At 55.1% G+C, this 113,197-nt stretch carries 111 protein-coding genes, 2 tRNA genes, 1 rRNA gene and 1 riboswitch (2 of these 115 cut by a window edge); of the genes, 55 read left to right on the top strand and 59 right to left on the bottom strand.

Features of this window, described 5'->3' with window-relative positions; translation table 11 throughout:
• Together EFB11_RS03985 and EFB11_RS03980 are read left to right on the top strand one after the other, a co-directional pair.
• Positions 1 to 312 carry the 3' end of a translation factor GTPase family protein gene (locus EFB11_RS03985; protein ID WP_122789034.1) on the top strand. Its footprint begins 2,262 nt before the window's first position, so the window shows 312 of its 2,574 coding nt (coding positions 2,263–2,574); the start codon falls outside the window, past its left edge; it ends in the stop codon at positions 310 to 312.
• A gap of 380 nt (positions 313 to 692) precedes the next feature.
• The gene (locus EFB11_RS03980; protein ID WP_122789033.1) at positions 693 to 1,385 is read left to right on the top strand and encodes a LytR/AlgR family response regulator transcription factor; all 693 of its coding nucleotides are present in this window, start codon (positions 693 to 695) and stop codon (positions 1,383 to 1,385) included.
• Positions 1,386 to 1,811: 426 nt separating this feature from the next.
• Here the strand turns inward: EFB11_RS03980 and EFB11_RS03975 are convergent, their stop codons facing one another.
• Positions 1,812 to 2,732, bottom strand: a complete 921-nt coding sequence (locus EFB11_RS03975; RefSeq protein ID WP_122789032.1) for a DMT family transporter — start codon at positions 2,730 to 2,732, stop codon at positions 1,812 to 1,814.
• Between the two features lie 159 nt (positions 2,733 to 2,891).
• Here EFB11_RS03975 and EFB11_RS03970 point away from each other — a divergent pair, with 159 nt between their 5' ends.
• On the top strand, positions 2,892 to 3,152 hold the full coding sequence (locus tag EFB11_RS03970) for a sporulation transcriptional regulator SpoIIID (protein WP_122789031.1): 261 nt from the start codon (positions 2,892 to 2,894) through the stop codon (positions 3,150 to 3,152).
• A 47-nt stretch (positions 3,153 to 3,199) separates the two neighbouring features.
• On the opposite strand, the gene EFB11_RS03965 is transcribed toward EFB11_RS03970, so the two are convergent.
• Entirely contained in the window at positions 3,200 to 3,448 is a 249-nt protein-coding gene (locus EFB11_RS03965) for an AbrB/MazE/SpoVT family DNA-binding domain-containing protein (RefSeq protein ID WP_122789030.1), read from the bottom strand.
• Between the two features lie 90 nt (positions 3,449 to 3,538).
• On the opposite strand from EFB11_RS03965, the gene EFB11_RS03960 reads away from it, so the two are divergent.
• Positions 3,539 to 4,126 carry a spore maturation protein A gene (locus EFB11_RS03960; RefSeq protein ID WP_122789029.1) on the top strand — a complete coding sequence of 196 codons (588 nt, stop codon included), beginning with the start codon at positions 3,539 to 3,541 and terminating at the stop codon, positions 4,124 to 4,126.
• 167 nt (positions 4,127 to 4,293) lie between these two features.
• Entirely contained in the window at positions 4,294 to 4,803 is a 510-nt protein-coding gene (locus EFB11_RS03955) for a nucleoside recognition domain-containing protein (protein ID WP_122789028.1), read from the top strand.
• 197 nt (positions 4,804 to 5,000) lie between these two features.
• Here EFB11_RS03955 and EFB11_RS03950 read toward each other — a convergent pair whose 3' ends face one another.
• The 10 genes from EFB11_RS03950 to EFB11_RS03905 form a co-directional block, all read right to left on the bottom strand.
• Positions 5,001 to 5,897, bottom strand: coding sequence for a 3-hydroxyacyl-CoA dehydrogenase NAD-binding domain-containing protein (locus tag EFB11_RS03950; protein WP_122789027.1), 897 nt, complete (start codon positions 5,895 to 5,897; stop codon positions 5,001 to 5,003).
• A gap of 43 nt (positions 5,898 to 5,940) precedes the next feature.
• Positions 5,941 to 6,756: an enoyl-CoA hydratase-related protein gene (locus EFB11_RS03945; RefSeq protein ID WP_122789026.1), complete on the bottom strand. Its 816-nt coding sequence runs from the start codon at positions 6,754 to 6,756 to the stop codon at positions 5,941 to 5,943.
• A gap of 135 nt (positions 6,757 to 6,891) precedes the next feature.
• A complete protein-coding gene (locus EFB11_RS03940; protein WP_279220536.1) occupies positions 6,892 to 8,124 on the bottom strand; it encodes an acetyl-CoA C-acetyltransferase in 1,233 nt (410 codons plus the stop codon).
• A 147-nt stretch (positions 8,125 to 8,271) separates the two neighbouring features.
• Positions 8,272 to 9,840: an acyl CoA:acetate/3-ketoacid CoA transferase gene (locus EFB11_RS03935; RefSeq protein WP_122789024.1), complete on the bottom strand. Its 1,569-nt coding sequence runs from the start codon at positions 9,838 to 9,840 to the stop codon at positions 8,272 to 8,274.
• A 15-nt stretch (positions 9,841 to 9,855) separates the two neighbouring features.
• Positions 9,856 to 10,128 carry a hypothetical protein gene (locus EFB11_RS03930; protein WP_122789023.1) on the bottom strand — a complete coding sequence of 91 codons (273 nt, stop codon included), beginning with the start codon at positions 10,126 to 10,128 and terminating at the stop codon, positions 9,856 to 9,858.
• A 90-nt stretch (positions 10,129 to 10,218) separates the two neighbouring features.
• Positions 10,219 to 11,664, bottom strand: coding sequence for a 4-hydroxyphenylacetate 3-hydroxylase family protein (locus EFB11_RS03925; protein WP_122789022.1), 1,446 nt, complete (start codon positions 11,662 to 11,664; stop codon positions 10,219 to 10,221).
• A gap of 281 nt (positions 11,665 to 11,945) precedes the next feature.
• On the bottom strand, positions 11,946 to 13,127 hold the full coding sequence (locus tag EFB11_RS03920) for a 4-hydroxybutyrate dehydrogenase (protein WP_243115158.1): 1,182 nt from the start codon (positions 13,125 to 13,127) through the stop codon (positions 11,946 to 11,948).
• Between the two features lie 304 nt (positions 13,128 to 13,431).
• The gene (locus EFB11_RS03915) at positions 13,432 to 14,220 is read right to left on the bottom strand and encodes an amino acid ABC transporter ATP-binding protein (RefSeq protein WP_122789021.1); all 789 of its coding nucleotides are present in this window, start codon (positions 14,218 to 14,220) and stop codon (positions 13,432 to 13,434) included.
• 12 nt (positions 14,221 to 14,232) lie between these two features.
• Positions 14,233 to 14,895 (bottom strand): amino acid ABC transporter permease, encoded by a 663-nt coding sequence (locus EFB11_RS03910; protein WP_122789020.1) that lies wholly within the window; start codon positions 14,893 to 14,895, stop codon positions 14,233 to 14,235.
• A gap of 83 nt (positions 14,896 to 14,978) precedes the next feature.
• Positions 14,979 to 15,815, bottom strand: a complete 837-nt coding sequence (locus tag EFB11_RS03905) for a transporter substrate-binding domain-containing protein (protein ID WP_122789019.1) — start codon at positions 15,813 to 15,815, stop codon at positions 14,979 to 14,981.
• 283 nt (positions 15,816 to 16,098) lie between these two features.
• On the opposite strand from EFB11_RS03905, the gene EFB11_RS03900 reads away from it, so the two are divergent.
• The gene (locus tag EFB11_RS03900) at positions 16,099 to 18,171 is read left to right on the top strand and encodes an ATP-binding protein (RefSeq protein ID WP_122789018.1); all 2,073 of its coding nucleotides are present in this window, start codon (positions 16,099 to 16,101) and stop codon (positions 18,169 to 18,171) included.
• A gap of 118 nt (positions 18,172 to 18,289) precedes the next feature.
• On the opposite strand, the gene EFB11_RS03895 is transcribed toward EFB11_RS03900, so the two are convergent.
• Together EFB11_RS03895 and EFB11_RS03890 are read right to left on the bottom strand one after the other, a co-directional pair.
• Positions 18,290 to 18,832: an NADH peroxidase gene (locus EFB11_RS03895; RefSeq protein WP_122789017.1), complete on the bottom strand. Its 543-nt coding sequence runs from the start codon at positions 18,830 to 18,832 to the stop codon at positions 18,290 to 18,292.
• Between the two features lie 54 nt (positions 18,833 to 18,886).
• The gene (locus EFB11_RS03890) at positions 18,887 to 19,315 is read right to left on the bottom strand and encodes an RrF2 family transcriptional regulator (protein ID WP_122789016.1); all 429 of its coding nucleotides are present in this window, start codon (positions 19,313 to 19,315) and stop codon (positions 18,887 to 18,889) included.
• Between the two features lie 208 nt (positions 19,316 to 19,523).
• Between EFB11_RS03890 and EFB11_RS03885 the strand changes: the two genes are divergently transcribed.
• The 6 genes from EFB11_RS03885 (at position 19,524) to EFB11_RS03860 (ending at position 23,719) form a co-directional block, all read left to right on the top strand.
• Positions 19,524 to 19,608, top strand: a tRNA-Leu gene (locus EFB11_RS03885).
• A gap of 8 nt (positions 19,609 to 19,616) precedes the next feature.
• A tRNA-Leu gene (locus EFB11_RS03880) sits at positions 19,617 to 19,702 on the top strand.
• A gap of 354 nt (positions 19,703 to 20,056) precedes the next feature.
• Positions 20,057 to 20,314, top strand: coding sequence for an HPr family phosphocarrier protein (locus tag EFB11_RS03875; RefSeq protein ID WP_122789015.1), 258 nt, complete (start codon positions 20,057 to 20,059; stop codon positions 20,312 to 20,314).
• Entirely contained in the window at positions 20,311 to 21,198 is an 888-nt protein-coding gene (gene licT, locus EFB11_RS03870) for a BglG family transcription antiterminator LicT (protein WP_122789014.1), read from the top strand. The genes EFB11_RS03875 and licT overlap by 4 nt, the downstream gene beginning before the upstream one ends.
• Positions 21,199 to 21,205: 7 nt before the next feature.
• Positions 21,206 to 23,308 (top strand): PTS transporter subunit IIABC, encoded by a 2,103-nt coding sequence (locus EFB11_RS03865; RefSeq protein WP_122789013.1) that lies wholly within the window; start codon positions 21,206 to 21,208, stop codon positions 23,306 to 23,308.
• A 198-nt stretch (positions 23,309 to 23,506) separates the two neighbouring features.
• Positions 23,507 to 23,719 carry an alpha/beta-type small acid-soluble spore protein gene (locus EFB11_RS03860; RefSeq protein WP_122789012.1) on the top strand — a complete coding sequence of 71 codons (213 nt, stop codon included), beginning with the start codon at positions 23,507 to 23,509 and terminating at the stop codon, positions 23,717 to 23,719.
• Between the two features lie 127 nt (positions 23,720 to 23,846).
• Here EFB11_RS03860 and rny read toward each other — a convergent pair whose 3' ends face one another.
• Entirely contained in the window at positions 23,847 to 25,388 is a 1,542-nt protein-coding gene (gene rny, locus EFB11_RS03855) for a ribonuclease Y (protein WP_122789011.1), read from the bottom strand.
• Between the two features lie 326 nt (positions 25,389 to 25,714).
• Between rny and pgeF the strand changes: the two genes are divergently transcribed.
• Genes pgeF through EFB11_RS03830 form a run of 5 tightly spaced genes read left to right on the top strand, consistent with a single transcriptional unit; the run spans position 25,715 to position 30,924 of the window.
• The gene (gene pgeF / locus EFB11_RS03850) at positions 25,715 to 26,545 is read left to right on the top strand and encodes a peptidoglycan editing factor PgeF (protein ID WP_122789010.1); all 831 of its coding nucleotides are present in this window, start codon (positions 25,715 to 25,717) and stop codon (positions 26,543 to 26,545) included.
• On the top strand, positions 26,542 to 28,059 hold the full coding sequence (locus EFB11_RS03845) for an ABC transporter substrate-binding protein (protein WP_122789009.1): 1,518 nt from the start codon (positions 26,542 to 26,544) through the stop codon (positions 28,057 to 28,059). The genes pgeF and EFB11_RS03845 overlap by 4 nt, the downstream gene beginning before the upstream one ends.
• Positions 28,060 to 29,076, top strand: coding sequence for a tRNA 2-thiouridine(34) synthase MnmA (gene mnmA / locus EFB11_RS03840; RefSeq protein ID WP_122789008.1), 1,017 nt, complete (start codon positions 28,060 to 28,062; stop codon positions 29,074 to 29,076).
• Positions 29,077 to 29,102: 26 nt separating this feature from the next.
• Positions 29,103 to 30,014, top strand: a complete 912-nt coding sequence (locus EFB11_RS03835; RefSeq protein ID WP_122789007.1) for a DMT family transporter — start codon at positions 29,103 to 29,105, stop codon at positions 30,012 to 30,014.
• Entirely contained in the window at positions 30,001 to 30,924 is a 924-nt protein-coding gene (locus EFB11_RS03830; protein ID WP_122789006.1) for a CPBP family intramembrane glutamic endopeptidase, read from the top strand. The genes EFB11_RS03835 and EFB11_RS03830 overlap by 14 nt, the downstream gene beginning before the upstream one ends.
• A 38-nt stretch (positions 30,925 to 30,962) precedes the next feature.
• Here the strand turns inward: EFB11_RS03830 and EFB11_RS03825 are convergent, their stop codons facing one another.
• The 3 genes from EFB11_RS03825 to EFB11_RS03815 are packed head-to-tail and all read right to left on the bottom strand — an operon-like array spanning position 30,963 to position 34,039.
• Positions 30,963 to 31,973 carry a M42 family metallopeptidase gene (locus tag EFB11_RS03825; protein WP_122789005.1) on the bottom strand — a complete coding sequence of 337 codons (1,011 nt, stop codon included), beginning with the start codon at positions 31,971 to 31,973 and terminating at the stop codon, positions 30,963 to 30,965.
• Positions 31,974 to 31,985: 12 nt separating this feature from the next.
• Positions 31,986 to 33,008: a M42 family metallopeptidase gene (locus tag EFB11_RS03820; protein WP_122789004.1), complete on the bottom strand. Its 1,023-nt coding sequence runs from the start codon at positions 33,006 to 33,008 to the stop codon at positions 31,986 to 31,988.
• Positions 33,008 to 34,039 carry a M42 family metallopeptidase gene (locus tag EFB11_RS03815; protein ID WP_122789003.1) on the bottom strand — a complete coding sequence of 344 codons (1,032 nt, stop codon included), beginning with the start codon at positions 34,037 to 34,039 and terminating at the stop codon, positions 33,008 to 33,010. The genes EFB11_RS03820 and EFB11_RS03815 overlap by 1 nt, the downstream gene beginning before the upstream one ends.
• 212 nt (positions 34,040 to 34,251) lie before the next feature.
• Here EFB11_RS03815 and EFB11_RS03810 point away from each other — a divergent pair, with 212 nt between their 5' ends.
• Complete coding sequence (locus EFB11_RS03810; protein WP_122789002.1) at positions 34,252 to 35,133, top strand: RluA family pseudouridine synthase; 882 nt, start codon at positions 34,252 to 34,254, stop codon at positions 35,131 to 35,133.
• A 35-nt stretch (positions 35,134 to 35,168) separates the two neighbouring features.
• On the opposite strand, the gene EFB11_RS03805 is transcribed toward EFB11_RS03810, so the two are convergent.
• Both EFB11_RS03805 and EFB11_RS03800 read right to left on the bottom strand, forming a co-directional pair.
• Positions 35,169 to 35,612, bottom strand: coding sequence for a GNAT family N-acetyltransferase (locus EFB11_RS03805; protein ID WP_164706588.1), 444 nt, complete (start codon positions 35,610 to 35,612; stop codon positions 35,169 to 35,171).
• 19 nt (positions 35,613 to 35,631) lie between these two features.
• Entirely contained in the window at positions 35,632 to 36,897 is a 1,266-nt protein-coding gene (locus tag EFB11_RS03800; RefSeq protein ID WP_122789000.1) for an O-acetylhomoserine aminocarboxypropyltransferase/cysteine synthase family protein, read from the bottom strand.
• Between the two features lie 160 nt (positions 36,898 to 37,057).
• Here EFB11_RS03800 and EFB11_RS03795 point away from each other — a divergent pair, with 160 nt between their 5' ends.
• The 8 genes from EFB11_RS03795 to EFB11_RS03760 all read left to right on the top strand — a co-directional run bounded on the left by EFB11_RS03795 (position 37,058) and on the right by EFB11_RS03760 (position 43,540).
• Positions 37,058 to 37,270 carry a DUF896 domain-containing protein gene (locus EFB11_RS03795; RefSeq protein WP_122788999.1) on the top strand — a complete coding sequence of 71 codons (213 nt, stop codon included), beginning with the start codon at positions 37,058 to 37,060 and terminating at the stop codon, positions 37,268 to 37,270.
• Complete coding sequence (locus EFB11_RS03790) at positions 37,267 to 38,598, top strand: CCA tRNA nucleotidyltransferase (protein WP_122788998.1); 1,332 nt, start codon at positions 37,267 to 37,269, stop codon at positions 38,596 to 38,598. Before EFB11_RS03795 ends, EFB11_RS03790 begins: the two co-directional genes overlap by 4 nt.
• The gene (locus tag EFB11_RS03785) at positions 38,595 to 39,170 is read left to right on the top strand and encodes an HD domain-containing protein (RefSeq protein ID WP_122788997.1); all 576 of its coding nucleotides are present in this window, start codon (positions 38,595 to 38,597) and stop codon (positions 39,168 to 39,170) included. Before EFB11_RS03790 ends, EFB11_RS03785 begins: the two co-directional genes overlap by 4 nt.
• Entirely contained in the window at positions 39,167 to 39,568 is a 402-nt protein-coding gene (locus tag EFB11_RS03780; RefSeq protein WP_122788996.1) for a secondary thiamine-phosphate synthase enzyme YjbQ, read from the top strand. Before EFB11_RS03785 ends, EFB11_RS03780 begins: the two co-directional genes overlap by 4 nt.
• On the top strand, positions 39,561 to 40,292 hold the full coding sequence (locus tag EFB11_RS03775; RefSeq protein WP_122788995.1) for an alpha/beta fold hydrolase: 732 nt from the start codon (positions 39,561 to 39,563) through the stop codon (positions 40,290 to 40,292). Before EFB11_RS03780 ends, EFB11_RS03775 begins: the two co-directional genes overlap by 8 nt.
• Positions 40,289 to 41,329: an NADH:flavin oxidoreductase gene (locus EFB11_RS03770; protein ID WP_122788994.1), complete on the top strand. Its 1,041-nt coding sequence runs from the start codon at positions 40,289 to 40,291 to the stop codon at positions 41,327 to 41,329. Before EFB11_RS03775 ends, EFB11_RS03770 begins: the two co-directional genes overlap by 4 nt.
• Positions 41,330 to 41,512: 183 nt before the next feature.
• Positions 41,513 to 43,021, top strand: a complete 1,509-nt coding sequence (locus EFB11_RS03765) for an IMP dehydrogenase (protein WP_122788993.1) — start codon at positions 41,513 to 41,515, stop codon at positions 43,019 to 43,021.
• Between the two features lie 60 nt (positions 43,022 to 43,081).
• Positions 43,082 to 43,540 carry an S-ribosylhomocysteine lyase gene (locus tag EFB11_RS03760; RefSeq protein WP_122788992.1) on the top strand — a complete coding sequence of 153 codons (459 nt, stop codon included), beginning with the start codon at positions 43,082 to 43,084 and terminating at the stop codon, positions 43,538 to 43,540.
• Between the two features lie 141 nt (positions 43,541 to 43,681).
• Here EFB11_RS03760 and trpA read toward each other — a convergent pair whose 3' ends face one another.
• From trpA to EFB11_RS03710, 9 genes are all read right to left on the bottom strand, one after another.
• Positions 43,682 to 44,458 (bottom strand): tryptophan synthase subunit alpha, encoded by a 777-nt coding sequence (gene trpA, locus EFB11_RS03755; protein WP_206424141.1) that lies wholly within the window; start codon positions 44,456 to 44,458, stop codon positions 43,682 to 43,684.
• Entirely contained in the window at positions 44,451 to 45,635 is a 1,185-nt protein-coding gene (trpB, locus tag EFB11_RS03750; protein WP_122788991.1) for a tryptophan synthase subunit beta, read from the bottom strand. Before trpB ends, trpA begins: the two co-directional genes overlap by 8 nt.
• 2 nt (positions 45,636 to 45,637) lie before the next feature.
• Positions 45,638 to 46,234: a phosphoribosylanthranilate isomerase gene (locus EFB11_RS03745; protein ID WP_122788990.1), complete on the bottom strand. Its 597-nt coding sequence runs from the start codon at positions 46,232 to 46,234 to the stop codon at positions 45,638 to 45,640.
• On the bottom strand, positions 46,231 to 47,019 hold the full coding sequence (trpC, locus tag EFB11_RS03740; RefSeq protein WP_122788989.1) for an indole-3-glycerol phosphate synthase TrpC: 789 nt from the start codon (positions 47,017 to 47,019) through the stop codon (positions 46,231 to 46,233). The genes EFB11_RS03745 and trpC overlap by 4 nt, the downstream gene beginning before the upstream one ends.
• The gene (trpD, locus tag EFB11_RS03735) at positions 47,016 to 48,026 is read right to left on the bottom strand and encodes an anthranilate phosphoribosyltransferase (RefSeq protein WP_122788988.1); all 1,011 of its coding nucleotides are present in this window, start codon (positions 48,024 to 48,026) and stop codon (positions 47,016 to 47,018) included. The genes trpC and trpD overlap by 4 nt, the downstream gene beginning before the upstream one ends.
• Positions 48,019 to 48,597, bottom strand: a complete 579-nt coding sequence (locus tag EFB11_RS03730) for an anthranilate synthase component II (RefSeq protein ID WP_122788987.1) — start codon at positions 48,595 to 48,597, stop codon at positions 48,019 to 48,021. Before EFB11_RS03730 ends, trpD begins: the two co-directional genes overlap by 8 nt.
• Positions 48,594 to 50,060, bottom strand: a complete 1,467-nt coding sequence (trpE, locus tag EFB11_RS03725; protein ID WP_122788986.1) for an anthranilate synthase component I — start codon at positions 50,058 to 50,060, stop codon at positions 48,594 to 48,596. The genes EFB11_RS03730 and trpE overlap by 4 nt, the downstream gene beginning before the upstream one ends.
• Before the next feature lie 441 nt (positions 50,061 to 50,501).
• Complete coding sequence (locus EFB11_RS03715; RefSeq protein ID WP_122788984.1) at positions 50,502 to 51,359, bottom strand: DMT family transporter; 858 nt, start codon at positions 51,357 to 51,359, stop codon at positions 50,502 to 50,504.
• Positions 51,360 to 51,373: 14 nt separating this feature from the next.
• A complete protein-coding gene (locus tag EFB11_RS03710) occupies positions 51,374 to 52,294 on the bottom strand; it encodes a LysR family transcriptional regulator (protein ID WP_164706587.1) in 921 nt (306 codons plus the stop codon).
• Positions 52,295 to 52,521: 227 nt separating this feature from the next.
• Here EFB11_RS03710 and EFB11_RS03705 point away from each other — a divergent pair, with 227 nt between their 5' ends.
• From EFB11_RS03705 to EFB11_RS03665, 9 genes are all read left to right on the top strand, one after another.
• Positions 52,522 to 53,373, top strand: a complete 852-nt coding sequence (locus EFB11_RS03705; protein WP_122788982.1) for an FMN-binding protein — start codon at positions 52,522 to 52,524, stop codon at positions 53,371 to 53,373.
• Between the two features lie 57 nt (positions 53,374 to 53,430).
• Positions 53,431 to 54,960, top strand: a complete 1,530-nt coding sequence (locus EFB11_RS03700; protein ID WP_122788981.1) for an ABC transporter substrate-binding protein — start codon at positions 53,431 to 53,433, stop codon at positions 54,958 to 54,960.
• Positions 54,961 to 55,062: 102 nt separating this feature from the next.
• The gene (nikB, locus tag EFB11_RS03695) at positions 55,063 to 55,995 is read left to right on the top strand and encodes a nickel ABC transporter permease (protein ID WP_122788980.1); all 933 of its coding nucleotides are present in this window, start codon (positions 55,063 to 55,065) and stop codon (positions 55,993 to 55,995) included.
• A gap of 3 nt (positions 55,996 to 55,998) precedes the next feature.
• Entirely contained in the window at positions 55,999 to 56,874 is an 876-nt protein-coding gene (locus tag EFB11_RS03690; protein WP_122788979.1) for an ABC transporter permease, read from the top strand.
• A 13-nt stretch (positions 56,875 to 56,887) separates the two neighbouring features.
• Positions 56,888 to 57,901 carry an ABC transporter ATP-binding protein gene (locus EFB11_RS03685; RefSeq protein ID WP_122788978.1) on the top strand — a complete coding sequence of 338 codons (1,014 nt, stop codon included), beginning with the start codon at positions 56,888 to 56,890 and terminating at the stop codon, positions 57,899 to 57,901.
• Positions 57,891 to 58,847 carry an ABC transporter ATP-binding protein gene (locus tag EFB11_RS03680; protein WP_122788977.1) on the top strand — a complete coding sequence of 319 codons (957 nt, stop codon included), beginning with the start codon at positions 57,891 to 57,893 and terminating at the stop codon, positions 58,845 to 58,847. The genes EFB11_RS03685 and EFB11_RS03680 overlap by 11 nt, the downstream gene beginning before the upstream one ends.
• 60 nt (positions 58,848 to 58,907) lie before the next feature.
• On the top strand, positions 58,908 to 59,906 hold the full coding sequence (locus EFB11_RS03675) for a hypothetical protein (protein ID WP_122788976.1): 999 nt from the start codon (positions 58,908 to 58,910) through the stop codon (positions 59,904 to 59,906).
• Between the two features lie 15 nt (positions 59,907 to 59,921).
• Positions 59,922 to 60,860, top strand: a complete 939-nt coding sequence (locus EFB11_RS03670; RefSeq protein WP_122788975.1) for an FMN-binding protein — start codon at positions 59,922 to 59,924, stop codon at positions 60,858 to 60,860.
• 15 nt (positions 60,861 to 60,875) lie between these two features.
• Complete coding sequence (locus EFB11_RS03665; RefSeq protein ID WP_122788974.1) at positions 60,876 to 61,850, top strand: FAD:protein FMN transferase; 975 nt, start codon at positions 60,876 to 60,878, stop codon at positions 61,848 to 61,850.
• Positions 61,851 to 61,887: 37 nt separating this feature from the next.
• Here the strand turns inward: EFB11_RS03665 and rpoD are convergent, their stop codons facing one another.
• From rpoD to EFB11_RS03650, 3 genes are read right to left on the bottom strand one after another with little or no spacing between them, the layout of a single operon-like run.
• Positions 61,888 to 63,108 (bottom strand): RNA polymerase sigma factor RpoD, encoded by a 1,221-nt coding sequence (rpoD, locus tag EFB11_RS03660; RefSeq protein WP_122788973.1) that lies wholly within the window; start codon positions 63,106 to 63,108, stop codon positions 61,888 to 61,890.
• 17 nt (positions 63,109 to 63,125) lie between these two features.
• Complete coding sequence (dnaG, locus tag EFB11_RS03655; RefSeq protein ID WP_122788972.1) at positions 63,126 to 64,877, bottom strand: DNA primase; 1,752 nt, start codon at positions 64,875 to 64,877, stop codon at positions 63,126 to 63,128.
• Positions 64,878 to 64,898: 21 nt separating this feature from the next.
• Positions 64,899 to 65,900, bottom strand: coding sequence for a deoxyguanosinetriphosphate triphosphohydrolase (locus EFB11_RS03650; RefSeq protein ID WP_122788971.1), 1,002 nt, complete (start codon positions 65,898 to 65,900; stop codon positions 64,899 to 64,901).
• A 378-nt stretch (positions 65,901 to 66,278) separates the two neighbouring features.
• On the opposite strand from EFB11_RS03650, the gene aroQ reads away from it, so the two are divergent.
• Positions 66,279 to 66,713: a type II 3-dehydroquinate dehydratase gene (aroQ, locus tag EFB11_RS03645; protein WP_122788970.1), complete on the top strand. Its 435-nt coding sequence runs from the start codon at positions 66,279 to 66,281 to the stop codon at positions 66,711 to 66,713.
• Positions 66,710 to 67,771 (top strand): M24 family metallopeptidase, encoded by a 1,062-nt coding sequence (locus EFB11_RS03640; RefSeq protein WP_122788969.1) that lies wholly within the window; start codon positions 66,710 to 66,712, stop codon positions 67,769 to 67,771. The genes aroQ and EFB11_RS03640 overlap by 4 nt, the downstream gene beginning before the upstream one ends.
• Before the next feature lie 35 nt (positions 67,772 to 67,806).
• Here EFB11_RS03640 and EFB11_RS03635 read toward each other — a convergent pair whose 3' ends face one another.
• The 10 genes from EFB11_RS03635 to EFB11_RS03590 all read right to left on the bottom strand — a co-directional run bounded on the left by EFB11_RS03635 (position 67,807) and on the right by EFB11_RS03590 (position 77,252).
• A complete protein-coding gene (locus tag EFB11_RS03635; RefSeq protein WP_122789714.1) occupies positions 67,807 to 68,577 on the bottom strand; it encodes a TatD family hydrolase in 771 nt (256 codons plus the stop codon).
• A 73-nt stretch (positions 68,578 to 68,650) separates the two neighbouring features.
• Positions 68,651 to 68,989: a phenylpyruvate tautomerase MIF-related protein gene (locus EFB11_RS03630; RefSeq protein ID WP_122788968.1), complete on the bottom strand. Its 339-nt coding sequence runs from the start codon at positions 68,987 to 68,989 to the stop codon at positions 68,651 to 68,653.
• Positions 68,990 to 69,012: 23 nt separating this feature from the next.
• A complete protein-coding gene (locus EFB11_RS03625) occupies positions 69,013 to 70,332 on the bottom strand; it encodes an AAA family ATPase (protein ID WP_122788967.1) in 1,320 nt (439 codons plus the stop codon).
• Positions 70,333 to 70,389: 57 nt separating this feature from the next.
• Positions 70,390 to 71,310, bottom strand: a complete 921-nt coding sequence (gene metA, locus EFB11_RS03620; RefSeq protein ID WP_122788966.1) for a homoserine O-acetyltransferase MetA — start codon at positions 71,308 to 71,310, stop codon at positions 70,390 to 70,392.
• A 132-nt stretch (positions 71,311 to 71,442) separates the two neighbouring features.
• The gene (dnaJ, locus tag EFB11_RS03615; RefSeq protein WP_122788965.1) at positions 71,443 to 72,600 is read right to left on the bottom strand and encodes a molecular chaperone DnaJ; all 1,158 of its coding nucleotides are present in this window, start codon (positions 72,598 to 72,600) and stop codon (positions 71,443 to 71,445) included.
• 114 nt (positions 72,601 to 72,714) lie between these two features.
• Positions 72,715 to 74,568: a molecular chaperone DnaK gene (gene dnaK, locus EFB11_RS03610; protein WP_122788964.1), complete on the bottom strand. Its 1,854-nt coding sequence runs from the start codon at positions 74,566 to 74,568 to the stop codon at positions 72,715 to 72,717.
• Positions 74,569 to 74,606: 38 nt separating this feature from the next.
• Positions 74,607 to 75,161 carry a nucleotide exchange factor GrpE gene (grpE, locus tag EFB11_RS03605; protein ID WP_243115157.1) on the bottom strand — a complete coding sequence of 185 codons (555 nt, stop codon included), beginning with the start codon at positions 75,159 to 75,161 and terminating at the stop codon, positions 74,607 to 74,609.
• A gap of 12 nt (positions 75,162 to 75,173) precedes the next feature.
• Positions 75,174 to 76,205: a heat-inducible transcriptional repressor HrcA gene (gene hrcA / locus EFB11_RS03600; protein ID WP_122788962.1), complete on the bottom strand. Its 1,032-nt coding sequence runs from the start codon at positions 76,203 to 76,205 to the stop codon at positions 75,174 to 75,176.
• A 232-nt stretch (positions 76,206 to 76,437) separates the two neighbouring features.
• Positions 76,438 to 76,908: an NUDIX hydrolase gene (locus EFB11_RS03595; protein WP_122788961.1), complete on the bottom strand. Its 471-nt coding sequence runs from the start codon at positions 76,906 to 76,908 to the stop codon at positions 76,438 to 76,440.
• Complete coding sequence (locus tag EFB11_RS03590; protein WP_122788960.1) at positions 76,905 to 77,252, bottom strand: cupin domain-containing protein; 348 nt, start codon at positions 77,250 to 77,252, stop codon at positions 76,905 to 76,907. Before EFB11_RS03590 ends, EFB11_RS03595 begins: the two co-directional genes overlap by 4 nt.
• Positions 77,253 to 77,434: 182 nt before the next feature.
• Positions 77,435 to 77,542, top strand: a riboswitch (TPP riboswitch).
• 115 nt (positions 77,543 to 77,657) lie between these two features.
• On the opposite strand from EFB11_RS03590, the gene thiD reads away from it, so the two are divergent.
• The 8 genes from thiD (at position 77,658) to EFB11_RS03550 (ending at position 84,217) form a co-directional block, all read left to right on the top strand.
• Positions 77,658 to 78,449, top strand: a complete 792-nt coding sequence (gene thiD / locus EFB11_RS03585) for a bifunctional hydroxymethylpyrimidine kinase/phosphomethylpyrimidine kinase (protein ID WP_122789713.1) — start codon at positions 77,658 to 77,660, stop codon at positions 78,447 to 78,449.
• Position 78,450: 1 nt separating this feature from the next.
• The gene (gene thiW / locus EFB11_RS03580) at positions 78,451 to 78,963 is read left to right on the top strand and encodes an energy coupling factor transporter S component ThiW (RefSeq protein ID WP_122788959.1); all 513 of its coding nucleotides are present in this window, start codon (positions 78,451 to 78,453) and stop codon (positions 78,961 to 78,963) included.
• Entirely contained in the window at positions 78,960 to 79,787 is an 828-nt protein-coding gene (gene thiM / locus EFB11_RS03575; protein ID WP_330510635.1) for a hydroxyethylthiazole kinase, read from the top strand. The genes thiW and thiM overlap by 4 nt, the downstream gene beginning before the upstream one ends.
• Positions 79,788 to 79,844: 57 nt before the next feature.
• Positions 79,845 to 80,516 (top strand): thiaminase II, encoded by a 672-nt coding sequence (gene tenA / locus EFB11_RS03570; RefSeq protein ID WP_243115156.1) that lies wholly within the window; start codon positions 79,845 to 79,847, stop codon positions 80,514 to 80,516.
• A 3-nt stretch (positions 80,517 to 80,519) separates the two neighbouring features.
• Positions 80,520 to 81,275, top strand: a complete 756-nt coding sequence (locus tag EFB11_RS03565; protein ID WP_122788958.1) for an ABC transporter ATP-binding protein — start codon at positions 80,520 to 80,522, stop codon at positions 81,273 to 81,275.
• Complete coding sequence (locus tag EFB11_RS03560) at positions 81,272 to 82,024, top strand: ABC transporter permease (RefSeq protein ID WP_122788957.1); 753 nt, start codon at positions 81,272 to 81,274, stop codon at positions 82,022 to 82,024. The genes EFB11_RS03565 and EFB11_RS03560 overlap by 4 nt, the downstream gene beginning before the upstream one ends.
• Positions 82,025 to 82,049: 25 nt before the next feature.
• Positions 82,050 to 83,066 carry an ABC transporter substrate-binding protein gene (locus EFB11_RS03555; protein ID WP_122788956.1) on the top strand — a complete coding sequence of 339 codons (1,017 nt, stop codon included), beginning with the start codon at positions 82,050 to 82,052 and terminating at the stop codon, positions 83,064 to 83,066.
• Positions 83,067 to 83,185: 119 nt separating this feature from the next.
• Positions 83,186 to 84,217, top strand: a complete 1,032-nt coding sequence (locus EFB11_RS03550; protein WP_122788955.1) for a LacI family DNA-binding transcriptional regulator — start codon at positions 83,186 to 83,188, stop codon at positions 84,215 to 84,217.
• 36 nt (positions 84,218 to 84,253) lie between these two features.
• On the opposite strand, the gene EFB11_RS03545 is transcribed toward EFB11_RS03550, so the two are convergent.
• From EFB11_RS03545 to EFB11_RS03510, 8 genes are all read right to left on the bottom strand, one after another.
• Positions 84,254 to 85,183 carry a DUF4349 domain-containing protein gene (locus EFB11_RS03545; RefSeq protein WP_122788954.1) on the bottom strand — a complete coding sequence of 310 codons (930 nt, stop codon included), beginning with the start codon at positions 85,181 to 85,183 and terminating at the stop codon, positions 84,254 to 84,256.
• Positions 85,184 to 85,275: 92 nt separating this feature from the next.
• Positions 85,276 to 85,644, bottom strand: a complete 369-nt coding sequence (locus tag EFB11_RS03540) for a sulfite exporter TauE/SafE family protein (RefSeq protein WP_122788953.1) — start codon at positions 85,642 to 85,644, stop codon at positions 85,276 to 85,278.
• A gap of 12 nt (positions 85,645 to 85,656) precedes the next feature.
• Positions 85,657 to 86,022, bottom strand: coding sequence for a sulfite exporter TauE/SafE family protein (locus EFB11_RS03535; protein WP_122788952.1), 366 nt, complete (start codon positions 86,020 to 86,022; stop codon positions 85,657 to 85,659).
• Between the two features lie 100 nt (positions 86,023 to 86,122).
• Positions 86,123 to 86,506, bottom strand: coding sequence for a metal-dependent transcriptional regulator (locus tag EFB11_RS16730; RefSeq protein WP_164706586.1), 384 nt, complete (start codon positions 86,504 to 86,506; stop codon positions 86,123 to 86,125).
• 26 nt (positions 86,507 to 86,532) lie between these two features.
• Positions 86,533 to 88,545 carry a ferrous iron transport protein B gene (gene feoB / locus EFB11_RS03525; protein ID WP_122788951.1) on the bottom strand — a complete coding sequence of 671 codons (2,013 nt, stop codon included), beginning with the start codon at positions 88,543 to 88,545 and terminating at the stop codon, positions 86,533 to 86,535.
• Positions 88,546 to 88,553: 8 nt separating this feature from the next.
• Positions 88,554 to 88,784 carry a FeoA family protein gene (locus EFB11_RS03520; RefSeq protein ID WP_122788950.1) on the bottom strand — a complete coding sequence of 77 codons (231 nt, stop codon included), beginning with the start codon at positions 88,782 to 88,784 and terminating at the stop codon, positions 88,554 to 88,556.
• Positions 88,785 to 89,005: 221 nt separating this feature from the next.
• A complete protein-coding gene (locus EFB11_RS03515) occupies positions 89,006 to 90,616 on the bottom strand; it encodes a PTS transporter subunit EIIC (RefSeq protein ID WP_122788949.1) in 1,611 nt (536 codons plus the stop codon).
• Positions 90,617 to 90,716: 100 nt separating this feature from the next.
• Entirely contained in the window at positions 90,717 to 92,054 is a 1,338-nt protein-coding gene (locus EFB11_RS03510) for a Sapep family Mn(2+)-dependent dipeptidase (protein WP_122788948.1), read from the bottom strand.
• A 195-nt stretch (positions 92,055 to 92,249) separates the two neighbouring features.
• Between EFB11_RS03510 and EFB11_RS03505 the strand changes: the two genes are divergently transcribed.
• The 3 genes from EFB11_RS03505 (at position 92,250) to EFB11_RS03495 (ending at position 95,257) form a co-directional block, all read left to right on the top strand.
• On the top strand, positions 92,250 to 93,794 hold the full coding sequence (locus EFB11_RS03505; protein ID WP_122788947.1) for a BglG family transcription antiterminator: 1,545 nt from the start codon (positions 92,250 to 92,252) through the stop codon (positions 93,792 to 93,794).
• 112 nt (positions 93,795 to 93,906) lie between these two features.
• Positions 93,907 to 94,620: a ribulose-phosphate 3-epimerase gene (locus EFB11_RS03500; RefSeq protein ID WP_122788946.1), complete on the top strand. Its 714-nt coding sequence runs from the start codon at positions 93,907 to 93,909 to the stop codon at positions 94,618 to 94,620.
• The gene (locus EFB11_RS03495) at positions 94,610 to 95,257 is read left to right on the top strand and encodes a YitT family protein (RefSeq protein WP_243115155.1); all 648 of its coding nucleotides are present in this window, start codon (positions 94,610 to 94,612) and stop codon (positions 95,255 to 95,257) included. Before EFB11_RS03500 ends, EFB11_RS03495 begins: the two co-directional genes overlap by 11 nt.
• Before the next feature lie 88 nt (positions 95,258 to 95,345).
• Here the strand turns inward: EFB11_RS03495 and EFB11_RS03490 are convergent, their stop codons facing one another.
• Positions 95,346 to 96,173 carry a Cof-type HAD-IIB family hydrolase gene (locus EFB11_RS03490; RefSeq protein ID WP_122788944.1) on the bottom strand — a complete coding sequence of 276 codons (828 nt, stop codon included), beginning with the start codon at positions 96,171 to 96,173 and terminating at the stop codon, positions 95,346 to 95,348.
• Positions 96,174 to 96,182: 9 nt separating this feature from the next.
• The gene (locus tag EFB11_RS03485; RefSeq protein ID WP_122788943.1) at positions 96,183 to 97,304 is read right to left on the bottom strand and encodes an iron-containing alcohol dehydrogenase; all 1,122 of its coding nucleotides are present in this window, start codon (positions 97,302 to 97,304) and stop codon (positions 96,183 to 96,185) included.
• 173 nt (positions 97,305 to 97,477) lie between these two features.
• Here EFB11_RS03485 and EFB11_RS03480 point away from each other — a divergent pair, with 173 nt between their 5' ends.
• Entirely contained in the window at positions 97,478 to 98,122 is a 645-nt protein-coding gene (locus EFB11_RS03480; RefSeq protein WP_122788942.1) for a transaldolase family protein, read from the top strand.
• A 60-nt stretch (positions 98,123 to 98,182) separates the two neighbouring features.
• Here the strand turns inward: EFB11_RS03480 and glgA are convergent, their stop codons facing one another.
• Positions 98,183 to 99,625 (bottom strand): glycogen synthase GlgA, encoded by a 1,443-nt coding sequence (gene glgA, locus EFB11_RS03475; protein ID WP_122788941.1) that lies wholly within the window; start codon positions 99,623 to 99,625, stop codon positions 98,183 to 98,185.
• 208 nt (positions 99,626 to 99,833) lie between these two features.
• Between glgA and EFB11_RS03470 the strand changes: the two genes are divergently transcribed.
• From EFB11_RS03470 to EFB11_RS03460, 3 genes are read left to right on the top strand one after another with little or no spacing between them, the layout of a single operon-like run.
• On the top strand, positions 99,834 to 100,487 hold the full coding sequence (locus EFB11_RS03470) for a response regulator transcription factor (protein ID WP_122788940.1): 654 nt from the start codon (positions 99,834 to 99,836) through the stop codon (positions 100,485 to 100,487).
• Positions 100,488 to 101,888, top strand: coding sequence for a sensor histidine kinase (locus EFB11_RS03465; RefSeq protein WP_122788939.1), 1,401 nt, complete (start codon positions 100,488 to 100,490; stop codon positions 101,886 to 101,888).
• Positions 101,885 to 102,649 (top strand): hypothetical protein, encoded by a 765-nt coding sequence (locus EFB11_RS03460; protein ID WP_122788938.1) that lies wholly within the window; start codon positions 101,885 to 101,887, stop codon positions 102,647 to 102,649. Before EFB11_RS03465 ends, EFB11_RS03460 begins: the two co-directional genes overlap by 4 nt.
• A 58-nt stretch (positions 102,650 to 102,707) precedes the next feature.
• Here EFB11_RS03460 and EFB11_RS03455 read toward each other — a convergent pair whose 3' ends face one another.
• Genes EFB11_RS03455 through EFB11_RS03445 form a run of 3 tightly spaced genes read right to left on the bottom strand, consistent with a single transcriptional unit; the run spans position 102,708 to position 105,353 of the window.
• Positions 102,708 to 103,265, bottom strand: a complete 558-nt coding sequence (locus EFB11_RS03455) for an accessory gene regulator B family protein (protein WP_164706585.1) — start codon at positions 103,263 to 103,265, stop codon at positions 102,708 to 102,710.
• The gene (locus tag EFB11_RS03450; protein WP_122788936.1) at positions 103,246 to 104,643 is read right to left on the bottom strand and encodes a sensor histidine kinase; all 1,398 of its coding nucleotides are present in this window, start codon (positions 104,641 to 104,643) and stop codon (positions 103,246 to 103,248) included. Before EFB11_RS03450 ends, EFB11_RS03455 begins: the two co-directional genes overlap by 20 nt.
• Positions 104,640 to 105,353, bottom strand: coding sequence for a LytR/AlgR family response regulator transcription factor (locus EFB11_RS03445; protein ID WP_164706584.1), 714 nt, complete (start codon positions 105,351 to 105,353; stop codon positions 104,640 to 104,642). Before EFB11_RS03445 ends, EFB11_RS03450 begins: the two co-directional genes overlap by 4 nt.
• A 386-nt stretch (positions 105,354 to 105,739) precedes the next feature.
• On the opposite strand from EFB11_RS03445, the gene EFB11_RS03440 reads away from it, so the two are divergent.
• Positions 105,740 to 107,116, top strand: a complete 1,377-nt coding sequence (locus EFB11_RS03440; protein ID WP_122788934.1) for an MATE family efflux transporter — start codon at positions 105,740 to 105,742, stop codon at positions 107,114 to 107,116.
• A gap of 77 nt (positions 107,117 to 107,193) precedes the next feature.
• On the opposite strand, the gene EFB11_RS03435 is transcribed toward EFB11_RS03440, so the two are convergent.
• From EFB11_RS03435 to EFB11_RS03425, 3 genes are all read right to left on the bottom strand, one after another.
• Positions 107,194 to 108,537: an MATE family efflux transporter gene (locus EFB11_RS03435; protein WP_122788933.1), complete on the bottom strand. Its 1,344-nt coding sequence runs from the start codon at positions 108,535 to 108,537 to the stop codon at positions 107,194 to 107,196.
• A gap of 122 nt (positions 108,538 to 108,659) precedes the next feature.
• Positions 108,660 to 109,781, bottom strand: coding sequence for a DUF362 domain-containing protein (locus EFB11_RS03430; protein WP_122789710.1), 1,122 nt, complete (start codon positions 109,779 to 109,781; stop codon positions 108,660 to 108,662).
• A 195-nt stretch (positions 109,782 to 109,976) separates the two neighbouring features.
• Positions 109,977 to 111,218, bottom strand: coding sequence for a 6-phosphofructokinase (locus tag EFB11_RS03425; protein ID WP_122788932.1), 1,242 nt, complete (start codon positions 111,216 to 111,218; stop codon positions 109,977 to 109,979).
• Between the two features lie 237 nt (positions 111,219 to 111,455).
• Between EFB11_RS03425 and fba the strand changes: the two genes are divergently transcribed.
• Both fba and EFB11_RS03415 read left to right on the top strand, forming a co-directional pair.
• Complete coding sequence (fba, locus tag EFB11_RS03420; protein WP_122788931.1) at positions 111,456 to 112,424, top strand: class II fructose-1,6-bisphosphate aldolase; 969 nt, start codon at positions 111,456 to 111,458, stop codon at positions 112,422 to 112,424.
• A 569-nt stretch (positions 112,425 to 112,993) separates the two neighbouring features.
• A 16S ribosomal RNA gene (locus tag EFB11_RS03415) occupies positions 112,994 to 113,197 on the top strand (it continues 1,324 nt past the right edge of the window).

Genomic DNA, 113,197 nt, shown 5'->3' with positions numbered 1-113,197 from the left:
ATTGTGGTCTTTGACGCCTACAAGGTCAAAGGCGGCGTGCGCTCGGTCGAAAAGGACGGCAACATCGATGTCGTATACACCAAGGAAGCCGAAACGGCGGACATGTATATCGAAAAAGCGTCCTATGATTTGTCGCGGCGGCACCGGGTGCGCGTGGCGACCTCGGACGCGCTCGAACAGATGATCATTCTCGGGCACGGTGCCGAGCGCCTGTCGGCGCAGGACCTCAAATGGGAGGTCGAGCAGGCCAACGAACAAATCGCGGCGCTCATCGCGCATTTTGCCGCGCAGATGGGAAAAGCACCGCTTTGATAGCCGTGTTTCCCTGACCGCTTTGGCGACGCATTGCGCACGGTGCAGGAGAACTTGGACGCCAAGAACTATTACGCCTACAACCCGGAATTCGACGTGCAGCCGGTGCCGACACCGCGCAGAATGCCGCGGATTTAACAGGGGCAAACATCCATCGTATGAATGCAAACAAGGGCCGGACTGCGGCCCTTGTTTTTTGCTGTCAGAGAATCGAATTCTTGCACTTTTATAAAAAATTCGGCAACCAATCCATGAAAAAATGAAAAGGTAACAAGAAAAAAACTTGTATTTTTATCGGGGTGCTGTACAATAGAAATCAGAAGGAGTGTATAAGGAAAGAGAGGGTAATTGCACTGAAAATCTATATTTTTGACGATAGCATGGAATACGCAAAGCATGTGGCACAATGCCTGAACGAATATGCCGCTGCGCGGGCGCTGCACTATGACATCCAGTTGTTTACCGACGACAAGGAATTGCTGGCCCATGCCGCACAGGATGGACGCATCGATCTGCTGTTTTCCGACATCGACCTGGGGCAGCAGGGCAAAACCGGCGTAGATGTTGTGCGGGCTTTTCAGACGTTGCAGCCGAGCTGTGCGGTCGTGTATGTGACAAGCTATCTGAATTTTGCCACCGAGGTCTATGAAACGCCTCATGTGTATTTTGTTCTCAAATCCGAGCTGCGCAGACGCTTGCCCGCCGTGATGGAACGGGTGGCAAGCCGATATCGTGCGCCCAGCCGTACTCTGCTTCATTTCAAACGCAAGGATTCTGAAATTATCATCGATCCGGCTGAGATCCAATATTGCGAACATCAGGGCCGGCAGACGCAGATTGTCACCAATGCGGAAACCATAACCGTGTATCAGAAAATTGGAGAACTCATGGATATGCTGAACCCGCATGATTTTGTGCGGTGCCACAACAGTTATATCGTGCATCTGCGTTATGTGACTAAATTCAATCGCACTGCGTTTACCATGGGCAACGGACATGCCATCCCCATCAGCCGGGCCAATTATGCAGACACCAAGCAGCGGTTTTCCGATTATCTCAGTCGGGAATTTTAAAATAAATCACGTGCAAAAAATGTAATTTATTTAATGATAATGGCAAAAACATGCACATTTTGGCGAATAATATGAGCAAATCGTGCTATTTATGACATTTGCGTTGTATTCTCTGACAACCACCTGTTTTTTAAAAAGAAAATCTGTTAAAATACAAATAGAAGCAATGAGGGGTGTCTGGTTGGGGATCAGAAATTTCCGGCATCGCTTCGAGAGGGGCTCACCTGCGGGATTAAAGGGTGAGTTCGAGAAGTGCGTTTGGTCAAGGGGTATTGGGGCTGTTCGTTGGTTTTACCTTTCTGAGACGAACAGATTGGGATATGCCCAAGACTAAAATGTATCGATGCAGATGGAGGGGGATTCCCCGGCACGGTTGAATCTGCAAAAAAAGAAGGACAACGTTTGGGAAGCGTTGTCCTTCTTTTTTTATTTGGATGGGGCCCCAGTCCGGCGGTCGCTGAGCGAAGAATACAGAACGCCGAATAAGATCAGCGCAGTGCCTGCCAAAAAGAGTGGGGTCATGGTTTCATGCAGGATCAAGATCCCCAGCGCCATGGATGCCAGCGGCTGAATGGGATAGAACAGGGAACAGGTGCTGGCTTCCACTTTAGAAAGACAGTAGTTCCAGAGCGTATGGCCGGCTGTGGTGCAAACGATGCCGATGTACAAAAGCGGCAGCAATACGCTGGGAGTCCAGATGTGGATGGAATGTCCCAGATGGTACAGCTCCCAGAGCGCCACAGGAAGCGTTGCCAGTGTACCGATATAAATTCCATAGGTGGTGACCGAAAGTGCGTCATAGCGCTGTGTAAACGAGCGCATGGCTACGCTGGTCAAGGCCCAGGTCAAAACCGAGAGCAGAGAAAACACAATGCCAGCCAGATGCCCGCTGCCCAGATTGCCGCCAACGATCAGCGCTGCACCGCATACGGCGCATAGAATGCAGATGATTTTGCGTACCGTGACCTGTTCATGCAGCAAAATGATGGCAAAGACAACAATAAAGATCGGGTTCATCGAGTTGATCAGCGAAGCCAGGGAAGCACCGCTGAGTTTGGTGCCGAGCTGCTGCATGCCCACCGAAAGAGCATATCCACCGAGTCCAAGCAAAACGATGTATTTATAGTCCGCACGCGCAATTTTCCGCGGCTTTGCATTGGGAGACGGTTTGCGAAACCGCTGCACAATGGTCAAACAGATGGCGGCACAAAGATACCGTGAAAAAAGCAGTGTCCAGTTGGGGATCACTGCCATGACAAATTTGTTCGCCACATATAAACTGCCCCAGAGTACCATCACCAGGACAAGCAGTGCATAAAATACACCGCGTTTTTGAGAACCTTCCATTCGAATGATTTCCCCCTTGTTTTGAATGCGTTTTTCATTATAGCACGCATATCAAAAGTTGCAAGAGCGAAAACGGCCAAAGTTTTCACACAAAGGTCTAAAGATCATGCTTCTCACATAGGTATACAGTAAACGTGAGAAAACGAAGGGGGAGCAAACGTGAAAGGCTTGCCGGAGGAGCGGGCGATTCGCCTGGCGCAATACATCATTGAGAAGGAAGCAACGGTGCGGCAGGCGGCTGCACAGTTCGGCATCAGCAAATCGACCGTACATAAAGACATCACCACCCGCCTGAAACACCTCAATCGCTTGCTGTATATCCAAGCGCAGGCAGTGCTGAATAAGAATAAAAATGAACGCCATATCCGCGGCGGGATGGCAACGCGGGAAAAGTATCGCTCGGCACGCAGCAAAAAATAAAACGGCCTACCGCATTACCGGTAAGCCATTTATGTATCGACCGAATTTTACTTGGCTGCTGCCGCCATTTCTGCTAGGCAGTCACGGCAGATGTTCTTGCCCTTGAAATTGGTGACATCCTTTGCATTGCCGCAGAAGATGCAAGCAGGTTCATACTTCTTGAGAATGATCTGTGCGCCATCGACATAAATCTCCAGTGCATCCTTTACTTCGATGTCCAGCGTGCGGCGCAGCTCGATCGGCAATACGATACGGCCAAGTTCATCAACTTTTCTTACAATACCCGTGGATTTCATAATTTTTTCCTTACCTTTCTGAAATAAAATGGATACCTGTCAAACCCGTAGATCAATGATCTGCAAAGGGAGCGTGGACGGAGGGAGCACATGCTGTCAAAGCTATGGGTCGGATTTTTTTGCATCAGCCTGCTTTGTGGGACCCTGACGGGACGGTTGGATGCCGTTTCGTCAGCGGCGGCCGAGGGGGCAACTGCTGCGGTAGAACTCATCCTGAAAATTGCAGGGCTGATGTGCCTTTGGTCGGGTGTCATGGAAGTGGTTTCCGAATCCGGCCTGGCTTCGAAAATCGAAGCCTGCCTGCGGCCCCTTTTGCAAAAGCTTTTCGGCCGCGCCGTAAGGGATCGTAAGGCGATGGAACTCGTCAGCGCCAACGTGACGGCAAATCTGCTCGGTTTGAGCAATGCCGCAACGCCGATTGGGCTGCGGGCAGTTTCCAGACTTTACGAGTCGGCGGGGCGTCAGGGCACACCCGATTCCATTTTGACCCTCATCATCTTAAACACAGCTTCGATCCAGCTCATCCCCTCCACCGTGGCGGCCGTGCGCGCCAGCTATGGGGCGGCGCAGCCGTTTGATATCATGCCGGCGGTGTGGTGTGCGTCGGTATGCTCGGTTGGGATCGTCCTGCTCATGGCGCGTGCATTGCGGCCCTTCTTTCCCGATGGCGGGAAATAGGAGACAATGCCAAAAGATGGAATTTGCTGTAAATTTCATTTACAGTTTGTATTATCCACGATTGCCTGAGCGAAATTTGTCAAAATCCGTCGTAACAGGAAAATAATTTCAAATTTCAGGAAAAATTTGATGAAACAACACACAAACCCTTGAAAAAGGGAGGGCGTATGATTTCAGCGATTATCCCTGCGTTGCTCGCGGGAATTGGACTTTACGCTCTGTATAGGGGCGTCGAGGTCTTTTCGACGTTCCTAACAGGGGCGCGGAAAGGGCTGGAAACAGCAGTCAGCATTTTGCCGACCTTGGTGGGGCTCCTCACTGCGGTTTATATGATGCGGGCCTCCGGTTGCATTGATTTGGCGGGGCAGTTGCTCGCGCCAGCCATGTCCCTTTTGGGGATCCCCGAAGAATGCGCCGCATTGGCTTTGCTCAAGCCGGTGAGCGGTGGTGGAGGGCTTGCACTTGGCAGCGAGATTATCCGGATGTGCGGGGTGGACAGCTACGCGGGACGAGTAGCCGCCGTTATGCTGGGAGCATCCGAAACAAGCCTATACACCATCAGCTTATATTGCGGGCATCTGGGCATAAAGAACACGCGCTACGCCGTGCCAGCCGCACTAGCAGGGGACTTGGCTGCGTTTGTAGCGGCTGCGTTTTTTGTGCGCCTGTTCTTTTAGGACAGGTTATCACCTAATATTATACAGGGTTGTTGAAATAAATCCAGTGTTTTTCAAAAAATCGTCGTTCTCGTCAAAAATTACTATCTATTTTTGACATTAATTTCATAAAAATCTTGGGAATATGCAAAAATGTAACAAAAATCGCAAGAATCCAAAAGAAAAGGCTGGAGCAAATTTTGCTCCAGCCTTTGGGATTACTTAGCGTCGTCACGAACCGGCTCTTCATCCGGAACTTCATGACCATTCTGGTCATAGCGGAAGAAGCCTCTGCCGGTCTTGATGCCCAGCCAGCCTGCACGTACCATCTTACGCAGCAGCGGATGGGGACGGTAACGCGGGTCACCGGTTTCATTGTGGATGGTTTCCATGATTGCCAGGTTGACATCATGACCAACCAGGTCGGCCGTGTGCAGCGGACCCGAGCGCATACCAGCGCCCAGCTGCATCGCACGGTCAATGTCATGAGCAGAAGCCAGGCCGTCGGCATAGATACCAATGGCTTCGTTCATCATCGGGATAAGCATGCGGTTTACGACAAAGCCGGGGCCTTCATCGACCTTGATCGGCGTCTTGCCAATGGACTTCATCAGTTCAAAAGCAAAGTTGAAGGTTTCGTCCGAGGTCTGAATCGCACGGACAACTTCGACCAGCTTCATCACAGGTGCCGGGTTGAAGAAGTGGCAGCCAACGAACTTGTCCGCACGATGCGGGATCGAAGCCGCCATTTCGGTGATCGACATCGCCGAAGTGTTGGAAGCAAAGATGGTGCGTTCCGGGCAGATGTTATCCAGCGAGCTCAGAAGCGACTTCTTCAGCTTCATGTCTTCCTTGATAACTTCCATGACAAAGTCGGCGCCAGCCGCCAGATCGCGATCGATCGAAGTGATCAGGCGTTTGTGGCAGTCCTTCTTAAACTCAGGGGTGATCTTTCCTTTTTCCTCCAGATACTCCAGGCCCTTGTAGATGCGCAGCTCACCGGAGTCTACATAGGTCTGGCGTACGTCAATCAAAACAACATCATGACCTGCGGTCAGGAATACTTGTGCGATGCCTGCGCCCATCATACCGGCGCCAAAGATACATACTTTCATGTCAAATGCTCTCCTCAATCTCTCTGACTGCGTTGATGAAAGATTACTTGTTCTTGAATTCCTTAGCCGGCTTGTCCTTGTTCTTGTCCAGGAACCAAGTCATGCCATACTTCTGATCTTCGGTCGCGAAGCACTGACCGAAGCAGTTGCCCTCAAACTTGAGCGCGGAGTTCAGGTCGGTCTGCATACCAACATTGACCGCTTCCTTGACCAGAGCCACAGCGATCGGAGCCTGTGCGGCGATCTCCTGAGCCAGCTTCATGGCTTCGTCCATCAGGCTTTCCAGCGGGTATACATAGTTGACCAGGCCCATGTTCAGCGCGTCCTGTGCCGAGTAGTTGCCGCGTGCGGTGTACAGCATCTCCTTGGCCTTGCCCATGCCGACCAGGCGAGCCAGACGCTGGGTGCCGCCGCAACCCGGGGTGATACCCAGGCCTACTTCCGGCTGACCGAACATTGCGTTCTCAGAAGCCAGACGGATGTCGCAAGACATCGCCAGTTCGCAGCCGCCGCCCAGGCAGAAACCATTGATCGCTGCGATGACCGGGCGCTTAAAGTTCTCGATCTTCCAGCAAACACGGTTGGATTCGTTGCCGAACAACTTGCCTTCTGCAACCGTCTTGGTGGACATCTCGGCGATATCTGCACCAGCTACAAAGGAGTTGACCGTCTTGCCCTTCTTGTTGACCGTGGAAGAACCGGTCAGAATTACGCAGTAAACATCATCCATCGTGGCCAGTTGGTCAAACGCCTCTTCCAGCTGCGCATACATGTCGGTAGACAGAGCATTCATAGCCTTCATGTGCTCGATCTTAACGACAGCAACGTGACCTTGTTTTTCGATTACTACATCCGTCATGATAAGACTTCCCTTCAAAAATGATGTCAATATATAAGCCAGCCCTTGTGGGGCTGAGCGACAAAATGGAGAGAACTCTGACAGGTTTTAGGTTGACAACTAGGGGACATAAAAATGCCCCCTAGTTCCTATTTTTTACTTGCAGAGTTCGTCGCGTTCGACGATGAGCGCTTCGCCCATACCGCCGCCGATGCACATGGTAGCCAGGCCGATCGTCGCATCACGCTTGATCATTTCATACAGCAGCGTGGTGGAGATACGGCAGCCAGCGGCACCGATCGGATGGCCCAGTGCGATTGCACCGCCATTTACATTAACCTTATCCATATCAAAGCCCAGTTCACGATTTACAGCAGCTGCCTGCGCCGCGAAAGCTTCGTTGGATTCGACCAGATCCAGATCTGCAACGGTCAGGCCAGCACGCTTCAGTGCCTGACGGGTCGACTCGATCGGACCAATACCCATGATGGACGGATCACAGCCAACCGAACCAAAGGCACGGATCTTAGCCAGCGGCTTGAGACCATGAGCCTTTACAAAGTCTTCGGATGCGATGATCATAGCAGCACCTGCATCGTTGATGCCCGATGCGTTACCAGCGGTAACCGTGCCATCCTTCTTGAATGCCGGGCGCAGCTTTGCCAAGCCTTCCAGCGTGGTCTGCGGACGGCAGTGCTCGTCGGTGTCGAATACAATGGTTTCTTTCTTCTTCTTTACTTCAATCGGAACAATCTCGTCCTTGAAACGGCCAGAAGAGATTGCCTTAGCAGCCTTCATCTGGGATTCGTAGCCGATCTGGTCCTGCATTTCGCGGGTGATGCCATACTTTTCGGCAACGTTTTCTGCGGTTACACCCATGTGGTACTGATTGAATACGTCGAACACGCCGTCGTAAACCATCATATCCACCAGCTTGACGTCGTTCATACGAGCGCCCCAACGGGTGTTGCGGGAAACGTACGGTGCACCAGACATCGACTCACAGCCGCCGACCAGCATAACCTGATCTTCGCCAGAGCGGATGATCTGGGAACCCAGAGAAATGGCGCGCATCGAAGAAGCGCAAACCTTGTTCAGCGTCATAGCCGGAGTCGTCAGCGGCAGACCAGCGCCTACCATAACCTGACGGGCCACGTTCTGACCAACGCCACCCTGGAGTACCTGGCCGAACAGTACTTCGTCAATGATCTCCTTGTCGATGCCAGCACGCTCGATGGCAGCAGATGCAGCAGTAGCGCCAAGGGTTGCAGCGGATACGTCACGGAGCGTACCGCCATAGGTACCGATTGCAGTACGGGCAGCAGAGCAGATATAAACGTTCATTGGACTCGTCTCCTTTTTTTTGCGGCCAAAGGCCGGGGATAATATACGAGAAGGGAAATGTTCCCTTGCTTCGTTATTATTTTATCAAACAATGGGAGCCTTGGGAAGAGGAAATTGTTATATATTTAACAATTTCGTCACCTCGTACAAAAACCAATTCGATCAAATGGTCAAAATAACCCAAAAATCGACTTAGTCGTTGGCCAGACCCATCAGTTTGTCTTGGAAGATGCGGGCGTCCATCAGTTTGATGGTGCCGTCTGCCTGGTAAGCGATCTTGGGCTCAAATTCCATCTGGTCGAGGATCTGCGTCTGGAGATCGATGCCCGGTGCGATCTCGATGAGCGTTACGCCTTCCGGACGCAGTTCAAAGACACAACGTTCGGTGATATACAGAACCGGCTGATGCACTTCATTTGCATAATCACCCGAGAAGGTGATGTGCTCAACCTTGTTTACGAACTTCTTCTTGGCGCCTTCCTGGGTGATGACCAGCTTGCCATCCTGGCATTCGGTCTTGAGGCCCTTGGCGGTGAAGGTACCGCAGTAAACAACTTTCTTGGCGTTCTGGGTGATGTCGATGAATCCGCCAGCACCTGCCAGACGGGTGCCAAACTTGGATACGTTCAGGTCGCCGTTGGGTGCGGTTTCAGCCAGACCGAGGAATGCAACGTCCAGGCCGCCGCCCTGATAGAAGTCAAACTGTACGTTATGCGGAATGATGCACATGGCGTTTGCCGCAGCGCCGAACTGGGTGCCGCCGTAGGGAACACCAGCGATCGAACCAGCCTCAACGGTCAGGGTCATCTTATCCGAGATGCCTTCTTCGGCTGCTACGTTTGCGATCTTTTCCGGAGCACCAGTGCCCAGGTTGACGATTGCATCCGGCGGCAGTTCCATCGCTGCACGACGAGCGATGATCTTCTTAGCATCCATCGGGATGGGCGGGATGGCATCGACCGGGATACGGAATTCGCCGGTCAGTGCGCCGTCGTACGGCATGCCCAAGCACTGCATGTTTTCTTCATCGGTACCGATGACCACGCAGTCAACGTAGATACCCGGGATAGCAACCAGCTTCGGATCGAGCGAACCGCCCTGTACGATCTTTTCAGCCTGAATGATGACCTTACCACCCGAGTTCTTGCACGCCTGTGCCATTGCGGTAACGTCCAGCGGGCCGATTTCTCTATGTACGGTGCAGTTGCCGTATTCGTCGCAGTAGGAAGCGCGCAGGAATACGACATTGATCGGGAAGCCCTTGTACAGCAGGCGTTCCTGGCCTTCGATGTTGACGATCTTGACCAGATCTTCCTTGGTGCACTCGTTAAGCTTGCCGCCGCCGTTGCGCGGGTCCGCAAAGGTCTTCAGGCCAACATGGGTAATGGTACCGATGTTGTGCGCTGCAATGTCGCGATACATATGGGAGATAACGCCCTGCGGCAGGTTATAGGCTTCGATCTTGTTGGCCAGTGCCAGATCGCCCAGCTTGGGCGCGCGGTCCCAGTGGCCGCCGATGACACGCTTGACCATGCCTTCATGACCGTAGTGGTCGCCGCCGGTGCCATCGCGGTGACCCTGACCGGCTGCAAAGAACAGCGTCAGGTCCTTCGGATGGCCGGTTTCCAGAAAGCGCTTTTCCAGTGCGATGGACAGCGCTTCCGGGCAAGCACAGCTTACGAAGCCGCCGGTTGCGATGGTATCGCCGTCCTGCACCTTCTTGACGGCTTCCTCAGCGGTCAGAATTTGAACTTTCTTCATGTCAATCAATCCTTCTTAACGTTGTGATAAGGTTTGGATTTCGCGAATGATGCGGTCAATGTCCTCGGCGCAGACCGAGATCAGCCGGTGGGTCGCCTGAATCTCTTCATAAAGGTATTCGCAGCCGGTGCAGCCGCGCAGAATGACCAATATATCATACGACACGCCGTCTTCGGGCAGAGAAAACTGTGCCACGCCCGACAGACATTCGCGGATCCGGCGGTACGCTTCCCCACGGTCATACCGGGGGTTGCAGCCGCCGCAAAATTTTACCGTACACTTGAGCATCTCATTTTCCTTGAAAGAGAGGGTGAAACCGACAAGATAGGCACTCTGGAAAACGCCAAGAGTGCCTATATCGGTTTGGAGAATTGGAAATTAGTCGATGCGAGCGATCTTCTTAGCTAGCGCCTTCTTCATTTCCATGTTGGACTGGCGAGCGATCATGATGCGCTGAGCCTGCGGCGAACCAGCACCGTGCATGGACTCCGGCAGATAGCCGACAGCAGCGGTACCCATGGTCATGTTTTCGATCAGGCGCAGGACACGCATGCGGTCTTCGGTCGGCACGCTGTCTACACCGCGGAAGTACTTGTCAATGTACTTATGCAGTTCCGGATGACGGTAGTCTGCCTCGGACGGCAGGGTAACCATCGCGCCGCCAGCCAGATCCTGTGCCAGACGAGCGATGTCATACGGGAAGCGGGTAACGTTCTGCTTGCAGACGTTGGCGAGCAGCAGGTCGATCAGGTAGTTGCCCGACTTGGTCTTGGAGCCCTGCGACGAGCAAGCGATACCGCAGCAGTACAGGGTTTCGTTGAGGTGAGTCATTTCGATCAGCTTGTCCTTGACATGCGATGCCTTTGCAGCGCCAGCCATTTCCACGGCCAGGGCGGTGGCGCCGATCAGCACGTCGCCTACGCCGACCTTGCAGCCGCCGTAAGACTGACGATGGTAGCCTGCGAAACGCTCTACGATCATACCGGCAAACTTCACTTCGCCGTTGAGGAAGATGCGGTCATTGGGAACGAATACGCGGTCGAATACAACCAGAACTTCGTGACCGCCGTAAACCTTGTTGCCAACGTCGATGTCGTTGTACTCTTCCAGCTTACGGGTGTCGCACGACTGACGGCCATAGATCAGGGTGATGCCTTCGGAATCGGTCGGAACTGCAAACGAGATGGCGTAATCTTCGTCGCCTTCACGCATGGAGATGGTCGGCATAACCAGCACTTCGTGGCTGTTGACAAAGCCGGTCTGGTGTGCCTTGGCACCGGTAACGTATACGCCGTCTGCGGTGCGCTCTACAACATGCAGGAACAGGTCCGGATCGGCCTGCTTGGACGGAGCCAGGCCACGGTCGCCCTTGACATCGGTCATGGCACCGTCAACTGCCAGGTCTTCGTCCTGTACGCGGGTGAGGAACTTGAGGAAGTTTTCGTGATACTTGGTGCCGCAAGCCTCGTCGATCTCATAGGTCGAAGAGAATACCGCATTCATAGCATCCATGCCCACGCAGCGCTGGAAGCAAGCAGCCGTCTTCTGGCCCAGCAGACGCTGCATCTTGACCTTCTTGATGAGGTCGTCGGTCGACTGATGCATGTGGGTGAAGCGGTTGATCTTCTTGCCAGTGATGTGGCTGGTAGCCGTCATCAGGTCTTCATACTGCGGGTCCTCTGCCAGTTCATAGGTTGCAGCAAAGGAGTTGAGGGACGGACGGATGATCGGATCATCCACCGGATTTTCGATCTTTTTGCCGAACATCCAAAGGTTCAGGCGCAGTTTGCGAAGGCTCTCAATGTATTGGTCTTTGGTCATCATGGTTTCATGTACCTCCAAGATTTTTTGTTTCCAGACGATCGATGAAAAAAGACGGCGGGCGCGGCTGTGCGGCGCCGCACGCTAAGGATCGGGCGTATGCCGCCGGGTCGACCGTTTGCAAGAAGAAAACTCCTGAAGTTCGCACGCTCATATCCGCAAACGGGCGGTTGAGGGGCGTCTCTCGTTTCTCCCTCTTTTCAATATCCTTTATCCTGTGGTGGATAAAGAGGGGGCAGACGGAAATCGTCCGCCCCCTCGGCTCACGTCACAGGGTCAAAAACTTAATAGCACTCGCGGTAGATGCGCTCCATCAGCTCGAGGGTCATCGGGCAGTAGGAGTTGGTGATCAGGCGCTGCTGGTTCTCCATAACGGATACCGGGAAGCCCTTGATGTCCTCTTCCTTGAAGCCATACTCATGCAGCGGCTTGAGCGGCAGAACCTTCTCGAGGGTTACATTCAGGGTGCGCAGTGCATCGTCCTTGGTGCAGCCCAGGCAGCGAGCAACGATCTCCTTGAACTTGCCCAGTTCGCCTTCCGGCTGATACTCGTTGTAGATCTCGAGGATCTTGCTGAACAGAGCATAGTTGGATTCGCCATGCGGTACATGGTAGGTGCCGCCGAGCGGGAAGCTCATGCCGTGTACGGTTGCGCAGCCAGCCTTCAGGAAAGCGATGCCGGCAAACAGCGAAGCGGTCACGTACTCGCCGAGGTAATCCAGACGAGCGTCCGGGCCTTCCAGAGCGATGCGGCGGAAGCCTTCCAGGATCATTTCCATGGCCTTAACCGAGTACATCTCAGAGGTCGTGGTCTTACGATGCGGGGACAGGAAGGACTCGGTCGCATGGATCAGAGCGTCGATTGCAGAAGCAGCAAACGGCTTGTACGGCAGGGTCTTGAGCAGGTCCGGGATCAGGCATACCTTGTTCGGGATGATGTCGTCGGAAACCAGGCCGAGCTTGGTCTCGCCGCCGGTCAGCTTGCCGTCCTTTTCGTCCTTAACGATCGCAACCGAGATGTTGGTGCACTCAGAGCCGGTACCGCAGGTGGTCGGGATGGCGATAACTTCCTTTTCATGTACAACGGGTTCACGCTTGAAGTACAGCTCATGAACCGAAGTCGGACGCTTGCAGCCGAGCAGCTTGCACAGGTCCATGATTGCGCCGCCGCCGATGGCGATAACGCGGTCGTAGGAATCATACGGGATGGCCTTGTACATGGTCTCGATCATCGCTTCGGACGGTTCGCCAGCGCCGAACTTCTCCTGGAACACGTAGGTGCAAGCCAGGTTGTACTGCTCCATGAAGGGCTTGTAAATGAATTCGTTGGTCAGAACGACGTCGCGCTCACCCAGAGAGAACTCCTGTGCAAATTCGCCGAAGTTTGCGAACTTGTAGATGGTGGGGGCGATGATGATTTCTCTCTTGTCCTTCATCAGGGACGCGCTAAAAGAATCCATAGCCATAATAAACATCTCCAATTTGAAAAAATTTTGTTGTATAAAAGGCCCTGGCCGGGCGTTTTAACAAGGTTGTCAAACGAGCGGGGAAGTCCTGCCGGAACATGTCCCCGGAACGCTAACTCTATTGTAGCAAAAACGCGCCAAGACTTCAACACAAAATAACAAAAACGCGCCAGAAAATATTCGGCAACAAGAGAAAGGGCATGTACCGGATTGCTGTACATGCCCCTATTCTACCGTAAACCTGTGAATTTGTAAACTAAAATTAGAGGTTTTCGCCAATAAATTTTTGGTTCTGCGAGGGAAACTAGGAATTTTGCGAAAATCTACTCAAGAATGTGCGTGTCCGCTCATTTTGGGTATGTTCAAAGACCTGTTCCGGGGTTCCCTGCTCCACAATCACGCCGCCGTCCATAAAGACGATCTGGTCGGCTACATCGTGCGCAAACGACATTTCATGCGTGACGATGACCATGGTGGTATGCCTTTCGGCCAGGGTGCGGATGACCTTGAGCACTTCGCCGGTGAGCTCCGGGTCAAGCGCCGAGGTCGGTTCGTCAAAGCAAAGGATGTCGGGTTTCATCGCCAGCGCCCGCGCGATGGCGACGCGCTGCTGCTGGCCGCCGGAAAGCTGGTGCGGATAATGGCTCATCCGGCCTTCCAGGCTCATCTGCTCGAGCAGGTCCATGGCCTCGTGCTCGATCTTTTCCAGAATGGCCCGCTTATTCTTCTTATAGTCGGGCTGCTTTTTGGCGAGCAGCAAGTTGGCCAGCATTACATTTTCCAGCGCTGTATACTGCGGAAAGAGATTGAACGACTGGAACACCATGCCAAAATGCAGACGCTTTTTGCGGATTTCGGCATCGGTCTGAGAGGCACGGCTGGCAGCATCGAATAGGGTTTCGCCATCGACGATGATCTGCCCATGGTCAGGGGTCTCCAGAAAGTTCAGGCAGCGCAGCAGGGTGGTCTTGCCCGAACCGCTCGAACCGATGATGGCCAGCGCCTGGCCGCGCTCGAGCGAAAAGCTGATGTCGTTGAGGACCTTGGTGGAGCCAAAGCTCTTGTTGATATTTTTGACTTCTAAAATCGGCATTGTGGCTCCTCCTTATACACGGAAATAATCCATTTTCTTTTCCAGCCAACCGAACAGCAGGGTCAGGATGCCGCAGAAGACCAGGAAGAAGATCGCGGTCGAGAACAGCGGCCAGATCAGACCGCGGTTGATGAACTCCTTGCTCATCATGATGATTTCCTTGGTTGCAATGATGTTGGCCAGTGCGGTATCTTTAATGAGTGTCATAAATTCGTTGCCCATCGGCGGGATGACACGCTTGATGACCTGCAAGAGTGTGACTTTGAAAAAGATCTGGCTGCGGGTCATACCGAGCACCTGACCGGCTTCATACTGGCCGCGCGGGATGGACTGGATGCCGCCGCGGAAGATCTCGGAAAAGTAGCAGGCATAGTTGATGGCAAACGCCACACAGGTCGCGACAACGCGGCCGTCTGCGCCCATGGGGGTCCAAGGCTGGCCCCAGTGCAGCAGACCCGGACCATAATAAATAAAGATGATTTGCAGCATAAGCGGTGTGCCGCGGATGATCCATACAAAGACCTTGACGAGATACGCCAGAGGACGGAACCGGCTCATCGCACCAAATGCCACGATCAGTCCAAGGGGCAAAGCAATCAACAATGTGGCAAAAAAGATTGTAGTATTGATGCCAAAGGACTTCAGTAGCTCGGAAAAAATAACCGACGGATTCATAATGTTGGTGATGCCTCCAAACAAAACCAAGCGGGGCAGCCGTAAAGCTGTCCCGTTTGATCAAAAATTTTCAGAAAAATTGGTTATTCTGCCAGCGTCAGGCCGTACTTGTCGGCAAGAGCTTGCAGGGTGCCATCCGACTTGAGTTCCGCCATGATCTCATTGACCTTGTCGCACAGATCGCTGTCCTTGCGGAAGCCAATGCCGTACTGCTCCTCGTGGAACACGCCGCAGATGGTCAGGTCAGCAAAGTCAGTGCCTTCGCCGATCATGTTTTCTGCCATGGTCTTATCGAAAATCGCTGCATCAGCGGTACCCGACTTGACTTCGAGCAGCGCATCGGTCTGCTTGCTGACGGTTACCAGATTAGCCTGGCTGAGGTTTTCATCTTCTTCGGCCACGCTCTGTGCAGCCGAGCCGGCTTCCAGAGCAACCGTCTTACCGATCAGGTTGGAATAGTCCGAGTAGGTATCCTTGTTTTCGGTCTTGGTCACAACGACCTGGGTGTTCTGCACATAGGGGTCAGAGATCGACATGGCTGCCTTGAGGTCATCGGTGATGGTCATGCCGTTCCAGATGCAGTCAATGTTGCCGCCTTCCAGTTCGATCTGCTTGGTATCCCAAACGATTTCAATGAAGTCCGGTTCGACGCCCAGTTTCTCACACACAGCCTGTGCAAACTCGGTATCAAAACCAGTAAATTCGCCGGTGTCCGGATCGGTATAGTTCATGGGATCATAAACCGTATAACCGATTTTCAGCTTGCCAGCTTCTTGAACCTTGGCCAGATCGCTGTCCGCAGCCGAAGAAGAAGCGCCGGAAGCCGAAGCTGCCGGGGTATCGTTGCCGCCGCAGCCTGCCAGCAGGGTGGATGTCATAACGCCCGCCAGAAGCAGGCTGAAGAGTCTCTTTGCTTTCATAAGTACATTCCTTTCCGCTTTCTACTATCCCTTTTCAAGAACCGTGTTATTATTGTAGCAATTTAGTTCGAAAAAATCAACAGCAAAATCGAGTCGATCCAAAGAATTTTTGTATCGGGCTTTGCTGCAAGAGTGATACATACTATATACCATACAAAATATGTGGATAGGATGGATTTCCTGTCCAGTGGCATTGCGAAGCGGCAGAGAAATATGCTATACTTTAATATAAAGCCGCAGAAACGGCGAATTTATAGAAATCAAGGATCTTGGAGAAAATTCCATGAAGATTTTATCGATACAGGGGCATTTTGGAAATCTAAACGGGCAGAAAATCGACTTTACCGATCGATTGTGCTGCCGTGTGCTGCCCAATGGCTGGGGCAAAACGACATTGTGCGCGTTTATCCGCGTGATGCTTTATGGTCTGAATACAGCCCGGCGGGATACTGTCAATGCGTTGTCCGATAAGACGCGCTATTATCCGCAGGATGGCAAACCGATGAGCGGGCGGATGACCGTGGAATTTACCGGGCGACCGGTGACGATTGTGCGGGAGAGCAACCGGTCGGGCCTGATGCAGGGCTTTCAGGCGTTTTATGAGGATACCGGGGAACTTTGCACGTTGTTGACAGCCCGTAACTGTGGACAGGTGCTGTTGGGGATGGGGGAAGACGCCTTTTTATCCAGCGCCATGATCGATGGGCTGGATATGACCCGTCCATCCAGCGAACTGAATGAACTGATTTTGAGTATGGCGCAGTCAGGCGACACCAATGCCCGGTACAGTACAGCGCTTAAGACGTTAGCGCGTTGGCGGTTGGACCTTAATTCGGGCAATGGACATGGCGAGCAGCCGCAGTTGGAAGCCGATTGGCGCGCGGCAGACAAGCGCCTGGCCGAAATTTCTGCGCTCGAAAAGGAGATTGCCGAACAGGAGGAAAAGGCCAAGCGCTTACAGGCGCAGGCAGAGCAGCTCCATCAAAAATATGAAAAGGTCTATTTGGCCTATGCCGGACAAATGGTCGGCGAGGAGAGCCGTTTGCAGATCCTCAAAAAGGACAGCGAAAAGCGCATCCGCAATTTAAAGGATGGTTTGCCTGATGAAGCACTTCTGCGGGAAGCCGAAGAAGCGCTGTATGGATATGAAGGCGCCGTTCGACTGGAACGTGACAAGCGGAAGGGCATGCCGTTGGTAGACTCCAATTTTAAGGATGCATTGCGGCAGGTTGATGAACGCAAGAGCAAGGAAGAAGTCAAGCGCAACCGAATCACCCGGCCCCGTGTACGTTGGCCTGCACTGATTCTGGCCTTTTTCCTGGCAGCTGCGGCGGCTGCGACCGTATTGGCAGATATCAATTGGGGCCCTCTGACTACCTTTATGCCCTATGTTTTGTCGGCAATGGCGGCGGCATCTTTGCTCATTTCTTTCTTGGGCAGTGTACCGCGCCTGGAAGATGTGGATGAGGATTATGATGAATCCCGCCATAAAATTGCGATGGAACATAACCAAACCGTAGGCGATCAACATATGGCAGCCTCGGTTTTGCAAGAGGAATATGATACCGCTTTGCGTGCAGCGCAAAAGCTGTGGCCACAGGCTAAGACCATTGAACAGGCAGGCGAATGGATTCGTGCGGCGCGCGATGACTGGCAGGCATTACGCCGGGAACAGAGCAAATTACAGGACATTTTAGTGGAAATTAAGCGGACTCATCGCGACGTTGCAGAAGGAGACGTTGCACAAAAGGGTGAGGTCGATCAACTGCGTGCGCAAGCCTCGCAGGCGCGGCATGCAGCAGAAGCAGCACAGCATGAGTTGTCCCGTTTGCAGGGACAGGCTCAGGTGCTCGGCAGCGCAGCCGAATGGAATGCTGCGCGCGTGAGCGCGAAAGCCGCGTTGGAACGGGTACAAATGCAGCTGGATGCACTCAAGCTGGCTGAGGATACGATCAAATCTCAAAATGCTGCACTCAGTGCACGGATTTCTCCCCAGATCACCGAACTGGCGCAACAGTATTTGGCCTATTTGACCAATGACAATTATAAGGAAGTCAAATTGGATGCTTCGTTGCGCGCTCGCTGCGCAGGCGAAGATGGTACGCTGTTGGATGCTTTGCGGTTATCCTCCGGTACCCGGGATCAGCTTTACTTTGCCTTGCGGTTGGCTGTGTGCCAGGTGCTTACCGGGCGGGAGAGCATTCCGCTGTTGCTGGATGATCCTTTCCTGACTTGGGACAATAAGCGCATGGAGCGTGGACTTCGTCTTTTGCAGGCCCTTTCGAGTGAGCGGCAGATCATCTTGCTGACTTGCCGGCAGGCAGGACGTTTGGGAATGGTCAAGAAAGAAGGATAAGCTTCTCAAGTGAAAAAAACCATCAACAGTTTCTGTTGATGGTTTTTTTGTAATCCGGAATAGAAAAGGAGGGAATCAGTTTCCTGATTCCCTCTCAAAAGTTCTGAATTTATCCAGATTAGGCGTTGAAGTAACGCTTCAGCAGGCCCTCGAAAGCCTTGCCGTGACGGGCCTCGTCGCGAGCCATCTCATGAACGGTGTCATGGATTGCATCGAGGTTTGCAGCCTTTGCACGCTTAGCCAGATCGGTCTTACCAGCGGTAGCACCGTTCTCAGCTTCTACACGCATCTCCAGATTCTTCTTGGTCGAAGCGGTAACAACTTCGCCCAGCAGTTCTGCAAACTTTGCAGCATGCTCAGCTTCTTCGTAAGCAGCCTTCTCCCAGTACAGGCCGATTTCCGGATAGCCTTCACGATGTGCTACGCGAGCCATTGCCAGGTACATACCAACTTCAGAGCACTCGCCCTCAAAGTTTGCGCGCAGGTCAGCCTTGATGTCTTCCGGAACGTCCGAAGCAACACCTACAACGTGCTCAGCAGCCCAAGTCTTTTCCTCGCCCTGTGCGATGAACTTGTCTGCACCAACATGGCAAACCGGGCACTCTGCCGGAGCCGAATCGCCTTCATGAACATAACCACAAACAGAACATACAAACTTCATAACAAAATTCCTCCTCAAAAAATCTTGTACTTTATTAATTTTATCACAGTAAAATTAATTTGCAACATTGGTTTTGCAAGAACAGGGTAAAAATTGATCTAATTTGATCTCATAAAGATCCTGTCGCAAGCGTTGATTGACTGCTGTAAACACCCGGCGAAAATCGCATTCACATTTCTGAGAAACACGCGTACAATCAAATTCACCGGTCAAGCAGTGGTTGATGGCAATTGGCCCATCAATACATTCAATGATTTCGCCAAAACTGATTTCAGACGCGGGGCGGTTCAACATATAACCACCGCTGACGCCTTTAAAGGATTTTACCAAATCCCCTAAAATGAGTTTTCGCAAAATTTTGAGCGCAAAACGAAGGGTCACGCCAGTTATTTCAGAAATCTGCTTTGCGCTGACCTTGCCACCGACGGATGCCAGACAGCAGGCCACGCGAATCGCATAATCCGCTTCATGGGTGATCCGCATGTGTCTTCTTCGCCCCTTTCGTTTACGGTATTAGTATACATTCACTTTTGCTGTTTGTCAATAGTTATCATTTACAATTAGCTGAAAAAATGAACAAAGAATTTGCCGAGGAAATTTGAAAAAAGATGAAATTCATGGTTGACATTCGGTATCAGGACATGTATAATACATATTGTCGCTGACGAGGCTACATACAAAATGGAAAAACGCGAGTGTGCTGGAACTGGTAGACAGGCACGTTTGAGGGGCGTGTGTCACACGACGTACGGGTTCAAGTCCCGTCACTCGCACCATTTATCACGCAGATGTGGCGGAATGGCAGACGCGCTAGCTTCAGGTGCTAGTGCTCGCAAGGGCGTGAGGGTTCAAGTCCCTCCATCTGCACCAAGTTCAAAAGAAGCCGAACCTTTCAAAGGTTCGGCTTCTTTCGCTTTTCAGATCTTTTGGAAGGCTGCATTCGAATTGCAATCATCGCGGAAGTATGAGGACCGGTAAAATGTGGCGATATGCATAAAATGCTAACTAATGCTTTGGGTAAAATACCGTTTTTCCAAAAGAGTGAGCGAAAAAGATTGACAAATCCCCAGGGGACAGGGTATGCTTAAACCACAAAGCAAGACAGGCTTGTGACTGGTAGGGCAGGCAAGACCAAACGACCGAATGAATGGATGTATATTCGGGTGTTTGGTCTTTTTTTGTTTTTTGGGGCAGCCTGTACAAATAAGAGAAAGGGAGAGGCTTATGAAAACGTTTACGTATGTGATCACCGATCCGATCGGGATCCATGCGCGTCCGGCGGGGCAGCTGGTCAAAACGGCGCAGCAATTTCAAAGCAGGATCGTGGTGGAACACAAGGGTAAAAAATCGGAGGCAACACGCCTGATGAGTTTGATGGGGATGAACATCCGGCATGGGGACACCGTTCAGGTGACCGTGGAAGGAGCCGATGAAGAGGCTGCCGTGGAGCGGATGCAGACATTTTTTCAGGAGGTATTATGACAGCGGCTGCAGGACGTGGACAAGATGTGTACCGCATTAGTCGTGTGATCGGGAACAATTTTGTTTGTACGGTGAGTCCCGACGGCCGGGAGATCATTTTGCGAGGCTTGGGGATTGGCTTTAAAAAGCAGCCGGGGGACTTGGTACCGGCGCAAAAGATTGAAAAAATTTATGATCTGCGCGATCCGGAGAAATCTTCTCGCCTGATGGAACTGCTGGGGGATGTACCGGCTGAATTTCTTGACGTCAGTACGGCAATCATAGAAACAGCAGAAAAAGCGATCGGCCGTCGGCTGAGCGAAAATATCTATATCACACTGACCGATCATATTTGTTTTGCCGTGGAACGGCTGCGGACCGGTGCAGCGTATCCCAATCAGCTTTTATGGGAGATCACCAATTTTTATCCCAGCGAATTTGCCGTCGGGGAACAGGCGTTGGACATTATTGAACAGCGGCTCGGATACCGTTTGTCGCGGGATGAAGCAGGGTTCATTGCACTGCACATCGTCAACGCAGAAATCGATGGCAAAATGAGTGATATGGTGCGGATCACCGAACTGATCGGCAGCATCACGGCAACTGTGCAGGAGTATTATGGGGTCACGCTCGATGAACAGTCGCTGGATTATGGACGGTTCATCACGCACTTGAAGTTCCTGGGACAGCGGATCACACAAAATCAGTATTCCCGCGAAGATGATGCAGAATTCCAAACCCTGATCGTACGGCGTTATCAATACGATTATCATTGTGCAGAACGCATACGTGATCGTCTTTCTCAGGTATTTTCGGTTCAACTGCCGCCCGAAGAAATGATTTTTCTGACCATTCATCTGCATCGACTCGCGCTCACAATGGGTATTACGGAAAAGGAGGAGTAATCTCAATATGAAGGATAAAGTCTTTGGGGTATTGCAACGAGTCGGCCGCTCTTTTATGCTGCCGATCGCGATCTTGCCGGTCGCGGGTTTGTTTTTAGGATTCGGTGGTTCCTTTACCAACGAAACCATGCTGGAAGCCTATGGCCTGATGGATTTGATGGGTCCTGGTACCTTTATTTATGCCATCTTGCAGGTGCTCAATTCGGCCGGTTCGGTTGTCTTTAACAATCTGCCGCTGATCTTTGCCATCGGTGTTGCCATCGGTATGGCCAAGCAGGAAAAAGAAGTCGCTGCTCTGTCGGCGGTTATCGCCTTCTTTATCATGCACGCAACCATCGGCGCATTGCTCGTGGACTTTGGCGCACCCGACCTGTCCGGTGCGACAGCCAGTGTCCTGGGCATCAATTCGCTGCAAATGGGCGTATTCGGCGGTATCATCGTCGGTCTGGGCACCGCAGCCCTGCACAACCGGTTCTATAAAATCCAGTTGCCGCAGGTGCTGAGTTTCTTTAGCGGTACCCGCTTTGTACCGATTATTTCGTCGGCGGTGTATCTGCTGGTCGGTATTGCGATGTATTATATCTGGCCGGTCGTTCAGACGGGCATCAATGCACTGGGTTCGTTTGTGCTGGCATCCGGCTATGCCGGCACCTGGCTGTACGGCTTTATCGAACGTGCCCTGATTCCGTTCGGCCTGCATCATGTATTCTATATTCCGTTTTGGCAGACGGCGCTGGGCGGCACGGCCATGGTAGGCGGCACCCTGGTCGAAGGCGCACAGAACATCTTCTTTGCCGAACTGGCAACCCCGGGCATCCAGCATTTCTCGGTCGAAGCGACCCGGTTTATGGCTGGTAAGTTCCCGCTGATGATCTTTGGTCTGCCGGGTGCAGCCCTGGCGCTGTATCGCTGCGCGAAGCCGGAAAACCGCAAAGTCGTTGGCGGCCTGCTGCTGTCCGCAGCACTGACTTCTATGCTCACCGGTATCACCGAACCGCTGGAATTTACTTTCCTGTTCGTAGCTCCGGCCATGTATGTGGTGCACTGTGTGTTTGCCGGCGCATCGTATATGATTATGCACATCTTAAACGTCGGCGTGGGATTGACGTTCTCGGGCGGCCTCATTGACTTGACCCTGTTTGGTGTAATGCAGGGCAATGCTAAGACCAGTTGGCTGTGGATTCCGGTAGTTGGTGTTATCTACTTTATCCTGTACTATGTGGTCTTCTCGTTCATGATCAAGAAGTTTGATTATAAGACCCCAGGCCGTGATGACAGCGAAATTAAGCTGTACACCCGTAAGGATATGAATGCCAAAAACGCGGCACAGGGCGCTGAGGGTGGAGACGATGCTCTGTCCCGCCAGATCATGATGGGTCTGGGCGGCAAAGCCAATATTTCGGACGTCGATTGCTGCATCACCCGTCTGCGCTGCACGGTACACGATGCCTCCAAGGTCGATCAGCAGCTGCTAAAGGAAACCGGTGCATCGGGTGTTATCTGCAAGGGTCAGGGCGTTCAGGTCGTCTATGGTCCGCGTGTATCCAATATCAAATCCGATCTGGAAGCCTTCCTGGCTTCGCCGGCAAGCGATCAGGCAGAAGCGGCTCCGGCTGCTCCGGCCGAATCGGCGGAGGCATCCCAGCAGGCGGCCAAGAAGCCGATTATTGTCGCGTCGCCGCTGGCTGGTAAGGTCATTGCGCTCGAAGACGTCGCGGACGGCGTCTTCTCGGAAAAGATGGTGGGCGATGGCTTTGCCGTTGAGCCGTCGGACAATAAGGTATACGCTCCGGCCGATTGCGAAGTGGCGACCGTCTTTGGTACCAAGCATGCCATCGGTCTGGTGACCCCGGACGGTTGTGAACTGCTCATTCATCTGGGCATTGATACGGTACAGCTCAATGGCGCACCGTTCACCATTGATGTGAAGGAAGGCGACAAGCTCAAGAAGGGCGACTGCATTGGTTCGTTTGACGAAAAGGCGATTTTGGATGCAGGCTATCGTACGGTCACCCCGGTGGTGGTTACCAACGCGGATGCCTACACGTCGTTCCGTCTCCTCAAGACCGGTACTGTCCAGGCAGGCGAGGATGTCCTTGAAGTGCAATAAAGTATTTGATTTGAGAAAGTAACGAAATGCCCCGGATGCTGTGCAACGCTGCATCCGGGGCGTTTTGTAAACATCAATTTTGCGTCAGAAAACGCTGCCAAGCTAAGAATATTTTACATCTTATATCTTTTCTGCAACCGGCACACAATACTATCAGCAAATCCCCAAAAAACAAATTCGAAAAGGAGAGTCAAGATTATGTCTACTCAGAATGGTTCGAACAAGGGTATGGTACCGGAAGCTCGTGCGGCAATGGATCGCTTTAAGATGGAGGCCGCTTCGGAGGTTGGCGTCAACCTGAAGCAGGGCTACAATGGTGACCTGACTTCCCGTCAGGCAGGTTCGGTCGGCGGCCAGATGGTCAAGAAGATGATCCAGGCCTACGAACAGGACCTGGCAGCGAAGGGCTAATCGAGTCTTTCCAAATGGGAGAGGGGATGGAAATGCTCCGGCATTTCCATCCCCTTTTCGTTTCCTGCAAAATAAAATACGGGCAAAGCCACATTGGCTTTGCCCGTTTGTTGTGTGGTGTTGTCTATTACTTTGCGTAGTCGATGGCGCGGGTTTCGCGGACCATATTGATCTTGATCTGGCCGGGGTAATCGAGTTCGTCCTCGATATGCTTTGCGATATCGCGGGCGAGCAAGGTCATGCTGTCGTCGGTAACCTCTTCGGGCTTGACGATGATGCACAGTTCCCGACCGGCCTGGATGGCGTACGAACGCTCGACACCAGGCGTCGTGTTGGCGATCTCTTCGAGTTTTTCCAGACGTTTGATATAATTTTCCAGATTCTCACGCCGTGCGCCCGGACGGGCCGCCGAGATGGCGTCCGCCGCCTGCACAAGGCAGGCTTCCACGGTGGTCGGCTCCACATCCCCGTGGTGAGCAGCAATCGCGTGGATGACTGGCTGGGATTCCTTATAACGTTTGGCAAGGTCGACACCGATGGTAACGTGCGAACCTTCGACTTCATGGTCGACCGCCTTGCCGATGTCATGCAGCAGGCCTGCACGGCGGGCAATGGTGGGGTCGATGCCAAGTTCGGAGGCGAGCATACCAGCGATGTGTGCGACCTCGATCGAGTGCAGCAGCACGTTTTGCCCATAACTGGTGCGGTAATGCAGGCGGCCGAGCAGGCGAACCAACTCGGGATGGATGCCATGAATACCGGTTTCGAACGTGGCGCGTTCGCCCTCGGATTTGATGACCTGATCGACTTCCTTCTGCGCCTTCTGCACCATTTCAGCGATGCGCGGCGGATGGATGCGGCCGTCCAAAATCAGCTTTTCCAGACTCAGCCGGGCGACTTCACGGCGAACCGGGTCAAACGAGGACAGGGTGATCGCTTCCGGGGTATCGTCGATGATCAGGTCGACACCCGTCAGGTTTTCCAGGGCGCGGATGTTGCGGCCTTCGCGGCCAATGATGCGGCCCTTCATTTCATCGTTGGGCAGCGGAACGACCGATACCGTGGATTCGGATACCTGGTCGGCTGCATAGCGCTGGATGGCCGTAGTAATGAGTTCGCGCGCCGTGGACTCTGCTTCCTCTTTCATCTGCTGGTTGATTTCGCGGAGTTTGAGCGCGGCGTCATGCTTGGCTTCATTTTCAATCGACGTGACCAAATATTCCTTGGCCTCGTCGCGGGTCAGACCGGACAGACGCTCGAGCGTGGCGATCTGCTCGGCGCGAATCTGTTCGGATTCTTCCTGGGTCTTTTGTGCTTGCGCGATCTTGCGGCTGAGCTCTTCGCTCTTGCGCTCCATCGCGTCCGACTTCTTCTCAAGCGCTTCTTCCTTCTGGTGGAGGCGGTGCTCGGTCTTTTGGACCTCGCTGCGGCGCTCCTTGAGTTCCCGATCGGCCTCGGTGCGGGCCTTGAGGATTTCGTCCTTAGCTTCCAAGATCGCTTCGCGCTTCTTGGTTTCTCCGGACTTGATGGCCTCGTTTATGATGCGGGTGGCCTCCTGTTCTGCGCTTCCAATTGTTTTTTCTGCGACATTTTTACGGTATAAAATGCCGACGATTACGCCAATAATCAAACAGACAACACCAATGATCAGCTTGATTATGGTATCCATAAAGTTGCGTGGAACACCTCCTGTGTTTTTTTAAGTTTTCAAAATGCAAAGCAACATAATCCCTCTATGAAACTCCATGGCCGGAGGCAATGAACATTACAAAAGGTATTACATAAATATCTTAATGCTTTTTGACTTGCATGTCAAGGAAAACACTCTGTGCGTACATAAAATCAGGCAGAGTGACGAAGGTCGCGTAACAGGGTTGTTTCTGCCGCCATTTGCGTAGTATAATACTACAATAGGTGTTTTCTATGCTGTTTGCGTGCAGCCCTGGCAGCATGTGGGCAGAAAGAAGGCATCCACCACGAATCGAGGAATGAAAAATGGATGATACCATGGCGCGCCGTGCGTGCGGCGCCTTTCAATATTATACCTGTACGCGGCTGCCGGTGCGGCACGCGTTTACAACCAAACGCGGCGGCGTGAGTACCGGCGCGTGCGAAAGCATGAACCTGGGCTTTGGACGGGGCGATGACCCGGAAAACGTGCGCCGGAATTATCACATTCTGGCCGATGCGCTGTCCATCCCTTATGAACGGATCACCATGACCAAACAGGTGCACCGCGATGCGGTCACGGTCGTGACCGAGGAAACGGTCGGCATGGGGCTGACCCAGCCGATGGCCTGGGAATCGGACGCCCTGGTCACCAATCTGCCGAACACGCCACTGGCCGGATTTTATGCCGACTGCGTGGTTACCTTATTGTATGACCCGGTTAGCCACAGCTGCGGCGTCTGCCACGCCGGATGGCGGGGCACAGCGCTGGGCATTCTGCCTAAGACGGTGGACACCATGGCCGCTGCGCTCGGTGCACAGCGGGACAGCTTGATCGCGGTCATCGGGCCGTCGATCGGCGTGTGTTGCTTTGAAACCGATGCCGATGTGCCCGAGGCGATGGAAGCCCAGATGGGCGCGCAGGTGCAGCCGTTTATTCGGGAAAAGGGTCCGAAATTTCATGTCGATCTGCAAGGCATCAACGCCATGTTGCTGCAAAGCGCCGGCGTGCGAGCTGAGAATATCGTCAACAGCGGGCTGTGCACCTATTGTCACAGCGATGAATTTTGGTCGCACCGGGTGACGAAAGGGGAGCGCGGTGTGCAAGCGGGAATCATCTGCCTATCGTCTACGGAAGGAGAAAAGCGATTCAAATGAAATATCCGCGTTTGAAACGATTGCTGGCAGCAGCGCTGGCCTGCTGTCTGCTCACCGGATGCACCTTGACCGAACGCCTGGGCGCAGCGACTAGCAGCGAAGACCAGGTTGAAACGGTCACGCAAAACCATGAAGCCGGCTATTTTGGGCTGGCCTACTATACCGGGGAAAAAATCAACCCGGTTTTGTCGGTGTCGGATATGAACCGGCCCTTGCTCGATGCCCTGTATGAAGGTCTGTTTTATCTGGACAATAACTTCCAGCCGCAGCCCATGCTGTGTGAAAGCTGGGAAGGCGACGGCATCAGCTTTACGTTCCATTTAAAGCCGGGCGTGACCTTCTGGTCAGGCGATGCACTGACCGCCGACGATGTTGTTTACACGCTCAATACCGTCAAAGCCAATGAAACATCGCCTTACTATTCACGTATGACCGATGTGAAGTCGGTCTATGCCGAAGATGAAAATACCGTGGGCGTGGTCTTGTCGTCGGCTAATATGGACTTTCCGCGCCTGATGGATATTCCGATTTTCCAGGCTGGGACCGAGGAAGAAACCTTTTCGGGCGGCACGGGGGCCTATCAGCCCAACTATGCGGACGGCGCCTGGTGGCTGTCGCCCTATGCAGGATGGCATGGCGGCGCAGTCGATACGTTTGAAAAAATCACGCTGGTCAACACCACCCGGTCGGATGCTGTGATGCACAGCTTTGAAACCGGCGACATCTCGCTGGTGCGCACCGAGCGTATCAGTTCGAACCCCATCACCATCAGCGGATCGGTCGATCTGCATCCGGTCCCGACTACTTGCCTGCATTATTTGGGATTTGGCGCCGCGGCCGGGCCGTGTAGCCTGCCCGCCGTGCGGCAGGCGATCTCGGCAGCGATTGCGCGTAAAGATATTTGCAGCACGCAGCTGCAAACCTTTGCCGATCCGGCGGTCTTGCCGGTCAATCCGCAGCCGGATGAGCCGGCTACCAGTTCGGAAGCCGATCGGGACAGTGCGACGGCGCTGCTGGCTTCGGCAGGTTTGGTCGACAGTGAGGGGCGGGTCAATTTCTCGCCGACCATTCTGGTCAACAGCGAAAATACGTTCAAGGTCAGCGCAGCGCAGGCGATTGCCGACGCGCTGTTGGTGATCGGCATCCGAGCGACGGTAGAAGCCGTACCGTTCGAAGAATATACCGCGCGTCTGGCATCCGGCAATTTTGAAATCTTCTATGGCGAACTTCGCATGACGCCGGATTTTGACCTGCGTTCGCTGATTGCAACCGGTGGCGTACTCAATTATGGCCGGTACTCTAACATCGATACCGATTATTTGATCGAGCAAGCGCGCGCACAAGGCACCGATGAGGCCAAGCAGGCACTGTATACGCAGCTTCTGAGTGAAATGCCGATCGTGCCCATCGCGCTTATCCGCGACCAGGTCGCCGTGCGCAGCAACCTTATGACCGGATTTAATCCGTCGCCCAATTGGCTGTTCCATGGCGTCGGCGGATGGAGGGCAAACTAAATGAAAAAAGTTGTATTAGGCCTGTCAGGCGGTGTGGATTCGGCAGTCGCCGCATCTTTACTGCGCGAGCAGGGATATGAAGTACACGGCTTGTTTCTCGAGCTGGGTCTGGGCGGGGAAGCGGAAGCACAGAAAGTCGCCGACGCGGTCGGCATTCCGCTCTACATTGCCCACCGGGCACAGGAACTGGAAGAACATGTGTGCCGCTACTTTGCCGAAGAATACCAGCATGCACGCACGCCCAATCCCTGTGTGATGTGCAATCCGACCGTGAAGTTCCGGGCTTTGGCCGATTATGCCGATTCCATCGGTGCGCAGTATCTGGCCACCGGGCATTATGCCCGCATCGGCTGGGATGCGGAGGGCCGCGCGCTGTTGCAGCGTGCCCGTTCGCCCAAGGACCAGACGTATATGCTGCACCGGCTGCCGCGCGCCATTTTGGAGCGCTGCCTGTTCCCGTTGGGGGAAGCAGCTGATAAGGACGCGGTGCGTGCACTCGCTCAGGAGCGGGAGATTCCGAACGCCCAGAAGAAGGATAGCATGGATGTCTGCTTCATCCCAGACGGCGATTGGTGCGGCTGGCTGGAACGCCGGGGCGTGCAGCTGCCGGAAGGCAACTTTGTCGACCCGGATGGCAACATCCTTGGCCGCCACAAGGGCATCCATCAGTATACGGTCGGCCAGCGCAAGGGGCTAGGCGTCGCGGCCAGCGGACGGCTGTTTGTGCACGAACTGCGGCCGGAAACCAATGAAGTCGTTTTGTCGCTCGAGGATGTTTTCCGCAAGGAAATTATCGTGCGGCAGGTCAATTACTGTGCACCCGAATATGCACAGGATGGGCCGTTTGCCTGTGAGGTCCGCGTGCGGTATTCCAAACACGCCGACCGTGCCACTGTGTATCCGGACGGGACCGATGCCCGCATTGTTTTTGACGATGCCGTGCGCGCGCCCGCAGCCGGACAAGCCGCTGTTTTTTATGACGGCGATACCGTGATCGGCGGCGGCTTTATCGATTGAATTTTAGACAGCAATGAGGATTTACCATGCGTTTTGAACACCGATCCACCGGCCATATCGCGGCGATCTTCACCGTGTCGGTCTGGGGCGCGACCTTTATCTCCACCAAGATATTATTGCGCCATTTCACACCCGTAGAAATTTTATTGCTCCGCTTTGCCCTGGGGCTTGTAGCCTTGTGGGTCATCAGTCCGCGCTCGATGCGGCTGCAAGAGCGGCGGCATGAGGCATACTTTGCCGGGGCCGGACTCTCGGGGCTGGTGCTGTATTATTTGTGTGAGAACATTGCCCTCAACTATGGCGATGCGTCGGTGATCGGCGTGATGGTGTCCAGTGCGCCGCTGTTTGCGGGCATCTGTTCGGCACTGTTCCTCAAAACCCATTTGAAGTCTGGCTTTTTTGTCGGCTTTGCGGTAGCGATCGTTGGGTTGTGTCTGATCGCCGCCGGGGACGGAGGATCGGGTCATGTGCAGCCGGTCGGGGCGGCGCTGGCCTTCTGTGCCGCTATGGCGTGGGGCGTTTATTCGACCCTGACCCGTAAGATTGCCGAATGTGGGTATCCGACCGTGGGCGCTACCCGGCGGATTTTCACCTATGGCGTGGCGTTTATGCTGCCCATCGCAGCCGCGATGCACTTCCGGCCGCAGGCGGTCTGGACCGCCAGTCCGGTGGAAATTGCCAATCTCTTGTTCCTGGGGCTGGGAGCGAGTGCGCTGTGCTTTATGACTTGGAATTTTGCGGTGAAGCTGCTGGGCACGGTCAAGACGTGCGTTTATATTTACGCATCGTCAGCTGTTACCGTGGTATTGGCAGCCATTATTTTGCACGAACGAATGACACCACAGGCAATCGTAGGAACCATTCTGGTTTTGGCGGGTTTGCTGCTGAGCGAGGGACGGTTCCCCGGACGGAAGGAGGCACAACATGGTACCTTATAACGAAACCCAAATGCGGCAGGATTTCCGTAAAATCGGCTGGGCGCTGGTCCTTTCCCAGCTGACCATGTTTTTCTTATCGGTCCTGCTCAGTTTTATCGTGTCGATCCTGCTCCGGGCGTTTAGTCCGCTGCGTGGGACCTGGTCGGAGATGGAAGGCTGGATCGTGATGCTGTCCGCCTTGGGTGGTGCCCTGCCGATGCTGAGGATGGGGCAGGAAAGGCACCTTCTGGATAACATGTTCGAACGACGCGAAAAAGCTTGGCCGGTGCAGGTGATTTTTTATTTCCTGATGATTTTAGGTCTGCAAATGCTGACCAGCATCGTTTGTGCCCCGGTGGTACATTTGCTGGAATCGGTCGGCGCATCCTTTGATTCGGCCAACAATTCGGCAACGGCCTATGCGGTTTCCGCTTCCATGTTGGTGTATTCGGTCGTAGTGGCCCCGGTGGTCGAAGAACTGGTCTACCGTGGCGCACTGCTGCGGGCGCTCGAACGCTATGGCCGGTGGTTTGCCATTGTGATCAGTGCACTGATTTTTGGCTTGATGCACGGCAATGCCGTCCAGTTTCCGGTCGCCTTTGTCATCGGATTGGCGTTTGGATATTTGTCGCTCAAATATTCCCTGAAGCTGACCATTGTGCTGCATGTGCTTAACAATCTGTTTGTGGATCTGGTGGGCCGCATATCGGATTTCAGTGAATCGTTGGGAGGCATGATCGACGGCAGCCTGATGCTGGCTGGCGTCCTGTCGATTATCCTTATGGCGCTGAGCGGCGGCAAGTTGTTGCTGCGCGACATCAAGAATAACCGCACCCCGCGCGGTGTGTACAAATGGTTTTTTGCTTCGATGCCGGTCGTAGCCATCTTCTGTTATATGATTGCTCTGACCATCGCGAGTATTTGGGTATAAAAAAAGCGTATCCCTTTTTGGGATACGCTTTTTTGCGTTTACAGCGTATGCAGCAAAGCCTGGGCAAGCAGGGCAGCCGCCTGCTCGACATCCCGCACGGCGCACATCTCGCTGGGCGAGTGGATATACCGCGTCGGGATGGAAATCGCGCCCGCAGGCACACCCGAACGGCTGCGCTGGAGCGCCGCGGTATCGGTGCCGCCAAATTGCAGAATATCCTTCTGCACCGGAACGGCAGCCATGAGACCGGCTTCTTCGAGCGCCGACCGCACCTTGGGAGTGCACAGGACCGAATGATCCATGACTTTGACCGCCGGACCCTTGCCCAGATGGCAGTCCATCGGGTATTTGTGTTCGGGCAGGTCGCCAGTGTCGGTCACGTCGACCGCAATCGCAAGGTCGGGTTCCAGAGCAAAAGCGGCCGTCTGCGCACCGCGCAGCCCGACTTCTTCCTGGGCGGTAAAGACAAAATACAGGTCATCCGGCACCGACAGCGGCATCTTGGCCATGGTCAGCAGCAGGGTGACGCAGCCGATGCGGTTGTCCAGATAGGGGCCGCAGATGACGCCGTTCTGCTCGAACATGGGTGCGTCAAACACGGCAAAATCGCCCACCTGTACCATCTGTTCGGCTTCTTCCCGGCTGGATGCGCCGATGTCCACAAACAGATGCTGCATTTGCAGGTCCTTAAAGGAGGTCTTTTCTTCGTAGGAGATCACACCCCGCACGCCGTTGGCAAACCGTACCTGAATGTTGATGAGGTCGCCGCGGAACAGACCGCCGACCGGGGCAAACCGCAAAAAGCCGTTGTCATCGATGAAGGTGATGACAATGCCCAGCGAGTCCATGTGAGCGGCCAGCAAGATTTTGCGGCTGCTTTCCGACCCGGACGATTTTTTGTGGCAGATGAGGTTGCCGAGTGCATCGGTCCAGACCTCGTCTGCGTATTGCTTTGCCAGCTTGGTCAGCACGTCGCGTACCCCGGCTTCCCGGCCGGACGGGCCGAACGCGCTGGCCAGCGTTTTATATAGATCAAATACTTGGCTCATGAGCAGCACTCCTTATTCTGTTGTTTGGGCCAGCCCTTGCAGGAAGCTGCGCGCCAAAACGAGCATATTTTCCATATCACAGACCGCAGCCACCGAAACCGGGGAATGGATATAGCGCACCGGCGCTGCCAGTCCGACAGTGGGTACCCCGGCGCGGATTTTATGGATGCGGCCAGCATCCGTGCCGCCCGAAGTCATCTGCTTGAGCTGCCATGGCAGGCCGAGCTGGACAGCAGTATCGCGTAGCTGGGTGAGGAGGGTCTGGTCATAGATGGTCGAGCGGTCCATAAAGGGCAGCACCGGACCGCGCCGCAGCGCGCAGACCTGTTTATGCCCCGGCGCTTCGGCCAGATCGGCTGCGGTCGTGCCCTCCAGCACCAAGCAGGCCGCCGGGTCGAGCGCAAAGGCAGCGGTTGCCGACCCGCGCAGACCGGTTTCCTCCTGTACGGTAAAGACGAACCAGGTATCAAGCGCCGGTTTTTCTTCGAGCAGCTTGAGCATGACCGCGCAGCCGACGCGGTCGTCGATGGCCTTGGCCTTGAGCAGGCCGTCGCCAAACTCGACCACATCGGAATCAAACACGCCGTAATCGCCCAGGGATACCTTGGCCTGCGCGGCTTTTTTGCTCGAAGCGCCGATGTCGATATATAGGTCCTTGGTGTCCGGCATGCGACGGCGTTCGGATGCCTTGGTCAGATGGACAGCCTTGATGCCGACCACGCCGGCTGTGTCGCCAAACTTGACCCGCCGGCCGATGACCACCCGCGGGTCGATGCCGCCGACAAAGCCGAATTTGAGCATGCCGTCGTCGGTGATGCGCTTGACGATCAGACCGACTTCGTCCATATGTGCGCACACGAGCATGGGCTTTTCCGGCTTGCGGGCGCCCGTGCGAAAGACCATCAGGTTGCCCATGGCGTCGGTACGGATCTCGTCGGCATGTGGTTCGGCCTGTTCGCGGATAAAGGCGCGCACGGCGTCCTCCTCGCCCGAAGGGCCGGACAGGGCACATAAGGTTTTGAGCAGTTCCAGCATTACAGGCTCACCTCCCCGTCAAAGTGCTGCACAAAGGATGCGATCAGATCAGCGGTTGCATCTAGGTCAGACAGATGCATGGTTTCGATGGGGGTGTGCATGTAGCGCAGCGGGATGGACAAAATCGCCTGCGCTGTACCGCAAGCGGCGATCTGCATGGTCCAGGCGTTGGTGCCCGTGTCGCCCTCCATGACTTCGATCTGGTAGTCGATTTCCTCGGCGCGCGCTAAGCGGATGAGCGCGCGGGTCAGTGCGGTATTCATGTTCGGCCCCATGCCGATCATCACGCCGCCGCCAAAGGCAAAGGTTTCATCCGCGGGAGCGTCTGGCGTCTTGGCATGGCTGACATCCACCGCGATGGCGTAGTCCGGGCGCAGACGGAATGTGCCGGTCATGGCGCCGAGCGAAGTGATTTCCTCCTGGGCGGAAAACATCACCGCGACATGGACGCCGAGTTTCTTGCGGTCGATCTTTTTCAGGGCCTGCAAGATGGCCAGCACGCCGGCGCGGTCATCCAGGCATTTGCTCGAAACGGCGTCCTTTCCCAGCCGCACGAGGGGCTGGCGGAAGACGATCGGGGTGCCGACCGGGATGCGGGACGCCGCGTCCAGCAGGCCGGTGTCGATCAGCATTTCGTGGATGGGCACCGCCTTGTCGGCGTCGCCCGGCTGCATCAGATGGGGCGGCGTACAGGAAACGATGCCATACAGCGGGGTAGGGGTCAGGATGGTGACCTCACAGCCCAGCAGCATGCGGGGGTCGACCCCGCCAACGGGCATAAAGCGCAAAAAGCCGCCCTCCAGCACTTCGGTGACGATAAAACCGATCTGGTCAAGATGGGCGTCCAGCAGGACGGTCTTGGCCTTTGGGCGCGGACAGACCAGAATGCCGGTCACCGTACCAAACGGATCGATATCGACCTTGTTGACGAGCGGCCGGAGCATTTCGGCCACCGTGCGGGCGGCAGATTGCTCAAAACCGGTCACGCCGGGCAGGGCGCACAGTTTTTCCAAGGTTTCGATTTGGTTCAAAAAAACAACTCCTGTTCTGGCGGATTCTTCTGGAAAATTCAGGGTAACATGGGATGGTTTCCGACCAAGCCAGTTTGTACCTTCAATATTATAGCACCGAATTGGGGAAAAGATAGCGCATGGAACAAAAAATTTGACAGAAAATGCAGTTTCGGCAAATTGACAGAAAGCTATCTGAACGTGTACAATCGGGAGGAAAGGGGAGCGGATGAATGCGCATTGTCGAATATCGGGCCGAACACGACGGGGTACTGGTCGGGCGGTTGCTGCGGCGGGAAGGCATTTCCCACCGCCTGCTCGTAGAACTGAAGAAAGACCCGGAGGGTATCACGGTCGCGGGGCAGCCGGTGCGGTCGATCGATCGGCTGCATGCCGGGGATGTGGTGCAGGTGCAGGTGCGCGAAACCGACCGGAGCGACATTGTGCCGCAGCCCGGCCTGCCACTGAGCCTTGCGTACGAGGATGAGGATTTGTTCGTTGTTCGCAAACCGGCCGGGATGGCCGTGCATCCCTCGCCGCAAAACCGGGAGAACACGGTCGCCAATGCACTGGCGGCGCGGTATCAGCAGCGGGGTGAACCGTTTGCTTTCCGAGCCATCGGGCGGCTGGATAAGAACACTTCCGGCCTTCTGGTGCTGGCTAAAAATGCGCTGTCCGCCTGCCTGCTGACCGCCGCGGCGCAGCAAAAGCGGATGTTCCATGAATATTTGGCTGTGTGTACCGGGGAGTTGCCACCCGAGGGCACGATCGATGCGCCCATTGGCCGAGTGGACGGCTCGGTCATTGCGCGCCAGGTGCGGCCGGATGGCGAGCGGGCGGTGACCCATTACACCCGTCTGGCGTATGCAAATGGCTATTCGCTGGCGCGCATTCGGCTGGAAACCGGCCGCACCCATCAAATCCGGGTACATATGCAGTATATCGGCCATCCGCTGCCCGGGGATTTCTTGTATGGGCCGAACGATATGGGGCGAATCGACCGCCATGCGCTGCATGCCGCTTTTTTGACGCTGCCGCAGCCGGTCACCGGCGAACGGCTTTGTTTTTCCGACCCGCTGCCCGAAGATATGCGCCGGTTTTTCCCAGAACTATAAAAAAAGCTGCCTTGTCAAAAGGCAGCTTTTTTGTTTTAACGGTCGAGTACCATCTGCCGGTACTCCAGATCCTCAAAACCAAGCGTGCGATACAGTGCCGCGGCACGCGGGTTTTCGTCGGTGACTTCCAGGCGGAAACGGGCCGCGTCCGGATATGCAGCGCGCACAGCGGCGATCAGCTTTTGGCCGATGCCCTGGCCGCGCAGCGTATCTTCCACCATCAGTTCTTCCAGCCATACGCACAGACCGCCGGCCTCGTTGGACCAGGTGATCGCGCACAGGCAGTACGCATGCGGGACATCGTGTGCATCAGCCGCGACAAAGCAGCGCGCATAGGGGGTGTCGTGCATGAGAAGATCGAAGGTGCGTTCGGCGTGGTCATCCGGGATAACATGCGCGACTGCCGGCAGACGGTAAAACGCATGCACCATGCGGCAGAAATGCGGCTTGTCCCACGGTAAAATTTCGCGGATCTCCATAAAAAAATCTCCTGTTTGATTAAATCTGTGCAAGCGCCTGATCCAGATCGGCCAGAATGTCTTCGACATTTTCCAGACCGACCGACAGACGGACCAGACCGGGCTCGATGCCGGCCGCGACCAGCTGCTCGTCGGTCAGCTGACGGTGGGTCTCGCTCGCCGGATGCAGCACGCAGGTGCGGATATCGGCCACGTGCACTTCGTTGCAGGCCAGCTTGACGCTGTCCATGAACTTCATCGCCGGTTCGCGGCCGCCCTTGATGTCGATGCTCATGACGCCCGAGGTGCCGAGCGGCAGGTATTTCTGTGCGCGGGCATGATAGGGGTCGCTTTCCAGACCGGGATAGCGCACGCCAGCAATCTTATCGGACGAGAGCAGGTGCTTGGCAACCGTGGTTGCGTTTTCGCAGTACTGCTTCATGCGCACCGGCAGGGTTTCCAGACCCAAGTTGAGCAGGAACGCCGAATGCGCAGCCGGATAGCAGCCAAAGTCGCGCATGAGCTGCATGCGGGCCTTGATGATGTACGCCATGGCGCCAAATTCACGGGTGTATACCACGCCATGATAGCTTTCGTCCGGCTCAGTAAAGTCCGGGAACTTGCCCGAAGCCGCCCAGTCGAACTTGCCGCCGTCGACGATGACGCCGCCGCCCTGTACCGCATGGCCGTCCATGTACTTGGTGGTCGAGTGGATGACGATATCCGCGCCCCATTCGATCGGGCGGCACAGGATGGGGGTTGCAAAGGTGTTGTCGATGATGAGCGGTACACCGCTCTTGTGTGCGATGGATGCCCACTTTTCAATGTCAAAAACGGTCAAAGCCGGGTTGGCCAGGGTTTCGCCAAAGACTGCCTTGGTGTTGGGCTTGAACAGCTTCTGGATGTCCTCTTCGGACGCTTCGGCATCCGCCCAGATGCACTCAATGCCCAGCTTTTTGAGGGTCACGCCAAACAGATTGATCGTGCCGCCATAAATGGTGGAAGCGGCGATAAAGCTGTCGCCTGCCGAGCACAGGTTCAGGATGGACAGCAGGCTGGCCGCCTGACCGGATGTGGTCAGCATCGCGCCTACGCCGCCTTCCAGTTCGGCGATTTTCTTTTCGACGGCGTCGCAGGTCGGGTTGGCAAAGCGCGAGTACATGTACTCGGTCGGCATGTCGAACAGGCCTGCGATATGTGCGGTCGAATCAAAGCGATAAGTGGTCGACTGAACGATCGGCATGACGCCCGGACCGCCATTTTCGGGTTTGTACCCGGCATGTAAACATTTGGTTTCCAGTTTCATGTAGAATAACTCCTTTTTGGACATTTTATGCATATCGATATTGTAACACGGCGGGAAATGGCGGTCAAGGAAAGGCTGTGCGATCAGCCGTCCGCCACTCGACTTTGCCGCGTGATTTTGTTATAATAAGGGCATCGAAGGAAACGGAGGAGCCAAGATCATGACCGAAGAAAAAATTGCACGCATCAACGCCTTGGCCAAAAAGGCCAAGACCGAGGGTCTGACCGAGGCCGAGCAGGCCGAACGGCAGGCGCTGCGGCAGGAATACATTGAAAGCTTTCGCAGAAATTTAAAATCGCAACTGGACAATACGGTGGTTTTGAACCCAGACGGCACCGCATACCATCTGAAACAAAAGAAGGGCAAAGCATGATGGAGCTTCCCCGTGGGGTGCAGAAGGCACTCACGGCGCTCGAGCAGGCGGGATATCCGGCGTATGTGGTCGGTGGCGCGGTGCGCGACCATTTGCGCGGGGTGACGCCTCATGATTTTGATTTGTGTACAGCGGCAACACCCGAAGAGACCCGTCAGGTTTTTGCGCAGGAGCGCGTGGCCGAAACCGGGCTGAAACATGGCACAGTCACTGTTTTGCTCGATGGGGCCCCCATCGAAATCACCTCATTCCGGGTGGAGGGCCGCTATTCCGATGGCCGGCATCCCGATCAGGTGCGGTTTGTACGTGATCTGGAAAGCGACCTAGCCCGGCGGGACTTTACGGTCAATGCCATTGCATTCAGTCCAACCCGGGGCTTACAGGACCCCTTTGGCGGGCAGGCAGACATCCAGGCCCGGCGATTGCGCGCCGTGGGAGACCCGGAGCATCGGTTTACCGAAGATACGCTGCGGATTTTGCGCGGTCTGCGCCTGATGGCCGAAACCGGCTTTGCGCTGGAATGCGATACCGCGGATGCGCTGCGCGTTTTGGCGCCCACCATGACCCGGGTGGCGCCCGAGCGGCTGGCCGCGGAAACGCTGCGGCTGCTGTGCGGCCGGTATGCCGGCCGGGTGCTGCGGGAATATACCGATGTGATGGGTGTGGTGCTGCCCGAGATTCTGCCCATGCGGGGATGGCAGCAGCGCAACCGCTACCATCGCTATGATGTTTTGGAGCATTCCATCCGGGCGCTGGAACAGATTCCCGCCGATCCAGCCTTGCGGCTGGCGGCGCTGTATCATGACACCGGCAAGCCGCACTGCATGACCATTGACGAAAAGGGTGTCGGCCATTTTTATGGACATCCTAAGCTGAGCGCGGCCATGGCCGAGCAGCGCTGTCTGGCCTTGCGGCTGCCCAACGCGATTCGGGAAGCGGTCGTTTTTCTGGCCGACCATCACGATATTCCGATCGATTCGGAGCCCAAAACCGTCCGGCGGCGGTTGGCGCAGTTTGGAGAAACACGGGTGCGACAGCTTCTGATGATGAAAAAAGCAGACGGGGTCGCCCGCGGGACGCATGCCGAATATATTGGCCAATATCAGCAGCTGGAGCAGCAAATTAACGCCATGCTGCGCAGCCGCGATTGCCTGACCGTGCATTCGCTGGCGCTCGATGGCTATGCGCTCATGCGTTTAGGGCTGCAAGGCAAACAGATTGGACAAATGCAGCGCTATCTGCTCGAGCAGGTGCTCGACGATCCGGCGCGCAATACCCCGGAAACACTCACGCATCTGGTGGAGCTTCATAGGGAGGAACCGACATGAAAGAAAAGTTTTTGAATATATTTCGCAATCAGATCACCCGGCGGGGCGCGGACAAGCTGCTCGAATGGATGGAGAGCACCGACTTTTTTACCGCGCCCGCATCCACACGCTTCCATGCAGCCTATGAGGGCGGTCTGCTGGAGCATAGCTTAAATGTCTATGAGGTGCTTATCTCCAAGCATTACGACAAGGAAAAGGATGATCTGGAGAGTTTCACCATTGCATCCTTGCTGCACGACATCTGCAAAGCCGGGTTCTATACCACCGAATACCGCAACCGCAAGAACGACCGCGGGGAGTGGGAAAAGGTGCCGGTGTATGCCATTGACGATAAATTTCCCTATGGCCACGGCGAAAAGTCGGTATTCCTGATTGAGCGGTTCATGCGCCTGAAAAATGAGGAGGCGGTTGCCATCCGCTGGCACATGGGCGGCTTTGACGATACGGCGCGGGCGGGCAGCTTTGCCATTGCCCATGCGTACGAAAGGTATCCGCTGGCCGTCAAATTGCATTTGGCCGACCTGGAAGCGACCTATCTGCATGAGCAGCGGCATGAGGAGGACCTGGTATGAGAACACAGGAATTTACCCTGCGCACCGAGCGGCAGGGGTACTATAACATCACCAGCGCGGTGCGCGACACCATCCGGAAATCGGGTGTGACGTCGGGCATCTGTGTCGTCTATTGCCCGCACACCACAGCGGCTATCACGATCAATGAAAATGCCGACCCGGATGTGACCCATGATTTGGTGATCGGGTTCGATGAAGCCTTTCCCGACCGGCGGGACTTCCGCCACGGCGAAGGCAATTCGGATGCTCACCTCAAATGCTCGACCGTGGGCGCGTCGGAAACCATTCTGATTGAAGAGGGACGTCCGTTGCTGGGCACCTGGCAGGGCGTTTACTTCTGTGAATTTGACGGTCCGCGTACTCGGCGGTACTACATCAAGGTGATGGCCGATGTATGATTGGAATCCGAAGTACGTCTCGGTCGGGGACGTCGAGATCGCCTATTACGAATGGGGCCAGGGGGAACCGCTGATCCTGCTGCACGGAAACGGGGAGGACAGCACCTATTTCCGGCATCAGATTCCGGTCTTGGCGCGGTTTTTCCGGGTGATCGCCGTGGACAGCCGCGGGCATGGCAAAAGCGGCCATGGCGACCGGGGACTGAATTTTTATCAAATGGCCCGCGATCTGCGCGTGGTGTTCCATGCGCTGGGGCTGCAAAAGGCTCATATCCTGGGCTTTTCGGATGGCGGCAATTTGGCGATTCGGTTTGCCCTGCAATATCCACAGTGTGTGGATAAACTGATCTTAAACGGCGCTAATATCCATATGCTTACCGGTGTCAAACCGGCCATCCAGATTCCGCTGTATCCAGTGGTCGGGTTGCTGCATGCGCTGCGTCCGCTGGATGAGTCGATTGCGCGCAAATGCGATGTTCTTTCGCTGATGGCCCACGATTATGGGGTCGATTGGGATGATTTGGGGCGAATCCAGGCCCAGACCCTGGTGCTGGTCGGGGAGCATGATATGATTTTTGACAAACATTCCTGGCGGATGACCCTATGTCTGCCGCATGCACGTATGGAGCGCATCCCGGGCGGCGACCATTTTTGTGCGGCCAAGCTGCCCAACCAGTTTAATTTGGCGGTGCTGCGCTTCCTGAAGGAGGACAAAAAAGCATGAGTGACCTGTTTGCACCCTGTACGCTAGGGAACCTTCCCTTGCGCAATCGCATTTGCCGTTCGGCGACCAACGATTATATGGGCAATCCCGATGGGACAGTGTCCCCAGCGCAGATGAACCTCTACCGAGAACTGGCCGAACAGGAAGTCGGCCTCATCATCACCGGCCATGCCTGCGTCAGCCCGGATGGCCGCAACGATGCCAACCAGAATGCCATGTATGACGACCGGTTTATCGCGGGGCAAAAGACCCTGACCGATGCGGTGCATGCAGCGGGCGGCTGCATCGTCCAGCAGCTCAGCCATGCGGGCGGCAAAAGTCCGCAGGCGGTCACCGGCCGTGTGCCAGTCGCGCCGAGCACGCTCGAATATGTTCCCGGCGTACCCGCGCGGGAGCTGACCATCGAGGAGATGCACCGCATTCAGGACGATTTTGCCTCGGCCGCGGTGCGCGCCAAACAGGCAGGATATGATGGGGTACAGATTCATTGTGCCCATGGGTATCTGCTCTCCGAGTTTATCGACCCGACCTGGAATGTGCGTACCGATGCGTATGGCAGCGACCGTTTCCGCATGGCGCGCGAAACGTTGGAAAAGGTACGCGCTGCCGTAGGCCCGGATTATCCGGTGCTGCTCAAAGTACATAGCAACTGTCAGGGGGAGGCATCCGATTTCCTTGCGGCGTTGACAGAATTTTTGAACATTTGCGCCGATTTAGGCGTGGTAGCGGCCGAGGTATCGGGCTTTGACTTTGCCAGCCAGCCGCCCGAAGCCAGACGGTATTATTTGCAGGGCGCGGAGGAACTGGCTGCTAAAACCCGTCTGCCGATCATTTTGGTCGGCGGTTTGCGTGACCGGGAGGATATGCAGGCGGCGCTGGACGCCGGGATGGCGCTGGCCAGCGCGTCGCGGCTGTTCATCTGTCAGCCCGATTTTGTGAGTCGGATAAAGCGCGGCGGCATGTCGGCCTGCCGCGGCTGCTACGGCTGTTTCCGCTGCTATCAAACCACAGGAAAAAGGTGTGTTTTGCACCGATAAAGCGAAAAAAAGGCGATTCGCAGGTCCGAAATGTTTGGTCAAATGGCAAACGGCGGTTTGCATAGAAAAGCGTCGAAATTCTGTGCATTTCTCTTGCAATCCGGTGGTTTACTTCTGTGCAAAAATAGGGGTATAATAGTAAAAATACAAATTACAGATGGAATCTGAAAAAGGAGAATCAAAATGGCGTTTTATTTTTCCGAGCCGTCCCGTACGTTCAGTGAATATCTTTTGGTACCTGGTTATTCCTCGGCGGAGTGTATCCCGGCAAACGTAAGCTTGCGCACCCCGATCGTCAAGTACAAAAAGGGGGAAGAAGCTGCCCTGTATGCAAACATTCCGTTGGTTTCCGCAATCATGCAGGCAGTATCGGATGATAATATGGCGATTGCGCTGGCCAAAGAAGGCGGCATCTCCTTTATTTTTGGTTCGCAGACCATTGAAAGCGAAGCGGCGATGGTCGCGCGTGTCAAGGCATACAAGGCAGGCTTTATCGTATCCGATTCCAACATTACGCCGGATATGACCCTGGCCGATGTGCTAGCGCTCAAGGAAAAGACCGGCCACTCGACCATGGCGGTCACCGATGACGGCTCCGCTACCGGCAAGCTGCTGGGCATTGTCACCAGCCGTGACTATCGTGTGTCGCGTATGTCGACCGACGAAAAGGTTGCGACCTTCATGACCCCGTTTGAAAAGCTGATCACCGCACCGGCGGATACCACACTGAAGACCGCCAATGACATCATCTGGGATCATAAGCTCAATGCGCTGCCGCTGGTCGATGAAAACCAGCATCTGGTTTACATGGTATTCCGCAAGGACTACGATACGCATAAGACCAACACGCTCGAGCTGCTTGACACCCATAAGCGCTATGTGGTTGGTGCTGGTATCAATACCCGCGACTATGCCGAGCGTGTCCCGGCTCTGGTTGAGGCAGGCGCCGATGTGCTGTGCATCGACTCGTCGGAAGGGTATTCCGAATGGCAGGCCCGCACGCTCAAGTGGATTCGTGAAAACTATGGCGACAGCGTCAAGGTTGGCGCGGGCAATGTTGTTGACCGCGAAGGTTTCCGTTTCTTGGCCGAAGCAGGCGCAGACTTTGTAAAGATCGGCATCGGCGGTGGCTCCATCTGCATCACCCGTGAGCAGAAGGGCATCGGCCGCGGTCAGGCAACCGCGACCATTGAAGTCGCCCAGGCACGCGATGAATACTACAAGGAAACCGGTGTATACATCCCGATCTGCTCGGACGGCGGCATCGTACACGACTATCACATTACCCTGGCGCTGGCCATGGGTGCAGATTTTGTCATGCTCGGCCGTTACTTCTCCCGTTTTGACGAGTCCCCGACCAATAAGGTCAATGTCGGCGGCACGTTCATGAAGGAATACTGGGGCGAAGGTTCGGCCCGTGCGCGCAACTGGCAGCGCTATGATATGGGCGGCGAAAAGAAGCTGTCCTTTGAAGAAGGCGTAGATTCGTACGTTCCGTATGCGGGTTCGCTGCATGACAACGTGACCCTGACGCTCAATAAGGTTCGTTCGACCATGTGCAACTGTGGCGCACTGTCCATTCCGGAATTGCAGGGCAAGGCAAAGATCACCTTGGTTTCGGCGACTTCTATCGTCGAAGGCGGCGCACACGACGTTGTGCTCAAGGATTCGGCGATTTCGGTACACAAGTAAATCGATGGACTGCGGTACGCCTTGGCGTGCCGCAGTTTTTGTACGAAAGGAACATCTGTTATGAAGAGAATTGCAAGCTTTGAAGTCAACCACGATCTGCTAACCCCGGGCATGTACACCTCTCGGATTGACGGTGATATCACCACCTATGATGTGCGTATGGTGCTGCCCAATGCAGGCGTTTATCTGGAACCGGCCGCATCGCATACATTTGAGCATTTGTTTGCGACCTACACCCGCAACAGCCGCTTTGCCGATCATATCATCTATTGCGGCCCGATGGGCTGCCAGACCGGATTTTATTTTCTGGTGCGGGGCCTAGCACCGGCGGATGCAATCGAACTGGTGCGTGAGAGCATGGATTTCATTGCAAAATATGAAGGCGAGATTCCGGGCGCAAGCCGCATCGAGTGCGGCAACTATAAGCTGCATGATTTGGAAGGCGCCAAGAAGATTGCGGCCAGCATGATCCCAGTGCTGCAAAACTGGACCGAAGCTGATTTGGTGTATAAAAAGTAAAAGAAAAATGCCCCGCAGAAGCGTTCTGCGGGGCGTTTGTATGATTTGGTCAAAATCTGCGATTTTGAGAATTCGCCGCCTGCGGGCGGCGCCAGCCTGCGCGGCTGGACCGCGCTGGGGACGCGTCCCCAGACCCCGCTATTAGGCGTTCTGCACAGCGGCTTTCATCTGCCGCACATATTCGGAAACATGGGGAACACAGTCTGTGCCGTACTGGGCGCATAATTTCACAATCGCCGAGCCGACGATGGCGCCGTCCGAAAGGGCGGCCATTTTTTTGGCCTGTTCCGGGGTGGAGATGCCGAACCCAACCGCGCAGGGGATGTCTTTGGTCTGCTTGACCAGATCGATCATGGCACCGATGTCGGTCGAGATGTCCGAGCGCACGCCGGTCACGCCAAGCGAAGACACGCAGTAGACAAAGCCGCTGGCGTCTGCTGCAATCATGCGGATGCGCTCGTGCGAGGTGGGCGCAATGAGCGAAATCAAATCCAGACCGTATTGCTTGCATAGAGGGTCAAATTCGTCCGTTTCTTCAAACGGCAGGTCGGGCAGGATGAGGCCATCCATGCCGATGTCGGCCGCCGTGCGCAAAAAGCGTTCTGAGCCATAGGAAAAGACCACGTTGGCATAGGTCATGAACACCATCGGGATATCGGTCTTTTGACGGATGCGGCGCACCATATCGAAAATCTTATCGGTGGTCACACCGCCCGCCAGCGCACGGACATTGGCCGCCTGGATGACCGGCCCTTCGGCAGTCGGGTCGGAGAACGGGATGCCCAGTTCGATCAGGTCGGCGCCGTTTTCGGCCATGGCGTAGACCAGCTGCTCGGTGATCTCGAGCGAAGGATCGCCGCAGGTGATGAACGGAATGAATGCCTTGCCGCTTGCAAAGGCTTGTGCAATCTTACTCATGGAGATCCTCCCCTCGATAGCGTGCAATCGCCGCGCAGTCCTTATCGCCGCGGCCCGAAATGTTGATGACCATGATTTGGTCTTTGCGCATCTGCGGCGCGAGCTGCATCGCGTATGCAACAGCATGTGCCGATTCAATGGCCGGGATGATGCCTTCGGTGCGGCTGAGGTACTCAAACGCATCGACCGCCTGGTCATCGGTGATGGCGACATATTCGGCGCGGCCGATGTCATGCAGGTAAGCATGCTCAGGTCCGATGCCCGGATAATCCAGACCGGCCGAGATGGAATACACGGGCGCGATCTGGCCGTATTCATCCTGGCAGAAATAGCTCTTCATGCCGTGGAAGATGCCGAGCCGGCCGGTGGCAATCGTCGCGGCGGTTTCCGCCGTGTCCACGCCGCGACCTGCGGCTTCACAGCCAATCAGGCGGACGCCTTCATCTTCGATGAAGTGATAGAAGGCGCCGATGGCGTTGGAGCCGCCGCCCACGCAGGCGAGTACGGCGTCCGGCAGACAGCCTTCCTTTTGAAGGAGCTGTTCTTTGATCTCCTTGGAGATGACCGCCTGAAAATCGCGCACAATGGTCGGGAAGGGATGTGGCCCCATGACCGACCCGAGCACATAATGGGTGTCTGCGATGCGGGTCGTCCATTCGCGCATGGTTTCAGATACTGCGTCCTTGAGCGTACCCGTGCCGCTGTCCACCGCGTGTACCTTAGCGCCCAGCAGCCGCATGCGGTAGACGTTGAGCGCCTGCCGTTCGGTGTCCTCGCGACCCATGAACACTTCGCATTCCATATCCATCAGGGCAGCAGCGGTCGCGGTGGCGACGCCGTGCTGACCGGCACCGGTTTCGGCGATGACGCGGGTCTTGCCCATCTTCTTGGCCAGCAGCACCTGCCCGAGCACGTTGTTGATCTTGTGCGAACCGGTGTGGTTCATGTCCTCGCGCTTGAGGTAGATCTTCGCGCCGCCGAGGTCGGCGGTCATGCGCGAAGCGAAGTACAGCTCGCTCGGACGACCGGCGTAGTTGTTGAGCAGGTCGGTCAGCTCGGCGTTGAACTGCGGGTCGTTTTTGTAGTGGTTATACGCTTCTTCCAGTTCGATGACGGCATTCATCAGCGTTTCCGGCATGTATTGCCCGCCATGGATGCCAAAACGTCCTTTTGACATGGTCATTCTCCTTTGATGGTCTGTACGACCGTTTGTATCTTGTGAAAATCCTTGTATCCGTCGGTTTCGACCCCACTCGACAGGTCGAGCAGCGTCGCGCGTGTTTGCAGGGCAGCGGAAAGGTTGTGTTCGTTTAAGCCCCCGGCCAGGGCAAAGGGACGGGTCACGCCGTCCAGCAGCGTCCAGTCGAAGGCGGTGCCGCCGCCCGCGCCTGCGTCAAGTAGGATGAAATCGGCCTGGCTGTGGTTCGCGCGTTCGATATCAGCCGCGCTTTTTATCTGGAATGCCTGCCAGATGGGGCGACTGGTGCGCGCCCGTAGGGCGGCGATGTAGGCGTCGTCCTCCTGGCCGTGCAGCTGCGCGATGGACAGCACGCCGCTTTCAAGCAAATCCGCGACCGACTCCACCGGTTCGTTGACGAACACGCCCACGGGGATAATGCCGTCGGCGAGGTCCGCGCGGAGCACGCGCAACGTATCCGCGGACACATTGCGGCGGCTTTTGGGCACGTGGATGACAAAGCCGCAGTAGTCCGGTCGGGCCGCGTTGATGGCCGCGATATCCTTCGGGCGGGACAGGCCGCAAATTTTGACCTTCATCGCGCGGCCTCCCGCATCTGGGCGAGCAGCGTACCCTTGTCGGCGGCGCGCATCAGCGTTTCGCCCATCAGCACCGCGTCCGCGCCGATGGCGCGCAGGGCGGCCACATCCGCCGGGGTATGCACGCCGCTTTCAGCCACATAGACAGCTTCGGGCGGGATGCGGTCCCGCAGACGGGCAGCGTTGGAAAAGTCAACCGAGAAGTCCTTTAAATTGCGGTTGTTGACGCCGATGAGCGTCGCACCCGCCGAAACGGCTGAATCGATCTCGGCTTCGTTGTGGGTTTCGACCAGGGCAGCCAGACCCAGTGTATCGCAGATTTCAAGGTACTGCGCGATGGTGCGGGTGTCCAGAATCGCACAGATGAGCAGTACCGCGTTGGCACCCAGGGCCTTGGCCTGGTAGAGCTGGTAGGCGTCCACCGTAAAATCTTTGCGCAGCAAGGGGGTGGACACCGCCCCGCGCACCGCGCGGAAGATGGCGTTCGAGCCTAAGAACCAGTGCGGTTCGGTCAAACAGGAGATGGCATCCGTGCCTGCCGCCGCATAGGCGCGGGCGATGGCGAGATAGTCGAAATCCGGGTCAATGACGCCCTTGGACGGGCTGGCCTTTTTGATCTCGCAGATAAAGCGCAGGCCCGGCGCCCGCAGGGCGGATACAAAGGCCGCACCGTCCGCCGGGCCGCCCTGCACGCACAGTTCACGCAGGGCATCCAGCGGGAGGGCTTCCCGGTCACGCTCCACGCGCTCGCGCGTTTTGGCGGCGATTTCGTCCAAAATGTTCATCGGTTGCTCTCCTCAATGAAAAAGTCCAGCTGCTTTTGGGCTGCGCCCGTGTCGATCAGCCCCTCGGCCAGCCGCACGCCCTGTTCCATGGTTTCAGTTTTGCCGGCAATGTAAAGGGCTGCGCCTGCGTTCAGGCACACCGCCTGTCGCTTGGGTCCCTGTTCTTCGCCCGACAGGATGGCGCGGGTGATGGCGGCATTTTCGGTAGGCGTACCGCCGACCAAATCGGCCTTGGCGCAGCGGGTATACCCAAACTGCTCGGGCGTGATCTCGTAGGACTGGAACCAGCCGTCGCGGATCTCGCACACCGAGGTCGGCGCACACAGCGAGATTTCGTCCAGCTTATCCTGCCCAAAGACGACCATGCCGCGGCGTACACCGAGATTGGCCATGACCTGGGCAAGCGGCTCGACGAGGGCTTTGTCGTAAACGCCCATCAGTTCCATGTTGGCGCCCGCCGGGTTGGAGAGCGGCCCCAAAATATTGAACACCGTGCGGATGCCGAGCTCGCGGCGGATGGGGGCAACGTATTTCATGGCAATGTGGTAGTTCTGGGCGAACAGGAAGCAGATGCCGATTTTCTTGAGCAGTTCGGCGCTGCGCTCGGGCGAGAGGGTGATCTTGACGCCCAGTGCTTCGAGCACATCGGCGGCGCCACATTGGGAGGACGCCGCGCGGTTGCCGTGCTTGGCGACCGGCACCCCGGCGGCCGAGATGACCAGCGAGGAGGTGGTTGAGATGTTGAACGAGTTGGCGCCGTCGCCGCCCGTGCCGACGATTTCAAGAACATCCATGTCGTGCAGCAGCTTGATGCAGTGAGCGCGCATGCCGGCCGCCGAGCCGGTGATCTCGTCGATGGTTTCGCCCTTCATGGCCAGGGCGGTCAGGTAGGAGGCCATCTGGACGGGCGTCGCCTGGCCGCCCATGATTTCGTCCATGACCGCGCGGGCGGTGTCATAAGTAAGACTGGATTTTTGATTCAGTTGTAAGATGGCTTCTTTAATCATGGTGTGTTCCCTCCAGAAAGTTGCGGATGATGGTCTGGCCGTCGGGTGTCATCACCGATTCGGGATGGAACTGTACGCCGCAGACCGGATATTTCTTGTGTTCGACGGCCATGATTTCGCCGTCTGCGGTTTGAGCGGTCACGCGCAGGCAATCGGGCAGCGTATCGCGCACCGCGGCCAGCGAATGATACCGCGCGACCGGGATGGTGTCCGGCAGTCCGGCAAACAGGCGGCCGGTGTGGTCCAGCGTGACCTCGGATACTTTGCCGTGCATCAGACGTTCGGCATAGGAAACCGTGCCGCCCAAGGCTTCGCAGATGGCCTGATGGCCCAGGCAGACCCCAAAGAGCGGGATTTTTCCGGTAAAAGTCTGGATAACATCCTCACAGATACCGGCGTCCGCCGGTTTGCCCGGTCCGGGGGAGAGGAAAATGGCCCGTGGGGCCAGGGCTTCGATTTCGGAAAGCGTCATCTGGTCGTTTCGGATGACCCGGATGTCCGGGTCGACCGAGCCGATGAGCTGATAGAGGTTATAGGAAAAACTATCGTAGTTGTCGATGAGCAAGATCATTGGTCGATGCCCTCCTGTGCAGTCTGGATGGCGCGCACAACGGCGGCCGCCTTGTTCAGGCACTCCTGATATTCGCTGTCCGGCACACTGTCGGCCACGATGCCCGCGCCCGACCGCACGCACACCCGGCCATTTTTCTTGTACGCCAGCCGGATGGCTATGCAGGTGTCCAAGTTGCCGGTAAAGTCCAGATAGCCGACCGCGCCGCCATAGATGCCGCGCTCGTGGCCTTCCAGCTCGTCGATGATCTGGCAGGCACGCAGCTTGGGCGCACCCGAGAGCGTCCCGGCGGGCAGGATGGCGTCCACTGCATCGATCGCATCGCGGTCGTCCCGAATCTGACCGGTCACGGTCGAACCGATGTGCATGACATGGGAGAAGCGCTCGATCTGCAAGTATTTTTCCACCTGTACGCTGCCCAGTTTGCTGATGCGGCCGATGTCGTTGCGGCCAAGGTCGACCAGCATATTGTGTTCAGCCAGCTCCTTTTCGTCAGCGAGCAGCTCGCGCTCGAGCGCCTGGTCTTGGGCTTCGGTCGCACCGCGCGGTCTGGTACCGGCCAGCGGGAAGGTGAACAGCTTGCCATCGGTCAATTTGGCCAGCGTTTCCGGGGACGCACCGGCAATCTCGATGTCATCGCTCGAAAAGTAGAACATATAGGGCGACGGGTTGGTAGTGCGCAGCACACGGTACACGTCAAACAGGCTGCCGTCCATCTCGGCTTCGAGCGGGTTGGACAGCACGACCTGAAAAATATCGCCCTCGTGGATGTAATGCTGGGCCTTTCGAATCATGTCGCCATACTCCTCGCGGGTAAACTGCGGGGTGAGGGGCGCTTTCAGATGGGGCGGCTGGGGCTCAGCCTTGACGCCGGTGCGGATGAGGTTGGCCAGCTGGTCAAGTTCATAGGCGGCCTTGTGGTAGCTGGTTTCGATATCATCCGCCCGCGCTCCGGCAATCAGGATGATCTTCTGACGCAGATTGTCAAAGGCGATCACCTTGTCGAACAGCATCAAATCCACATCCTGAAAGGTGCCGTCTTCGCGGGTCAGGTGCAGGCTGGGTTCGGCGTAACCGATGTAGGAGTAGGAGAAGTAGCCGACCAAACCGCCGGTAAAGGGCGGCAGCCCTTCCAGCCGGGGACTGCGGTTGTCGGCGAGCAGGCGGCGGATGGCGTCACCGGGGTGCTGGACGGTTTCGGTGAATTCGGCGCCCGCCCGAATGCGCAGCTTGCCGCCCTTGCAGGTCAGTTCGGCGGTGGGGTCAAACCCGAGGAAGGTGTACCGTCCCCACTGGCGGGCATCCTCCGCGCTTTCCAGGATGAAGCAGTGACGGCTGACATGTTTCAGAACGCGCATGACTTCGGTCGGGGTGAAGCGGTCGGCATACATCTCCCGGCTGACCGGGATGCGGCGAAAGCCCTGGTTGGCCAAGTCCTTGGCCTGTTCGAATGTGGGATACATGGGAAAACCTCCTTTGGGAAACAACAAAAAAACCCGTCCTTGCTGGGTAAGAAGCTTACCACAGCCAAGGACGGGTTTGCATTCAAAAACAAAACACCCGCGGTGCCACCTTGGTTCGCAGGAAACCTGCGCGCTTTGCGGGATACCAACATATCCCCGGCAACTGACGTATGCCCACACGTCGCAGAATACTCGGCTTATGCCTTTGACTGCGCCCTCCGCGGTCCATTTAGCAGCTTGCGTTCGGCCCGGCTCTCAGCTTCCCGGACTCTCTGTGCGTGCACGACTGCCTTGATCTCCGCATCAACGGTTTGATTTGCGTTTATTGTAGCACTGGATTTTTCTGCTGTCAAGAGAAAAATAAATTTATATTTATTCATAAAATTAAAGCTCTATGAATAATCACACAGAATCACAAATGATCTCTGTATAAACATACGGTTATTCGACTGCTCGCTGATTGTAGCGATACATGATGACCGACACGCCGCAGATGATGACATAGCCGATGACGCTCCACACATCGGGGATCTGCGAGAAGAAGATAAACCCAAGCAGAGCGGCAAAGATGACCTGCGTGTAGTCATAAACCGAGATCTCGCGTGCCGGGGCATTGGAGTAGGCCGCGGTGATGGAAAACTGTCCGCCGGCGGCAGCGAGTCCTGCCAGCAGCAGCATGGCCAGCTGGTAACCAGACATAGGAGTGTAATCCAACAAAATCACCGGCAGCACCACCAGGCAGGAAAAACCGGAGAATACCAGAACGATCACCGGCCCGCGTTCGCCGTGCTGGCCCAGATAGCGTACCGCCGTATAGGCTGCACCGGCAGCTAAACCGCCGAACATGCCAATAAAGGCCGGGAAAGCCGAAATGGAAAATCCGGGTTTGACGATTAGCAGCGCGCCGCAGAAGGCCGCCAGGATGCCGAACAGCTGGAAGGGCTTGATACGCTCTTTGAGGCACAAAAAAGAAAAAATAATGGCAAAAAAGGGCGAAAGCTTGTTAAGCATGGACGCATCCGACAGCAGCAGATGATCGACGGCATAGAAGTTACACAAGATGCCCACGGTGCCCATAAAGGCACGGATGAAGAAAAAGGGCAGGTTACGGCGCTGAACACGCACAGGCTCCCGGGCGCGGATGAGTAAAATCACTGCAAAAAAGAAGGCCACCAGATTGCGGAAAAAGCTTTTTTGCACCGACGGGATGTCGCCCGAAAGGCGCACAAAGGTGTTCATGAGCGCAAAACAGAAGGCCGACGAAAGGACGTATAAAATCGCTTTATTTTTGGAACGCATGTAGAAACCTCACTTTAAGATGGATGGGATACCGTCGGATAGTTTTCCTCCAGCCGCTGGGTAAGATAACGAATAAACTGATTTTCCCGGGCGTTGAGTTGGAAGTTCCGCGAGTGGATAAATGCGACCGCCATAGGCTCTGCATCCTGAATAGGACGGCACTGGCAGCCGAGCAGAGCGGCATCGCTGGCCGGAATGCTGATGCCGATGGACACATACCCGCCTTTGCGGACTGCATCATAGATTGTACCACGGTCGCAGATATACAGAAAATTATGTTTGTCCGGCAGCCCCAAAATCGCCAGCGTGTCGTCATAATCGATATGGGCATCGGCCACAAAAGGATGCTGGGCCAGATCGGCCAGCGTGACCTCTTTCTTTTGGGCGATGGGATGTGTTTTGGCGTGCATGACCGAGGCCGGAATGCTACGCTTTAAGACTTTGAAATCCAGATTGTATTGATCGGCCAGATCGATATATTTGGGAATAACGCGCTCAAACAGCACCATGATGCCGACGCGGCACTTCTGGGCAACAACCGTGCGCAGGTTTTCGCGCAGACCGGCTTCCAAAAACGCATCATGGGAGTTTTCACAGGGAAAATGCTTTTTAAAATCAAAAAAGCATTGCAGCACAAAGGCTGACCGTGCACAAATAATCGAAAGATTGTTGTTTTCGGCCATGGATTCCGGGATGCGCTGGATATTTCGCCGCTCGATGATAATTTTTTCGGCATGGGTCATAAAAACCTCGCCCTCGGGGGTGGGGGAAAGGCCGGTGCGGGTGCGCCGGAAAAGTGGGTATCCGATCTCATCTTCCACGTTTTTGATGATGGAACTGAGGGTAGATTGCGAAATATAGCAATTTTTTGCGGCTTTATTGACCGAGCCGCATTTATAAGCTTCTAAAATATAAGCGAGATGTTCGGTATTCAAGGGAGATTCCTCCAAATAAGTCGGTAAATGATGCAGGAAAGCCTCGGACAGCAGGTCCGAAGCGCGAATTTCGTATGTATTTAAGTATACGCGTTTCCTTATCGGATTTCAAGATAACCTATCGGGGAAACCGTTAACAAAAGGTCAGATAATTATGTTACATTATTTATAAAGTATTCGACATTATTTGTGCAATACGGTCAAATGTCTGAAAAATGGAGGACCTTATGGCGACAGAAAAAAAGCGTGAAAAGACAGTAGATATCCTGGACCGGCTTTTCTGGAGCGTACAGCCGCGGCTGGGCCTGGTCAAGGGGGATTATTACCGGGAGGAAAATTGGTTTGCGCCGCATTTCCCGGGCGATAAAGGATATCACGGGATTCTGGAGGTCGTGCGGAACAACGGACGGCTGGAACTGGTCGAGTTTAATGAAATCAATAACCCGACCTATTACATTAAGCTGTATCAGGGGGTTTCCAAGCGCCTGTCCAACTACGGATTCATGCAAGCGACCAAGGAACGCACGGCTAAATCGGGCGTTGTGTTGGTCAATGGTCTGACCCATTTGGAACAACAGATGATCGCAGAAAATCGCCTGACCGGGGAGTTTGATCTGCTGCAAGGGGCATCCAACAGCATCAAACGCTCCATGCTGCCGCTGGCAGAAAAAATCGCCGCGCAGCTGGATACCCCGTCGGGAAAGACTTATTATGGCATTGCCGAGGCAGTGGAACCGGGCGTGACCGGCCGTCTGCAAGTGGTTGTAGAAGGCGGAAAGATCATTTCCTGCTTCTATGATGAGATCTTTGCCGACCGCCAGGAGGACATCCCGGACCTGGAACTCAAACCATATTATCGTCAATCCAAGTATCATTGCCTGGAATATGTATCCACCATCGGCGCGGGATTCAATACGATCGTGGATCTTCTGGCGGAGCAGGTCAAGCGGACCCAGAGCCTGACCGATTTGAGCGGCTTGCCGTTCACCGAAGAACCCAAACGTGCGCATGAGTGGGACAACTATTTGAAGCTCGCGGAAAAGCTGACCGCAGAGATGAAGAAAGACGGCGTTTGGTAAGAACGGATGATTGTGTCGCCTGTGGCGGCAATCATGCAATAGAAAAGGAGGAAAACCATGAAAAAGAGAATTTTTGCGCTGTTCACAGCAGCTGCCCTGCTGTGCAGCCTATTTGCCGGATGCGGCAACCCGGATACTGGCGGCGCATCGAGTGCTGGTGCAGACGCAGATACCCTGATTGTCGCGGTTCCGGAAGCACCGACCTATATGGACCCGCAGGTGCAGGCATCCATTGCCACATTCCGCGTGACCACGCAGATTTTTGACCGTCTGGTCATGATGGACAATGACATGAACATCGTGCCCGGTCTGGCTGAATCGTGGGACGTCGTTGACGACAAGACCACGGTATTCCATCTGCGGCAGGGCGTCAAGTTCCACAACGGGGAAGAGATGACCTCGGAAGATGTTAAGTACAGCCTGGAGCGCTGCATTGCATCGGATGGCGTCAACTACAACTACCTCATCATTGATTCGATTACCTGCGATGATGACTATACCGTCACCATCAAGACCAAGGAGCCGTTCAATGCGCTGCTGCCCCGTCTGAGCCTGGACGCAGCTTCGATCATCTGCAAGAGCGCAGACACCAGCCCGGAAGAGTTTAACAAGCATCCGGTCGGCACTGGCCCGTTCAAGTTCGTATCTTGGGACCTCGCTGGCGACGTTGTGCTGGAAGCCAACGAAGATTACTGGCAGGGTGCTCCCAAGGTCAAGAAGCTGATTTTCCGCACCGTACCGGAAGCCATCAACCGTACCATCGGCCTGCAGACCGGCGAGATCGGTCTGGCGTATGACCTGCAGATCACCGACCTGGAGGAACTGAAGGGCAACGAAAATGTAACGACGATCACCGCGCCCAGCAACACGGTTTGGTATCTGGGCATGAACTGCCAGAAGGATAAGCTGAACAACACCAAGGTTCGTCAGGCAATCGCTTATGGCATCAATGTACAGGACGTGATCGATCTGGTATTCAGCGGCGTAGCAACCCCGGCGCACAATACGATGATTCCGGAAGGCGTTGAAGGCTACGCACCGGATACGGTTACGTATGATTACAACGTCGAAAAGGCAAAGCAGCTTCTGGCCGAAGCCGGCTATCCGGACGGCTTTGACACCACCCTGTGGTGCGCGGACAGCCAGGTCATGCGTGACCTGTCGGTTGTTCTGCAGGAGCAGCTCCGTCAGATTGGCATCAATGCAGAAATCAAGACCATGGAACAGGGCCAGTACTATTCGGAGACCGGTAAGGGTACGCACGACCTGTTTATCATGAGCAAGACCTCGATCGACCCGGATTCCATGCTGCGCGCGATGTATCACACCGAGGCGTTTGGCTTGTCGGGCAACCGGTCGTTCTGGGCAACCCCGGAAGTAGACTCCATGTTGGACGAAGCTTCGACGACCATCGACAAGGAACGCGAACTCGACCTGTATAAGCAAGTGCAGACCATCGTAGCGACCGAAGTACCGCTGGTTCCGATCGCTGTGGAGCATCTGACCGCAGGTATGCAGTCCAACGTAAAGGGCTTTGGCCTGTATCCGGGCAAGTCCCACTACATTTACGGCACCTATTTTGGCTAACACCAACACCTGTTTTTACATGACTTGTGCGCCGGCCTAACCGCCGGCGCACAGCCAATTCGGACCAAATACTCCCAGAGGTTAAGACAAGGGGACAAAAAGATGCTGAAATTTATTTTGCGAAGGCTGATTATGCTGATCCCTGTGCTGATCGGCGTCAGCTTTATCGTGTTTACGATCCTGAATTTTACCCCCGGCGACCCGGTCGAAATGCGCTTGGGCGAAAACTATACGGTCGAAGCCTACAACTCCATGAAAGAGGATATGGGCCTGAACGATCCCTTCCTGGTGCGGTACGTCAAGTACATCGGCGGCGCCATTCACGGCGATTTCGGCGAATCGTACAGTACCGGCAACCCGGTTGTGGATGAGATCGCCGCCCGTCTGCCCAACACCATTCTGCTTTCGGCCTATGCCATGATCATTGCCATTGTGATCGGCATTCCGCTGGGCGTGATTTCGGCGACCCGGCAATATTCGGCGCTGGATAATATCTCGATGGTCGGCGCGCTGATCGGCGTATCCATGCCGAACTTCTGGCTGGGCCTGATGCTGATTTTGATCTTTGCCGCCCATCTTGGTTGGTTCAATTCCTCCAACTATCAGACCATGAAGGACCTGGTGCTTCCGGCCTTCACGCTCAGTGCAAACTCCCTGGCGATCATCACCCGTATGACCCGCTCGTCGATGCTGGAAACCATCCGGCAGGATTACATCCGTACAGCCCGCGCCAAAGGCGTTAAGGAAAGTGCGGTCATCATCAAGCATGCGCTGCGCAATGCCATGATTCCGGTCATCACGACCATTGGCCTGCAATTCGGTTTTTCGATCGGCGGCGCCGTGCTCGTCGAAACCGTATTCTCCTGGCCGGGCATCGGCAGTTTGCTGGTCGAGTCCATCAAGCTCAAGGACACGCCGATCGTTCTGGCGATCGTTTTGATCCTGGCGACCTTGTTCACGGTCATCAACCTGGTCATCGACATCCTGTACGCATTCCTGGACCCGCGCATCCGCGCACAGTACAAGAAGGGGTAAGCCATGACGAGAGAAGTAAATCAGTTGAAAAAGAAATCGCAGGCTGCCGCCGTGTGGCGCCGTCTGCGCAAAAATAAAATGGCGATTTTGGGCCTTATCATCCTGAGTATCATCATCCTGGCGGCCATCTTCGCAAATTTCCTCTTTGACTATGAAACCATGGTCATCCAGCAGAATGCCTCACTCAAGCTTAAGCCGCCGTCTGCCGAGCATTGGCTGGGCACCGATGAGGTCGGCCGTGACATTCTGGCGCGTATCGTCTTTGGCGCGCGGGTATCGCTGCCGGTTGCGTTTGCGACCATTGCCATTGCGGCGGTCGTGGGTGGCCTGTTGGGCGCTATTGCCGGCTATGGCAACAAGTATGTCGACAATGTCATCATGCGTGTCATGGACGTATTTCTGGCCATTCCGAGCATCCTGCTGTCCATGGCGCTGGTCTCCGCGCTGGGCACCAGCATGTTCAACCTGATGCTCGCCATCAGTATTTCCAATATCGCACCGTTTGCGCGTATCGTACGTTCTTCGGTGCTCACCATCCGCAATGAGGAATACATCGAAGCGGCGCGTGCCATTGGCGCCAGCGATGTGCGCATCATCCTGCGGCATATCATTCCCAACTGTATGGCGCCGATCATCGTCCAGGCGACGCTGTCGGTCGCAGGTTCGATCCTGGCGATTGCCAGCCTGAGCTTCATCGGCCTGGGCATTGCGCCGCCGACCCCGGAATGGGGCTCCATGCTGTCGGGTGGCCGGCAGTTCATCAGCTATGCGTGGTGGGTATGTGCCTTCCCCGGCATTGCGATCATGCTGACCATCCTGTCCCTCAACCTGTTGGGCGACGGTCTGCGCGATGCGCTCGACCCCAAACTCAAGAACTAAGGAGGGCACGCAAATGGACGAAAAAAATCTGTTGGAGATCAAGAATCTCTGCGTGGAATACCGGACCGATGAAGATACCGTGTATGCGGTCAACAATTTGGATTTATCCCTGCGCAAAGGCGAAAGCCTGGGCCTCGTCGGTGAGACCGGCGCGGGCAAGACCACGACGGCGCTTTCCGTGCTGCGGCTGATCGCCGACCCGCCGGGAGTCATCACCGATGGCGAGATTTATTTTGCAGGGGAGGACCTTCTGAAAGCCAAGATGTCCCACCTGCGCGAAATTCGCGGCAATAAGATCTCGGTCATCTTCCAGGACCCGATGACCAGCCTCAACCCAGTCTATTCGGTCGGGGACCAGATCGCCGAAGTCATCCTGCTGCACGATGGATGCTCTAAAGCAGAAGCCCGGGAAAAGGCCGGGGATATGCTGGAAATGGTCGGCATCCCGCGCGCCCGGTACGACGAATATCCGCACCAGTTTTCGGGCGGCATGAAGCAGCGTGTGGTCATCGCGATGAGCATTGCCTGCTCGCCCGAACTCATTTTGGCCGATGAACCGACCACAGCGCTTGATGTGACCATCCAGGCGCAGGTGCTGGAACTGATGAACGACCTGAAAGAAAAGATGGACACTTCGCTGCTGCTCATCACGCACGACTTAGGCGTCGTAGCGCAGGTATGTGATCGGGTCGCCATCATGTATGCGGGCGAGATCGTCGAATCGGGCACCATTGCCGAAGTGTTTGATTTCCCGCACCATCCCTATACGATCGGACTGTTTGGGTCCATCCCCACGCTGGACGAAAAGTCGGATAAGCTCAAGCCCATCAAGGGGCAGATGCCCGACCCGACCGTCAAGCCCGAGGGCTGCGCTTTTGCGCCGCGCTGTCCGTATGCCAGCGCGCAGTGCGCGACCCAAAAACCCTCGATGAATTCGGTGGGCGGTTCTCATGTGGTACGCTGTCTGGTGCATGAGGGTGTGTTCCAGTCCGAGGAGCTCAAGCAGGAGGTAGCCCATGGTAGATAACATTTTGGAAGTCAAGAACCTCAAAAAATATTTTAAGACCAAAAGCGGCATGCTGCACGCGGTGGACGATGTCACGTTTTCCATTGCAAAGGGCGAAACCCTGGGCCTGGTCGGCGAGTCGGGCTGCGGCAAGTCGACGATCGGCCGTTTGATTCTGGGTCTGCATCAGGCGACCAGCGGCCAGATTCTGTTCAATGGCCAGGACATCGTGAAGATGAACAAAAAGCAGCTGCACGACATGCGCCGGGACATGCAGATCATTTTCCAGGACCCCTTTTCTTCGCTCAACCCCCGCATGTCTATCAGCGAGATCATCGGCGAACCGCTGCTGATTCATAAGCTGGTCAAAGACCGCAGCGAACTGCAAAAGGAAGTCGCCCGGCTGATGGATATTGTCGGACTGGCATCCCGTCTGGCCAATGCGTATCCGCATGAGCTCGACGGCGGCCGCCGGCAGCGCGTCGGCATTGCCCGCGCCCTGTCGCTCACGCCCAAGTTCATCGTGTGTGATGAACCGGTGTCCTCGCTCGACGTGTCCATCCAGGCGCAGGTCCTGAACCTGCTCAAAGACTTGCAGGCTGAGTTTGGACTGACCTATCTGTTTATTACCCATGACCTTTCGGTCGTCAAGTATTTTTCCGATAAGATCGCGGTCATGTATCTGGGCCAGCTGGTCGAGACCGCGCCGTCGGATGAACTGTTCCAAAACACCATCCATCCCTATTCGCAGGCGCTGTTGTCGGCCATCCCGATTCCGTCTAGCCGGCAGAAAATGCAGCGCGTTAAGCTGATCGGCGAAATTCAGAGCCCGATCAACCCGCAGCCCGGATGCCGGTTTGCCAAGCGTTGCCTGTATGCTGAGGCGGGCTGCACCGGGCAGGACCCCGAACTGCGCGCCTTTAGCGACGAACATTGGTGCGCTTGCTGCCGCGCCGGCCAATTTTAATTGTGAACCCTGCAAACGGGTTTTCCCGCTTGCTCCAATATGAAAAGGAGGATATTTTCCATGATTGACAAGACCAGATGGCTGGGGCTGGGCCCCTGGCACGAAGACAACGAGCCGGAACTGATCGATTGGACCGTTCAGCCGCAATACAAGGGCATGATGAAGGGCGACTACTACCATGCCGAGCTGCGTTACAGCGGCCGTTGGGGCGACCCGGGACATAAAGGCGAACTGGATGTTGTCGTAACCGACGACGGCAAGATCGGCTATGCAGAATTCAACGAAACCACGATGGGCAACTACTATGTCCGTCACTTCCAGAATGTCAGCAAGCGCCGCACCGAGTTCCAGTTCTTCCAGGACTTCCATGACAAGCGCCGTTCGGTTGCTTACGGCAAGGTACTGGCCAATGGCTTCAAGTACGTCGAAGATCAGATTCTGGAAAAGCAGGATCTGGACGCAGATTACGATCTGCTGCATGGCGCATCCTTCTCGATGAAGAACATGATCGGCCTGAAGGATGATGTTTCGGCCCAGATGAAGGACCCGAACCACAAGAAGCAGCGTTACTATGGCTATGTCGAAGACTATGGCTACGGCATCACTGGCTGGCTCCAAGTGGTTATAGAAGACGGCAAGATCGTCAAGTGCTTCTATGACGAGATCTTTGCCGACCACACCAAGGACATCGTATACGATGATCTCAAGCAGTTCTACCGTCAGTCCAAGTATTATTCCACCACCTACGAAGATCCGTTCCCGTCCGGTTGGGACCGCCATGCTTGGCTGGTTTGCTTCAAGGATCAGTCGGATGCCATCAACAAGAAGGTCTGCGAGACCCAGGACCTGCTCGACATCGAGGGCCTGCCGTGCGTCGAAGGACCGGACATGGGTGTCGTTTGGGACAAGCCGCATAAGGATGACATTGCACTGATTTCCAACAGCGATGCCACGGCCCGTTCGGTAACCCGTCCGCGTTCGCCGGTTTGGAACAACTATCTGCGTCTGGCCAAAATCATCCAGGATGAAATGGTCAAGGATGGCGTCATCAGCAAGTAAAGGGAGGAACCAAGCATGAATAACGAAGGCAACAAGCCGGTATGGAGCGTCCAGCCGCCGATGGGCATGCTCAAGGGCGACTATTACCGCATTGAAAAGCGTTTTCCGCCCTATTATCCGGGCGTAGAAGGCCAGTTCCCGGCAGACCCGGGCCATCTGGGCATCGTGGAAGCGGTTAAGGATGGCGACAAGCTGATTTGGGTGGAACTCAACGAAATCACTGCACCGTCTTACTATCGCCATCTGTATCAGGGCATCTCCAAGCGCCGCTCGGATTACAGCTTCTGGCAGTACACCAAGTCCCGCATGCAGAAGGCGGGCGCAGTCCTGACCATGGGCATGGAGTATGTCGAAAAGCAGATGATGGAAAAGCAGAGCCTGGCTGGTGATTTTGATCTGGTAGCCAGCGCATCTGGTTCGGTCAAAAAGCTGCTGACCTTTGCCGAAGAACTGAATCAGGAACTGGACAAGCCTTCGGGCAAGAAGCTATACAGCTATGCCGAGGATTACGGCTATGGCCTGACCGGCTGGCTCAAGGTCGTTGTAGAAGACGGCAAGATTCTGTCCTGCCGGTTTGACGAAATCTTTGCGGACGACGCCGAAAAGATCGTGCATCCGGAGCTGAAGAAATATTACCGCCAGTCCAAGTATGACTGCCCGACCTACGAAGATCCGTTCCCGTCCGGTTGGGACCGTCATGCGTTCCTGGTCGGCTTCCGCACCCAGATGGACAACCTCAACTCCAAGGTCGTTGCCACCCAGGATATGCTGGACCTGACCGGTCTGCCGCATGCCCAGGGCCGTGATATGGGCATGATCTGGGACGATCCGAACCCGGATTATGAACATCTCAATTTTGACCCCAAGAACCGCCCGATGTATCCGGCCTTCATCAATTATCTGCGTATGGCCAAGGTTGTGCTGGCCGAGATGCAGAAGGACGGCGTACTGTAAGAAGGAGCGTGCACGATGCAGGAAATCACCTTTCTCGCCTATGATACCATGTGCCGGGTGGCGGCCGATCTTGCGCCGGGACAGGAGCATGTTCTCGCGCGCGTACAGGAAAGCGCGCGGGAAGTCGAAGCCCGGCTCAGCATGTTTGACCCAGACAGCGAACTGTCCCACCTGTGCCGGGATTATACGCCCGGCATTCCGGTCCCGGTTTCCGATCTGTTGTGTGATTTCCTGGCGTGCAACTTGGATATCTGCCGGCGGTCCGGCGGTGCATTTGACCCAACGGTGGGACCGCTGATCAAACTCTGGGATTTTTTGAGGGACACGCCGGAAATCCCGAGCGACCAGGCGATTGCCGCGTGTTTGGAGCGGGTGGGATATTCCCACCTGACGCTGGACCGGACGCAGAAAACCGTGACCTTTGACCGGCCCGGAATCGGTCTGGACCCCGGCGCATCGGGCAAAGGCTATGCGCTGGGGCTTGCCGTGGACATTCTGCGGGCCGCTGGGGTTTCCAATGGCGTGATTGACTATGGGGGAAATCTGTTCGTTTTAGGCCAAAAGCAGGACGAACGAACCGGCCAAAAGCGGCCTTGGAAAGTTGCGGTGCGGGACCCCGAGAATCCAGCCAGTGTTTTTGGCACCGTTAGTCTGGCCGGGCAGGGCATTGCCACCTCGTCATGGTATGAGCATGGATTTGAAAAAGACGGGGTAATCTATCATCACTTGCTCGACCCGCGCACCGGCCGGCCGCATCCGCTAAGCATCCAAAGCGTGTCCATCCTGTCCACCTGTGCGGTGTTTACCGATTTGTTGTCCACTGCTTTTTTCCTGCTGGGTGTCGAGCAGGGCACGCAGCTGGTCCGCAGCTTGGCTACGGAGAGTGGAGAACGCATCGATTTTGTCGCCGTTTTGGAGGATGGCAGCATCGTTGCCACGGAAGGCGCCGGCTTTTTTCCCAGAGATCAAAGAACTGTGCGGCAGATATAAAAAAACCCGCCCTGTTTTGCAGGGCGGGTTTTGCTGTTTAGTTTAAGAAATCCTTGAGCTTCTTGGAGCGCGAGGGATGGCGCAGTTTGCGCAGTGCCTTGGCTTCGATCTGACGGATACGTTCGCGGGTGACGTTGAATTCCTTGCCCACTTCTTCGAGCGTGCGGGTATGACCGTCATCAATGCCGAAACGCAGGCGCAGAACCTTTTCTTCACGCGGCGTCAGGGTCTTGAGAACTTCGACGAGCTGTTCCTTGAGCAGCATGAACGAAGCAGCCTCAGCCGGCTCGGGCGCATCGTCGTCCGGGATAAAGTCGCCCAGATGGGAGTCTTCTTCTTCGCCGATCGGGGTTTCGAGCGAAACCGGCTCCTGTGCGATCTTGAGGATGTCGCGTACCCGGTCGACCGGCATATTCATTTCTGCGGCGATTTCTTCCGGGGAGGGGTCGTGGCCCAGTTCCTGCAAAAGCTGACGGGAAACACGAATGACCTTGTTGATGGTTTCCACCATATGCACTGGGATACGGATGGTACGGGCCTGGTCGGCGATGGCGCGGGTGATGGCCTGCCGGATCCACCAAGTCGCATAGGTCGAGAACTTGTAGCCCTTGGTGTAATCGAACTTTTCAACGGCTTTAATCAGGCCCAGATTGCCTTCCTGAATGAGGTCCAGGAACAGCATGCCGCGGCCGACATACCGCTTGGCGATGGAAACGACCAGACGGAGGTTGGCTTCGGCCAGACGCTTCTTGGCGCGGTCGCCTGCCTTGATGGCCTTGTTCCATTCGACGATCTCATCGGCGCGGACCGCCGACTGTTCGCCGGTATTTTCGTATTCGTTCATCTTTTCGGTCGCGTCAACGCCAGCCATGATCTTTTTGGCCAGTTCGATTTCTTCTTCGGGCGAGAGCAGGTCGACTTTACCGATTTCCTTCAGATACATGCGGACCGGGTCGTCGATTGCAAAGCCTTCGGCCAGGGCCGAGGTGTCAACCAGTTCTTCTTCCGGGACTTCCTCGACTTCGGATGCCTCAAAGTCATCTTCATCGTCGCCGATGGGGGCTTCGAGCACATCGCTGCCTTCGATCTCAATGCCTTCGTGCTCCAAAGCTTCATACAGCTTATCAATATCTTCGGTTTCTAATTCGACGGCGCTCAGCGCGTCGGCGATCTCCTTGAGTGTCAATTTTCCGTTTTTCTTGCCCAGGGCGAGAAGGTCGCGGATCACCTGCATCTGCTGTTCTGCACTCTGTGTCATGTCTTATACCTCCAAAATCATTTTTTTCTGCTTTTCAGTTTGGCTTTGGCCAGAAGCGGGTCCTCCGCGGGATCTTCCGAAATGGGCTGGGCATGTTTGAGTGCTTCGCCCCGGATTTTCCGTATGTAATCGTCCATTGCTTGCTCCCGTTTGGCCGGAACGGTTTGCTCGGTGATGCGTGCAAGCAGGGACAGTTCGTTGGGCTCCAAATATCCCTCAAACGAAGCGACCGTAATCGGCCGTCCGGCGTCATAGAGGGAAAGGGCATGCGCAAACACCTTGCGCAGCACCGGTGCGGTAAAATCCTGCGGCGTTATTTTGTCCGCAAGATAAGAAACTAATGTATTATCCCCAAAAATCAGGGCCAAAATCCCTTCTTCGGCGCGTCCCGATACAATATCGGGATAATGCAGAGCCCGGTCTTTGGGCTGGGCAGCCTGCGCCGGTGCGCGGACATCGCGCCGCTGGGCCTTTTTCTGCTGGCCGCGCCGGATGGATAACGCGCGTTTGACTTCGACCTGCATGGCATCCAGACTGACGTTTGCCATCTGGGCCGCCCGGCCGGCATACACTTCGCGCTCGACCGCGCCGTCGATGTGGGCCAGCATCCAGGCCGCTTCCCGCAGGAAGGCGACCCGCTGCTCATCTTCCTCCAAATCAAACTTGGCAGCGATATTTTCCAAACGGAATGCGTTGTGGTCTTCACTGTGCTCGATCAACCGGCGGAAAGCGTCCGGCCCTTTTTCGCGGATGAATTCATCCGGGTCCTTGGCGCCTGGGATTTTCAAAACCCGAACATTGAGGTCAGCTTTTTTCAAAATATCGATGGCACGCTGTGAAGCGGCCTGTCCCGCGCCGTCAGCGTCATACGAAATGATGATGTTCTTGGTGTGGCGGGCGATGATACGCGCCTGCTCATCGGTCAGGGAAGTGCCCAGCGACGCCACCGCCGAATCAAATCCGGCCTGGTGCAGCGCGATGACGTCCATATACCCCTCAGCCAGGATGAAATAATCATTTTTGGTCTTGCGGGCCAGATTGAGGGCAAATAGGTTGCGTCCCTTGTGAAAAATGGACGTTTCCGGGGAGTTGAGGTACTTGGGCTTGCTGTCATCCATCACGCGGCCGCCAAAGGCGATCACGTTGCCGCGCTGGTCGATGATGGGGAACATGACGCGGTTGCGGAATTTGTCATATAAATTGCCCTTTTCGCTGCGCGCGGCCAGGCCGCAGGCAAGCAGTTCCTCTTTGGTGTAGCCCTTGGCCTGCATGGCGTCCATGGTCGCAAAAAAGGAATCGGGCGCATAGCCAAGTCCAAAACGGTTCATGGTGCCGCGCCGCAGTCCGCGACGGGCGAAATATTGCTGCACCCTCTGGTTTTCCGGCTTCCACAGTTCGGCATAGTAAAACCGTGCGGCATCGCGCATGAGGTTTAACAGCCGTTCCCGGCGCCGGCCGGCCTGCGGGTCCTGCGTATCCTCCGGAATGGGCAAGCCGCATTGCTTGGCCAGAAAAGCGACTGCATCCGGAAATTCCAGCCCTTCGGCGCGCATCACAAATGAGATGACGCCGCCGCCCTGGCCGCAGCCAAAGCAGTAAAAGATCTGCTTGTCCGGGGAAACCGAAAAGGAGGGCGATTTTTCATTGTGGAACGGGCAAAGCCCGAAATAATTGGCGCCGCTGCGCTTGAGCTGCACATACCGGGATACGACCTCCACAATATCGCTGCGCGCGGTCAGTTCGTCCAGAAAGGACTGGTCGAAGGCCATAGCTGCCTCCTTTCGCGGGGATTATTCTTGCCGTTTATGCCAGCTTTTTGGGATAAACAGCCGTTTATAGGTCGCGATCGAGTAGCGGTCGGTCATGCAGGCGATGTAGTCGCACGCCACACGCGCGCGGCTGTCGCCTTCGTCGATCAGACGGCGGTAATCGGCCGGCAACTCGTCGATATGGTCATAAAAATATAAGTACAGGGCTTTGAGCATATTGCGGGCGCGCTGCTCTTCGGCCTGAGCGGCCGTGCCCGTGTAGACGTGCTCGAACATAAACTGCCGCAGTTCCAGCATGGCGTCCAGCACCCCGGCGTCCATGCCGATGGCGTGTTCGCGGGTGCCGTAATCGATCATGGCCGTCACGAGCGTGTCGATGCGCTGCCCATGGGTTTCTCCCAAAACGGTGCGCAGCGCCTGCGGGATATCCTCCCGGCACAGCAGCCCGCCGCGCACGGCATCGTCGATGTCGTGGTTGATGTAAGCAATGCGGTCGGCATAGTGGATGATGCGGCCTTCGGGCGTCGAAGCCTTGCGGGTGCCCGTGTGGCAGACGATGCCGTCGCGTACCTCTAGGGTGAGATTGAGTTTTTCCACCCGGTCGACAATGCGCAGGCTCTGCTCGTTGTGGCGAAAGCCTTCGGGACAAACTTCGCCTAGCGCCGCTTCGCCTGCATGGCCAAAAGGTGTATGACCCAGATCGTGCCCCAGCGCAATGGCTTCGGTCAGATCCTCATTCAAACGCAGCGCCCGGGCAATCGTGCGGGCAATCTGTGCCACTTCCAGCGTGTGAGTCAGACGGGCACGGTAGTGGTCACCTTCGGGCGAAATAAAGACTTGCGTCTTATTGGAAAGCCGCCGGAAGGCTTTGGAATGAATGATGCGGTCACGGTCGCGTTGGAAGCAGGTGCGGTTGGGGCAGGGGACCAGCGGGGTCTGCCGGCCCTGAGAATCACGGGCCAGGGTCGCCCAATCGCAGAGGGTCTGTGCTTCCTGGTTTTCGATGCGTGTACGGATGGTCATACAAAACCCCCTTTGCAAAGGCCGGAAACAACAATCTACATATATACAATACGCAGCGCGTGGGCTGAAATCCTTCTTTTTGCGCCCAATTTTTTTGCAAATCGTACGATTTGTGAAAGATGTCCTGGAAAGCGGGCGGAAAAGTGCGTGCTTTGTGGCTTTTGATGATGGGAAATCCGGTTTTTTGTCCGGTGGTTTTGTGGATATTGGACGGGAAAACGTTGGCAAACGGCAGAAAACGTGCTATAATGGACGCAAACACGGGATAAGCCGTGTCGTTTGATTGAAAATCAGCCCGAAATGGGGAAAGCGCCCTTTCGGGTCGGCAGATGGCATAGTCCCTGCCGCTTGGTGACATAAAAGGAGAATTGTCAACATATGAAGAAAATTTCCCTCATCCATGGACCCAACCTGAACCTGACCGGCAGCCGCGAACCGGGCATCTATGGCCGCGATACACTGGCTGCGATCAACGAAGAAGTCGTGCTTAAGTGTGCGCAGTATGGTTGGGAGTGCGTATGCTTCCAATCCAATTCCGAAGGCGCGCTCATTGACCGTATTCACGCCGCCATTGACGATTGTGACGGTATCATCATCAACGCGGGCGCGTATACCCATTACAGCTATGCCATCCGCGATGCGATCGCTGCGACCCGTCTGCCCTGCGTGGAAGTGCATATGTCCAATGTGCATGCCCGGGAGGAATTCCGGCACCATTCGACCATCAGCGCCGTTTGTGCCGGTGTCATCGCTGGATTTGGGAAAAATAGCTATCTGTTGGCCGTGGATGCCATGAAAGGGATTTTGGGATGATTGCAAAAATTCGAAGAGCGATGCGCGAGCAGGGAGCAGATGCTGTCCTGCTCACCAGTGAGATCAGCCGCCGTTATGTGACCGGTTTCCATTCGACGGCAGGCGTTGTGTATATTTCGGAAAAGCACGCAGTGTTTTTCACCGATTTTCGTTATATCGAAGCCGCCAAGCAGCAGGTCGAGGGCTTTGAGGTGCGCGAGCCAGGGGACGGACAATCGTATTCTGCGGTGGTCAATCAGCTGGTCGCTGCCGACCATATTAAAACCATTGCCCTGGAAGACGACGCCCTGACCTATCAGGAATATACCCGCTGGCAGGGCAAGTTAACCGCCAAGGTGCAGCCGATGCGCGACATGATGGAAAAGCTGCGCATGGTCAAGAGCGAGGACGAGCTAAACCATGTCATTGCGGCCCAGCGAATCGCAGAGACAGCCTTTTTGGAGGTGCTCGAGGACATCCGTCCGGGCGTGACCGAAAAGCAGATTGCGGCCAAGCTGACCTATCGGATGCTGTATTATGGGGCGGAAAATATGTCGTTTGACCCCATCGTGGTATCGGGCGCCAACTCGTCCAAACCGCACGGTGTGCCCAGCGAAAAGCCGATTGCGGAAGGCGATTTTATCACCATGGACTTTGGATGTATCGTCAACGGCTATTGCTCGGATATGACGCGTACGGTCGCGGTCGGCTATGCAACCGACGAAATGGCCCATGTTTATGACGTGGTACTGCGTGCACAAAAGGCTGGCATTGCAGCCGCCCGTCCGGGCGTCACCGGTAAGGAGATCGACCAAGCGGCGCGCGAGGTGATTGAGCAAGCGGATTTTGGCCCTTATTTTGGCCATGGCTTTGGCCATGGAGTGGGTCTGCAAATTCATGAAGAGCCGAGGCTTTCCACGCGCGGCGATAAGATCATGCAGGACGGCGTGATCGTCACCGCCGAGCCGGGTATCTATCTGCCGGGACGTTTTGGGGTGCGCATTGAAGATATGCTGTATCTGACCGGCGACTCCTGCCGCAATCTGACTGAAGCACCGAAAGAACTGCTCATTCTGTAAGATGGAGAAATCCCCCTGGTTTCAGGGGGATTTTTTTATATGCCAAACAGGCGCTTGCCGTTTTCGGTCGTTTGGGTGATGACTTCCTCCAAGGGAATTTCTTTGATCTCGGCAATGGCTTCGGCCATGCGGTAAACATACAGCGAGGAATTGCGCTTACCGCGATAGGGGACCGGTGCCATATAAGGTGAATCGGTTTCGATCATCAGCCGGTCGAGCGGCACAGCGCGCACGACATCGACCGCTTTCTTGGCGTTTTTGTACGTGATGACCCCGGTGAACGAAAGCAGGTACCCTAAATCGAGCAGCCGTTTCGCAAACTCCACCGAACCGGAATAGCAATGGAATACCCCGCGCACGGCCGGATATTGCTCCACAACGGTCAGGCTGTCCAGATGGGCTTCGCGGTCGTGGATGATGACCGGAAGCTGGAGTCGTCCAGCCAGACGCATCTGTGCGCGGAACACTTCAGCCTGGAACCGGCGCTGCTCGGGCTCTTTGACCCAATAGTAATCCAGGCCGATTTCACCGATGGCACGCACCTTGTGACTGGACTTGGCCAAAGCTTCCAAGGCAGGAAGATCGCGTTCCAGTTCGATGCCTTCGATATTTTCCGGATGAATCCCAACCGCGGCATACACATGCGGATAGGTTTCGGCATAGGCGACTGCCTTGCGGCTGCTTTCCAAATCGCAGCCCGGATTGAGCACCAGTCCGACGCCGTGCTCGGGCAGGGAGGCGAGCAGCGTTTCGCGGTCCGTGTCAAATTGGTCGTCGTCATAGTGGGCATGGGTATCAAATAACATCAGCATCTCTCGCTTTCCAAAATCGAATCGGAAGGAAAGACAGGCCGCTGCAAAACGGCCTGTCCCAATTTTCTTATATCATCGTACCGTTCACACCCCAGTGGGGGAGTCCGGAAAAGGTGATGTATACATTCTTTTTGTCAAACCCCGCATCGGCCATGACCTGGAATGCGGCTTCAATAAAGGCTTTTTGATCGTCCGGTTGGGCGGTGCCAAAAATCTTGACATCCAGATAGGCCGCATCGCACTTCTGGCCGCCATAGTACAGGTCGCAGCCGTCGCAGATCTCGACCATCAGGCCCTTTTCCTTCTTACCGGGGATGACCGTGATGGCCTGTCCCAGCGCGGCTTTGAGCGATTCTTTTTCCGGTGCACCCAGCGACCGCTCGGTGTGGACTGCAATATAAGGCATGAAAAACACCTCTCCTTTTAAAATTATCCGTTCAGTTCCTTGGCATGTTTGAGTGCCTGTGCGGCACGCTCGACCGAGCGGTCATTTTCGCCTAAGCATTCGGTCAGCCAGCCAAGTTTTTGTTCGGCGGCTTCCATCTCATGGGCTTCCAGCGATTCATAGAAGCTGGAGAACGCTTCGGTAACCGTATCCGGCTGCGGATTGGTTTTCATCACTTCGGTCAGGATGACATCGACCGGCTTGCTGTATGTTTGCAGGGAAGCGCGGTATACTTGTCCGCCGCGCAGTACCCGCACGCACTTGGCATCTGTGTTCGCCAGCACGACCGGGGCATTGGTGGTCACGATAAATTGCACGAGCGGGAAAATCTTCTGCAAGTCGGACAGAATGCGCTTCTGCCAGGCCGGATGCAAGTGTAGTTCGATCTCGTCAATGAGCACCACGCCGGGCGTCAAGTCCGTGACATCGGCGCCAAACTGCGGATTGAGCACCGCCATACGATAGGCGATATCAGCCACCAGAAGCAGCGTGTTTTTGATGCCCTGGCCGAGCAGACGCATGGGCAGCCGCTCGACGCGGTCGTCCGGCCGAGTGATGGTGAGTTCCAGATCCTGCTGCACCACATCAAACGCAACCGAAACATCTTTGACATCCGGGAAGGCGCTCTTGTAGCAGGCCGCCATGGCCTGCGTGACCGCATACAGGTCGGGCACGATCAAATCCGCCGGGTTGGGCGGAGCAAACGCGGCCTGCAATTTCTGCTGCTTGGCATAGGTCATATTTTCGAACCAGCTGAGCAGCATCCGTTCGTCCGGGGACGCCTGCAAGCAGCCTAAGTAACCGCTTTGCCGGTTTTTGATCCATACCTTTTGCAGGGTCGACGGGTCACGGCCTTCCAGCCACCGACGGGACGCACCATAATACGCAACGACCGGCAGGGTAATGACCGACCGGCGGCGCAGATGCTCCTGCAAGGCCGCAGCATATTGCAGCACTTCGGTGGCATCGGTGGAAACCGTCCGGCCGTTTTCCAGAGTACGGCTCCAGGCAAGCGGATGGCCGCTGACCTCCACCCGGGCCGAGATGCGCACCGGACCGGTGTGCCGGTAGGGCGTCATCGGGTTGTCAGTGGATTCCATGCGGATGTCGGTGGGCGAGATGCCGCGGACCGGAATGTCCGAAAAACCGCCGACATAGGTGGCCAATGCCAAGGCGGCGGCATCCAGAATGGCCGATTTCCCCGCGCCGTTCGGTCCGGTCAGGATCATCAGGTCGGGACGGAATTCCATGGCCAGCTTGGGGAAACCGCGAAAATTTTCCAAAGAAAGCGCTTGTAATTTCATAAACAGACCTCATGGCAAGACACAGGCCGCAACGAGGCGGCCGTGCGGAATGGTGGATTATTCAAACGTATGATCCAGGTAATAGGGCGTTGTCTGGTAAACGTAATAGTTCAGCCAGTTGGTATAAAGCAGATGACCATGGGAACGCCAGGTCATGCGCGGTTCCTGGGACGGATCGTCATCCGGGAAGTAGTGCTTGGGCACAATAGGATTCAGGCCGCGGCCCTTATCGCGGATGTATTCGGCTTTGAGCGTATCGCGGTCGTACTCCGAATGGCCCAACACAAAGATTTGGCGGCCATACTTGGCCTCGACAATGTACACGCCCGCTTCTTCCGAAGACGACAGGATGCGCAGCAGGGGATTGCGGCGGATGTCCTCCTCCCGTACTTCGGTGTGGCGCGAATGGGGCGCATTGAAGTAATCGTTAAAGCCGCGGAACAGGCTTTCTTTCGGAAAAAGGACCTGATGCTCAAATACACCGCTCATTTTTTCGGGCAATGTGTATTTGGGGATGCCGTAATGATAATATAAGCCAGCCTGAGCGCCCCAGCAGATGTGCAGGGTCGAGTGGACGTGCGTTTTGGTCCATTCCATGATGGTGCACAGTTCATTCCAATAATCGACCTGTTCAAAATCCATCAGCTCGACCGGCGCACCGGTGATGATGAAACCGTCATACCGGTTGTCGCGGATTTCATCAAAGGTGCGGTAAAAGGTGAGCAGATGATCTTCCGGGGTATGGGTGGACTTGTAGGTTTCGGTCTGCACCAGGTCGATCTCGATTTGTAGCGGCGTGTTGGACAGGCAGCGCAAGATCTGGGTTTCGGTGACGATCTTGAGCGGCATCAGATTGAGCAGCGCGATGCGCAGCGGACGGATGTCCTGCGTGAGTGCGCGGTGCTCGGTCATGACAAATATATTTTCACCTTCCAGCACCGCGCGGGCGGGGAGGCTGTCGGCAATTTTAATCGGCATAAGCGGGGACTCCTTTTTCTTTCTTCTTTTATTATAACAAACCACCTGTCAAGCCACAAGGGGCAAAATCAGGCCGGAAGGGGAGATAAAATATGGCGCAGGCTCAAACGGCCTGCGCCATACAGAAGAAAATCAATCGCCCTTAAAAGCGTCCTTTACCTTATCCCAGAAGCCTTTGCGCTGCTGCTGGTTTTCATCGGTGGTAGAAGATTCAAATTCACGCAGCAGTTCCTTTTGGTGTGCGGTGAGATTCTTGGGCACCTCCAGGATGATGCGGACATACTGGTCGCCGCGGCCGCGGCCGTTGACGTTCTGAATGCCCTTACCGCGCAGACGGAAGACCGCGCCCGGCTGGGTGCCTTCGGGCATGTTGTATTCGACCTTGCCGTCAATGGTCGGCACTTGCAGGGTGTCACCGAGCGCTGCCTGCACGAAGGATACTGGCATCTCGCAAATGACGTCCGAACCTTCGCGGGTAAACAGCGGGTGCGGACGGATGGAAATGGTCACGATGACATCGCCAGCTGGGCCGCCGTTGGCGCCTGCGCCACCTTGGCCGCGCAGCTGAATGGCCTGGCCGTCATCGATACCAGCCGGGATGTTGACCTTGAGGGTGCGGGATTTCTGCACCTTGCCCGAGCCGCCGCACTTGCTGCACGGCTTTTTGATGATCTTACCGGTACCGCGGCAGTTGGGGCAGGCGGTCTGGGTCTGGAACATGCCGAGCGGGGTGCGCTGGGTCTGGGTGACCGTACCCGAACCGCGGCAGTTGGTACAGGTTTCGGCCGAGGTGCCGCGCGCTGCACCCGAGCCGCCGCATTCGTCACAGTCCTCGACGCGGTCAATGGTGATCTCCTTTTCACAGCCAAAGGCAGCTTCTTCAAAGGAGAGCATGACACGCTTCTGAATGGTCTGTCCGCGCTGAGGCGCATTGCGGCGCGAGCGGCTGGACGAACCAAAACCGCCGCCAAAGAACGAACCGAAAATATCGCCCAGGTCGCCCATATCGAAGCCGCCGAAACCGCCGCCAAAGCCACCGCCCTGGCCGGCGCCATAATTCGGGTCTACTCCGGCGAAGCCAAACTGGTCATACTTGGCGCGCTTGTCTTTGTCGGACAGCACCTCATACGCTTCGTTGACTTCCTTGAATTTCTCCTCGGCGTTTGGATTGTCTTTATTGAGGTCAGGATGGTATTTCTTGGCGAGCTTGCGGTGCGCCTTTTTGATTTCGTCGTCCGACGCGCCCTTGGCAACGCCAAGTACCTCGTAATAATCTCGTTTATCTGCCATAAAATCAGTCCTCTATACAAGGGGATAGGCGCGCCGGGTGGCGCGCCTTCAAAAGCCAGACCTTCAGCAGGAAGAAACGCATTTTGCGCTTCCTGCCCGGTCTTGCTGCATTCCTTATTTCTTGTCGTCGTCCTTGACTTCGGTGAAGTCGGCGTCTACAAAGTCGCCCTGCGGGCCGGACTGCTGTGCGCCGCCCTGGAAGCCCTGGCCGCCCATGTTCGGGTCACCCTGCGGTGCCTGCTGGGCATAGACCTTCTGTGCGATCTCGCCAAACTTCTTGGACAGGGAATCGGATGCCATCTTGATCATCTCGGTATCCGTGCCCTTGAGCGCTTCCTTGACCTTGTTGATCTCAGTTTCGACCGCGCTCTTTTCGTCGGCCGATACCTTGTCACCCAGGTCGGTCAGAGCCTTTTCCGACTGGAAGACCAGCTGCTCTGCGCTGTTGCGGACATCGACTTCTTCCTTGCGCTTCTTATCTTCGGCAGCGAACTGCTCGGCTTCGTGCATCGCCTTGTCGATCTCTTCCTGCGAGAGGTTGGTGGACGCCGTAATGGTAATCTTCTGCTCCTTACCGGTGCCCAGATCCTTGGCCGATACGTTTACGATGCCGTTAGCGTCGATGTCGAAGGTAACTTCGATCTGCGGTACACCGCGCGGAGCCGGAGCAATGCCGTCGAGGGTGAAGCGGCCGAGGGTCTTGTTGCCGGCAGCCATTTCGCGTTCGCCCTGCAGGACATGGATCTCAACCGACGGCTGATTGTCGGCAGCGGTCGAGAAGACCTGGCTCTTCTTGGTCGGGATGGTGGTGTTGCGCTCGATCAGCTTGGTGCATACACCGCCCAAGGTTTCGATACCGAGGGACAGCGGGGTAACGTCGAGCAGCAGAACGTCCTTGACTTCGCCGCCCAGGACGCCGCCCTGGATAGCTGCGCCGATGGCAACGCATTCGTCCGGGTTGATGCCCTTGAAGCCATCCTTGCCGGTGATGTTCTTAACCGCTTCCTGAACGGCCGGGATACGGGAAGAACCGCCAACCAGCAGGACCTTGGCCAGATCGCCCGGCTGCAAGCCAGCGTCGCTCATCGCCTGACGAACCGGACCCATGGTGGCTTCCACCAGGTCAGCGGTCAGTTCGTTGAACTTCGCACGCGAGAGGGTCAGTTCCAGATGCTTCGGACCGGTAGCGTCTGCGGTGATATACGGCTGGTTGATCGAAGTGGACATCATGCCCGACAGTTCGATCTTGGCCTTTTCTGCGGCTTCCTTCAGGCGCTGCATGGCCATCTTGTCGGCAGACAGGTCAATGCCGTCCGACTTCTTGAACTCCTGTACCATCCAGTCCATGATGCGCTGGTCAAAGTCGTCGCCGCCCAGGTGGTTGTTACCAGCGGTCGCCAGAACTTCCAGAACGCCGTCGCCAATGTCCAGGATGGATACGTCGAACGTACCGCCGCCGAGGTCATATACCATGACCTTCTGCTCGGTTTCCTTGTCAACGCCATACGCCAGAGCAGCTGCGGTCGGCTCGTTGATGATACGCAGAACGTCCAGGCCTGCGATCTTACCAGCGTCCTTGGTTGCCTGACGCTGGGAGTCGGTGAAGTATGCCGGTACGGTGATGACCGCCTGGGTCACCGGAGAACCGATATACGCTTCAGCGTCTGCCTTGAGCTTTTGCAGGATCATCGCAGAAACTTCCTGTGGAGAATACTGCTTGCCGTCGATGGATACACGGTAATCCGAACCCATCTGACGCTTGATCGAAATGATGGTGCGGTCTGCGTTGGTAACGGCCTGGCGCTTTGCTACCTGGCCCACCATACGCTCGCCGGTCTTGGAGAATGCGACAACGGACGGGGTGGTCCGAGCGCCTTCTGCGTTGGCGATAACGACCGCTTCGCCGCCTTCCATAACGGCGACACAGCTATTTGTCGTACCTAAGTCGATACCAATAATCTTGCCCATGATAAATGCTCTCCTTTATAGAATATGCTTTTGTTTCCTTAGTTTGCTACCTGTACCATCGCATGCCGGATGACTTTGTCACCGATCTGGAAGCCCTGCTGGAACACGTCTGCAATGACGTTTTCGCCCAGTTCTTCGTTTTCCACATGCATAACGGCATTGTGCAGGTTGGGGTCAAAGGCCGTGCCCGGTTCAGCGGCGATCTTTTCCACGCCGATGCTCTTGAGGCTATCGACCAACTGGGTCATGGTCATTTCCACGCCCTTTTTATATTCCGCGTCCGCGGTTTCGGCCTTGAGTGCGCGCTCCAGATTGTCATAAGTCGGCAGCAGCGCCTTGACCGCATAAGCGACCGCTTCGGCATGTGCCGCTTCCCGTTCGCGCTGGGAGCGCTTGCGGAAGTTGTCGTACTCTGCGGCCATGCGCAGATGCTTGTCATTCAGTGCATCCAGCTTGGCTTGCAGCTCGGTCAGCGCACTGTCCGCGGGCTCGGCGGTTTCGGGTTCCGCCTGGGAGACCGTTTCTTCCGCTGCCGTAACCTCGGTTTCCGGCTGCATGGCTTCGGCCTGTTCGGCAGGTTTTTTCTTTTCCATTTGTATCATCCTTTATTTGTTTTCATCCAAAAACGTATCCGCGATCAGTTTATTGAGCCCCTTGGCAAAACGGCTCAGGCGAGCGGATAGGTGTTTGTAATCCATACGGGTGGGGCCGACGATGCCGATGACACCCTGGCCCATGTTGCCGATGTCGTATTTTGCATAGATCATCGACGCATCCGACAGGGGATTGGGACCGTTTTCCGGACCAATGAAGAACTGTACCCCGTCGATATTGGGTTTGACAGGCAGCAGGTGCTTGTCGTCGGTGATGTAGTCAAGCAGCGCCTGTGCCTTTTGCGTATCGTGATATTCCGGGAAGTGCAGCAGTTTATTTGCGCCTTCCAGAAAGACTTTCTGGCTTCCCAGTTCCTCGATCAGCTCGGCCAGATATTCGGCCACTGGCCCAAGCAGGGCGGTCAGCCCGGCAGCACGTCGCACCACATCAAACCGCTCGGCGGTGATCTGGCTCAGCGGCAGACCGGTGAGCGTTTGATTGAGAACATACGTCAGCAGTTCGGCTTCGTCCTTGGAAACTTCGGCGGCAGTATGCACCAGCTTATTTTTGACCACCCCGGCATCGGTGACCACCACGATGACAAACGTCGTGCGGTCCACCGAAACGATCTCAAACTGTTTGAGGACCGTGTGGCTCATATAAGGGGTGACAGCGACCGAAGCATAATTGGTCAGCGTGGACACCAAACGTCCGGCTTCCTGGATCAGGCGGTCGAGCTCGCGTACCTTGCCGCGCATCTGCTCGATGGCCGGTTCATCGCCTTCGGGGATCTCACTCTCGCCCATCAGTTCATCGACATACAGCCGATAACCGGCAGGGGAGGGGATGCGTCCGGCCGACGTGTGCGGTTTTTCCAGATAGCCCATTTCCTCCAGTTCACTCATCTCGTTGCGGATGGTGGCCGAAGAGAAATGCAGTTCCGGCCGCGCAGCCAGAGTTTTGGAGCCGACCGGTTCGGCAGTGCGGATATAATCGCCAATGATGGCTTTCAGGATTTGCTTCTTCCGTTCAGAAAGCTCCATGGTGGAGGACTCCTTTCATTTAGCACTCGCACTACCTGAGTGCTAAGCATAATTTACCACCATGGGGCGCAGAAGTCAAGGGGCGGATGTGAATATTTTGTGAACCATTGCGGTAAATTTATGTATGAAGTGTAAAAAAAGAAAAACAAACCGGGAAATTCGGGATTTTGCCCCAAGCCGCCCGGCCGCAGGGCAAAAAAACGGACCGGGGAGAAACCCGGTCCGTGGGGATTTACCGCGCAAGCGGTTTGCCGTTGAGGGTGGCGCTGGTGAGCGTTTCGCCCACATAGGTCAGCTTGAGAGAGAAAAAGGGGATGTCCTCATCGAGCAGGCGGAAGAACAGCTTGTCCCCCTCCCAAATGGGCAAAGAGGACAGCCGTGATTTTTCCACCCACACCAGTTCGCCCTCGTCACAGGCGGTCAGTTCGCCCTCCCAGGCGTCGGCGGTGAACAGGTGCATATACTCGGTTTCCCAGCGGTCAGACACAAAGGTGACCAGCCCGCGATAGCGATAGGAGGTCAGCGTCAGGCCGGTTTCCTCGCGCGTTTCGCGTAGAGCGCATTCTTCCGGGCTTTCGCCGTCCTCAAATTTCCCGCCCACCCCGATCCACTTGTCGTGGCTGGGGTCATTGGCCTTTTTGACGCGGTGCAGCATCAGATACTTGCCGTCCCGCTCGAGATAGCACAGCGTGGTGTTGATCATTTGAACAGGATGAGCGCCACAAAACGCAGGGTTGCGTCGCCGTCGTTGCGGATGCTGTGGCTGTCGCCGTCGCCGGTGTAGAGCAGGTCACCCGGATGCAGATGCACTTCCTCACCGTTGTCCACGGCCACGGCTTCGCCCTCTAAAATGTAGAAGATCTCCGCTTCGCCCACATGCTGGTGTTCGCCGATCGAGCAGCCCGGCTCCAGGGTGGTGATGCTGAACAGACGGCCCTTGTCCATCATTTCCGATGCGTCGATGAGGTCGGTCAGGACAGCCTTGCCCGTTCCGCCCTTCATCTCCGGGCGTTCATAGGTTTTCATTTGGTCTTTTCTGCGGATCATGGCACATGCCTCCTTATGAAACTCTTAAGGTTATGGTAAAGCCTTTGGCGCAAAAATGCAAGGCAAACCATCGAAAGCGGTCCTGCCGCATCTCCGATTTTCTTTGCCAAAGGACAGGTATGGTACAAAAGACGGCCTTTTTCGCCCTGCTGCCTTGACAAATGAAAAAAGGAATGGTACCATTACCCATGCAAGGGAGCTTCCGAAGGGAGGCTGAGAGGAGGGGCACATCCCCTCGACCTTACCTGATTTGGATAATGCCAACGTAGGGACGCAGGGAAAACCGTTTTTTCGCGCATGTTATCTTGTTCAAAAGAATACGGGCGCGAGACTAGACGAAATACCAGGGAACATCCCATACGGGGGTGTTCCCTTTTTTCATGTCACAAAAGGAGGAATACTATGATAAAGAAAGTACTCACCATTGCAGGCTCGGACTGCTCGGGCGGCGCGGGCATCCAAGCCGACCTCAAGACCATGTCGGCACACGGCGTGTTCGGCATGAGCGTCATCGTGTCCGTGGTTGCAGAAAACACGGCGCGCGTCATCGACATCCAGGACATCACCCCGGAAATGATCGAAAAGCAGATCGACGCTGTATTCGAGGACATCGTGCCCGATGCGGTCAAGATCGGCATGCTGTCCACCCCGGCGTGCATGCAGGCGGTCGCGCGCAAGCTCGACCAGTACAAGCCTCAGCATGTGGTCATCGACCCGGTCATGTACGCCAAAAACGGCTGTCCGCTGATGAATCCGGACGCGGTCGGCGCGCTGATCGAATACATCCTGCCGCATGCCGATGTGCTCACCCCGAACATCCCGGAAGCTGAGTGCATCACGGGCATGAAGATCGAAAACCCGGCCGATATGGAAGAAGCGGCCAAGAAGATCTATGCCATGGGCGTGCGCGGCGTGCTGGTCAAGGGCGGCCACGCCATCGGTAATGCGCTCGACGTATTGTACGACGGCGAGCAGTTCTACCGCTTTGAGACCCAGCGCATCAACACCAAGAACACCCACGGCACCGGCTGCACGCTGTCGAGCGCGATTGCGTCCAATCTGGCGCTCGGCTGCGACATCCCGGAAGCGGTACGCCGCGCCAAGGATTACGTCACCGACGCCATCATCCATTCGCTGGCCATCGGCAACGGCTGCGGCCCGCTCAATCACTTCTGCCGGATTTTCCCGGAGGCGTGAGATGAAGCAGACATCCACACGTAAACTGACACTGGCAGGCGTTCTGGTGGCCGTGGCGGTCATCGGCAGCTTGGTGGCCATCCCGGTGATGCCTGGCGCCAAGTGTTCGCCCGTGCAGCATATGGTCAATGTGGTGGCCGGGGTACTGCTTGGTCCCGGCTACGCGGTCGCGATGGCGTTCGCGGCTTCGCTCATCCGCAATCTGCTCGGCATGGGCACGCTGCTGGCCTTTCCGGGGTCGATGATTGGCGCACTGCTGTGCGGACTGGCCTATAAGGTTTGTCCCAAGCTCCCAGCGGCCTATGTCGGCGAGGTGTTCGGCACCGGCATCCTAGGCGGCATGGCGTCTTATCCGCTGGCTGCTTGGTTGATGAACAACAAAGAAGCGGCACTGTTCACCTTTGTGCCGTCCTTCCTGGTATCGACCGCTGTGGGCGCGCTGATTTCGGTCATTGTACTGAGTGCGCTCAAGCGCACGTCGGTCTTTGGACAGTTGGAGGGCTCGCTGCGGTGATCAAAACCATTCAGGACATTGTGCGCCAGACGCGGGAAAAGCGTCCCATGGTGCATGCCATCACTAACAACGTGACCGTCAACGACTGCGCCAACATCATTTTGGCCGCCTACGGCGCGCCGACCATGGCGCAGGACACGCGCGAGGTCGAGGAGATTACCGCCCTGAGCGACGCTCTTGTGCTGAACTTGGGCGCGCTGCGCGCCCAGGAAGCCATGCTGCTGGCCGGGAAGAAGGCCAACGAGCTCGGGCATCCGATTGTTTTGGACCCGGTCGCGGCTGGGGCATCGTTCCTACGGGGCGAGACCTGCCGCAAGCTGCTGCATGAACTGCGCATTGCGGTCATCCGGGGCAATGCGTCCGAAATCCGGGCGCTGGCCTTAGGCAGCGAAACCACGCTGGGCGTGGAGGTCAACGCGCTCGACAAGGTCACCGAGGATAATCTGGAAGCGTCGGCCGAAATGGTCCGTGCGTTCAGCCGCCGGGTGGGCGCGGTTGTGGCGCTGACCGGCGAAATCGACCTGGTGACCGACGGCACACAGACCGCCGTGCTGCGCGGCGGCTGCGAGATGATGAGCCGCATCACGGGCGCGGGCTGCATGCTCACGGCGCTGACCGGCGCTTATTGCGGGGCCAACCCCGACCGGCCGTTTGCCGCAGCCGTGGCAGCGGTGGCGGTCATGGACGCCTGCGGAGAGGCTGCATACGAGCGGGTGCGCGAAGCGATGGAGGGCACCGCCTCCTTCCGCACCCGGCTGCTCGATGCAGTCAGTTTGTTAAACGAAAAGGAACTGGAAACGCGCTTGCAGCTCCAGATTCTTTAAAAAACTTGCTGCCGGTCCGGCCGGCAGCGCCGGAAAACATTCATTGGGGGTACCACCTTGAAAAACGAATCAATTACCGGGCGCATGCTTGCGGCATCCGCCGACATTTGGGAAGGCTATCTGCGGCATCCCTTTGTGGTCGGTCTGGCCGACGGCAGCCTTGATGTAGAAAAATTCAAATTTTATTTGCTCCAGGACTATGTGTATTTGTTTGACTATGCCAAAGTGTTTGCGCAGGGCGTCATCAAATCGCGCGAACCCGAGGTCATGCGCGCCTTTGCGTCCTATGTGGGCAGTATTTTAAACGGCGAAATGGACATCCACAAGGGCTATATGGCACGACTTGGCATTTCCGAGCCCGAGGCCGCACACGTCAAGCCCTCGCTCAAAAATCAGTCGTACACCGCCTATATGCGGGCGGTCGCGGCCGAGGAAGGTCCGGCCGAAATCCTGGCGGCCGTGCTCTCGTGCGCGATCAGTTACGAGCACATCGCCAAGTGGATGGTCCGTACCTATCCGGGTGCAGCGCAGCATCCGTTCTACGGCGAGTGGGTGCAGGGCTATGCCGGGGAGGACTACGCGGCCGCGAACGTCGCGCTGACCGAGCTGATGGAACACCTTGCAGAGGGCCTTGGTGAAAAGCAGAAGCAACGTCTCGTTGAGATTTTTGTCGATTGTTCGCGGTTCGAGGGCCTGTTCTGGGATATGGCCTGGAACATGGAGATGTAAGCCATGCTCGAATTTCGCGATGTTTCCTTTCAATATGAGGTGGAGGATTTCGACATCATCGACCATCTGTCCTTCCACATCGAGCCGGGCGAGTTCGTGTCGGTCATCGGCCCGTCGGGCTGCGGCAAATCGACCATTTTCCGCCTGACCAATCAGCTGCTCGCCCGCAAAGGCGGGGATATCCTGGTGGACGGCCAGTCGATCGACGGCCGCCGCGGGTACTGCGGCTACATGCCCCAGCGCGATTTGCTGTTTCCCTGGCGGACGGTGGCGGATAACCTGCGCCTGCCGATGGAAATTCAGGGCAGCTGCTCCCGCGCCGAGATGGACGAACGCATCCAGAAGACACTGGATGTGGTCGGCCTGGCCGGATGGGGGGACAAGCGGCCAAGCGAACTGTCGGGCGGTATGCGCCAGCGTGCGGCCTTTGCCCGCACACTGCTGACCGGTTCCGAACTGCTGCTGCTCGACGAGCCGTTTTCGGCGCTCGACTTCCTCACGCGCATCTCCATGCAGGAGTGGCTGCTCGATCAGTGGGAACACGATCACAAGACCGTTTTGTTCATCACTCACGACGTGGAGGAGGCCATCTTCCTGTCCGGCCGGGTGCTGGTGGTCGAGGATATGCCCATCCGCAAGCTGCGGTCGTTCACCGTGCCGGCGGCCTATCCGCGCACGCGCGAATGCCTGACCCATCCGGAGATGCTGGCGCTGCGGGAACAGCTCATCGACATGCTGCGGCGGGAGGTGGACGCATGAAAGGGAGAAATGCCAACCTTCCGGCGCTGCTGCTGGCCTTTGTGCTGCTGATCATCTGGCAGGCCGGGGCCATGGGCATGGATGCAGCCTATATCCTGCCGTCGCCCACCCAGGTGCTTGTGCGCCTGTGGGAGCTGCGCGAGCCGCTGTTCACCGCCCATCTGCCCGCGACCCTGCTGTGCACCGGCATTGGCCTGGTGATTTCAGTCGTGCTGGGCGTGTTGCTGGCCATCTTGATGGACGCCAGCCCGGTTGCGGAAAAGACGCTCTATCCGGTCATTGTCGCCTCGCAGACCATCCCGACCACGGCGCTGGCGCCCCTGTTTGTGCTGTGGTTCGGTTATACGATTTGGAGCAAAGTGCTGGTAACGGTACTGATTACCTTTTTCCCCATTGCGATCACGGTGTTTGACGGGTTCCGCTCGGCCAAGACCGATATGATCGATCTGCTGCGCTCGTTCGGCGCCGGGAAAAAGGAGATATTTGTCAAACTGAAGATCCCGGCAAGCCTGCCGTATTTCTTTTCGGCCATCAAAATGGCCATTCCGCTGTCCATCATCGGCGCTGCCATCGGCGAATGGCTGGGCGCGGACGCGGGCCTGGGCTATTTCAGCCGCCGTATGATGACCCAGCTGGACGGCGCAGGCGTTTTTGCGCCCATTGTGCTGCTGAGCGTGGTCGCTATGGTCGCGGTTGCGCTGGTATCCTGGCTGGAAAAGAAAGTGATCACCTGGCGCGGGGATCTGTAAAAAATCTACATCAAGGAGTATCAACATGAAAAAGAGAGTTTTTGCCTTGCTGACAGCCGGCGCGCTGCTGCTTTCCGGCTGTGGTGCGAACAATTCGGCAGCCCAGTCGGGTTCGGATACAAAGGGTAATGATCTGCGGGAGCTGACCGTGGTGCTCGACTGGTATCCGAATGCGCTGCACACCTTCCTGTATCAGGCGCAGGAGGCCGGTTATTTTGCCGAGGAAGGGTTGACGGTCAACATCCAGTCCCCGGCAGGAACCAACGATGCACTTAGCATGGTGGCCGCCGGCAAGGCGGACATTGGCCTGTATTACCAGCAGGACGTTATCCAGGCGCGCGTGGAGCAGGACGTGCCGGTCAAGTCGGTCGCCGCTGTCGTGCAGGCGCCGCTGAATATTGTTCTGTCTCTCAAGGAAAAGGATATCACCGAACCTGCCGATCTGGTCGGCAAGACGGTCGGCTATGCGGGCACCGAACTGTCCGAAGCGCTTATCCACAGCATTATGAAGTCGAGCGGGGCGGACCCGTCCGATGTGACCATGATCGATGTCGGTTTTGACCTGATGAGCTCCATGACCACCGGCAATGTGGACGCCACGATCGGCTGTCTGGTCAATCACGAAGTTCCGCAGATGGAGAAGGAAGGCTTTGAAGTCAATTATTTCTTCCCGGATGATTTCGGCGTGCCGCAGTATTACGAAGGCGTGTTTGTGGCAAACGACAAGGTGATTGAAGAGGAACCCGAAGTGATTGCCGCCTTCCTGCGCGCTTGCCAGAAGGGCTTCGAGGACTTCAAGAACAAGCCGGACGAAACGCTCCAGGTACTGCTCGATAACCAGGACGAGGCCAACTTTGCCTTGGACCCGGATGTCGAGAAGAAGTCCACCGAAACGCTGCTCCCGCTGATGGAAACCGACACGGCATCGTTCCTCAGCCAGTCGGAAGAGTGCTGGCAGGAAAACATCGACTGGATGTACGACGAAGGACTGATTTCGGAAAAGCCGGACGTATCCGAAGTCATGGCAAATATTGATTTCTAATTCATTTTTTCGAACAGCAAGGAAAGCCCTCTGCAACTGAGCAGAGGGCTTTCCCATTGGGTTGACAGAAAAGTGCAGGTTTAGTAAGATAGAAACATTGAAACAGGAGGAACAAGCGGATGGGAGTGACACTCAAAGAAATCGCGGCCATGGCGGGCGTGCATCGTTCGACGGTGGACAAAGTGCTGCACAAGCGGCCGGGCGTCAGCGAAGAAGTGCGGCAGCGGGTGCAGCAGGTGCTCGACCAGACTGGCTATCGGCCCAATCTGGCCGGTCGTGCGCTGCAAAAACAGGCAGCTTCCATCCGGTTGGCGGCGATTTTACTGAACGTCGATGCTCGGCCGTTTATCGAGCGGGGTATCCGGCACGCGGTGGAAACGCTGCACATGTGTCCGGTGGAGGTAGCTTTTTCAAGCAGCGCCTTTGGCGATGTGGATACTCAGGTCGCCCAGATTCAGGCGTCCATCGAGCAGAAGATGGATGGCATTATTTTAAGCCCCCTGTCAGCCGAGCCGGTGCGGCAGGCGGTCTGCCGCGCGTCCGAAAGCGGCATTCCGGTCGTGTGCACCAACACCGATTTGGAAAACGCCGGACGACTGTGCTATGTTGGGGAAAATGCTGCCAAAGCCGGACGGGTCGCGGGGCGGATGCTGGGTGAGTTTTTGGGTGGGGCCGGAAAGATTGCGGTCATCACCAGCACATCGGCGCTGCGTGCGGGCACATATTTTTTGTATGTGCGCGAGCGGTCCTTTCTGGATTATCTGCACACAAATTTTCCGCAGATCGAAGTGGCGGAAACGCTGCCCAGCTTTGAAAACCCATCCAAAACCTATCACATGACCTTGGATTTGCTGCGCCAGAGACCGGATTTGGATGGCATTTACATCGTCGGCGGCGGCGTCGGCGAGGTAGGCCGCGCCATCCAGGAGGCCGGGCTGGGCGGAAAGGTCAAAGTGATTTGCTTTGAGGATTATCCCGAGATTTTGGACCTGTTGCGGGAAGGCATTGTCACCTGCACCATTAACAGCAACACGGTGCGGCAAGGCGAACTGCCGGTGCGTGTGCTGGTCGATTACTGCATGCAGGACATCCAGCCCAGCGAACAAATCTATACGCCCAGTGAAATTTTGGTGCGGGAATGTTTGGAATAACAAACCGCCGTCGCAGAGAAGCGACGGCGGTTTTCTTTATGCCTTGGGATCTTCGGGGGAATCGTCAGCGGGGGTGTCATCGAGCGGGGGCAGTACAGGGGGCTGTGCCTTGGCTTTGCGGCGGCGGCGAATCTGCCAAATCACAACAACCACCACAGCAGCCAGCAGGAGCACCGGCCAGATGGTCGCGCAGACCAGAATCAGCCCGCGCAGGAAGGACAGCACACCATGGCTGCCGTTTTTCAGCGCCTGCCCCAGTTCACTGAAGAACGAATTGCCTTCCGAAACCGGGGAGAGCGAGGACACTTCGCGGACCGACAGGTCAATGGTCGAAAAGCTGATCAGGCTGTCGTATTGCCGCAGCGAGCCGGTCAGGCTTTCAATCTCATATTCGGTGTCGGCCAGTTCGCTTTCCAGGGCGACAATGGTTTCCATACTGTCGGCCTGCGCCAGCAGGTCCAATAAGCGTTGATGTTTGGTGCGCAGCGAGGATAAGCGGGTTTCCAAATCGACATATTGTTCGGTGATGTTCTGCGACTGGCTGGAACTGCTCACCACATGACAGCTTTCGCCCACCTGGGCAAAAAAGGTGTCATACCCCTCCTGCGGGATGCGGACGGTATAGCTGCCATACCGCGAACCGGGATCGCCCGACACCGAAGTGGATTCCAGATACCCGCCCTGTGTTTCGGTCAGGGTGCGCACAAACGCATCGGTTTCCTCGAAATCCTGGGTTTCCAGATCCATTTGTCCGGTGCGGATGATTTTGGCGTTTTGCAGCGCCTGGGAGGCAGGAGTGCTGGTGTCTTGCGGGGCGGCTTCGTCGGTGGTTTGGGACCAGCCTTCGCTGTTGGAAGCGCCGTCCGCAGCCGCCGTTTCATTGCTTTGACTGCTGCCGCCGCAGGCAGTCAGGAAGGTCAGGAGCCACAACAGGCAGATACTAAGCGTGAGCCATCGCTTTTTCATAGCAAACACCTCATTTCGTCAAAATCCACGTTGTGCTGTTTCTTATAGTATAGACGAAAAGAGGGGAGAGGTGTTCCCTGAAATGGAAAATGTTACTGTTTTGTATCCTCCGGTTTTTTGGCGCGCAGTTCTTTGAGGCCAATGTAAAGCAGCAGGACGCCAAATAACCGCCGCAGCAGGGAAACTTCGGTGGCACCCGCCAGCAAAGAGGCGGCCACCGAAGTGGGGATGCCCGCCAGCGTACACCAAAGAACGGCCTGTTTTTCGACCAGATGGTTTTTGATGTGCGATACCAGCGCCGCTGGGGCGCAGGAGATGAAATACAGCAGATTGATTCCCGCGGCGGCCTGCTGGGTCAGTCCCGCAACCAGGGTCAAATACAGCATCAGCAGACTGCCGCCGCCGATGCCGAAGCCCGAGAGGATACCGGTCACCAGACCGGCCAGAATGGACAAAAACATGGCATCCCCCTTTTACCACAAAAACAAGGCGCGGATGCCGCCATACAGGATGAACATGCCAAAGATTCGGCGCAGCCAGAGCATATTGAGCTTTTGGAAGATCCGGCCGGATAGAAATCCACCGACCGCCCCGCCAATCAGATAGGGCAGCGCCTGCCCCAGCACCAGATTGCCCTGCCGCCAGTAGATCCAGGCGGAAACCGCGCACAACGGCAGAATCACAGCGACCGAGGTGGCAAAGGCCTTTCGTTCGTCTAGCTTGAGCCAGCCGATGAAAAGCGGCACAAGAAATAAGCCGCCGCCAGCCCCGAAAAATCCATTGGCCAGCCCGGCCAGTCCACCGGTCACAAGATACTTTGTCCGAGAGGAAATTTGCATGGCAGTGCCTCCGATTTGATCAAACTTCCCTCTAGTTTGCGCGGTTTATGCCGTTTTCATGCGAAAAAAAGCCAGCGTTTTCAAAACGCTGGCTTTTGAGTTATTTTGAATCAGACGGATCATCCAATGCTTCACGCAAACGCACGATCATTTCTTCGCTGACCACATGTTCCATCCGGCAGGCATCGGCTTCTGCAATCTCACGCGAAACCCCTAAAACATCCACCAGATACCGGCAAAGTAATTCATGACGGCCTCGGACTTCGGCAGCGCGCTGCATGCCTTCTTCGGTCAATACCACCTTGCCATAATAGGCAGGTTCCACCATACCGGCTTCCCGCAGGACCCCCAAAGCTTTGGATACCGAGGCGCGCGATACGCCCAAGCGGCGGGCAATGTCCACCGAACGCACTTCCCCTTGTTCGCGGTAGATGTCTAGAATCAGTTCCAAATAATTTTCGCCGGATTCACGGATGCTTGCCATTCGAACCTCCCCGTTTCGTTGAGCGGCTAGAAAATCAAGCCGCCAATGTTGTATAGAATAAAAGCAGTCAGCCAAGCCAAGCCGATTTGCAGGGCGGCCGAACCGAATGCCCAACGCCATCCGCCCATTTCCCGTTTGATGGTCGCAAAGGCAGACATGCAGGGCATATAAAGCAAAGTAAAGACCAAAAAGCTGTACGCTGCGAGCGGGGTAAAAGCACCCGCCAGAATGGCGGCCAGCATGGCGCTGTCACCGCCGGCGCCATAGAGCACCGACAGAGTAGAAACCACAGCTTCTTTGGCAACCAGACCAGCAAGCAGCGATACGGCTGCCTGCCAGAAGCCAAAGCCAAGCGGTGTAAAGAGGGGGGCGATCAGCTGACCAAACCCACCCAAAATGGAATCTGCCGAACTTTGTGCCACGGTAAAAGAAGGCGTGAAGTTTTGCAGCAGCCAAATCAGTACGCTCATCAGGAAGATGATCGTACCAGCCTTGGTCAGGAAGTCCTTGGCGCGGGTCCACATATTGCGCACCGTTCCCTTGAAGGTGGGCAGGCGATAGGTGGGCAACTCAAGCACGAAGCCCGAAGATACGCCGCGGAATACGGTCTTTTTGAGCAGAAAACCGGCGACAATCGCCATAATAATGCCGAGCACATACAGGCTGATGATGACCAGCCCTGCGTGATCGGGGAAAAAGGTGCCGGCAAAAAGGGCATAGACCGGCAGCTTGGCGCCGCAGGACATGAAGGGGGTGAGCATGATCGTCATGCGGCGGTCATCCTCATTTTCCATGGTGCGGGCCGCCATGACCGCAGGGGTCGTACAGCCAAAGCCCATCAGCATGGGCACAAAAGATTTGCCCGACAGGCCGATCTTACGCAGCAGGGTGTCCATAATGAACGCAATGCGCGCCAGATAGCCGGTATCCTCCAAAATGGACAGAAAGAAAAACAAAATAACGATCTGCGGCAAAAAGCTGACCACACCGCCGACACCGCCGATGATGCCATCGCATACCAGGCCAATGACCCAGTCGGAAGCGCCAATGTTCAGCAGGGTGCTTTCCACCAGGGGAGCCAAATGCCCCTGAATGAGCGTGTCCAGCCCATCCATCAGGAATGAGCCGACCGGACCAAACGTCGTCAGGAACATCAGGCACATCAAAAGCGCAAAAATCGGGAGCGCCAGCCATTTGTTCATGACCACCCGGTCGATGCGTTCGGTGATCGTGAGCGGCGGATTTTTCGGCCGGATATAACACTGTTTGACCACCGACTCGATGAAGTCATAAATGGCATCGGCCATGATCATTTGATTGTCCGTGCTGTTTTGGTGGCTGCACAGGCTGAGGGCCACATGTGAAATCTCATGCCGCACCGGGTCGGGCAGAGCGACTGACTCATAGACATGGCTGTCGCCTTCCAGGAGCTTGGCCGCATAAAAGGGCAGGCTGGCCCGCCGCAGCGACAGACCGTCCAGCAGGCCGGAGACCCGGCGGATGGCCGCGCCGACGCCATGCAGATAGTCGGGCTGATGGGCCGGAGGCCGCATTTCGCCGACTACGGCGTCAAGCAGGGTGTCCATATTTTCTCCGCGTCGGGCAGAGATCGGAATGACGCGCACACCCAGCAGGTCACTCATGGCCTGGCAGTCGATTTGAATGCCCTGGGCGCGGCAGTCGTCGATGAAATTCAGCGCAATCACCATCGGAAGCCCCAAGGCGATGAGCTGCATCGTAAGATAGAGGTTGCGTTCAATGTTGGCAGCATCCACAATGTTCAGGATGCCGTCCAGTCCGTTCGACAGAACGAACTCGCGGGCGATGATCTCCTCCTGCGTATAAGGGGAGAGCGAGTAGATACCCGGCAGGTCGACGACATCGACCACCGTGCCCGCATGATGAATTTGACCGGTTTTGCGGTCCACCGTGACGCCGGGCCAGTTGCCGACGTGCTGATTGGAACCGGTCAGTTTGTTGAACAGGGTCGTTTTACCGCTGTTCGGATTGCCCATAATGGCGATCGTTGTTCTTCCCATGTGTTGTCTCAGTTCCAATCCTCAATACAGATTTTCTTGGCTTCTTCCTTGCGCAGGGACAGGCTGTATCCGCGCAGGCGTACCGCAATCGGATCGCCAAACGGCGCACGCCGTTCCAGCAGGACATGCACACCGCGCGTGATGCCCATATCCAGGAAGCGCTGTTTGACCGCGCCTTCGGCTGTGAGCGAATGCACCACGCCGGTTTGGCCCGGTTTTAAGTTGGCTAAGGTTTTCATTGTTCTTCCTCGTTTCAATGTTCCCTTGTTTGTTAACTGGGGTTAACATTATTGTATGCCTGTGCTAACCTCTTGTCAAGACTCTATCCAAAATCCCGCAAGAATAAAAAATGCCTGCCCCTGAGGGCAGGCCATACAAAAGAACAGCGGCGGTTTTGAAGTATCAAAACCGCCGCTGCTCTGTCTGCATTCGTATTGAGAAATAAAAGGGGTTGTAAAAGTTAGTCCATGCCAAGGATATCCTTGACCGAAGTGGTGATGTTCTGTACGCGCACACCGTAGATGATCTGCAACGATTCTTGTGCGTGTACGACACCGAGTGCTTCCAATTCACCCTTCCAAACATCGTCCGGCACAGCGAGCGATTCGTCCTTGAGCGTTACGCGGAGACGGGTCGCGCAGCAGGTCACATTTAGAATGTTATCCTTGCCGCCCAGTGCTTCGATGATGCGTACTTCAAGCTTGTCAGAATTGGAAGCCGACACCGCATCAGCGCCCTGCGGGCCGTTTTTCGCTGCTTGGTATTCCTTCTTGCTCATCAGCTTGATTTCGCTGTCGCCACGTCCCGGTGTCTTGAGGTTGAACTTGCAGATGACGAACTTGAAAGCAAAGTAGTATACAACAAAGGTCAGCGGCAGCAGCCAGAGCAGTGCCATAGCATGTACCTTCTGGGGCTGGAACAGGTTGGGGATCATGAAGAACAACGCATGTCCGTTGATCGAGATCTTTGCAAGCTCGGCTACAACATAGCACAGGCCGCAAAGCGGGGCATATACCAGCCAGTACAGCAGGGGAGCAACAAACAGGAACGTATACTCGATCGGCTCGGATACACCGACAATCATCAGAGTAAATACGGCGGGAACCAGAAGTGCTGCTACCTTCTTGCGGTTTTCGGGTTTTGCACAGTGGTACATTGCCAGTGTTGCGCCGGGGAGACCAGCCAGCTGGAACAGGATACGACCACTGGTGAAGTTACGGATCAGGTAGCCAGTTGCGTCTGCGCTTGCTGCCTGACCGTTGATGATGTTACGTACGCCTTCGTATACAACGCCGTCGATGGTCATTGTACCGCCGACCTGGGAATATTCGATCGGGAAGGCGATCAGGTGGTGGATACCGAACGGAAGCAGTGCCTTATCCATGGTACCGAACAGCCAGGTGCCGAACAGACCGCTTGCGCTGATGAAAGAGGTCAGGCTCTGCAATGCCGATGCAATGTACGGCCAGATGTAGTACGTAGCAATTGCTGCCGGGATGGACACCAGGGATACAACGATGATAACAAACTTTGCACCAGCAAAGAATGCGAACATGTTGGGGAACTGCGTGTCGACCAGGCGGTTGTGTACCCAGGCGGCAAGCAGACCGCAGATGATACCGGAGAAGATACCCATGTTGTAGGAGAAGATACCGAGCGACTCCGACCACAGTGCGTTGAAGTTGAGTGCATCCAGCTGCGAATAGCCAGCTGCCATCAGCGCATCGACCGAAGTGGTTTCCGGCGTCCAGCCAGACAGAGAAGCCCAGCCTTCAATGCCCTTCGTGTAGCAGAAGAACATGATCAGGCCAGCAAAAGCAGCCCAGCCCTTTTCCTTTTTCGCCAGAGTGAACGCAATTGCCACCGCAAACCAGAGCTGCAAGTTGTTCATGAACAAGAAGCCCAGGTTGGAGATCATGGTGAACAGTTTGTAGAGGAATGTTCCCTCGGGCAAGATGTAGTTAGTAAACGCACTACCGATACCGACATAAAAACCAACCAGTACCAACAGTACGATCGGAACCATCATGGCTCCTGCAAAAGTTTGGATTTTTGCCTGAATTTTTTTCATATCAAGCCCCCCTTGTGTGATGTACGTATTTTAGCATAATGTTTCACAGTCGGCTACCGAACGGTGATTCAGGTTGGTTCCATATTGTTGTGGCAAAATATCAAGTTCCTTGCCCGGCCAAACGGCACAGCGCTTCGAAATAAATTTCGGCAGCGCGCGACAGGGACGACAGTGCCATACATTCATTCGGCATATGCGGATGGGTGTCCTCTTCGGGGAAGGTTGCGCCAAAAGCGATGCCGCAATCCAAAACGCGGGCATAGGATGCACCGCCTTTGGTAAAGCAAGCAACTGGTTCGCCAGTCACTTGCGTATAAGCCTGCCCTAGGGCGCGCACAAGCGGATGGTCGGGCGCTACATACAGCAGTCGTTTCTCATCTTCCACAGTAGATGCAAAGCCATATTCCGTGCCAAGCTGTTCGAAGCGTTTATCTAGCTGTGCAGGGGTGATACTGCGAGGATATCGGACATCGACATATAAGTGCAGTCCATCTTCTTTTTCTTCCAGACCGGTGGGGCAAACCGAGGTCGTTCCCATATCCGGGTCGGACGAATACAGGCCGCAGGCCTGCCCGTACGGGTCGGGCGACAGGGCGTCGTGCAAAAAGGCAATGCAGGCATTGGCTTCCGGCTGTGCCAGCGGCAGATTGCGGAAATGCTGCGCAAACGCAAACAGAGCATTTTGTCCGCGCTGGGGGTTGCGTGACAGCGTACGCTGTCCGGTAAAGCACAGCGAAGGAGCGTCATCCACTTGGCAACATATTTGGTCGCATACATAATTATGCAGCGTAGCACAGGCGATATGGTGCAGTACCGGGCGTTCCGGATGTGCGTCTGCCCGGGCAAATAGTAAATCGTATTTGCGGATGCCCTTTTCACCGTTGACGATGGGGAAGTTACCATCCGGCGAAAAGCCCATCAGCGGTTGCGGTTCATGAGAAAAATAGGTCCGCATACACTCCCAGGTGGTTTCCTCAGCGCCGCCAGCAATGACGCGAATGCCGTATTGCAGGGGGATTTCCATGTCCCGCAGGATGCGGACCGCATATAGCGCCGCCAAAAGCGGGCCCTTGTCGTCGTTGACGCCGCGGCCATACAGCATCCCTTGTTCGTCAGCCGTCATGGTAAAGGGTGGGGTATGCCATTGGGCAGGGTCGCCAGCTTCCACAACGTCCAGATGCCCCAGGACCCCGATGTACCCATGGTCCTGCGCCCCAAGTCGGGCATCGCAGGCATAACCCTGCACATTTTGGGTCTGTAACCCGCATTTTTCTGCGATTTGCAGGAAACAATCAAACGCACGGGCAATCTGCGGGCCAAAGGGACTTCCGTCCGCGGCGTGGTCGGTGTCGCGTACTGAATCGATTGCAACCAGTTGTTTTAAGTCGTCCAGAAACTCTGGTTCGTAAGCGTGCCATCGTTTTTGAAATTCTGTCATCCAGCTCAGCTCCCTAAATATAGATAAGTTATTATAATACGATTTTGCCGGACACAGCTATGGATCCATCATTCTTTTTGTCACTTTTTCATTATAGTAATTTTAAAACATTTGATGAAGCGCGGGGACACGTCTTGACAAGCAACTGCAATCCTTTACAATAAAAAGAGAGACCAACACAGGGAGAGGATTTTTATGCAGAAGCAAAGAGCTCTGGAGATTATACGCATTCTGCTGCAATCCAGTGGATTTGTGACAATTCAGCAAATTGCCACGATGTTGCAAGTGTCCAACAAGACGATTCGAAACGACTTGCAGACTGTGAGTGAATGGTTGGCCGAAAATCAGATGACGTTATGCAAAAAAACCGGCAGCGGGATTTGCATCGAAGGGGATGCAGAGCAGAAGCTGCGTTTGTTAGAGCAAATTTTGGGAAACAGCCGGCGGCAGAAAGATTATACCCCGCAGGCACGGAAAATTTACATTGGGCTGCGCATCATCAACTGTGTCGAGCGCTGCCGCATTTATGAACTATCCTCGGAATTGTATGTCAGCCGCGCGACAATCCATAAGGATTTGATCGCGTTGCAGCCCTTATTGGAGCAATATCATATTACCTTGATTCGTAAGAGCAACCATGGCGTTCGTTTGGAGGGCAAGGAGCACAATCTGCGAGCGCTGATGTTTGCGCTTATGACCGCGGACAAAGGGTATCAGATGCTGGCCGAATTGGTGCGCACACGCACGCCCCAACGCCCGGATTATTTTTTGTTCTCAGCGCTCGACTATACCGAGCAGGATTTTTATGGGATTTTACAGGCGCTCTTGCAGGCGAAGCACGTATACTGGCATGAACTTCCGTTTACCACCATGCTGGAATGCTTCCTGCAAATCTGTATTCTATGCCTGCGTGTCATGGATGATAAAAAGGTCGTGTTATCCGAAGATTTTGTCGAGGAACTCGAGCAGAAGCCCCTTTATCCAGAAGCGTGTGAACTATGCGATTTGCTGGAAGAGCATCTGCACATTTCGCTGCCGGAGGATGAGCGGCGATACCTGCAAATCCATCTGCTGGCTCTACAAAACCAGCAGGCAGATCAGGAGCAGCAGGATGTCATCCAAATGACACAAGACCTGTTGGAACTGTGGGGTAAAATGTTCCGGCGTCCTTTTCAGCAGGATGCGGAACTGCGGGAAGCGCTACAAGCTCATTTGGGCCCAGCCATCACACGCTGCCGGCATGGCATCCGGATTGAAAACCCCCTGATGTACGAAATCCATTCGTATTATCAAAATACCTTCCAGGTCGTACAGCGCAGCTTGCGCCAGCTCGAACCCAAGTATGGATGCCACTTCAGTGACGATGAAGCAGGCTATCTGTGCATTCATCTGGCCGCAGCGCTGGACCGCATGAAAAAACCGTTGCGTACCATTTTGGTCTGCCACCAGGGACCGGCGGCAAGCAATTTGATTGTGCGCAAACTGGCGAAACATGTACCGGAAATCGAAGTGGTGTCCAGGCGGACCTTCATTTCAATCGAGCAAACCGATTTGACCGATATTGATTTGATCTTATCGACCCTGCCTTTGCCGTTCGACTGTGACATCCCGGTTTTGACGCTGCATGCCCTGCCGCATGACCATGATATGCAGCGGGTCAAGTCCATCATCGAGACCTATTATAAAGAAAAGAACGATCCGCTCCGACAGGGGGACATGTCTTTCCTAGAGGAACGTTGACTTCTTGCCACATCAATCCGCCCTTTTCCATGCTTGAGCGATTCTTGAAATTTGCGTTTGATTCCCCTACAATAATCACATAATAATTATTGACGCGGGAGGTCATCTACTTATGAAACATATTAAGATTGCGGCTGGTCTGGCGCATGTTAATTACGGCAACATTGCCGGTGTCGTCAAGGAAATCAGCGATGCAGGTGTGGATTACATCCACTCGGATGCAGCGGATATGCACGACCTGCAGAATATGAAGCTGATGGGCGGCCATCAGATCATTGCAGGCATTCGTCCGGTAACCCAGCTTCCCATCGAGTGCCACATTTACACGGTAAGCATGGACCGCATGTTCATCGAGCAGATCGCAGAAGCAGGTGCCAATATGCTGGTTCTGCCGGCGGAGCATTTCATCGGCGCACAGCTGGCTTACATCATCAACTGGTGCCGTGAGATGGGCCTGAAGTTTGGCCTGACGCTCGGCTGCTACACTCCTCTGTGCTTTGTCGAAGAGTCCATCTATGATATCGACCGTCTGCACATCGTAACCCATGGCGTGGATGAGACCGACGGTAAGGACAACTGGGGCTGGCGCAGAAGCGTAACCGATCTGGTACAGCGCGCTCGCAAGATGATCGATGAAAAGAATCCGAAGTGCGAACTGGCGATCGATGGCGGTCTGCGTGCAGACAACATGGATCCGCTGATTGCTTGCAATCCGGACGTTATCGTTCTGTCTTCTGCCCTGTTTAAGGATCCGGAAGGTGCTGCAGGCGGTTACCGTAAGTGCCGTGCAGCGATCGATGCAGCAGCAGAAAAGTATGGACTGTAATTCTGCTATGACGCAGCAGCGAGTCACAGCCATTGTGAAAGACTTTTTGTGGATTACGCTGTCTGCAATTTTCACCGCAATGGCGGTCAACCTGTGCTTTCAGTCGACCGGCCTGGCGCCGGGCGGCATCACAGGCTTGTCCATTATTTTTTCACTCATCACGCACATTCCAGTTTCGTATATGTCACTGGCGATTTCGGTGCCGCTTCTGATTTTGGCAACCGTTTTGCTGGGAAAGGGTTTTGGTGTCAAAACCCTTTACATTACCCTGATTACGCCGGTGTTTATGGAACTGGTGCCTGTATTTGACCTTTCCGGGGCATGCAGCAACCTGCCCTGGTTTGTAGCCCCGCTGATTGCCGCGCTGGCTGGCGGTGTGCTGGTCGGGTCTGCGGTCGGCATTGCTTTAAACCGGCAATGCGCGACAGGCGGTACCGATGTCATCGCGTTGCTGATTCAGTATGTCTTGCGGTTTTTAAAGGTGCCAACCATCTTGTTCTGCCTGGACGGCAGCGTGGTCATTGCATCCGGCGTCATCTCCGGAAACGCTTGGATTGCAGGGTTCAGCCTGTTGTCTCTGTTCATCATCATGCAGACCATTCGCAAGATCACACAAAAGGCGCGACAGAATCTATAATGAAAAGCTCTGCCCTTCGGGGCAGAGCTTTTTTGGCGATTACAGCAACAAAAGAGCGATGCCGTTTGGCATCGCTCTTTTGTTAGGTTTAGGTGTTAGGTGTTGTGAGGCAATAGTTTCGAAGGACCCATGCAACGCCGTCTTCGTCATTGGACGGCGCGCAGACATCAGCGCTGGCCTTGACCAGATCATCGGCATTGCCCATGGCAACGCCAAGACCGGCTTGTTGCAGCATTTGGATGTCGTTATCGCCATCTCCCATGCAGATGACCTGCTCCATGGAAAGGTGCAGATCATCGCAAACCAGAGAGATCGCATGGGCCTTGTCGACACCGGTTGCTACGACATCGAATCCGACCGGTGCACAACCGGTCGGTTCCAGGGTGGGATACGCCTGAATTTGGTCATAGATCTGCTGCAAACGGGGACGGTCTTCCTCGTAAACCAGCACTTTGACAACCTGGTCGAGATGGTCGGAGAGTTGTGCCGGCGATAGGCCGGTGTGCGAATCGCACCGTTCCTCCGGCGGTAGATCTGCGTTCAAATGGTCGTATAAAAAGCGGTCATCATGGTCCGCATTGGTGTAGATATGGTGCTCGTTTTTGAAAAACATCGTCGTAGTGGGCGAGTTTTGCAAAATATCAAGCAGGAACTGCACGGCCTGCGAAGACAGGGGATGCTGAACGACCTTTGAACCGAGCTGATACCAGGCGCCATTGCTGCAAATCACCCGGATACGGGGATCGATCTGCCGTGCCAGCCAGCGGGCAAAACACGGGGGACGTCCGGTCACCAAATAGATGTAGATCCCACGATCCAGGCAGTCGATGAGCGCCTTGCGGTTTTCCATACTGACGGCACGGGATCGATTCAGCAGCGTGCCGTCCAAATCCAAACAAACCATCTGATACATCATGATAAACCCTTAATACGAATTTTTCAGAATCGCTTCCAACTCTTCCCGGGTGCCGAACGGCAGGAAATCCAGAACCGGGCAGGCCAGCATTTCGGCAAAGTCCTGTTCGGATACATCAAAATCACGCAGCTTGCAGAACAGGCCGATCTGCTTGAGGAAGTCACACAGAACGGTGTACAGGTCGGTTGCAGCCGGATCAAACAGGCGGGCAACCTCAGCAAACTGCTGCGCATACTTGCTCTGCATCTGAGCCACAAACGCCGGGAATACCACAGCCAGTGCCTGGCCGTGCGGCAAGTGGGTGATACCGCCAATGATTTCAGACAGCGGGTGCGGTGCCGCAGCGCCCGAGTTGGACAGCGCACGGCCAGCCAAGGTGTCTGCCAGCGCAAGCTGGGTGCGATAGGTCAGGTTGGAAGGGTCCTGAATGGCCTTCGGCAGGTTGTTGACCACCAGTTCCATAGCGTGCATGGAATCCATCTGGCTGTACGGCGAAGCGTGCGAATTGATATAGCTTTCAAACGCATGGGTAAACGCATCAAAACCGGTTGCGGCGGTCATGCGTACGGGCAGCGTCAGCATGAGCGTCGGATCGACGATACATACCTTGGAGAACAGCGACGGATGGTAGAAAGTCAGCTTTTCCTTGCCGCGTGAGATGACCGCTGCCTGTGTGACCTGCGAGCCAGTACCCGAAGTGGTGGGAACGGCCAGAAGCGGAAGTACAGTCTCCGAATAGGGTGCATAGTCCTCATAGGGGGACGAGAAGTTCTGGAACAGATAATCCCAGTCGATCGCTTCCTGACCATGGGTGAAGGCAATGGACTTTGCGGTGTCGATGCTGCTGCCACCGCCGACAGCCAGAACAAAGTCTGCCGGATGCTGTTTCAGAAGTTCAAAGCCCTGTTCGACGATCTCAACGGTCGGATTGGGCTGTACCCGGTCAAAGTGGAAGACCGAGATGCCTTCCTTCTCCAGCAGCGCGATGACGCGAGCGTAAAGGGGACGGAGCGGCTCGTCCGGCGAGGTTACGAGAAAGCAGCGCTTGCCATACCGGGCAGCGATCCGGCCCAGATCTTCCAGGCGATTGCTGCCAAAGCAGATCTTTGTGGGCTGATAGTATTGAAACATGTTGAAACCCTCCTAATCTTTCTTTCGTTCAGTATAAAAAAGATTTGGAAGAAATGCAATGTAGGCACTGTTATCACTTCTTCCCATAACATTGTGGCAAAAGCCTGACAGATTGGTCCCTTGCTGGATGGAAAGCGATTGGCATATAATGAGAAAAAAGGAGTGTGAAACCGATGAAGTATTTGATCGACAGCGCCAATCCGGAGGAGATCGGTCAGGCACTGGCCTGGGGGGCTTGCGGGATTACGGCCAATCCGAGCATGTATCGTGCACAGAAGGTGCAGATCCTCGATTTTCTGCAAACATACACCCGAGAGGAACTGGAATTTTTAAGCGGCGAGGTCGTTGCGGACGATGTACAGACCATGCTGGCGCAGGCCGAGCGAATCGCCCAAGTCGATCCCAACATTGTCATCAAAATCAATTTTAGTCCGGAAGGATTGGAGCTTTGCAAGCTTTTGCACCGGCGAGGGGTTCGCTGCGCGATGACCCTGATTTTCACGGTGGCGCAAGCGGTGGCGGCCATGAATGCTGGTGCCGACTACGTCTTTCCGTTTGTAGGGCGGACCGACGCCTTTGCCGGCGGGGATGGGCTGCAAATGGTCGAAGCAGTGCAGCAGATTGCAAGCCGCCGCGGTGTATCGGTGGTGGCAGCTTCCATCAAAAGCTTGTATCAGCTGGAAGCCCTGGCCAAGATGGGCGTACCGTATGCGGCGCTTCCCTTTGCACTGTACCGTCAGTCCCTCATGCACCCGCTGACCGTGGATGGACAGAAAACCTTTGCAGAAGATTGGGCGCAAATGCAGCATTCGATTTAAAGAGAGCACGAAAAAAGGTAGACGCATGGGCGTCTACCTTTTTGTAATGCAAGCGAGATGTTAGGTGAGAGAATCGTAGAGGGCTTCATATTTCTTGGCCGACTCGTTCCACGAGAAGTCAGCTTCCATGCCGCGTACGGCCATAGCATCCCAGGCGTTGCGGTCATCGTAGAAGATCTGCTCGGCATAGAAGATGGTGCCCAGCATTTCATCAGCATTGTAGTTGGCAAACGAGAAGCCGGTGCCGGTGCCGGCGAACTGGTTATACGCTTCCACCGTATCGCGCAGACCGCCGGTCTCGCGCACGATCGGTACGGTACCATAGCGCAGGGAAATGAGCTGGGTCAGGCCGCACGGCTCAAAGCGGGACGGCATGAGCATGGCATCCGCAGCCGCATACAGACGATGAGCACGCTCATCGTTGAAATAAATGTTGGCCGAGACTTTATCTTTGCGCGACCATTCATAGTGGCGCAGCAGATTTTCATAGCGCGGGTCGCCGGTGCCGATGACGACAAACTGAATGCGCGAATCGAGCAGACGGCCGAGCACCCATTCGACCAGATCGAGGCCCTTTTGGTCGGTCAAACGGGTGATCATAGCAAGCATCATCACTTCGGGATCGACCGGCAGACCGAGTTCCTCCTGCAAGCGGGCCTTGTTGGCCGCTTTGCCCTTACGGAAGGTCTTGGTGGTATAGGTCTGATACAACTTGGGGTCATTGGCCGGATTGTAAATATCATAGTCAATGCCGTTGACGATGCCGGACAGCGTGTCCGATTTGGCGCGAAGCAGACCGTCCAAGCCTTCGCCATAGTAGGGCATTTTGATTTCTTCGGCATACGTATTGGAAACCGTCGTGATACGGTCAGCGTAGACCAGGCCGCCCTTGAGCATGTTGGCATCCTTTTTAAATTCCATGCGGTCGGGCAGGAAAACATAATCGGGCAGATCGGTGTACAGTTTCAAGGTCTGGATGTCCCATACACCCTGGAATTTCAGGTTGTGAATGGTCATAATCGTGCGAATGCCCTGATAGAACGGGTTGGGCTTGAACAGTGTATGCAGGAACACCGGTACCACGCCGGTCTGCCAGTCGTGGCAGTGGATGATGTCCGGATGGAAGTCGATGACCGGCAAGATCGCCAGCGCAGCCTTGGAGAAATAGCAGAACTTTTCAATGTCCCAGTGGATATCGCCATAGGGCTTTTCTCCGCTGAAGTAATGCTCGTTGTCAATAAAGTAATAGGTAATGCCGTCCATTTCATAGGTCATGATGCCAACATAGACATTGCCCAGACGGCCGAGGTCCATATAAAAATGATGGATGTAGCGGAACTGGCTGCGATATTTGGCCGGAATGCTCGCATAGTCCGGTAAGATCACACGCACGTCATATTTGGTGCGGTCGAGCGATTTCGGCAACGCGCCCACAACGTCAGCCAGGCCGCCGGTTTTCACAAAAGGAACGCATTCGGAAGCGACAAATAAGATGTTTTTCATGACAATCCTCCTCAGTTTCGCGGATCCCCGCGTCCCGTACCAGGGTACGCAACACTTCTGATTCTAGTATACCATATTTTTTGCCATTGCAGGGGAAAAGCAACAAAAAACACAAAGGAAAAATTTTTCTAACGCTAGGGGATGCAAATATGATACAATCATCCTATACGATGGAAACCACAAATTTGAGAGAAAAAAGGGGATGAATATGTTACGCGTTCTGATTGTAGAAGATGAAAAGCCGATCTCCGAGCTGATCCGCATCAGCCTGGCCGGGGCCGGTTATCAGTGCGTATGCGTATACGACGGCTTGGCGGCTGCCGACCGCATTGAGCAGGAGCAGTTTGATCTGGTGCTGCTCGATGTGATGCTCCCTGGGGCAGATGGCTTTGAAGTGATGGAGTATATTCGTCCGCGGGATATTCCGGTCATTTTCCTGACCGCCCGTGGCACGGTATCCGATCGGGTCAAAGGCTTGAAACTGGGCGCGGACGACTACCTGGTCAAGCCCTTTGAGATCGCAGAACTGCTGGCGCGCGTTGAAACCGTGCTGCGCCGGTATCACAAACTGGACCGCATCATCGAAATCGGCGGCCTGACCATCGACATTTCCAGCTGGTCGGTATGCCGAGATGGCGTGCCCATTGCACTGACCAAGAAAGAATTTGAACTGCTGCTTTTGTTTGCGCGCAATCCGGACATTGCCCTGTACCGCGAAACGATTTACGAGCGGGTATGGCAGAGCGATTACATGGGCGACAGCCGCACGGTCGATCTGCATGTGCAGCGGCTGCGCAAGAAAGTAGGCTGGGAAGACAAAATCAAGGCTGTATATAAGATCGGTTATCGCCTGGAGGTGTAAATGAGCTATCGGGATAAGCTGCGGCTGATGATTGTACTGCTGTTGGTGCTTTCGGTCGGGCTATCGGGCGCATGGCTGATTACCGTGTCCTTTGACAATGCGTTGAACCAGGAAGCGGGCGCTGCACAGGATGAACAGCGCATGGCGCTGTCGATGCTGTCGGCAGCGACCAGCAATGCGGAATGGGATGCACGCGATCTGGCGGGCGCAATCCGCACGCTGGAGCGGCAGAGCGGCCAGTCGTTCCGTTTAAGCGATGGACAAGGCCGGGTGCTGTATCAGCAGGTTCATCACGGACAGACCTTTCAAGCGGGCCTGATTGAGAAGGCCGATGAAAAGACCATGGCTTGGCGGGTGCAGCAGGAGAGCAATGGCAATCACATGATCCAGACGGCAGGCATGCTCACCGATGGCAAACAGAAGTTTTATCTGGAAGCCTTGCGGCCGATCGAGGACATTTATGAAGCGCGCAAGGCGTTGAGTCATAGCTTTGTTGGCCTGTTGTGCGCGATGGCTGTCATTGGCTCGCTGGCGGCTATGCTGTTATCCCACTGGCTGACCGGGTCGTTGACCGCTCTGGCTGAAACCGCGCGTGCCATTACCGAGGGCGATCTTTCCCGTCGGGCCGACGAACAAGGACAGGATGAGATTGGCCAGCTGGCACGCGATTTCAATCTGATGACCAACCGGTTGTCCAAAAATATTCAGGCGCTGCAAGGTGCCGTCGAACGGCAGGAAGAATTTATGGCTTCGTTTGCCCATGAGATGCGCACGCCGATGACTTCGATCATTGGGTATGCCGATTTGCTGCGTTCGACTGAACTGCCGCCTGCCAGCCGCGCCGAGGCGGTGCATTACATCTTTTCCGAGGGCAAGCGGTTGGAAAGCCTGTCCAACAAACTGCTCGACCTGATCGTCCTGCAAAAACAGGACATTGCCAAAAAGCCTTGCAATATGGGCGCACTGATCCGGCAGGCAGGTGGCCTGTTTGAGCAGCGGTTCCAGAAAGCAGGCATCACCTTTTCTTGTCAGACCGATGATACGGTCTGGCTGGTGGAACCCGATTTGTTTCAAACACTGGTCATTAATTTGCTGGACAATGCGCGCAAGGCCATGCCGGATGGCGGACACATTACGCTGCAAGCCGGGAAGATGGATCGGGAATGGCGGATGAGCATTCAGGATACCGGACGCGGAATGCCGGCAGAAGCCATCCCACGCTTGACCGAAGCATTTTACCGCGTGGATAAGGCGCGTGCGCGTGCGAGCGGTGGCGTTGGTCTGGGACTGCGTTTGTGCGCCGAAATCGTCAAACTGCATCAGGGAACGCTGTCCTTTGCAAGCCAGGAGGGACGCGGCACGACCGTGACCGTCTGCTTCCGAGAGGGGGCTGCGTTATGAAGTGTAAACATTTCATCAGCCTGGGAGCGGTGGCAGTCGCGTTGCTCTTATGTGCAGCGCTGCCAGCTTTTCTGGCACGCGGGCATGATATGCAGCAGATCAATACCGTTCACACGGTCGAGATGGAGCCCATTCGTCTGGGGGAAGAAAGTACCTATACTTTGCCCCAGCGCCTGGCATTGCTCAGCGGACAGAATACCTACGAAGATGCCCAAACCATGGTTTTTCAGACGGGTATCAATTATGACCACCAAAGAGCCCGGCAAAATGCTAGGACGCAGATGGATCTAATGCACGAATCTGGTCTTCTGCCCGAAAGCAGCAGTATGTATACTAAGACCTTTGTCAACGGCGTGGAGTTTACCGCCGACAGTCACGATCCGGCATGTAGTCTGATGCAGTGGGAGATTCATGCAATTTCTGAGCGTTATTTTATAACGCTGTCAATGGATGATGAAACCGGGAAGATCTTGCAATATCATGTGGCCTGCAATCAGACCGACGACACTTGGACTGAGCCAATGGACCTGTCGCAAATGGCACAGGCGTGGGCAGCATATTTGGACCTGACTCTGAAAGAAGAGGAAGAAACCAAAATGCGGGACATCACAACCATTTGGTTTCCCAACATGCAAGGAATCCAGACACCAGAACTGGATGATAACAGCCACGTGATACGCGTTGTGGTGGGAGACGAACAGAACGAGGTCGAATATTGTATCTATGTGACACAGGCAGAATTTTGGGCTTTTGTCGCGTAAAATCAAACAGCCTGGGATAGCAGTGTAGCTGCTTCTCCCAGGCTGTTTTTATGGACTTTTAAATGTTTACATTCGACTTGCGCCAGGCCATGTAAAGCGAAAAGGCAATGCATACCAGCACCAGCAGCACCAACCGGGCAAAGATCCACAGCTGCAAGGCAAGGAAAAGGCCAGAAAGTAGCACGAGAAGGATCAAAATGATATGCATTCGGTGAGTGACTTGCACGAGCCGTTCGGGGCTGAAGGGATTGTTTTCATGCGGCAGGGGAGCAATACGCCAGATGACCAGGACCGCGAGAAGCCCCAGAGCCAGACAAATCCCAACCGGGACATAGTGGCAGGCCAGCATCAGTCCAGCCCAGACCGCAATGCTCATCACAAAGCAGCGCATGGGAGTCGAGGCATGATATCCGCCGGTATGGCTGCGCAGCAGCAGGAACGTGGCATCAAAAAGCAGAGTTTCCGGAACCAGATGCAGAAAAATGGCCAAAAGAAGCTGTGCTGCATGAAATGAAATGGTTTCGACCAGGCAGAACAGGCCATATTCCTGCACCTCAGCATCTTCCGGGGCAATGATATTGCGGGAAATTAGGAAATTACTCCATCGTTTGAACATGGGAATGTGCCTCCTCGGTGTTGATATAGGATGCGTGAATGTGCTCGACTTTGGCGCCTTGGGAAAGGGCGAGCTTGGCGGTGAAAATACCGTTTTGATAGGTGGCATGGAAAAAGCCGCTGTATCGGTTGGCAACGCGCTGTAACTGCTTCATCCCGATGCCGTGCCGTGCGCCAGGCTTACTGGTGCGGAATCCATTGCGGCCTTGGGTGGGTCGCACTTCACTGGGATTGCTGCAACGAATGACCAGGAAACTGTCGGCCTGATGTAAGGTCAGTTCCAGCCAGCGATTTTCGGGAAGCTGATTTTTTTCACACGCTTCGATGGCATTGTCCAGCAGATTGAACAGAGCGGCACAAAGGTCTGAGATGGTAATGGTCAGCGGTTCGGGGAAACAGATTTCAGCTGACACCTGAATGTTATGCTTTTTCGCATAGATAAACTTGGAATTCATCAGAGCGTCCACAGCTGGCACACCGGTATTGACAAACGCCGAACTGGCAGCCAGGGAGCCCAGGATGTCTTTGACATAATTGACCACTTCGGTATCATTCTGCTGCTCGGCCAGAGAAGCAATGATTTGCATGTGGTTGCGAAAATCATGCTGTGCGCCTCGAATCTGCTCATACATGGAGGACACGGCCTTTTGCTGCTCAAGCTGCTGTTCGGCTTGGAGCAGTTCGTTTTCCAAACGGTATTTGCGTTCGGCTTCGGAAGACAAACTGAGGGCGAGCAGGAAAAACAGAATGGTAATGATCAGAAAGATGATCGGAAACGCACCCAGAATCGAATGAATCGCTTCTGGGTGCAGGTTAGCCACCCATTGGAATGCAACCACAAAGCTGGCTAGAAACCCGATGCCCGAACACAGCGCAATCCACTGCGACGTGTGGATGGCACGCGGATGAATGATCGGCTTGCGGCGGTACAGCAACAGAATGCAGCCGCCCCACAGCAAATAAAGCAGGCTGCGGGATTCTAAAATACCAAATACCATCAAAAATGAGGTATCGGATACGTCCGAAAAAGAAACATGCGGGAATAAAAGTGCCAAAACAAACGGGACACTGCTTTCACAGGCATACATGCTGACCAAATCCACGACCGGCAGAAAGAGGGATATCGCGAATTTATGTTCCGAGATCGTCCAGCAGTAGAATATTTTAAGAAGAACAACCCAGGCGGTTTTCACAAGATAATGGATGTCGCTAAAGCTGAGCAAACAGCAGAAAAGCGTGAACACACCCACGCAAAGTCCATAAAAGGACCAATGGAATTTGTCACGATTGGGCTGGATGACCAGCCAGAAAAGCAGCAGCGGCAAGGCCTGGTCCAGCAAAGAAGATAAGATAATCAAAATATTTTCTAGGATTGTCACAGAGTTCCTCCAAGATGGGTAGCTAAAAATTGGATGACAGCCGGGCGATAGCTGCGGCTGACCGGGATTTGTTCTCCATCATCCAGACAAAGCGATTTATCGGACAGGGTATGGATGTACCGATAGTTGACCAGATACGAGCGGTGGGTCTGGATAAAGGTATGGGGCGGGAGTTCCTGCCGCAACTCGCAAAAGCTTTTACGGCAGTCGATTTGTTCCTGCTGGGTTTGGATGCGGCAAACATGCCCGGTCGCTTCGATGTACAAGATCTGTTCAATGGGCAGGAACCACCAGCGGCCTTTTTGGATGATGCGCAGCATTTGCTGCTGCTTGGACTGGGAAAACGCATAGGCCTGTTCCATGCAGGACGCACAGTCCTTGGGCGTGATAGGCTTCATCAGATAACGAAATGCCTGAACGGTATAACCATCAAAAACATATTTTTGATGGTTGGTCAGAAAGACAATGGGAACATGCGGATGATGAGAACGGATGGCTTGTGCGGCATGCAGCCCTGAACCGCCGGCCAGTTCAATATCAAAAAAGAAAATATCAGTTTGAGAAGCCGTGTTGTCATCGATCGATACTTCGCTGGGATAGGACGCGATGCGGACAGTACAGTGATGTGTGGCGCACCAATCCTGCACCGCTTGTGTCAGCTGCTGCACCGCAGCCGGCTGATCCTCAAAAATACGGACATTCAGTTCCACAGTGTTCCCCCTGTTCGCGATGAACGGCAAAAAATGTATGCTTTTGGAATTTTATATACTTTTATTATAAACGGTTCCAATCAAATTGCAAGAGCAAGAACCGCTGCCAGTGCCGCGGGGGCAGCCAATCGGGCGATGGGACGGCGGATTCGTTTAGACAAACAGGAAGACAGATGAAAACTCCTCGGTATTTTTGATGAAAAACCGTCAAAAGGGAGAAAATCGCATTTGGGCTTTGGGGGATATTGCATTCTATTTCGGGTTGGAATAAGATATAGTGAGCAAAGAAAGTGTAAAGAAAATGTAAATCTATTTTGTGGGCTGGCTGTATGGGGGTAGGATCCCCAAAACGACATGGGCCAGAGAGAAAGGAGCCCCTCACCGTAATGAAAAAATCCTATGAGATCGATATGTGCAATGGGCCGTTGCTCAGCCGTATCCTGCTGTTTTCGCTGCCGCTGATTTGCTCGGGCATCTTACAGCTTTTGTTCAATGCCGCTGACATCATCGTCGTGGGCCGCTTTACCGGCAGTCAGGCGATGGCAGCCGTTGGGTCGACCAGTTCCCTAATCAATCTGCTGGTCAATTTTTTTATCGGTATTTCGGTCGGAGCGAATGTATTGATCGCACGTTTTTGCGGGGGCAATGATTTTGATGATGCCCAGGAAACCGTACAAACTGCTTTGTGGACAGCCATTACGGGAGGCATGATCCTGATTGTCGTCGGCGTTCTGGCGGCGCGCCCCATGCTGGAATGGATGGCAACGCCGGAAGATGTACTCGACCAGGCAGTGCTGTACATGCGTATTTATTTTATCGGCATGCCGGCCACCATGCTTTACAATTTTGGCGCCGCTGTTTTGCGCGCCGTGGGCGATACCAGACGTCCGCTGTACTTCCTGATGATGTCGGGTGTTGTAAACGTAATTTGCAATCTGTTCTTTGTCATTGTGCTCGATCTCGGGGTTGTAGGTGTTGCGTCGGCGACCGTCATCGCTCAGATCATTTCGGCGTGCCTGATCGTCTATTGCCTGACCCAAATGGATGGGGCTTGTCATGTGGATTTGAAACACATGCACTTCCATCTGGATAAATTCCGCCGTATGATGCAGATCGGCTTGCCGGCAGGCCTGCAAAGCGTGATTTTCAACATTTCCAATGTGCTCATTCAGTCGTCCATCAATTCCTTTGGTGCGATCGTGGTGGCCGGGAATACCGCAGCGGCCAACATCGAAGGTTTTGTCTATACGTCGATGAATGCGATTTATCAGACAGCGCTCAGCTTTACCAGTCAGAACCTGGGCGCCCGGCAGTATGGACGCATCGATCAAATTCTGATTCGGTGTCTGATTTTGGTGACCTGTATCGGTCTGCTGCTAGGCAATGGCGCGCATTTCTTTGGCCGCGAATTGCTGAGCATTTATTCGGGCGAGGCCGAAGTCGTTTCGTACGGTATGGCACGATTGAACGTGGTAGCAGTTACCTATTTCTTATGCGGCATGATGGATGTGGTCGCAGGCAGTGTACGTGGTATGGGATATTCGGTCATGCCAATGCTGGTATCCCTGGCAGGTGCTTGTGTATTCCGTATTTTCTGGATTTTTACCATCTTCCGTTGGCAGCATACCCTATTTGTATTGTACATCTCGTATCCGATTTCGTGGATTTTGACCGTCTGTGCGCATGTCGTGTGTTATCTGGTACTGCGGCGCAAAGTCTTTCGGCCGGTCCAAAAGCAAACCAATGTCCCCAGCGTATCCTGACCATACAGTACAGCCGTTGTACTGAAAAAAACTCCCTCTGCCTTGGCACATCGTGCAGGCAGGGGGAGTTTTTGGATTCAGGCAGTTTTTTTCAAAATCGTTTTCCATTTGCCGGTGCGATATTCGGCCAGCGAGATCAGATAATTGGCCAGCCAGCCGATGGGGACAGCGTACCAAACCAGTGCAACGCCAAACCGTGGCGCCAGGCAAACAGCAATCAGCACCCGAAGTCCCAGATTGACCAGATTGGCCAGCGTAAACACCGGCATATCGCCTGCGCCACGCAGAACGCCATCGGTAATCATCTTGCAGCCCAACAGCACAAAGAACCAGCTGATAAACCAGGTATAATCCATACCGGTTTGCAACGCTGCCGGGGTACCATCTTCGCCGAGGAACAGGGTAATCAAGGGGCGATAGGCCACTTGCAGGATGACACATAAAATCACGGCAAAGCAGGCAATCACACGATAGGAAAGACGATAGCCCTGCCGGATGCGGTCGATCTGATTGGCACCCAGATTTTGCGCAGTATAGGAAGCAATCGCATTACCCATGGCGACCATGGGCACAAAGCAGATGTTTTCAATGCGAACCGCGGCCGAGTATCCGGCCAGTACTTCGGCGCCAAACCGGTTGACCACCGATTGCACGAGCATCATGCCGATGGACACGGTCGACTGCTGCAAAATGGTCGGCAGCGCGATGCGCACCATCTGCCGCAGTTCGGACAGGTCAAAGCGATAGGGATGGGGAATGGCATAGTTTCGAATGGTCCGCAGAAAAATGACAAAGGATGCGAGCGCGGAAACCCCTTGAGCGAGCAAGGTCGCCCAGGCAACACCGGTCACCCCGAGCCCAAGGACACAGACCATGTACAAGTCGAGCAGGATGTTGAGCACAGAAGAGAAAATCAGCAGACCCAGCGGGATTTTGGACCGTCCAAGGGCATTGAACATCGCGGACAGTACATTATACATAAACAGGAAGGGCAGCCCTAGAAAATAGATCTGCAAATAGGCGGTCGCATCGTCCAGAATGTTGGAGGGTGTCTGTAACAAATCCATGATCTGTCGGCAGAATACGAGACCAAATGCGCTGAGCACCAGACTGAGCACCAGAAAAGACAACAGAGCGGTAGCAATGGAGCGCTTCATCCGTCGATAATCGCGCTGTCCAAAGGTCTGGCTGGTGATGACCGCGGCCCCCATGCCGCCGCCTAAGGCGACCGAAATAAATACATTGGTCAGGGAATAGGAGGCGCCGACCGCGGCCAGAGCGTTTTCGCTGACAAACCGTCCAACAATGACCGAATCGGCCATGGTGTAAAACTGCTGAAACAAATTCCCAATCAGAATCGGAAATGCAAAAACGAGCAATGCCCGCAGAGGCCGCTCGTGCAGAAGATATTCTTTGTCCATACATAACCATCCATATCGTTTTCCTTTATTGTATCATAATTTGCCGAAAAAGGGGAATCCATTCCCTGCACTTCGGGTAAACAAAAAAACCACCCCGCATGGTGACGGGGTGGTTTGGATTCTTACAGGCGAACCAGTTCATATTGCCGGGTGCCGAGACCGAGTTTTTCTGCATGCTCAAGCGCCGACTGCCAGTTGGTATCCGGATGCGCCGCATGGAAATGGTCGTGGGCATCGTGGATATGATGACGTTCATGTTCATCAAACAGCAGGCTTTGCGGATTGGCAGGTGCTGCATTAACGGCATCGACACAAGCCTGGTCGAGTGCAACCGGGTCAAACGAAGCAAACATACCGATATTCGGGACCAGTGCCACATCGTTTTCGGCATGGCAGTCGCAGTTCGGAGATACATCGATGACCAGCGAGATGTGGAAGCAGGGACGGCCATCGACGACTGCCTTGGTGTATTCGGCGATTTTGCGGTTGAGAACAATGTTGGATTCATCATACCCGCAGCCAACCGCGTCGGTGGGACAAACGCCAATGCACCGGCCGCAGCCAACGCATTTATTATGGTCAATGTGTGCCTTTTTCTCGGTAATGGTGATTGCGCTATGGGCGCAAATGCGCTGGCACATGCCGCAGCCAACGCAGGGCGACGGGTCGACCTGTGGCTTACCGGCATTGTGCATTTCCATTTTACCGGCGCGCGAGCCGCAGCCCATACCAATGTTTTTCAGGCATCCGCCGAAGCCGGCTGCCTCGTGGCCTTTAAAGTGCGTCAGCGAAATAAAGATGTCCGCATCCATGATTGCCTGACCGATTTTGGCTTCCTTGACATATTCGCCGCCTTCTACCGGAACATAGGCTTCATCCGTGCCCTTCAGACCATCGGCAATGATGACATGACAACCCGTGGAGAACGGAGAAAAGCCGTTGACATACGCCGAATCCAAATGATCGAGCGCATTTTTGCGGCCGCCGACATAGAGCGTGTTGCAGTCGGTCAAAAACGGTTTGCCGCCGCGTTCCTTGACAAAGTCTACGACCGTTTTGGCCCAGTTGGGACGCAGATACGCCAAATTGCCTGGCTCCCCAAAGTGGATCTTGATGGCTGTAAATTTCTTATCGAAGTCGATTTCCCCCATGCCGGCGGTCTTCATCAAACGGGTGAGCTTTTGCGGAAGATTTTCGGTCAGTGTGGTGCGGAAATCGCAAAAATAAACCTTAGACGGATTCATATCCTTCATTCCTTTCTTGTCCTTCTGTGTTCAGTATAGCATTGGACGCGGGGCGAATGCAACCAAAGTCGGGGGAAGAATGTAAATTCTGGGGGCTTGCACAAAATCACAAAACCTGGAGTGCACTCCATCTCATGCAACTTGTTTGGATAGAAAAAAGCGGGGCCCCAAAGGGCCCCGCCGGGATAGCATATTTTAAACTTCTGCCTTGATCTTCTTGAGCTGAGCAAAGCGCGGCAGGCCGTCTTCCTTCGGGCCTACGTTTTCGCCAGCGATCAGCGGCATTGCGTACTCGATGAACTTCTCGGTTACGCCGTTGCCTTCTTCGTTGATCCAGTCGCGCGGAACCTTCTTCTCGGTGTTCGCAACCTGGGACAGCGGCAGCAGTTCGATCTCGCACTTGTAGCCGTTTGCATCACGGGTGCACTTGAAGCCCGGCATAAAGTCGGTCTTGCCAGCGATTGCGTTTTCAACTGCAGCCTTACCGGACATGTAGGACTCGTCTACGTCGGTCTTGGAAGCGCAGTGTGCAGCGCAGCGCTGCAGCAGGGACAGCTCGATGCCGCGAACCTTAGCGCCGGTCTCGCTCTTCACCTTTTCTGCCAGCATAGCAGCCAGGCCGCCCAGCTGTGCATGGCCGAAGCCGTCGGTTGCAGAGGTCTTTGCCTCGGAAACGAAGGAACCGTCTGCATAGTGGATGCCTTCGGAAACAGCTACCAGGCAGTTGCCCTTTTCTTCGTAAACCTTCTTGACATCGGCAATGAACTTGTCCATGTCGAAATCGGTCTCCGGCAGGTAGATAAGGTCCGGACCTGCACCCTTTGCGGTTGCCAGGCCAGAAGCTGCGGTCAGCCAGCCAGCGTGACGGCCCATGATCTCAACGATGCAGATCATGCCGGTGTCGTATACGCGAGCGTCCTGATAGATTTCCATGCAGGAAGTTGCGATATACTTAGCAGCCGAAGCAAAGCCCGGGCAGTGGTCGGTGCCGAACAGGTCGTTGTCGATGGTCTTCGGAATGCCCATGACGCGGCATTCGTAGCCAGACTTCATCATATACTTGGAAACCTTGTTGCAGGTGTCCATGGAGTCGTTACCGCCGTTGTAGAAGAAGTAACGGATGTCATACTTCTTGAACATCTCGAGAATGCGCTTGTAATCGGTATCGTCTACATCCGGATCTGCCAGCTTGTAGCGGCAGGAACCCAGAGCCGAAGACGGGGTGTACCGCAGGAGCTTCAGTTCTTCGCGGTCTTCCTTATCGATATCGTAGAGCTGATCATCGAGCAGGCCCTTGATGCCGTGAGCCATGCCGAATACACGGGTGATGGAATCCGAATCGAGCGCTGCTTCGATTGCACCGAGAACGGAAGAATTGATGACCGAAGTCGGGCCACCGGACTGACCGATGACGCAAGCGCCTTTTAATTCACTCATTTTGAAATACCTCCTAAAAAACTTACAACCCAAATTCAGGCGTTTCAAGTCATTCAAATCATATCATAAAACGTCTGTAAAATCAATTTCTTTTCCAGGTTTTCTATGAAATTTCAGCTTCATCAACAAAATGGTAACAAAAAGCTTGATTTTACAACGTTACACTGGTAAGATATTGTTAGGATTGCTTGTGAAAAATGAAGCAAAATCAAATTCATTCGAAAGGAAGTTATTAAAATGCCATTAGTAACTACTACCGAAATGTTTAAGAAGGCTTACGACGGCGGCTACGCTGTCGGTGCTTTCAACGTAAACAACATGGAAATTGTCCAGGGTATCACCGAGGCTTGCCAGGAGCAGAAGGCTCCGGTCGTTCTGCAGGTATCCAAGGGCGCACGTGCTTACGCAAACCACAACTATCTGGTAAAGATGGTTCAGGCTGCGGTTGAAAACTGCCCGGAAATCCCGATCGCTCTGCATCTGGACCACGGCGACTCTTTTGAAATCTGCAAGAGTTGCATCGACGGCGGCTTCACCTCGGTTATGATCGATGCTTCCTCCAAGCCCTTCGAGGAAAACATTGCACTGACCAAGCAGGTTGTTGAATATGCACACGCACACGGCGTTGTTGTAGAAGCTGAGCTGGGCACCTTGGCTGGCGTAGAAGACGAAGTTGTTGTAGAAGCAGGTCAGGAAAGCTACACCCATCCGGAAGAAGTTGAGGAGTTCGTATCCCGCACCGGTTGTGACTCGCTGGCAATCGCAATCGGCACTTCTCACGGCGCATACAAGTTCACTGCTGCACAGTGCACCCGCAACGAGGAAGGCATCCTGGTTCCGCCTCCGCTGCGTTTCGACGTACTGGAAGAGTGCATCAAGCGTCTGCCGGGCTTCCCGATCGTTCTGCACGGTTCTTCTTCGGTTCCGCAGGAATTTGTTAAGATGGTTAACCAGTACGGCGGCAACATGCCGGACGCAATCGGCATTCCGGAAGATCAGCTGCGCAAGGCTGCAAAGCTGGCTGTCTGCAAGATCAATATCGACTCCGATATCCGTCTGGCAATGACTGCAACCATCCGCAAGCACTTTGCTGAGCATCCGGCTGACTTTGACCCGCGTCAGTACCTCAAGCCGGCTCGTCAGGCTGTTAAGGACATGGTTACCCATAAGCTGATCAATGTTCTGGGCTGCAACGGCAAGGCCTAATTTTGCTTCATTAAAACAAGCGTTTACAGGGAAAGCGGCACATTCTGTGCCGCTTTCTTTCGGTTTTGAAAAACTTTGACGAAAACGGGAAAAAAGGTGTTGACAAAAGGGGAAAGTTGGCGTATATTAACTAAGCTGCTTTTCAAAAGCAGCGACCGCGAAAAGAAAACTTCGGAAACAATGAAAAAAGTTGTTGACAAAGGGTTCGAAATGCGGTATACTAAATAAGCTGTCCGAAAGGATAGCGAACCAGCTCGAAAAGTTCCGAAAGAACTTGATAAACTAGATTCGAAGTTGAAAAACTTCGAAAAAAGTTAAAAAGTTCTTGACAGGGCGAAATGAGTCTGGTATAATAAATAAGCTTTCACTCGAAAGGGTGAAGCGAACATTGCACCTTGCAAATTAAACAACGAAATGCTTACTTTAAATAGTATGTGACGAACCTGAAAATTCGCTTGAGTTTTTACTCTAGTAGAATCCAAACAGAAGTCGGAACTCTGTTTTAAAAGTTAAACCGACACGTCAGACTCTAAAGTCGATTAGATGAGCGTTTTGCTCTTTTAATAACATTTTTAGAGAGTTTGATCCTGGCTCAGGATGAACGCTGGCGGCGTGCCTAACACATGCAAGTCGAACGGAGTTATTTTGGAAATCTCTTCGGAGATGGAATTCTTAACTTAGTGGCGGACGGGTGAGTAACGCGTGAGCAATCTGCCTCGGAGTGGGGGATAACAGTCGGAAACGACTGCTAATACCGCATAATGCATCGGGAT

This window comes from Intestinibacillus sp. Marseille-P6563, assembly GCF_900604335.1.
GTDB lineage: Bacteria > Bacillota > Clostridia > Oscillospirales > Butyricicoccaceae > Butyricicoccus_B.
Note: the sequence above shows the minus strand (reverse complement) of the source record. Positions and strands in the feature narration are given on the sequence as shown.

Bases quoted from the DNA above. Each gene is read 5' to 3' on its own strand.
- rpoD (WP_122788973.1), bottom strand. From the start codon at position 63,108: ATGACACAGAGTGCAGAACAGCAGATGCAGGTGATCCGCGACCTTCTC.
- EFB11_RS03890 (WP_122789016.1), bottom strand. From the start codon at position 19,315: ATGCGGATCACCCATGAAGCGGATTATGCGATTCGCGTGGCCTGCTGT.
- EFB11_RS03980 (WP_122789033.1), top strand. From the start codon at position 693: ATGGAATACGCAAAGCATGTGGCACAATGCCTGAACGAATATGCCGCT.
- EFB11_RS03675 (WP_122788976.1), top strand. From the start codon at position 58,908: ATGATTGACAAGACCAGATGGCTGGGGCTGGGCCCCTGGCACGAAGAC.
- EFB11_RS16730 (WP_164706586.1), bottom strand. From the start codon at position 86,506: ATGGCAAGCATCCGTGAATCCGGCGAAAATTATTTGGAACTGATTCTA.
- thiW (WP_122788959.1), top strand. From the start codon at position 78,451: ATGAAGCAGACATCCACACGTAAACTGACACTGGCAGGCGTTCTGGTG.
- EFB11_RS03820 (WP_122789004.1), bottom strand. From the start codon at position 33,008: ATGCTGGAACTGCTCAAAACCTTATGTGCCCTGTCCGGCCCTTCGGGC.
- EFB11_RS03435 (WP_122788933.1), bottom strand. From the start codon at position 108,537: ATGGACAAAGAATATCTTCTGCACGAGCGGCCTCTGCGGGCATTGCTC.
- EFB11_RS03770 (WP_122788994.1), top strand. From the start codon at position 40,289: ATGAGTGACCTGTTTGCACCCTGTACGCTAGGGAACCTTCCCTTGCGC.
- EFB11_RS03480 (WP_122788942.1), top strand. From the start codon at position 97,478: ATGAAGTATTTGATCGACAGCGCCAATCCGGAGGAGATCGGTCAGGCA.
- EFB11_RS03590 (WP_122788960.1), bottom strand. From the start codon at position 77,252: ATGATCCGCAGAAAAGACCAAATGAAAACCTATGAACGCCCGGAGATG.
- EFB11_RS03490 (WP_122788944.1), bottom strand. From the start codon at position 96,173: ATGATGTATCAGATGGTTTGTTTGGATTTGGACGGCACGCTGCTGAAT.
- EFB11_RS03795 (WP_122788999.1), top strand. From the start codon at position 37,058: ATGACCGAAGAAAAAATTGCACGCATCAACGCCTTGGCCAAAAAGGCC.
- EFB11_RS03925 (WP_122789022.1), bottom strand. From the start codon at position 11,664: ATGATGACCAAAGACCAATACATTGAGAGCCTTCGCAAACTGCGCCTG.
- EFB11_RS03700 (WP_122788981.1), top strand. From the start codon at position 53,431: ATGAAAAAGAGAATTTTTGCGCTGTTCACAGCAGCTGCCCTGCTGTGC.
- EFB11_RS03915 (WP_122789021.1), bottom strand. From the start codon at position 14,220: ATGCCGATTTTAGAAGTCAAAAATATCAACAAGAGCTTTGGCTCCACC.
- trpE (WP_122788986.1), bottom strand. From the start codon at position 50,060: ATGTATCCCACATTCGAACAGGCCAAGGACTTGGCCAACCAGGGCTTT.
- licT (WP_122789014.1), top strand. From the start codon at position 20,311: ATGACAGCGGCTGCAGGACGTGGACAAGATGTGTACCGCATTAGTCGT.
- EFB11_RS03950 (WP_122789027.1), bottom strand. From the start codon at position 5,897: ATGAAAGTATGTATCTTTGGCGCCGGTATGATGGGCGCAGGCATCGCA.
- EFB11_RS03545 (WP_122788954.1), bottom strand. From the start codon at position 85,183: ATGAAAAAGCGATGGCTCACGCTTAGTATCTGCCTGTTGTGGCTCCTG.
- EFB11_RS03635 (WP_122789714.1), bottom strand. From the start codon at position 68,577: ATGTTATTTGATACCCATGCCCACTATGACGACGACCAATTTGACACG.
- EFB11_RS03805 (WP_164706588.1), bottom strand. From the start codon at position 35,612: ATGGAGATCCGCGAAATTTTACCGTGGGACAAGCCGCATTTCTGCCGC.
- trpB (WP_122788991.1), bottom strand. From the start codon at position 45,635: ATGTCAAAAGGACGTTTTGGCATCCATGGCGGGCAATACATGCCGGAA.
- EFB11_RS03705 (WP_122788982.1), top strand. From the start codon at position 52,522: ATGGCGACAGAAAAAAAGCGTGAAAAGACAGTAGATATCCTGGACCGG.
- EFB11_RS03430 (WP_122789710.1), bottom strand. From the start codon at position 109,781: ATGAATCCGTCTAAGGTTTATTTTTGCGATTTCCGCACCACACTGACC.
- EFB11_RS03765 (WP_122788993.1), top strand. From the start codon at position 41,513: ATGGCGTTTTATTTTTCCGAGCCGTCCCGTACGTTCAGTGAATATCTT.
- EFB11_RS03495 (WP_243115155.1), top strand. From the start codon at position 94,610: ATGGACTGTAATTCTGCTATGACGCAGCAGCGAGTCACAGCCATTGTG.
- EFB11_RS03685 (WP_122788978.1), top strand. From the start codon at position 56,888: ATGGACGAAAAAAATCTGTTGGAGATCAAGAATCTCTGCGTGGAATAC.
- EFB11_RS03960 (WP_122789029.1), top strand. From the start codon at position 3,539: ATGCTGTCAAAGCTATGGGTCGGATTTTTTTGCATCAGCCTGCTTTGT.
- EFB11_RS03845 (WP_122789009.1), top strand. From the start codon at position 26,542: ATGAAATATCCGCGTTTGAAACGATTGCTGGCAGCAGCGCTGGCCTGC.
- EFB11_RS03775 (WP_122788995.1), top strand. From the start codon at position 39,561: ATGTATGATTGGAATCCGAAGTACGTCTCGGTCGGGGACGTCGAGATC.
- EFB11_RS03715 (WP_122788984.1), bottom strand. From the start codon at position 51,359: ATGCGTTCCAAAAATAAAGCGATTTTATACGTCCTTTCGTCGGCCTTC.
- EFB11_RS03760 (WP_122788992.1), top strand. From the start codon at position 43,082: ATGAAGAGAATTGCAAGCTTTGAAGTCAACCACGATCTGCTAACCCCG.
- EFB11_RS03550 (WP_122788955.1), top strand. From the start codon at position 83,186: ATGGGAGTGACACTCAAAGAAATCGCGGCCATGGCGGGCGTGCATCGT.
- EFB11_RS03500 (WP_122788946.1), top strand. From the start codon at position 93,907: ATGAAACATATTAAGATTGCGGCTGGTCTGGCGCATGTTAATTACGGC.
- pgeF (WP_122789010.1), top strand. From the start codon at position 25,715: ATGGATGATACCATGGCGCGCCGTGCGTGCGGCGCCTTTCAATATTAT.
- EFB11_RS03505 (WP_122788947.1), top strand. From the start codon at position 92,250: ATGCAGAAGCAAAGAGCTCTGGAGATTATACGCATTCTGCTGCAATCC.
- EFB11_RS03955 (WP_122789028.1), top strand. From the start codon at position 4,294: ATGATTTCAGCGATTATCCCTGCGTTGCTCGCGGGAATTGGACTTTAC.
- EFB11_RS03670 (WP_122788975.1), top strand. From the start codon at position 59,922: ATGAATAACGAAGGCAACAAGCCGGTATGGAGCGTCCAGCCGCCGATG.
- EFB11_RS03485 (WP_122788943.1), bottom strand. From the start codon at position 97,304: ATGTTTCAATACTATCAGCCCACAAAGATCTGCTTTGGCAGCAATCGC.
- dnaK (WP_122788964.1), bottom strand. From the start codon at position 74,568: ATGGGCAAGATTATTGGTATCGACTTAGGTACGACAAATAGCTGTGTC.
- EFB11_RS03555 (WP_122788956.1), top strand. From the start codon at position 82,050: ATGAAAAAGAGAGTTTTTGCCTTGCTGACAGCCGGCGCGCTGCTGCTT.
- aroQ (WP_122788970.1), top strand. From the start codon at position 66,279: ATGAAGAAAATTTCCCTCATCCATGGACCCAACCTGAACCTGACCGGC.
- EFB11_RS03625 (WP_122788967.1), bottom strand. From the start codon at position 70,332: ATGAAATTACAAGCGCTTTCTTTGGAAAATTTTCGCGGTTTCCCCAAG.
- EFB11_RS03680 (WP_122788977.1), top strand. From the start codon at position 57,891: ATGGTAGATAACATTTTGGAAGTCAAGAACCTCAAAAAATATTTTAAG.
- EFB11_RS03800 (WP_122789000.1), bottom strand. From the start codon at position 36,897: ATGAAACTGGAAACCAAATGTTTACATGCCGGGTACAAACCCGAAAAT.
- EFB11_RS03460 (WP_122788938.1), top strand. From the start codon at position 101,885: ATGAAGTGTAAACATTTCATCAGCCTGGGAGCGGTGGCAGTCGCGTTG.
- EFB11_RS03510 (WP_122788948.1), bottom strand. From the start codon at position 92,054: ATGACAGAATTTCAAAAACGATGGCACGCTTACGAACCAGAGTTTCTG.
- EFB11_RS03835 (WP_122789007.1), top strand. From the start codon at position 29,103: ATGCGTTTTGAACACCGATCCACCGGCCATATCGCGGCGATCTTCACC.
- EFB11_RS03785 (WP_122788997.1), top strand. From the start codon at position 38,595: ATGAAAGAAAAGTTTTTGAATATATTTCGCAATCAGATCACCCGGCGG.
- EFB11_RS03865 (WP_122789013.1), top strand. From the start codon at position 21,206: ATGAAGGATAAAGTCTTTGGGGTATTGCAACGAGTCGGCCGCTCTTTT.
- EFB11_RS03665 (WP_122788974.1), top strand. From the start codon at position 60,876: ATGCAGGAAATCACCTTTCTCGCCTATGATACCATGTGCCGGGTGGCG.
- EFB11_RS03875 (WP_122789015.1), top strand. From the start codon at position 20,057: ATGAAAACGTTTACGTATGTGATCACCGATCCGATCGGGATCCATGCG.
- EFB11_RS03730 (WP_122788987.1), bottom strand. From the start codon at position 48,597: ATGATCTTGCTCATCGACAACTACGATAGTTTTTCCTATAACCTCTAT.
- hrcA (WP_122788962.1), bottom strand. From the start codon at position 76,205: ATGGAGCTTTCTGAACGGAAGAAGCAAATCCTGAAAGCCATCATTGGC.
- EFB11_RS03515 (WP_122788949.1), bottom strand. From the start codon at position 90,616: ATGAAAAAAATTCAGGCAAAAATCCAAACTTTTGCAGGAGCCATGATG.
- dnaJ (WP_122788965.1), bottom strand. From the start codon at position 72,600: ATGGCAGATAAACGAGATTATTACGAGGTACTTGGCGTTGCCAAGGGC.
- fba (WP_122788931.1), top strand. From the start codon at position 111,456: ATGCCATTAGTAACTACTACCGAAATGTTTAAGAAGGCTTACGACGGC.
- grpE (WP_243115157.1), bottom strand. From the start codon at position 75,161: ATGGAAAAGAAAAAACCTGCCGAACAGGCCGAAGCCATGCAGCCGGAA.
- nikB (WP_122788980.1), top strand. From the start codon at position 55,063: ATGCTGAAATTTATTTTGCGAAGGCTGATTATGCTGATCCCTGTGCTG.
- feoB (WP_122788951.1), bottom strand. From the start codon at position 88,545: ATGGGAAGAACAACGATCGCCATTATGGGCAATCCGAACAGCGGTAAA.
- dnaG (WP_122788972.1), bottom strand. From the start codon at position 64,877: ATGGCCTTCGACCAGTCCTTTCTGGACGAACTGACCGCGCGCAGCGAT.
- EFB11_RS03790 (WP_122788998.1), top strand. From the start codon at position 37,267: ATGATGGAGCTTCCCCGTGGGGTGCAGAAGGCACTCACGGCGCTCGAG.
- EFB11_RS03975 (WP_122789032.1), bottom strand. From the start codon at position 2,732: ATGGAAGGTTCTCAAAAACGCGGTGTATTTTATGCACTGCTTGTCCTG.
- EFB11_RS03945 (WP_122789026.1), bottom strand. From the start codon at position 6,756: ATGACGGATGTAGTAATCGAAAAACAAGGTCACGTTGCTGTCGTTAAG.
- EFB11_RS03780 (WP_122788996.1), top strand. From the start codon at position 39,167: ATGAGAACACAGGAATTTACCCTGCGCACCGAGCGGCAGGGGTACTAT.
- EFB11_RS03905 (WP_122789019.1), bottom strand. From the start codon at position 15,815: ATGAAAGCAAAGAGACTCTTCAGCCTGCTTCTGGCGGGCGTTATGACA.
- trpC (WP_122788989.1), bottom strand. From the start codon at position 47,019: ATGAACATTTTGGACGAAATCGCCGCCAAAACGCGCGAGCGCGTGGAG.
- EFB11_RS03560 (WP_122788957.1), top strand. From the start codon at position 81,272: ATGAAAGGGAGAAATGCCAACCTTCCGGCGCTGCTGCTGGCCTTTGTG.
- EFB11_RS03900 (WP_122789018.1), top strand. From the start codon at position 16,099: ATGAAGATTTTATCGATACAGGGGCATTTTGGAAATCTAAACGGGCAG.
- EFB11_RS03465 (WP_122788939.1), top strand. From the start codon at position 100,488: ATGAGCTATCGGGATAAGCTGCGGCTGATGATTGTACTGCTGTTGGTG.
- EFB11_RS03825 (WP_122789005.1), bottom strand. From the start codon at position 31,973: ATGAGCCAAGTATTTGATCTATATAAAACGCTGGCCAGCGCGTTCGGC.
- EFB11_RS03650 (WP_122788971.1), bottom strand. From the start codon at position 65,900: ATGACCATCCGTACACGCATCGAAAACCAGGAAGCACAGACCCTCTGC.
- rny (WP_122789011.1), bottom strand. From the start codon at position 25,388: ATGGATACCATAATCAAGCTGATCATTGGTGTTGTCTGTTTGATTATT.
- EFB11_RS03810 (WP_122789002.1), top strand. From the start codon at position 34,252: ATGCGCATTGTCGAATATCGGGCCGAACACGACGGGGTACTGGTCGGG.
- EFB11_RS03630 (WP_122788968.1), bottom strand. From the start codon at position 68,989: ATGCCTTATATTGCAGTCCACACCGAGCGGTCGCTGGGTGCACCGGAA.
- EFB11_RS03520 (WP_122788950.1), bottom strand. From the start codon at position 88,784: ATGAAAACCTTAGCCAACTTAAAACCGGGCCAAACCGGCGTGGTGCAT.
- EFB11_RS03690 (WP_122788979.1), top strand. From the start codon at position 55,999: ATGACGAGAGAAGTAAATCAGTTGAAAAAGAAATCGCAGGCTGCCGCC.
- EFB11_RS03565 (WP_122788958.1), top strand. From the start codon at position 80,520: ATGCTCGAATTTCGCGATGTTTCCTTTCAATATGAGGTGGAGGATTTC.
- EFB11_RS03830 (WP_122789006.1), top strand. From the start codon at position 30,001: ATGGTACCTTATAACGAAACCCAAATGCGGCAGGATTTCCGTAAAATC.
- EFB11_RS03535 (WP_122788952.1), bottom strand. From the start codon at position 86,022: ATGCAAATTTCCTCTCGGACAAAGTATCTTGTGACCGGTGGACTGGCC.
- trpD (WP_122788988.1), bottom strand. From the start codon at position 48,026: ATGATTAAAGAAGCCATCTTACAACTGAATCAAAAATCCAGTCTTACT.
- glgA (WP_122788941.1), bottom strand. From the start codon at position 99,625: ATGAAAAACATCTTATTTGTCGCTTCCGAATGCGTTCCTTTTGTGAAA.
- EFB11_RS03935 (WP_122789024.1), bottom strand. From the start codon at position 9,840: ATGAAGAAAGTTCAAATTCTGACCGCTGAGGAAGCCGTCAAGAAGGTG.
- EFB11_RS03455 (WP_164706585.1), bottom strand. From the start codon at position 103,265: ATGTTCAAACGATGGAGTAATTTCCTAATTTCCCGCAATATCATTGCC.
- EFB11_RS03540 (WP_122788953.1), bottom strand. From the start codon at position 85,644: ATGTTTTTGTCCATTCTGGCCGGTCTGGTGACCGGTATCCTCTCGGGC.
- EFB11_RS03745 (WP_122788990.1), bottom strand. From the start codon at position 46,234: ATGAAGGTCAAAATTTGCGGCCTGTCCCGCCCGAAGGATATCGCGGCC.
- trpA (WP_206424141.1), bottom strand. From the start codon at position 44,458: ATGAGTAAGATTGCACAAGCCTTTGCAAGCGGCAAGGCATTCATTCCG.
- EFB11_RS03640 (WP_122788969.1), top strand. From the start codon at position 66,710: ATGATTGCAAAAATTCGAAGAGCGATGCGCGAGCAGGGAGCAGATGCT.
- EFB11_RS03440 (WP_122788934.1), top strand. From the start codon at position 105,740: ATGAAAAAATCCTATGAGATCGATATGTGCAATGGGCCGTTGCTCAGC.
- mnmA (WP_122789008.1), top strand. From the start codon at position 28,060: ATGAAAAAAGTTGTATTAGGCCTGTCAGGCGGTGTGGATTCGGCAGTC.
- EFB11_RS03895 (WP_122789017.1), bottom strand. From the start codon at position 18,832: ATGAAGTTTGTATGTTCTGTTTGTGGTTATGTTCATGAAGGCGATTCG.
- EFB11_RS03860 (WP_122789012.1), top strand. From the start codon at position 23,507: ATGTCTACTCAGAATGGTTCGAACAAGGGTATGGTACCGGAAGCTCGT.
- EFB11_RS03470 (WP_122788940.1), top strand. From the start codon at position 99,834: ATGTTACGCGTTCTGATTGTAGAAGATGAAAAGCCGATCTCCGAGCTG.
- EFB11_RS03930 (WP_122789023.1), bottom strand. From the start codon at position 10,128: ATGCTCAAGTGTACGGTAAAATTTTGCGGCGGCTGCAACCCCCGGTAT.
- EFB11_RS03910 (WP_122789020.1), bottom strand. From the start codon at position 14,895: ATGAATCCGTCGGTTATTTTTTCCGAGCTACTGAAGTCCTTTGGCATC.
- EFB11_RS03965 (WP_122789030.1), bottom strand. From the start codon at position 3,448: ATGAAATCCACGGGTATTGTAAGAAAAGTTGATGAACTTGGCCGTATC.
- EFB11_RS03595 (WP_122788961.1), bottom strand. From the start codon at position 76,908: ATGATCAACACCACGCTGTGCTATCTCGAGCGGGACGGCAAGTATCTG.
- EFB11_RS03920 (WP_243115158.1), bottom strand. From the start codon at position 13,127: ATGGCTATGGATTCTTTTAGCGCGTCCCTGATGAAGGACAAGAGAGAA.
- EFB11_RS03425 (WP_122788932.1), bottom strand. From the start codon at position 111,218: ATGAGTGAATTAAAAGGCGCTTGCGTCATCGGTCAGTCCGGTGGCCCG.
- metA (WP_122788966.1), bottom strand. From the start codon at position 71,310: ATGCCGATTAAAATTGCCGACAGCCTCCCCGCCCGCGCGGTGCTGGAA.